92 protein-coding genes, 1 tRNA gene and 1 riboswitch (1 of these 94 running past the window's edge) are annotated in these 115,343 nt (G+C 44.7%); of the genes, 35 read left to right on the top strand and 58 right to left on the bottom strand.

From position 1 onward, the window contains the following. Positions 1–1,140, bottom strand: partial view of an AAA family ATPase gene (locus L1D22_RS12635; RefSeq protein ID WP_239830064.1) — the 5' portion only. The gene continues 531 nt to the left of window position 1, outside the view; only the first 1,140 of its 1,671 coding nucleotides appear in the window; it begins with the start codon at positions 1,138–1,140; its stop codon lies beyond the left edge, outside the window. Between the two features lie 36 nt (positions 1,141–1,176). Between L1D22_RS12635 and L1D22_RS12630 the strand changes: the two genes are divergently transcribed. Continuing rightward, a complete protein-coding gene (locus L1D22_RS12630) occupies positions 1,177–2,493 on the top strand; it encodes a multifunctional CCA addition/repair protein (protein ID WP_239830063.1) in 1,317 nt (438 codons plus the stop codon). Between the two features lie 90 nt (positions 2,494–2,583). Here L1D22_RS12630 and L1D22_RS12625 read toward each other — a convergent pair whose 3' ends face one another. The 3 genes from L1D22_RS12625 to folB are packed head-to-tail and all read right to left on the bottom strand — an operon-like array spanning position 2,584 to position 4,241. Continuing rightward, on the bottom strand, positions 2,584–3,387 hold the full coding sequence (locus L1D22_RS12625) for an undecaprenyl-diphosphate phosphatase (RefSeq protein WP_239830062.1): 804 nt from the start codon (positions 3,385–3,387) through the stop codon (positions 2,584–2,586). Positions 3,388–3,402: 15 nt separating this feature from the next. Further along, positions 3,403–3,885, bottom strand: coding sequence for a 2-amino-4-hydroxy-6-hydroxymethyldihydropteridine diphosphokinase (gene folK / locus L1D22_RS12620; RefSeq protein ID WP_123287345.1), 483 nt, complete (start codon positions 3,883–3,885; stop codon positions 3,403–3,405). Next, positions 3,882–4,241 (bottom strand): dihydroneopterin aldolase, encoded by a 360-nt coding sequence (folB, locus tag L1D22_RS12615; RefSeq protein WP_004735969.1) that lies wholly within the window; start codon positions 4,239–4,241, stop codon positions 3,882–3,884. Before folB ends, folK begins: the two co-directional genes overlap by 4 nt. A gap of 138 nt (positions 4,242–4,379) precedes the next feature. On the opposite strand from folB, the gene plsY reads away from it, so the two are divergent. After that, positions 4,380–4,976: a glycerol-3-phosphate 1-O-acyltransferase PlsY gene (gene plsY, locus L1D22_RS12610; protein WP_239830061.1), complete on the top strand. Its 597-nt coding sequence runs from the start codon at positions 4,380–4,382 to the stop codon at positions 4,974–4,976. Positions 4,977–5,036: 60 nt separating this feature from the next. Here plsY and L1D22_RS12605 read toward each other — a convergent pair whose 3' ends face one another. Further along, entirely contained in the window at positions 5,037–5,852 is an 816-nt protein-coding gene (locus L1D22_RS12605; protein ID WP_239830060.1) for an alpha/beta fold hydrolase, read from the bottom strand. Between the two features lie 106 nt (positions 5,853–5,958). Then, on the bottom strand, positions 5,959–6,975 hold the full coding sequence (tsaD, locus tag L1D22_RS12600; protein WP_017629386.1) for a tRNA (adenosine(37)-N6)-threonylcarbamoyltransferase complex transferase subunit TsaD: 1,017 nt from the start codon (positions 6,973–6,975) through the stop codon (positions 5,959–5,961). A gap of 258 nt (positions 6,976–7,233) precedes the next feature. On the opposite strand from tsaD, the gene rpsU reads away from it, so the two are divergent. From rpsU to L1D22_RS12570, 6 genes are all read left to right on the top strand, one after another. After that, positions 7,234–7,449, top strand: a complete 216-nt coding sequence (gene rpsU / locus L1D22_RS12595) for a 30S ribosomal protein S21 (protein ID WP_004396009.1) — start codon at positions 7,234–7,236, stop codon at positions 7,447–7,449. Positions 7,450–7,474: 25 nt separating this feature from the next. Then, positions 7,475–7,918: a GatB/YqeY domain-containing protein gene (locus tag L1D22_RS12590; RefSeq protein WP_239830059.1), complete on the top strand. Its 444-nt coding sequence runs from the start codon at positions 7,475–7,477 to the stop codon at positions 7,916–7,918. Between the two features lie 119 nt (positions 7,919–8,037). Then, positions 8,038–9,789, top strand: coding sequence for a DNA primase (gene dnaG / locus L1D22_RS12585; protein ID WP_176680876.1), 1,752 nt, complete (start codon positions 8,038–8,040; stop codon positions 9,787–9,789). A 99-nt stretch (positions 9,790–9,888) separates the two neighbouring features. After that, the gene (gene rpoD / locus L1D22_RS12580; protein ID WP_017629389.1) at positions 9,889–11,733 is read left to right on the top strand and encodes an RNA polymerase sigma factor RpoD; all 1,845 of its coding nucleotides are present in this window, start codon (positions 9,889–9,891) and stop codon (positions 11,731–11,733) included. A 163-nt stretch (positions 11,734–11,896) separates the two neighbouring features. Then, positions 11,897–11,972: transfer RNA gene (locus L1D22_RS12575), tRNA-Ile, on the top strand. Positions 11,973–12,175: 203 nt separating this feature from the next. Further along, the gene (locus L1D22_RS12570) at positions 12,176–13,444 is read left to right on the top strand and encodes an O-acetylhomoserine aminocarboxypropyltransferase/cysteine synthase (protein ID WP_239830058.1); all 1,269 of its coding nucleotides are present in this window, start codon (positions 12,176–12,178) and stop codon (positions 13,442–13,444) included. Positions 13,445–13,560: 116 nt separating this feature from the next. Here the strand turns inward: L1D22_RS12570 and glmS are convergent, their stop codons facing one another. Both glmS and L1D22_RS12560 read right to left on the bottom strand, forming a co-directional pair. Further along, positions 13,561–15,393: a glutamine--fructose-6-phosphate transaminase (isomerizing) gene (gene glmS / locus L1D22_RS12565; RefSeq protein WP_239830057.1), complete on the bottom strand. Its 1,833-nt coding sequence runs from the start codon at positions 15,391–15,393 to the stop codon at positions 13,561–13,563. A gap of 106 nt (positions 15,394–15,499) precedes the next feature. After that, positions 15,500–16,270, bottom strand: coding sequence for a DeoR family transcriptional regulator (locus tag L1D22_RS12560; RefSeq protein WP_176680873.1), 771 nt, complete (start codon positions 16,268–16,270; stop codon positions 15,500–15,502). 429 nt (positions 16,271–16,699) lie between these two features. Between L1D22_RS12560 and pykF the strand changes: the two genes are divergently transcribed. Both pykF and L1D22_RS12550 read left to right on the top strand, forming a co-directional pair. Next, positions 16,700–18,112 (top strand): pyruvate kinase PykF, encoded by a 1,413-nt coding sequence (gene pykF, locus L1D22_RS12555; RefSeq protein WP_239830056.1) that lies wholly within the window; start codon positions 16,700–16,702, stop codon positions 18,110–18,112. Between the two features lie 175 nt (positions 18,113–18,287). Next, positions 18,288–18,959 carry an FCD domain-containing protein gene (locus tag L1D22_RS12550; RefSeq protein WP_275665047.1) on the top strand — a complete coding sequence of 224 codons (672 nt, stop codon included), beginning with the start codon at positions 18,288–18,290 and terminating at the stop codon, positions 18,957–18,959. A gap of 582 nt (positions 18,960–19,541) precedes the next feature. Here L1D22_RS12550 and L1D22_RS12545 read toward each other — a convergent pair. From L1D22_RS12545 to L1D22_RS12500, 10 genes are all read right to left on the bottom strand, one after another. Then, complete coding sequence (locus L1D22_RS12545) at positions 19,542–21,425, bottom strand: diguanylate cyclase (protein ID WP_239830055.1); 1,884 nt, start codon at positions 21,423–21,425, stop codon at positions 19,542–19,544. Positions 21,426–21,538: 113 nt separating this feature from the next. Next, positions 21,539–22,033, bottom strand: a complete 495-nt coding sequence (gene ilvN / locus L1D22_RS12540) for an acetolactate synthase small subunit (protein ID WP_060467124.1) — start codon at positions 22,031–22,033, stop codon at positions 21,539–21,541. 1 nt (position 22,034) lies between these two features. Then, on the bottom strand, positions 22,035–23,792 hold the full coding sequence (locus tag L1D22_RS12535; RefSeq protein WP_239830054.1) for an acetolactate synthase 3 large subunit: 1,758 nt from the start codon (positions 23,790–23,792) through the stop codon (positions 22,035–22,037). Between the two features lie 460 nt (positions 23,793–24,252). Continuing rightward, positions 24,253–26,061, bottom strand: coding sequence for a long-chain fatty acid--CoA ligase (locus L1D22_RS12530; RefSeq protein ID WP_239830053.1), 1,809 nt, complete (start codon positions 26,059–26,061; stop codon positions 24,253–24,255). Between the two features lie 201 nt (positions 26,062–26,262). Beyond that, complete coding sequence (leuO, locus tag L1D22_RS12525; protein ID WP_239830052.1) at positions 26,263–27,222, bottom strand: transcriptional regulator LeuO; 960 nt, start codon at positions 27,220–27,222, stop codon at positions 26,263–26,265. 346 nt (positions 27,223–27,568) lie between these two features. Continuing rightward, positions 27,569–28,624, bottom strand: a complete 1,056-nt coding sequence (locus L1D22_RS12520; protein ID WP_239830051.1) for an MJ1255/VC2487 family glycosyltransferase — start codon at positions 28,622–28,624, stop codon at positions 27,569–27,571. Between the two features lie 54 nt (positions 28,625–28,678). Next, on the bottom strand, positions 28,679–29,203 hold the full coding sequence (locus tag L1D22_RS12515; protein ID WP_176680867.1) for a phosphatase PAP2 family protein: 525 nt from the start codon (positions 29,201–29,203) through the stop codon (positions 28,679–28,681). A gap of 209 nt (positions 29,204–29,412) precedes the next feature. After that, the gene (locus tag L1D22_RS12510; RefSeq protein ID WP_239830050.1) at positions 29,413–32,520 is read right to left on the bottom strand and encodes an efflux RND transporter permease subunit; all 3,108 of its coding nucleotides are present in this window, start codon (positions 32,518–32,520) and stop codon (positions 29,413–29,415) included. Further along, the gene (locus L1D22_RS12505) at positions 32,517–33,851 is read right to left on the bottom strand and encodes an HlyD family secretion protein (RefSeq protein WP_239830049.1); all 1,335 of its coding nucleotides are present in this window, start codon (positions 33,849–33,851) and stop codon (positions 32,517–32,519) included. Before L1D22_RS12505 ends, L1D22_RS12510 begins: the two co-directional genes overlap by 4 nt. Beyond that, positions 33,851–34,510, bottom strand: coding sequence for a TetR/AcrR family transcriptional regulator (locus tag L1D22_RS12500; RefSeq protein ID WP_239830048.1), 660 nt, complete (start codon positions 34,508–34,510; stop codon positions 33,851–33,853). The genes L1D22_RS12505 and L1D22_RS12500 overlap by 1 nt, the downstream gene beginning before the upstream one ends. Before the next feature lie 568 nt (positions 34,511–35,078). Here L1D22_RS12500 and leuA point away from each other — a divergent pair. The 5 genes from leuA (at position 35,079) to L1D22_RS12475 (ending at position 40,933) form a co-directional block, all read left to right on the top strand. Further along, complete coding sequence (leuA, locus tag L1D22_RS12495) at positions 35,079–36,626, top strand: 2-isopropylmalate synthase (RefSeq protein WP_239830047.1); 1,548 nt, start codon at positions 35,079–35,081, stop codon at positions 36,624–36,626. Between the two features lie 98 nt (positions 36,627–36,724). Continuing rightward, positions 36,725–37,816, top strand: coding sequence for a 3-isopropylmalate dehydrogenase (gene leuB / locus L1D22_RS12490; protein WP_239830046.1), 1,092 nt, complete (start codon positions 36,725–36,727; stop codon positions 37,814–37,816). Positions 37,817–37,933: 117 nt separating this feature from the next. Continuing rightward, positions 37,934–39,346: a 3-isopropylmalate dehydratase large subunit gene (leuC, locus tag L1D22_RS12485; protein WP_239830045.1), complete on the top strand. Its 1,413-nt coding sequence runs from the start codon at positions 37,934–37,936 to the stop codon at positions 39,344–39,346. Between the two features lie 14 nt (positions 39,347–39,360). Then, a complete protein-coding gene (gene leuD / locus L1D22_RS12480) occupies positions 39,361–39,963 on the top strand; it encodes a 3-isopropylmalate dehydratase small subunit (protein WP_239830044.1) in 603 nt (200 codons plus the stop codon). A gap of 187 nt (positions 39,964–40,150) precedes the next feature. Next, entirely contained in the window at positions 40,151–40,933 is a 783-nt protein-coding gene (locus L1D22_RS12475) for a DUF547 domain-containing protein (RefSeq protein ID WP_239830043.1), read from the top strand. Positions 40,934–41,001: 68 nt separating this feature from the next. On the opposite strand, the gene djlA is transcribed toward L1D22_RS12475, so the two are convergent. Continuing rightward, entirely contained in the window at positions 41,002–41,856 is an 855-nt protein-coding gene (djlA, locus tag L1D22_RS12470; protein ID WP_239830042.1) for a co-chaperone DjlA, read from the bottom strand. A 149-nt stretch (positions 41,857–42,005) separates the two neighbouring features. Between djlA and lptD the strand changes: the two genes are divergently transcribed. The 6 genes from lptD (at position 42,006) to L1D22_RS12440 (ending at position 48,777) form a co-directional block, all read left to right on the top strand. Further along, on the top strand, positions 42,006–44,345 hold the full coding sequence (lptD, locus tag L1D22_RS12465) for an LPS assembly protein LptD (protein ID WP_239830041.1): 2,340 nt from the start codon (positions 42,006–42,008) through the stop codon (positions 44,343–44,345). A gap of 43 nt (positions 44,346–44,388) precedes the next feature. Further along, positions 44,389–45,684, top strand: coding sequence for a peptidylprolyl isomerase SurA (surA, locus tag L1D22_RS12460; protein WP_239830040.1), 1,296 nt, complete (start codon positions 44,389–44,391; stop codon positions 45,682–45,684). Continuing rightward, positions 45,674–46,663 (top strand): 4-hydroxythreonine-4-phosphate dehydrogenase PdxA, encoded by a 990-nt coding sequence (gene pdxA, locus L1D22_RS12455; RefSeq protein ID WP_239830039.1) that lies wholly within the window; start codon positions 45,674–45,676, stop codon positions 46,661–46,663. Before surA ends, pdxA begins: the two co-directional genes overlap by 11 nt. Continuing rightward, the gene (gene rsmA, locus L1D22_RS12450) at positions 46,660–47,475 is read left to right on the top strand and encodes a 16S rRNA (adenine(1518)-N(6)/adenine(1519)-N(6))-dimethyltransferase RsmA (protein ID WP_017632191.1); all 816 of its coding nucleotides are present in this window, start codon (positions 46,660–46,662) and stop codon (positions 47,473–47,475) included. The genes pdxA and rsmA overlap by 4 nt, the downstream gene beginning before the upstream one ends. 88 nt (positions 47,476–47,563) lie before the next feature. Then, positions 47,564–47,944, top strand: coding sequence for a Co2+/Mg2+ efflux protein ApaG (apaG, locus tag L1D22_RS12445; protein WP_004735899.1), 381 nt, complete (start codon positions 47,564–47,566; stop codon positions 47,942–47,944). A 29-nt stretch (positions 47,945–47,973) separates the two neighbouring features. Continuing rightward, on the top strand, positions 47,974–48,777 hold the full coding sequence (locus L1D22_RS12440) for a symmetrical bis(5'-nucleosyl)-tetraphosphatase (protein ID WP_239830038.1): 804 nt from the start codon (positions 47,974–47,976) through the stop codon (positions 48,775–48,777). Between the two features lie 56 nt (positions 48,778–48,833). Here L1D22_RS12440 and folA read toward each other — a convergent pair whose 3' ends face one another. From folA to rplU, 6 genes are all read right to left on the bottom strand, one after another. After that, positions 48,834–49,313, bottom strand: a complete 480-nt coding sequence (gene folA / locus L1D22_RS12435) for a type 3 dihydrofolate reductase (RefSeq protein WP_017632189.1) — start codon at positions 49,311–49,313, stop codon at positions 48,834–48,836. 38 nt (positions 49,314–49,351) lie between these two features. Then, positions 49,352–49,825, bottom strand: coding sequence for a threonine/serine exporter family protein (locus tag L1D22_RS12430; protein WP_239830037.1), 474 nt, complete (start codon positions 49,823–49,825; stop codon positions 49,352–49,354). Then, the gene (locus L1D22_RS12425; RefSeq protein WP_239830036.1) at positions 49,825–50,592 is read right to left on the bottom strand and encodes a threonine/serine exporter ThrE family protein; all 768 of its coding nucleotides are present in this window, start codon (positions 50,590–50,592) and stop codon (positions 49,825–49,827) included. The genes L1D22_RS12430 and L1D22_RS12425 overlap by 1 nt, the downstream gene beginning before the upstream one ends. 165 nt (positions 50,593–50,757) lie before the next feature. Next, the gene (cgtA, locus tag L1D22_RS12420) at positions 50,758–51,930 is read right to left on the bottom strand and encodes an Obg family GTPase CgtA (RefSeq protein WP_017632186.1); all 1,173 of its coding nucleotides are present in this window, start codon (positions 51,928–51,930) and stop codon (positions 50,758–50,760) included. A gap of 266 nt (positions 51,931–52,196) precedes the next feature. Next, positions 52,197–52,454 (bottom strand): 50S ribosomal protein L27, encoded by a 258-nt coding sequence (gene rpmA / locus L1D22_RS12415; RefSeq protein WP_004735905.1) that lies wholly within the window; start codon positions 52,452–52,454, stop codon positions 52,197–52,199. Positions 52,455–52,473: 19 nt separating this feature from the next. Further along, positions 52,474–52,785, bottom strand: a complete 312-nt coding sequence (gene rplU, locus L1D22_RS12410; RefSeq protein WP_004740823.1) for a 50S ribosomal protein L21 — start codon at positions 52,783–52,785, stop codon at positions 52,474–52,476. Positions 52,786–53,053: 268 nt separating this feature from the next. Here rplU and ispB point away from each other — a divergent pair, with 268 nt between their 5' ends. Next, positions 53,054–54,025 carry an octaprenyl diphosphate synthase gene (gene ispB, locus L1D22_RS12405; protein ID WP_239830035.1) on the top strand — a complete coding sequence of 324 codons (972 nt, stop codon included), beginning with the start codon at positions 53,054–53,056 and terminating at the stop codon, positions 54,023–54,025. Between the two features lie 101 nt (positions 54,026–54,126). Here the strand turns inward: ispB and L1D22_RS12400 are convergent, their stop codons facing one another. Both L1D22_RS12400 and mdh read right to left on the bottom strand, forming a co-directional pair. Continuing rightward, positions 54,127–54,321, bottom strand: a complete 195-nt coding sequence (locus L1D22_RS12400) for a hypothetical protein (RefSeq protein ID WP_102432791.1) — start codon at positions 54,319–54,321, stop codon at positions 54,127–54,129. Positions 54,322–54,446: 125 nt separating this feature from the next. Further along, positions 54,447–55,382, bottom strand: coding sequence for a malate dehydrogenase (gene mdh / locus L1D22_RS12395; RefSeq protein ID WP_009847834.1), 936 nt, complete (start codon positions 55,380–55,382; stop codon positions 54,447–54,449). A gap of 351 nt (positions 55,383–55,733) precedes the next feature. Here mdh and argR point away from each other — a divergent pair, with 351 nt between their 5' ends. The 4 genes from argR to L1D22_RS12375 all read left to right on the top strand — a co-directional run bounded on the left by argR (position 55,734) and on the right by L1D22_RS12375 (position 60,895). Beyond that, entirely contained in the window at positions 55,734–56,204 is a 471-nt protein-coding gene (gene argR, locus L1D22_RS12390; protein WP_004740827.1) for a transcriptional regulator ArgR, read from the top strand. 342 nt (positions 56,205–56,546) lie between these two features. Further along, complete coding sequence (locus L1D22_RS12385) at positions 56,547–57,515, top strand: TAXI family TRAP transporter solute-binding subunit (RefSeq protein ID WP_017630725.1); 969 nt, start codon at positions 56,547–56,549, stop codon at positions 57,513–57,515. Between the two features lie 255 nt (positions 57,516–57,770). After that, positions 57,771–60,350: a TRAP transporter permease gene (locus L1D22_RS12380; RefSeq protein WP_239830034.1), complete on the top strand. Its 2,580-nt coding sequence runs from the start codon at positions 57,771–57,773 to the stop codon at positions 60,348–60,350. 107 nt (positions 60,351–60,457) lie between these two features. After that, positions 60,458–60,895, top strand: coding sequence for a universal stress protein (locus tag L1D22_RS12375; protein ID WP_017630727.1), 438 nt, complete (start codon positions 60,458–60,460; stop codon positions 60,893–60,895). 77 nt (positions 60,896–60,972) lie between these two features. On the opposite strand, the gene L1D22_RS12370 is transcribed toward L1D22_RS12375, so the two are convergent. Both L1D22_RS12370 and rluA read right to left on the bottom strand, forming a co-directional pair. Then, complete coding sequence (locus L1D22_RS12370) at positions 60,973–61,941, bottom strand: D-2-hydroxyacid dehydrogenase (protein ID WP_239830033.1); 969 nt, start codon at positions 61,939–61,941, stop codon at positions 60,973–60,975. Positions 61,942–61,978: 37 nt separating this feature from the next. Beyond that, positions 61,979–62,713 (bottom strand): bifunctional tRNA pseudouridine(32) synthase/23S rRNA pseudouridine(746) synthase RluA, encoded by a 735-nt coding sequence (gene rluA, locus L1D22_RS12365; protein ID WP_239830032.1) that lies wholly within the window; start codon positions 62,711–62,713, stop codon positions 61,979–61,981. 158 nt (positions 62,714–62,871) lie between these two features. Here rluA and L1D22_RS12360 point away from each other — a divergent pair, with 158 nt between their 5' ends. Continuing rightward, a complete protein-coding gene (locus tag L1D22_RS12360) occupies positions 62,872–64,149 on the top strand; it encodes a divalent metal cation transporter (protein ID WP_123306216.1) in 1,278 nt (425 codons plus the stop codon). 111 nt (positions 64,150–64,260) lie between these two features. Here L1D22_RS12360 and rapA read toward each other — a convergent pair whose 3' ends face one another. Next, on the bottom strand, positions 64,261–67,170 hold the full coding sequence (gene rapA, locus L1D22_RS12355; protein ID WP_239830031.1) for an RNA polymerase-associated protein RapA: 2,910 nt from the start codon (positions 67,168–67,170) through the stop codon (positions 64,261–64,263). A 467-nt stretch (positions 67,171–67,637) separates the two neighbouring features. Between rapA and L1D22_RS12350 the strand changes: the two genes are divergently transcribed. Continuing rightward, complete coding sequence (locus L1D22_RS12350; RefSeq protein ID WP_061019100.1) at positions 67,638–69,017, top strand: PhoH family protein; 1,380 nt, start codon at positions 67,638–67,640, stop codon at positions 69,015–69,017. Between the two features lie 108 nt (positions 69,018–69,125). On the opposite strand, the gene tldD is transcribed toward L1D22_RS12350, so the two are convergent. The 26 genes from tldD to L1D22_RS12220 form a co-directional block, all read right to left on the bottom strand. Beyond that, positions 69,126–70,571: a metalloprotease TldD gene (tldD, locus tag L1D22_RS12345; protein ID WP_239830030.1), complete on the bottom strand. Its 1,446-nt coding sequence runs from the start codon at positions 70,569–70,571 to the stop codon at positions 69,126–69,128. A 19-nt stretch (positions 70,572–70,590) separates the two neighbouring features. After that, positions 70,591–71,403 carry a carbon-nitrogen hydrolase family protein gene (locus L1D22_RS12340; RefSeq protein WP_239830029.1) on the bottom strand — a complete coding sequence of 271 codons (813 nt, stop codon included), beginning with the start codon at positions 71,401–71,403 and terminating at the stop codon, positions 70,591–70,593. A gap of 73 nt (positions 71,404–71,476) precedes the next feature. Further along, positions 71,477–75,349 (bottom strand): YhdP family protein, encoded by a 3,873-nt coding sequence (locus L1D22_RS12335; protein ID WP_239830028.1) that lies wholly within the window; start codon positions 75,347–75,349, stop codon positions 71,477–71,479. Between the two features lie 10 nt (positions 75,350–75,359). Continuing rightward, a complete protein-coding gene (gene rng / locus L1D22_RS12330; protein ID WP_017061363.1) occupies positions 75,360–76,829 on the bottom strand; it encodes a ribonuclease G in 1,470 nt (489 codons plus the stop codon). Between the two features lie 20 nt (positions 76,830–76,849). After that, positions 76,850–77,494: a Maf family protein gene (locus L1D22_RS12325; RefSeq protein ID WP_239830027.1), complete on the bottom strand. Its 645-nt coding sequence runs from the start codon at positions 77,492–77,494 to the stop codon at positions 76,850–76,852. Between the two features lie 7 nt (positions 77,495–77,501). Next, a complete protein-coding gene (gene mreD, locus L1D22_RS12320) occupies positions 77,502–77,990 on the bottom strand; it encodes a rod shape-determining protein MreD (RefSeq protein WP_010434372.1) in 489 nt (162 codons plus the stop codon). Continuing rightward, on the bottom strand, positions 77,980–78,867 hold the full coding sequence (gene mreC, locus L1D22_RS12315) for a rod shape-determining protein MreC (RefSeq protein WP_239830026.1): 888 nt from the start codon (positions 78,865–78,867) through the stop codon (positions 77,980–77,982). Before mreC ends, mreD begins: the two co-directional genes overlap by 11 nt. A 94-nt stretch (positions 78,868–78,961) precedes the next feature. Further along, complete coding sequence (locus L1D22_RS12310; protein WP_017055947.1) at positions 78,962–80,005, bottom strand: rod shape-determining protein; 1,044 nt, start codon at positions 80,003–80,005, stop codon at positions 78,962–78,964. A 150-nt stretch (positions 80,006–80,155) separates the two neighbouring features. Then, entirely contained in the window at positions 80,156–84,055 is a 3,900-nt protein-coding gene (locus L1D22_RS12305) for a DUF6701 domain-containing protein (RefSeq protein ID WP_239830025.1), read from the bottom strand. Further along, on the bottom strand, positions 84,052–84,486 hold the full coding sequence (locus L1D22_RS12300) for an MSHA biogenesis protein MshP (protein WP_239830024.1): 435 nt from the start codon (positions 84,484–84,486) through the stop codon (positions 84,052–84,054). The genes L1D22_RS12305 and L1D22_RS12300 overlap by 4 nt, the downstream gene beginning before the upstream one ends. Continuing rightward, on the bottom strand, positions 84,476–85,216 hold the full coding sequence (locus L1D22_RS12295) for a type II secretion system protein (protein ID WP_239830023.1): 741 nt from the start codon (positions 85,214–85,216) through the stop codon (positions 84,476–84,478). Before L1D22_RS12295 ends, L1D22_RS12300 begins: the two co-directional genes overlap by 11 nt. After that, complete coding sequence (locus L1D22_RS12290; RefSeq protein WP_239830022.1) at positions 85,216–85,785, bottom strand: type II secretion system protein; 570 nt, start codon at positions 85,783–85,785, stop codon at positions 85,216–85,218. Before L1D22_RS12290 ends, L1D22_RS12295 begins: the two co-directional genes overlap by 1 nt. After that, positions 85,782–86,273 carry a prepilin-type N-terminal cleavage/methylation domain-containing protein gene (locus L1D22_RS12285; protein ID WP_239830021.1) on the bottom strand — a complete coding sequence of 164 codons (492 nt, stop codon included), beginning with the start codon at positions 86,271–86,273 and terminating at the stop codon, positions 85,782–85,784. The genes L1D22_RS12290 and L1D22_RS12285 overlap by 4 nt, the downstream gene beginning before the upstream one ends. 146 nt (positions 86,274–86,419) lie before the next feature. Further along, positions 86,420–86,887, bottom strand: coding sequence for a prepilin-type N-terminal cleavage/methylation domain-containing protein (locus tag L1D22_RS12280; RefSeq protein WP_239830020.1), 468 nt, complete (start codon positions 86,885–86,887; stop codon positions 86,420–86,422). A 35-nt stretch (positions 86,888–86,922) separates the two neighbouring features. Beyond that, positions 86,923–87,498, bottom strand: a complete 576-nt coding sequence (locus tag L1D22_RS12275; RefSeq protein WP_239830019.1) for a prepilin-type N-terminal cleavage/methylation domain-containing protein — start codon at positions 87,496–87,498, stop codon at positions 86,923–86,925. A gap of 79 nt (positions 87,499–87,577) precedes the next feature. Continuing rightward, positions 87,578–88,033, bottom strand: coding sequence for an MSHA biogenesis protein MshF (locus tag L1D22_RS12270; RefSeq protein WP_239830018.1), 456 nt, complete (start codon positions 88,031–88,033; stop codon positions 87,578–87,580). A gap of 3 nt (positions 88,034–88,036) precedes the next feature. Further along, complete coding sequence (locus L1D22_RS12265; protein ID WP_239830017.1) at positions 88,037–89,260, bottom strand: type II secretion system F family protein; 1,224 nt, start codon at positions 89,258–89,260, stop codon at positions 88,037–88,039. A 12-nt stretch (positions 89,261–89,272) separates the two neighbouring features. Continuing rightward, positions 89,273–90,997, bottom strand: a complete 1,725-nt coding sequence (locus L1D22_RS12260; RefSeq protein WP_239830016.1) for a GspE/PulE family protein — start codon at positions 90,995–90,997, stop codon at positions 89,273–89,275. Beyond that, positions 90,987–92,138 carry a tetratricopeptide repeat protein gene (locus L1D22_RS12255; protein WP_239830015.1) on the bottom strand — a complete coding sequence of 384 codons (1,152 nt, stop codon included), beginning with the start codon at positions 92,136–92,138 and terminating at the stop codon, positions 90,987–90,989. The genes L1D22_RS12260 and L1D22_RS12255 overlap by 11 nt, the downstream gene beginning before the upstream one ends. A gap of 2 nt (positions 92,139–92,140) precedes the next feature. After that, entirely contained in the window at positions 92,141–92,980 is an 840-nt protein-coding gene (locus tag L1D22_RS12250; protein ID WP_239830014.1) for an AAA family ATPase, read from the bottom strand. Between the two features lie 53 nt (positions 92,981–93,033). Next, positions 93,034–94,671: a pilus (MSHA type) biogenesis protein MshL gene (mshL, locus tag L1D22_RS12245; RefSeq protein ID WP_239830013.1), complete on the bottom strand. Its 1,638-nt coding sequence runs from the start codon at positions 94,669–94,671 to the stop codon at positions 93,034–93,036. Between the two features lie 15 nt (positions 94,672–94,686). Continuing rightward, positions 94,687–95,019, bottom strand: a complete 333-nt coding sequence (locus L1D22_RS12240; RefSeq protein WP_239830012.1) for an MSHA biogenesis protein MshK — start codon at positions 95,017–95,019, stop codon at positions 94,687–94,689. After that, positions 95,012–95,659 carry a type 4a pilus biogenesis protein PilO gene (gene pilO / locus L1D22_RS12235; protein ID WP_239830011.1) on the bottom strand — a complete coding sequence of 216 codons (648 nt, stop codon included), beginning with the start codon at positions 95,657–95,659 and terminating at the stop codon, positions 95,012–95,014. Before pilO ends, L1D22_RS12240 begins: the two co-directional genes overlap by 8 nt. After that, positions 95,659–97,101 carry an MSHA biogenesis protein MshI gene (locus L1D22_RS12230; RefSeq protein WP_239830010.1) on the bottom strand — a complete coding sequence of 481 codons (1,443 nt, stop codon included), beginning with the start codon at positions 97,099–97,101 and terminating at the stop codon, positions 95,659–95,661. Before L1D22_RS12230 ends, pilO begins: the two co-directional genes overlap by 1 nt. A 2-nt stretch (positions 97,102–97,103) precedes the next feature. Next, positions 97,104–99,119 carry an RNase E specificity factor CsrD gene (csrD, locus tag L1D22_RS12225; protein WP_239830009.1) on the bottom strand — a complete coding sequence of 672 codons (2,016 nt, stop codon included), beginning with the start codon at positions 99,117–99,119 and terminating at the stop codon, positions 97,104–97,106. Positions 99,120–99,280: 161 nt separating this feature from the next. Then, on the bottom strand, positions 99,281–99,838 hold the full coding sequence (locus tag L1D22_RS12220) for a single-stranded DNA-binding protein (protein ID WP_176680828.1): 558 nt from the start codon (positions 99,836–99,838) through the stop codon (positions 99,281–99,283). Positions 99,839–100,116: 278 nt separating this feature from the next. On the opposite strand from L1D22_RS12220, the gene L1D22_RS12215 reads away from it, so the two are divergent. The 4 genes from L1D22_RS12215 to L1D22_RS12200 all read left to right on the top strand — a co-directional run bounded on the left by L1D22_RS12215 (position 100,117) and on the right by L1D22_RS12200 (position 106,635). Beyond that, positions 100,117–100,764: a LuxR C-terminal-related transcriptional regulator gene (locus L1D22_RS12215; protein WP_171349531.1), complete on the top strand. Its 648-nt coding sequence runs from the start codon at positions 100,117–100,119 to the stop codon at positions 100,762–100,764. Between the two features lie 157 nt (positions 100,765–100,921). After that, the gene (gene galU / locus L1D22_RS12210) at positions 100,922–101,794 is read left to right on the top strand and encodes a UTP--glucose-1-phosphate uridylyltransferase GalU (RefSeq protein WP_017630757.1); all 873 of its coding nucleotides are present in this window, start codon (positions 100,922–100,924) and stop codon (positions 101,792–101,794) included. Between the two features lie 149 nt (positions 101,795–101,943). Continuing rightward, on the top strand, positions 101,944–104,775 hold the full coding sequence (gene uvrA, locus L1D22_RS12205; protein WP_239830008.1) for an excinuclease ABC subunit UvrA: 2,832 nt from the start codon (positions 101,944–101,946) through the stop codon (positions 104,773–104,775). Positions 104,776–104,871: 96 nt separating this feature from the next. Continuing rightward, entirely contained in the window at positions 104,872–106,635 is a 1,764-nt protein-coding gene (locus L1D22_RS12200) for a PglL family O-oligosaccharyltransferase (RefSeq protein ID WP_239830007.1), read from the top strand. A 104-nt stretch (positions 106,636–106,739) separates the two neighbouring features. Here L1D22_RS12200 and L1D22_RS12195 read toward each other — a convergent pair whose 3' ends face one another. Further along, the gene (locus L1D22_RS12195; protein WP_239830006.1) at positions 106,740–107,879 is read right to left on the bottom strand and encodes an alanine--glyoxylate aminotransferase family protein; all 1,140 of its coding nucleotides are present in this window, start codon (positions 107,877–107,879) and stop codon (positions 106,740–106,742) included. 176 nt (positions 107,880–108,055) lie between these two features. Next, positions 108,056–108,233, top strand: a riboswitch (Lysine riboswitch). 108 nt (positions 108,234–108,341) lie between these two features. On the opposite strand from L1D22_RS12195, the gene lysC reads away from it, so the two are divergent. Continuing rightward, positions 108,342–109,709, top strand: coding sequence for a lysine-sensitive aspartokinase 3 (gene lysC, locus L1D22_RS12190; RefSeq protein ID WP_239830005.1), 1,368 nt, complete (start codon positions 108,342–108,344; stop codon positions 109,707–109,709). Between the two features lie 116 nt (positions 109,710–109,825). Here lysC and metH read toward each other — a convergent pair whose 3' ends face one another. Further along, positions 109,826–113,503 carry a methionine synthase gene (metH, locus tag L1D22_RS12185; protein ID WP_239830004.1) on the bottom strand — a complete coding sequence of 1,226 codons (3,678 nt, stop codon included), beginning with the start codon at positions 113,501–113,503 and terminating at the stop codon, positions 109,826–109,828. 168 nt (positions 113,504–113,671) lie between these two features. On the opposite strand from metH, the gene L1D22_RS12180 reads away from it, so the two are divergent. Together L1D22_RS12180 and L1D22_RS12175 are read left to right on the top strand one after the other, a co-directional pair. After that, positions 113,672–114,952 carry a sodium:proton antiporter gene (locus L1D22_RS12180; protein WP_239830003.1) on the top strand — a complete coding sequence of 427 codons (1,281 nt, stop codon included), beginning with the start codon at positions 113,672–113,674 and terminating at the stop codon, positions 114,950–114,952. A 197-nt stretch (positions 114,953–115,149) separates the two neighbouring features. Then, positions 115,150–115,343: helix-turn-helix domain-containing protein (locus tag L1D22_RS12175; RefSeq protein ID WP_239830001.1), on the top strand; the 194-nt coding region annotated here is incomplete at its 3' end.

Below are 115,343 nucleotides of genomic sequence, written 5' to 3'. Positions count from 1 at the left end.
TCCCCAAAGGGTGTAGAGATCTTTAATCGCAAGAGAACGGTTGGTTCCCTGCATCAAGTGTTGTTGGATATGTTGGGGCAGCACGAACTTGGTTGGCTTAAGTTCTTCAACCAATTTAGGAGTATCGGCTACTAGTGAGCGCTGAGCGTGTGCCACCACCTCAGTTTTGGCTTCACTTTCCGTCTCAGCAGGTAACCATGAATCGATATAGGATGGCGCGAGATTAAAAGTTGCTACCGCGAGGCCAACACTTAATGTGGCAATGCCTGCGTATTGGAACAGTTTTGGCGCAATACCTACGCCACGAGGCTTCTCAACATGGTACACATCCGCCTGAAAAGCCATAACCTGTTGGCAGGCTCTACTGACAGTTTCATTACTCGGTAACTGCTCTCCGTCATGAAAAGCCAATTGCAGTGCTTTATCACACACCAAGTTAATCAACCTTGGAATACCATGAGTGTATTGGGCGATCAGCTTGATAGAACGATTCGCAAATAACATCTGTTCGCCACCCGCCGTTTCCAAACGAAACGCGATGTACTTGCCGGTTTCTTCCGTATTAAGAGGCAATAGGTGATAGCGACCAGTAATGCGCTGCGCTAGCTGACGTAGCTGCGTGGTCTGTAGGTGCTGTTGTAATTCGGGTTGACCAACCAGCAGCACTTTTAACAGCTTACGACTGTCGGTTTCCAAATTGGTTAGAAGACGTAGCTGCTCCAACACATCGGCAGCGAGGTGTTGCGCTTCATCAATGACCAATAAGGTTTGAATACAGTCTGCATGGCTATCAAGCAGGAAATGATGAATAGCCTGACTCAACTGCTTGAGCGATGCTTGCTCAGGGTAGTCGACCTCAAACTCATCACAGATAGCTTCAAGCAAATCAGTATTGGAAAACGTAGGGTTGAGTATAAGGCCAGCTTGAGTCTGATTATCGAGTGAAGACAACATCGCTTTGGCGACGGTTGTTTTACCTGTACCTACCTCACCAGTAAGCATCGCAAAGCCCCCACCCTCGCCTAAACCGGCTTGTAGGTTCTGCATCGCTTCTTGATGACGCTGACTCAAAAACAAATAACGAGAATTTGGTACAATCGAAAATGGCATCTCAACGAAGCCAAAATATTCCTTATACATGTGCTGCCCTATAATTACGATTAATGGAAAGTACCATTGCTTGCCGTAAAGTCCAGCAGTGATAAAACATTTCGAGGTGATAAGTTGCAAATATACGATAGCCTACCAAAAGAGAATGGGCTACAGCGCTATCTAGTCGGTGGGGCGGTGCGCGATAAGCTACTCAATATTGATAGCTATGATAAAGATTGGGTCGTGGTCGGCAGTACCCCTCAACAGATGGAAAGCCTTGGCTTCACTGCGGTGGGTAAAGACTTCCCGGTCTTCCTGCATCCAAAAACCAAGGAAGAGCACGCACTGGCTCGCACCGAGAGAAAATCAGGATCTGGTTACACAGGCTTCGAATGTTACTTCGCGCCGGATGTTAGCTTGAAAGAAGATCTGATGCGCCGAGATCTAACCATTAACGCGATCGCACAAGATGATGAAGGCAACCTTCACGATCCTTACCATGGCCAGCAAGATCTCTTCGATCGTATTCTTAGACACGTATCCGATGCCTTTGTTGAAGATCCACTTCGTGTACTGCGTGTAGCTCGTTTCGCTGCCAAGCTTCACCACCTAAACTTTACGATTGCACCTGAAACCATGTTGATGATGAGTGAGATTGTTGAATCAGGAGAGCTCGCACACCTTACAGCAGAGCGTGTTTGGCAAGAGTGGCACAAGTCTCTTAGCACGCCACATCCAGAGGTGTTCCTTTCAGTGCTCAAAGAGTGCGGAGCACTCGCGGTTGTTTTGCCTGAGATTGACGCTCTATTTGGTGTCCCTCAGCCTGAGAAATGGCACCCTGAAATCGACGCAGGTATTCACACGTTGATGGTGGCTCAACAAGCAGCGCTATTAAGCCCATCGTTACCAGTACGCTTTGCCGCTCAAGTGCATGACTTAGGTAAAGGCGTGACACCACAAGCCGAATGGCCAAGCCACAAAATGCATTGCCATACTGGCGTGAAGATCATTAAGAAACTTTGTGAGCGAGTAAGAATACCCAATGAATTCAGAGATCTCGCACTATTAGTGTGTGAACAGCACTCGAATATCCATCGCGCGGGTGAGCTCAAGCCAACCACCTTCCTTAAGGTTTTGAACAAGTTCGATGTTTGGCGTAAACCAGACAGGCTCCACGACATTCTACTTTGCTGCCAAGCCGACCACGCTGGTCGCAAAGGTTTAGAAGATCAGCCTTATCCTCAAAAATCTCGTTTTGAAGCGGCTTATCAAGCGGCGCTGCAAGTCGAAGTTAAAGCTATTATTGCCGATGGCTTTAAAGGCAAAGAGATTCGAGAAGAGCAAGAAAAGCGCAGAGCAGCGGCAATTGAAAGCGCTCTATCGGGACTCTCTAGTCACTAATCTTAAGTGCGCTGATAAATACGTATGAAAAAGCCCGCGATTAAGCGGGCTTTTTATTTCAATCTTACGACGAGACTGTTATCGCGTCTGTTATTGCATCATTAAGAAAGCAAACAGACCACAACCTAGAATTAGGCGGTAGATAACAAATGGTGTCATGCCCATACGAGAGATAAGCTTCAAGAAGAAGTGAATACAGATGTAAGCACTGATGAAAGACACCGCAACGCCCGTTAGCAGAGTGCCAACATGGATTGGGTCACCGCTTGTAACCAACTTAAGACCTAAGTAACCACCAGCTAAAGTGATGATTGGAATAGACATCAAGAAAGAGAATCGAGCTGCCGCTTCACGAGTAAAGCCAAGGTAAAGCGCTGCAGTAATCGTAGCGCCAGAACGAGATGTACCCGGGATAATCGCCATTGCTTGAGCAAGACCAATGAACAAGGCTTTTTTCCACTCCGCTTGGTATTCGTCATCACGTAGGCTTGAGTTCTTGTCCACCCACCATAGCAACAGGCCAAAGACGATAGTGGTTGTCGCAATCACCCATGCACTGCGCAGGTAAAGCTCAACAATGTCTTTCATTAGCAGACCAAAGATACACGCAGGAATCGTCGCGAGAATGATCATCCACGCCAGCTTCGCTTCTTTGCTGCGATCGCCTTTAAATACCGAACCAAAGAAAGCACTCAAAAGAGACACCACTTCTTTACGGAAATAGATAACCACGGCAGCCAAAGTACCAACATGGACCGCGACATCAAAAGCCAAGCCTTGATCTTCCCAGCCTAAAACAGCAGAAGGAAGGATTAAGTGTGCAGAACTGGAAATAGGTAGAAACTCAGTAAAGCCTTGCACCAACGCCAATATAAACGCTTCAAAATAACTCATTACTTACCTTAAAAATTATAGTTTTATATCTACAACAGAGAGCGAGTCTAATTGCTGCATCTTCTGCCATATTTCACTGACGGTTCGTCCATCTTGCGGGATCACTCTCGCAGGACAGAGATCATAAAGTGGTTGTGTTACAAAAGGATATTTATAGATATCACTGCGCGGTAATTCTGGTTCTCGCTCAGAAACCACGTCTCCAAACAGCACAATATCAAGATCGAGCTTTCGATCTTGAAGTTTGTGCGCATCTTGAGAGCGACCCCATTTAAACTCAATTTTACGAAGTTGCTGTGAAAATTCAGTCAATGAAAGTGATGTGTCGAGCTCTATCACAAAGTTATAAAACGGGTGGCTATTAAAACCCACAGGCTCACAGTGATAGATTTTAGAGCATTTAAGGTTAATCCCTAATGATTGAAGCTCTGTCCATGCCACCCTTGCATGCTTGTCGCGATCTATGTTCGTGCCAACACCAACATAGGCTACTGTCATGCTTGACCTCGTTCGATGATCACGCCAACAGCTTTTGCTTGTGGTACTGCACCCGGCTTCGCTAGGCGGATCTTAATCCAAGGCACAGAGAATTGAGTCATGATTAACTCAGCGACTTCTTCTGCCACACGCTCAACCAATAGGAAACGACCGTTAGCAATATGGTCAAGCACTGCGGTACTCACGGTTGAGTAATCCAAAGCGTCAACCACATCATCACTTTTGCCTGCTGGACGGTTGTCATGAGCCATTTCAATATCAAGCACCAGTTTTTGTTTGATCTCTTGTTCCCAATCGTAAACACCGATCGTTGTAATTACTTCTAACTGTTCAATAAAAACTTTATCCAGTGCCATGACTTGTCCTTTTAGAGGTCGGATACCCATATTGGGGAAAAAAACGTATTATTTGCGTAATTCGAGATATGATATCAATTACTCTTGGATTGAGCATTATTTTCCCATCGTTAGGTTTATAACCGTTTAAGGACAGACATGACCCCATTGGCACTTATCATGATCATTGCTGCCTACTTACTAGGTTCAATCTCTAGTGCGGTCTTGATATGCCGAGTTTTGAGGCTCCCTGACCCAAGAACGGTGGGTTCGAATAATCCCGGAGCTACTAATGTGTTACGTGTCGGCGGCAAAGGTGCTGCAGCGTCAGTACTGCTTTGCGACATGCTCAAAGGCACCATCCCGGTCTGGCTTGGCTACTACCTCAAGATCGACCCAATCATTTTAGGCGTTGTTGCTATCGCAGCCTGCCTTGGTCATATGTATCCGATCTTCTTCCACTTTAAGGGTGGTAAAGGTGTCGCAACCGCACTTGGCGCCATCGCTCCAATAGGACTCGATCTAACGGGAATGATCATGGCAACTTGGTTAGTGGTCGCGCTTTTGTTTCGATACTCGTCTCTGGCTGCATTAGTGACCGTGCTGCTTGCACCTTTCTACGCTTGGTTAGTCAAACCCCAATACACACTGCCCGTGGCGATGTTGTGCTGTTTGATCGTGTTACGTCACCACCAGAATATCCGCCGCCTACTCGATGGCAGCGAACCAAAGCTCGGACAAAAAAAATCGGCTTAATCTTATATACCCGTTTGAATATAAAGATTTAAGCCGACAAATTTTAGCAATCGAGAGTGCTTATAGCAGGTGCTTATCTAAAAAACCTTTTAGCATCGTATTTACGAACTCTGGTTGCTCTAGCGAACTAATATGACCTGCGCCAGGAATCACCACTAGCTCACTCCCTGTAATGCAATCGTGCATTAGGTATGACTCAAGCACTGGGCGTGGCTTATCTTCTTGCCCTACCGCAATTAACACAGGTAGTGCAAAGTTCTCTACTGCTTCAATCATATCTCGGCGACCAAACACCATTCGACCGATGCGCGCCACTTCTTCCGCCTTATCACCCTGAAGTTCTGATAACTGCTGAGTAAAGCCTGCTACCAAATCAGGTGTGTTGGTTTGAGCATCGTTTGCGAAGAACAGTGGCACTACGGCTTCAACAATCGGTTGAGGAACCATCTTAGTTTGAGTGATGGTGTCTAACATGTTGAAGTATTTAGCGTGTGCGACTTCTGGTTCTAGACCCACAAAGGTGTCCATTAACACCAATGACTGAATTCGCGCAGGTGCTAATTCAGCAAGCTCCGCTCCCCACATACCGCCAACCGATAAACCAACAACTGAAAACTTATCGATGTTTAGGTGATCAAGCAGTGCCAAAACATGTTGAGCGTAATCTTTCAGGTTACGCATTGCACTCGGTGCCGCTTCAGATTCACCATGAGACCAAAGCTCAGGCACAATACAACGGTACTGAGCTTTCAATGCCTCAATCTGAGGCTTCCACATCGCGCTATCCCAAAGGTAGCTGTGACCCAATACAACAACCGGGCCTTCACCTTCGTCTAGGTACGTCATCGATTGATTATCTACAGTGAACTTGTTCATCTTCTTCCCTAATCTCTATCAGCAATTATTTATCGACATATTGTCGGTAAGCTAGGATATAAAAACGGCCGCACTAGGCGACCGTTTATCGAAACATCTTGATGTATTAAGCAATTGGCTCTAATTGGTCAATCGGCCAACGTGGTGTTGCTTGAACTGAAAGGTCAGCAGTCTCGCCATTTTTCAGGCGCTGCATACCTGCATAAGCAATCATTGCACCGTTATCAGTACAGAACTCAGTGCGTGGGTAGTAAACCTCACCACCAATTTTCTTAGCAAGCGCTTCAAGCTCAACACGCAGTTGTTTGTTTGCGCTTACGCCACCAGCAATCACTATACGTTTCATGCCTGTCTGTTCCAAGGCACGCTTACACTTGATTACCAAGGTGCCACAAACCGCTTCTTGGAATGCGTAAGCAATGTCCGCGCGAGTTTGATCATCGTTGTCATTGTCACGAATGGTATTCGCTGCAAATGTTTTTAGGCCAGAGAAACTCATGTCGAGACCCGGGCGATCGGTCATTGGACGAGGAAACTTGAAGCGACCTGGCGTGCCTTTCTCTGCTAATCGAGAAAGCAACGGGCCACCTGGGTAATCTAAGCCCATCAGCTTAGCCGTTTTATCAAAGGCTTCACCCGCCGCATCATCAATCGATTCGCCAAGGATCTTATATTCACCAATCCCTTTCACTTCAACCATCATGGTGTGACCGCCAGAAACCAGCAGAGCCACAAATGGGAACGGCGGTGGATTATCTTCTAGCATTGGTGCTAGTAGGTGACCTTCCATATGGTGAACCGGTACTGCCGGTACGCCCCAAGCGTAAGCAATACTGCGGCCAATGGTTGCGCCAACAAGCAGTGCGCCAACCAAACCTGGGCCCGCTGTGTAAGCCACACCATCAATATCTTTCGATGTTAGGTTAGCTTCCGCTAAAGCGGCTTTAATCAGTGGAATGGTCTTTTTCACGTGGTCACGTGAAGCAAGCTCAGGTACCACACCACCGTAATCGGCGTGCAGTTTTACTTGGCTATATAATTGATGAGAAAGCAGCCCCTGCTCATCATCATAAATTGCGATTCCTGTTTCATCACAAGAGGTTTCAATACCAATAATGCGCATAATTTTCTCGGCACGCTTTCGTCTAAAATGGGAAATTAGCGCAATATTACCCTGCCTAAGCTCTTCAAACAAATATTGTACAGACTATAATCGACAAAGTGCTTTACAAAGCTACTGTGATCGGATTAAAATTCCGCACCATTTTTGATCAAGCTGGTTAATGGCCAAACGCGAATAGAGAGTTAGCTCGATGGGTAACTTCTCTGATTTGGTACTGAGTAGCCAGCGATAATGAATAACCCCTGAGGTGAAAGGCATATGCCAATAGTTAAAGTACGTGAAAACGAACCGTTCGACGTTGCACTACGTCGTTTCAAGCGCTCTTGTGAAAAAGCAGGTATCCTTTCTGAAGTTCGCCGTCGCGAGCATTACGAAAAGCCAACTACAGTTCGCAAACGCGCTAAAGCAGCAGCTCAAAAGCGTCACGCTAAGAAGCTAGCTCGCGAAAACGCACGTCGCGTTCGCCTGTACTAATAACTTAATCCATAAGGACTGAGTTATGGCTCTTATTGAACAACTCAAAGAAGAGCAAAAATTAGCGATGAAAGCCAAGGACAAACCGCGCCTTGGCACTATCCGCTTAGCTCTTTCAGCAATTAAGCAACGTGAAGTTGACGAACGGATCACTCTGAACGACGACGACATTCTTGCTGTATTAGTGAAAATGGTTAAGCAACGTCGCGATTCTGTTGCTCAATATGAATCGGCAAATCGTCAAGATCTTGCTGACGTGGAAAAAGCAGAAATTGCTGTACTTGAAGGCTTTATGCCTCAACCGCTAACTGATGAAGAAGTTATTGCACTACTTGATAGCGCAATTGCAGAAACTCAACCTGCGGGCATGCAAGACATGGGTAAAGTAATGGCTATCTTGAAACCACAAATTCAAGGGCGTGCAGATATGGGTAAAGTTAGTGGTTTAGTTCGTTCTAAACTCGCTTAATCCCAAATCAAATTGCAACAAGCCGTGCAATCCTTCGGAACGCACGGCTTGTTTGTATCTGTAACCTATTCAAACTATTATTATCCACACTCTCAGTTAGTGCATTTTTCTAAGGTTTTATGGCAGGACACATCCCGCGTAGTTTCATCGATGATCTCCTAGCGCGTCTCGACATTGTCGACATTGTGGACGCACGCGTGAAACTTAAGAAAAAAGGCAAAAACTATGGTGCTTGTTGCCCATTCCACAACGAAAAGACCCCTTCTTTCAGCGTAAGCCAAGAAAAACAGTTTTATCACTGCTTTGGTTGTGGCGTACACGGCAATGCTATCGACTTCATTATGGAGTTCGAACGTCTCGACTTTGTTGAAGCCATTGAAGAACTGGCCTCTTACTTAGGACTCGATGTTCCTAGAGAGCAACGCAGCGGCGAGATATCAACAACACCTAGAGCCAACAGCGAACAAAAACGTAACCTCTATGATCTGATGGGCGGCATCAGCCAGTTCTATCGCTCTCAGCTGAAAATATCAGCCAATAAACCGGCGATTGAATACCTAAAGAACCGTGGCCTGTCTGGCGAAATCGTCCAGAAGTTTGGCATTGGTTATGTGGCGGATGAGTGGGACTTGGTTCGTAAGAACTTTGGCCAACAGAAAGAAGCCCAAGACATGCTCGTGACTGGCGGCATGTTAATAGAGAACGATAAAGGCAACCGATACGACCGATTCCGTGGGCGCGTGATGTTCCCGATTCGCGATCGTCGCGGCCGTGTGATTGGTTTTGGTGGTCGTGTCTTAGAAGATGGCACACCAAAATACCTGAACTCACCAGAAACGCCTATCTTCCATAAAGGTAAAGAGCTTTACGGCCTTTATGAAGTGTTGCAAGCCTACCGTGAACCACCGCAAGTACTTGTGGTTGAAGGTTACATGGATGTTGTAGCACTCGCGCAATACGGTGTCGATTACTCGGTGGCATCACTGGGCACCTCAACAACTGGCGACCACATTCAGATGTTGTTCCGCCAAACCAGCACTGTGGTTTGTTGTTACGATGGTGACCGTGCAGGTAAAGAAGCCGCGTGGCGTGCACTGGAAAATGCCCTTGAGTACCTGAAAACAGGTAACACACTCAAGTTTCTATTCTTGCCAGACGGTGAAGACCCAGATAGCTATATAAGAGAACACGGCAAAGCCGCTTTCGAACAGCTCGTTCATAATGCGACGCCGCTTTCGACCTACTTGTTCGATAACCTGATTGAAATACACAAGTTAAACTTGGGAACAACCGAAGGGAAATCAGCACTGCGTGCACACGCCAGCGCCTTGATTAATAAAATCCCTGACAGTTACTTCCAAGAATTGCTCGAAAAACTGCTCGATGAGCGAACTGGATTTGATAACCAATTGAGACGTGCGCGTGTTCATACACAGAACCCGACACCTCAACCACATAAAGAGCTGAAGCGCACTCCAATGCGTGAAGTTATCGCTTTGCTTATCCAAAATCCGAGCTATGCTGATATGGTACCGGATTTATCAAGTGTCAAAGGCTTACAGTTGCCTGGACTAAGTTTATTCGTCGAAGTACTTGATAAATGCCACGAGCATCCCCATATCAACACAGGCCAATTATTAGAGCATTGGCGACACAATAAACATGAGGCTCTTCTGTCTCGTCTCGCGAGCTGGGAAATCCCCCTCGACGAAGACAATCAAGAAGACATATTTTTAGACTCATTGGACAATATACTTGCCCAGTGCGTTGAAAAACAAATTGAAAACCTGCAGGCCAAAGCAAGAAGCGTCGGTTTATCAGCCGAAGAAAAAAGGGAGCTACTAGCTTTAATGCTAGATCTAAAAGCGTAACCCTGTTTGATTAGTCAGCATTTAATAAATTTGTTAACATAATTGGTTTGCATTTGAGAATGCAACGTCCTTCACCAGACCTGAAGTTGGATATCATCTATGGATCAAAATCCGCAGTCACAGCTTAAATTACTTGTTATTAAAGGCAAGGAACAAGGCTATCTGACCTACGCCGAAGTAAACGACCACCTACCTGCAGAAATCGTGGATTCTGAACAGGTAGAAGACATCATTCAAATGATTAACGACATGGGTATCAAGGTAGTTGAAACTGCACCTGATGCTGATGATCTAGCGCTTAATGATGACGATGCCAATATAGATGAAGATGCAGCCGAAGCTGCAGCTGCTGCGCTTTCAAGCGTAGAAAGCGAGATTGGCCGTACTACTGACCCAGTTCGTATGTACATGCGTGAAATGGGTACGGTTGAACTACTGACTCGTGAAGGCGAAATCGACATTGCGAAACGTATTGAAGATGGTATCAATACGGTTCAACTTTCTGTTGCTGAGTACCCAGGCACTATTCCATACATCTTGGAACAGTTTGACCGCGTACAAGCAGAAGAGATTCGCTTAACAGACCTAATCAACGGCTTTGTTGACCCAGATGACGATGGCACTGCTGCGCCAACGGCAACTCACATCGGTTCAGAACTTGCTGAAACTGATCTGGAAGACGAAGACAAAGAAGACGCTGAAGACGACGAGGAAGAGGAAGAAGAAGATACAGGTATTGATCCTGAGCTTGCTCTTGAGAAGTTCACAGCACTTCGTACTAGCTACCAGAATCGTCAACTAGCGATCAACGAGTACGGCCATGAAAGCCCGAAAGCTATGCTTGCAACGACAATGATGCAAGACGTATTCAAAGAGTTCCGTCTAACACCAAAACAGTTTGATTACCTAGTAAACGAACTGCGTAACTCTATGGATCGCGTACGTACTCAAGAACGCCTAATCATGCGTCAAACGGTTGAGTACGGCAAAATGCCGAAGAAATCTTTCATTGCTCTATTTACTGGCAACGAATCTAGCGAAGCATGGTTGGATGAAGTTCTTGCTTCTGACAAGCCATACGCAGAAAAGATCAAACGTAACGAGAACGATATCCGTCGCTCAATCCAAAAACTGGATATGATCGAGAAAGAGACGTCTCTTACTGTTCAAAGCATTAAAGACATCAGCCGTCGTATGTCTATCGGTGAAGCGAAAGCTCGTCGTGCGAAGAAAGAGATGGTTGAAGCGAACTTACGTCTAGTAATCTCGATTGCTAAGAAGTACACAAACCGTGGTCTACAATTCCTGGATCTGATCCAAGAAGGTAACATCGGTCTGATGAAAGCCGTAGATAAGTTTGAATACCGTCGTGGTTACAAGTTCTCTACTTATGCTACATGGTGGATCCGTCAAGCAATCACTCGTTCGATTGCCGACCAAGCTCGTACTATCCGTATTCCGGTTCACATGATCGAAACGATCAACAAACTAAACCGTATCTCTCGTCAAATGCTACAAGAGATGGGTCGTGAACCACTTCCGGAAGAGTTGGCTGAGCGCATGCAAATGCCTGAAGACAAGATCCGTAAAGTACTCAAAATCGCTAAAGAGCCAATCTCAATGGAGACACCAATCGGTGACGACGAAGATTCGCACCTAGGTGATTTCATCGAGGATACAACGCTAGAACTACCTCTAGACTCTGCAACGGCAACAAGCCTACGCGGTGCAACGAAAGATGTTCTAGCTGGCCTAACACCTCGTGAAGCTAAAGTACTGCGTATGCGTTTCGGTATCGACATGAACACTGACCACACTCTTGAAGAGGTTGGTAAGCAGTTCGACGTAACTCGTGAACGTATCCGTCAGATCGAAGCAAAAGCACTGCGTAAACTTCGTCATCCAAGCCGCTCAGAAACTCTGCGTAGCTTCCTAGACGAGTAATCACACACTCAATTGTGGTTAGCTTTTAAGCATAAATAAGAAAAGGTGAGCGTTGGCTCACCTTTTTTTTATCCGTGTGATTTAAGTGGCTAAGATGTAAGCGGAATTGCCCCTTATAGTGTCTAGACACCATTGAATGCTTCCCCTATAATCTATGCCCTACGGCCCCTTAGCTCAGTGGTTAGAGCGCACGACTCATAATCGTTCGGTCCCCAGTTCAAATCTGGGAGGGGCCACCAAATTAGAAAAGCCAGAACAGTTCACGCTGCTCTGGCTTTTTGCTTTTCTGAAACCGCACAAATCACGCCCTGCACTTCCTCACAATTACGAATCATCCCGCACACAATTCCAATTGCTTCTCTGTGACTAAGCTTACTTTTCTTTTATGGAAAAATCGGCAATATGAATGTACACAAATCACTCAATTGTTCAGGGAAGACACATGAAAGACGAAACGCTCTCGATTCACTTCGGCTACGAAACCGATCCAACGACCAAATCGGTAGCAACACCTATCTATCAAACCGTCGCGTATGAATTCGATGATGCACAACACGGCGCCGATCTCTTTAACCTTGCAGTGCCAGGTAATATCTATACTCGCATAATGAACCCGACCAATGATGTGTTAGAAAAACGCATGGCCGCCTTAGAAGGTGGTATTGCAGGTTTAGTGGTTAGTGCGGGCAGTGCTGCGATTAATTACGCAATTCAAACCTTGGCACAAATCGGTGACAACATCGTCTCAACACCTCAACTTTACGGTGGGACTTACACCCTATTTGCTCATATGCTGCCAAACCAAGGGATTGAGGTTCGCTTTGCTAAAGATGACAAACCAGAAAGCTTAGCGGCGCTGATCGATGAAAAAACCAAAGCGGTTTACTGTGAAAGTATCGGTAACCCGGCAGGTAATATTATCGACTTAGAGCGTGTCGCAGAACTTGCTCACGCAAAAGGTGTGCCTGTAATTGTCGATAACACAGTCGCGACACCAGTGCTGTGTAAGCCTATCGATTTTGGTGCTGACATCGTGGTTCATTCACTAACGAAGTACGTTGGTGGCCACGGTACAACATTGGGTGGCGTGATTGTCGACTCAGGTAAATTCCCATGGGCAGAACACAAAGATCGCTTCCCTGTGTTTAATCAGCCTGAGCCTTCTTATCATGGTGTGGTTTATACCGAAGCCTTTGGTGAGGCTGCATTTATCGGTCGTGCTAGAACGGTTCCACTACGCAATACAGGCGCCGCACTTTCACCAATGAATGCTTTCATGTTGATGCAAGGTTTGGAGACGTTGTCGTTACGTATGGAGCGACACACAGAGAACGCATTGAAAGTGGCAGAATACCTCAGCCAACATGAAAAAGTCAGCTGGGTAAGCTACGCTGGCTTGCCGAGTTCAGAATTCTACCCGCTTGCTGAAAAGTACATGCAGGGTAAGCCATCGGCTATTTTGTCTTTTGGCTTGAAGGACGGCTATGAAGCAGGCGTTCGCTTCTATGACGCACTACAAATCTTCAAGCGATTGGTGAACATTGGTGATGCTAAGTCTCTAGCTTGTCATCCTGCTTCTACAACGCACCGTCAATTAAGCGAAGCGGAACAAAAGCAAGCTGGTGTATCACCAGAGATGATTCGCCTTTCAGTCGGTATTGAGCACATCGAAGATATCTTGGCTGACCTAGAGCAAGCTCTTAACGCTTAATCAAGGTAGCGACACCGAGATATTAAAGTCTCATGCGACATGAGAAAAGTAACAGGTACAAAAAAGCCCATCACTGGATGGGCTTCTTATTATCTATTGCTTAGATAAACTGTCGATTACTCAACGGTTACCGCTTTCGCTAGGTTACGAGGTTGGTCAACATCGGTACCTTTGATTAGCGCTACGTGGTAAGACAACAACTGCATCGGTACTGTGTAGTAAATTGGTGCAGTTACTTCACTTACGTGAGGCATCTTGATGATCTTCATGTTCTCATCGCTTTCAAAGCCTGCGTCTTGGTCAGCGAATACGTAAAGTAGACCGCCACGAGCACGTACTTCTTCAACGTTTGATTTCAGCTTCTCTAGTAGGTCATTGCTTGGTGCAATTACCACTACTGGCATGTCAGCATCAATAAGTGCTAGAGGGCCGTGTTTAAGTTCACCAGCTGCGTATGCTTCAGCGTGAATGTAAGAGATCTCTTTCAACTTCAGAGACGCTTCCATTGCGATTGGGTAGAACTCGCCACGACCTAAGAACAATGTGTGGTGCTTATCAGCAAAGTCAGGTGCTAGCGCTTCGATCTCTTTATCGAATGCTAGAGCTTGCTCGATAGCCGTCGGTAGCTCATGCAGTGCTTTAACGATTTCCGCTTCTTTCTCTTCATTGATGCGACCTTGTAGGCGACCAATTGAAGTAACCATCATCAGCATTGCTGCGAGTTGAGTTGTGAAAGCCTTAGTAGAAGCTACACCGATCTCTGTTCCTGCGCGAGTCATGAAAGCAAAGTCAGATTCACGAACTAACGAAGAACCCGCAACGTTACAAATAGTCATTGCTGACATGTAGCCTTTCTCTTTTGCAAGACGAAGTGCAGCAAGCGTATCAGCCGTTTCACCAGACTGAGACAAAGTGACGAGTAGGCTGTTCGGGCGAACAACAAAATCACGGTAACGGAATTCAGAAGCGATCTCTACATCACAGCTTACGCCCGCTAGAGATTCAAACCAGTAACGAGCAGCCATACCTGAGTTGTAAGAAGTACCACATGCGATGATCTGCACGTGTTCAACCTTGCTTAAGATCTCTTCCGCTTTAACACCAATTGCGTTAGTGATAACCGAAGTTTCAGAGATACGACCTTCCATTGTGTTGATCAACGCGGTTGGTTGTTCGAAGATCTCTTTCTGCATGAAGTGACGGTATTTACCTTTATCACCAGCATCGTGTTCTGCGTTTGATTCAACGATTTCACGCTCTACACGCTCACCCGCAACGTCAAATACCGTTACATCACGACGAGTAACCTCAGCAACATCACCCTCTTCTAGGTACATGAAGCGACGAGTTACGCTTAGTAGTGCAAGTTGATCTGATGCTAGGAAGTTCTCACCCACACCAAAACCGATAACGATAGGGCTACCAGAACGAGCAACAACAATGCGGCTAGGATCTTTGCGATCAACCACAACAGTGCCGTACGCACCGTCTAGCTGTTTCGCTGTTTTTTGCAGAGCTTCAACCAATGAATCAGAAGTACGAAGTTCCCACTCAACTAGGTGAGCGATAACTTCTGTATCCGTTTGTGAAGTAAACACGTAGCCACGCTCTTGCAGCAGAGTACGCAGTGCTTCGTGGTTTTCGATAATACCGTTATGTACAACTGCGATATCACCAGACATGTGTGGGTGTGCGTTTGCTTCAGACGGCTCACCGTGTGTTGCCCAACGTGTATGAGCGATACCTGTACCGCCAATCACTTGTTGCTCTTCTACCGCGTCTGCTAGCTCTTGTACTTTACCTAAGCGGCGAACACGAGTTAGGTTAGATTCGCTATCCACCACAGCGACACCTGCAGAGTCGTAACCACGGTATTCTAGGCGGCGAAGGCCTTCTACTAAGATTTCGGCTACATCACGTTGTGCTACTGCACCAACAATTCCACACATAGTTTTACTCCATCAATTTTGTTTATTCCTACTGGCAGCAAGCAAAGGCCATATCTTTAATAAGATCAATTATAGGAAGTTAAATGCATAATATTTAAAATTCGTTTTAAGCTGGATCCGTTAAGATCACTCGAACGTCATGTGATTCGATACTTGCTTGAGATTCTTTGCTCAAGTCTGTATCGGTAATCAAGATATCGATGTGGTTCCAAGCCAGTTCTAAATTGGGGATCTTTCGTCCCACTTTTTCAGACTCAACCATCACGATCACTTCTCGTGATACTTCAGCCATAACTTTACTCAGGCCAACCAACTCATTGAATGTGGTTGTGCCTCTGTCGAGGTCGATACCATCAGCCCCGATAAACAGTTGGTCAAAATCGTAAGCACGCAGTACTGACTCTGCGACTTTGCCTTGGAAAGAATCCGAATGGGTATCCCAAGTACCGCCGGTCATGAGTAGCGTCGGTTCACTTTCAAGCTCATTAAGCGCGTTAGCCACATGCAATGAGTTGGTCATAACCACCAAACCACGCTTACTGTTTAGCTGCTGAATTAAGGCGCCTGTCGTGCTGCCGCTGTCGATCACAATACGGTTATGGTCACGAATTAAATCTGCAGCCGCTTTTGCCAAAGAAAGCTTTCGAGTCGAAACTTGTTGACCCAGTTCTTCGTTCACAACCTCTTTCGGTAACGAAATAGCACCACCATAACGGCGTAAAAGCTGACCGTTTTTCTCTAAAGACGCCAAGTCCTTTCTAATAGTGACCTCTGAGGTTTCGAACTTAGCGGATAATTCATCAACACTAACCTCCCCTTTTTCGTTCACTAGGTTAGAAATTGCATGTCTTCTGAGCTGAGTGTTTCGTTTCGACATTTAAAAAAGACCGTTAAGTTTCGATATGAAACATATTATAGTTACAACGAAACTATTTAGTCCATTTATTTTGATCCAAAAAATTAATAAATAGCGATAAAACCTTGTCCTAAGACAATTGTTAAGCAGTGATATTGAAGTCATTAGGTGGTAGAATCCGCACCCGAAAAGAAAAAAAATTACAAAACTGACTGTTATTTTTTTGCAACTTACCGCCTATATAGTGGGGTAAGTCACAGAAAACCGATATTGAATCAAAACCTTTTGGTCATAAAATGACTAAAATTGATGAAAGACTTACAACTCTGAAGGACATATTGGAAGTCCCGCGCTTTTACACAACAGGCACAAAATGTTGATGTAGCGGACCAATCTTCAGAACTTAAATAAATTTCAAATTGTAACAATACTTACCGGAGAGTACCTTCCATGAAAAAGACCAAAATCGTATGTACGATTGGCCCTAAAACTGAATCTGTAGAGAAGCTAACTGAACTAGTTGATGCTGGCATGAACGTTATGCGTCTTAACTTCTCTCACGGTGATTTCGCAGAGCACGGCACTCGTATCGCGAACTTCCGTAAAGTAATGGAAAACAAAGGTGAGCAACTTGCTATCCTTCTAGACACTAAAGGTCCAGAAATCCGTACTATCAAACTTGAAGATGGTAACGACGTAGATCTAGTAGCTGGTCAAGAGTTCACTTTCACAACTGACGCAACAGTTGTTGGTAACAAAGACGTAGTAGCAGTAACTTACCTAGGTTTCGCTAAAGACCTAACTGTAGGTAACACTATCCTTGTTGATGACGGCCTAATCGAAATGGAAGTTATCGCAACAACAGAAACTGAAGTTAAGTGTAAAGTTCTTAACAACGGTGCTCTAGGCGAAAACAAAGGTGTTAACCTTCCTGGCGTTTCTGTTCAACTTCCTGCTCTTTCTGAGAAAGACAAAGCTGACCTTAAGTTTGGTTGTGAGCAAGGCGTAGATTTCGTTGCTGCTTCTTTCATCCGTAAAGAAGAAGACGTTAAAGAAATCCGTGAGCTTCTAAACGCTAACGGCGGCGAGAACATCCACATCATTTCTAAGATTGAAAACCAAGAAGGTGTAGATAACTTCGATTCAATCCTTGAAGCTTCTGACGGCATCATGGTTGCTCGTGGTGACCTAGGTGTTGAAATCCCAGCTGAAGAAGTAATCTTCGCTCAGAAGATGATGATCGAGAAGTGTAACCGTGCACGTAAGATGGTTATCACAGCAACTCAAATGCTTGACTCTATGATCAGCAACCCACGTCCAACTCGTGCAGAAGCGGGTGACGTTGCGAACGCAATCATGGATGGTACTGATGCAGTAATGCTTTCTGGCGAAACTGCTAAAGGTAAGTACCCAGTTGAAGCTGTTACTATCATGGCTCAAATCGCGAACCGCACTGATTCAGCTCTTAAAGCTGAGCTAGGTTCTCGTCTAGACAGCCCACGTCTACGCATCACTGAAGCAGTATGTAAAGGCGCTGTAGACACAGCAGAGAAGCTAGCTGCTCCTCTAATCGTTGTTGCAACTGAAGGCGGTAAGTCTGCACGTTCAGTACGTAAGTACTTCCCAACTGCAAACATCCTTGCTCTAACAACTAACGAAAAGACAGCTGCACAGCTAGTTCTTACTAAAGGTGTTAAGCCAGTTCTTGTTGACTCTATCGAGAACACAGACGCGTTCTACATCAACGGTAAAGAAATCGCTCTACAATCTGGCCTAGGTAACAAAGGCGACATCGTAGTTATGGTTTCTGGTGCTCTAGTCGCTTCTGGTACTACAAACACGGCATCTGTTCACGTTCTATAAGAATGAACCGATTCACATAAAATATAAAAGAGGGCTTCGGCCCTCTTTTTTTATGAAACAAAATCTTGCCTAACTTTTCAGTACGCTGTATTATCAACCAAGATAGAACTACGTACTGTTAACTTCCAATGGGCTCTTTCTAAGAGACGGATTAGCAGACTAGAAATCAATATACATGAGGTTTGTAATGTCTAGTCCTACGCTCACTGACAAAGTATCAAAGATGATTCGCCAAGATATTCTTAATGGTGAGTTACCCCCAGGCCAAAAGCTCGTTGTTGCTGATCTAAAAGCACGATATAACGTAGGCGCATCTCCTATTCGCGAAGCCTTGGTACAGTTATCTTGGAGCAAATACGTAAAGCTTGAGCCACAAAAAGGCTGCTGGGTATCTCCTGTATCAAAGAAAGAACTGAATGACCTATACGAAAGCCTTCGTGTTGTCTCTTCTGTTCTACTCAAAAAGGCGATTTCAGCGGGTGATGAAAGCTGGGAACTAGATGTACTGACGTCTTACCATAAATTGTCACGAGTACAGCACGTATCAGAAGAATTTGATTGTGTTGAGTGGGAAGAGCGTCACCAACAGTTCCACGTTGCGTTACTTGAAGGCGCTGATTCAGAGAACATGTTTAAGTTCTTTGATGACCTGATCAACCAAGTGAAACGTTACCGCTTCTTAGCGATGTCTGCTGAAAGCGCATCTGAAGATCTGTTCAATATTGATGAGCACGAAATGATCATGAAGCTAGTACTGTCTAAAAATGTAGAGCAAGCGACTGAACTGCTTGATCAACACCTGCTAGGTTCAATGAAACGAATTGAAGAAGTTATCGAAGCGGCATAACGCTAAAGTAGTTTCTAACCAAATAAAAACGGAGCCCAATGGCTCCGTTTTTTGTTTCCAGTATTACGACTGAACTACCACCCAAAAAACTCTTTGTGATGAGTATTGAGCAGCACAACCATAGGTAAAAAATACAAAGCACTCAATTGAAAGCCAAGAATGGCTAATGTGCCTATGGTTAACCTCACTAAAAAATCGACAAACATACCACGCCTCTTTTAACCAGACTGTATGATCCCCAAACTCTTGCTCCAGCTAACCTAATTCTACTGCTGCCTTTCAAATCATTGAAAAAGCTAGCTAATCAGTTGAATTAAGTTAACGGTGTCATCCTTTTACATCTGGTAAACACTCTATTTATTACACCGTTAAGCACGATGTAATCTGAAGCAAGGTAGTTTACTTATTGTTCAGTTTAGCTCAAATTATCGCCAGCATTAGACCTTAGTCTAACTGTATAGATTTTGTGACATAGGTCGCTCAAAAGTGAGATTCCTAATAAAAAGCAGGGAAGGCAAATCAATCGGAAAGCAGCGTAAAGAGATTAGCCAGACAGAAGAAAGAAACTAAATAGGTAGAAAACTAAGCAACATCAGCATGGCTAGAACACATAGAGACGGTATTGCGACCAGAGGATTTCGATTCGTAAAGCCCGACATCGGCACATTTGTATGAACGGGTGCTGTTACTGGTTAAATCCGTAAAGCCAACACTCACCGTCACCTTAGTGCCCTCCGCTAGCTCTATCTCAATTCGTAATCGATCTAACACGCGCTTCGCTTCCGATAGAGATGTGTGTGGCATCAGCAATGCGAATTCTTCTCCCCCAACACGAGCAACAAAGTCGGTACTGCGAAGGCTATCTTGCAGAAGCCCTGCAACGCGCGCAATCACGCGGTCGCCTTCATCATGACCAAGCTCGTCATTAATTCGCTTAAAGTTATCGATATCGACTAAGGCTAAACAAGTGGTGGATTCATTGGGGTAACGCTCAACCAAGCGAGAATAGTAAGCCAGTTGTTCTTCGAACTTGCGTCGGTTCCAGAGGTTACTCAAAGGGTCTCTTTCACTTAGTACACGTAAACGAACTTCAAGCTCTTTCCTTACCGAGATATCAACCAACGAGGTAATGTAATAGCTCACTTTACCCGAATTGTTTTTGACCGCATGAACTCGCATGATTGCGGTAAAAGGAATGCGAAGCTTGTTCTTACACAGCACCTCACCTTCCCATACCTCTTCTTGTTCTAGGTGCTGCCAGATGGACTCACTAGAGAGTGCCTGCTCGGTATTTTCTAGCAGCAGCTGCAAGGCATTGTAGCCAATGACTTGTTTTTTACTGTAACCCGTCATGTTTTCAAATTCATTATTGATCATCATTGCGCGATGTTGCTTGTCAGAGATCATCACTGCCGACATGCCGTTCAATGCCGCACGTGCTAATTTACTTTCTAAACTGCGACGTCGATAGTGCGTCACCAGGTAAGCAAACGGGAAGGCGAAAATCAGCACCGTAATCAAAACAATGATCTCTTCATGGACCAAATCATCTAGATCACGCTCAGCCCGATCCATCAATTGCTTCTGATTAAGTTGAATCAGTAAGTGGACCTTTTGACTGTTCGCGAGCATAACCGTGTTAAAGGCAAACAAATTACCACCTTCAAAAACGTATCCCACCTGATCATTGGAGATCGCATCCCACGTCTTCGGCGCGATATTTTTCAGGTTGTAGTTTTTCCTTTCTGGAATAGAGTCACCGAACAACTTTCCGCTGTTTTTACTCGCTATGAAGTAACCCGCTTCATTGATAACTTCTGCTCTAAGGGCGTTATCAGGTGAAAAACTCAGACGCGACGATAGGCCCCAAACATCCAAATTAATCACAAGATAGCCAACACGCTTCTCTGGTGTTTCAACGGGAGTGAAGACTCGCAGAACTGGTTTATAAGGATAGGTTAACTCACCGTGCTCGGTTTCAAGCTCTATTCCCCAGCCGCCAATCTCTTCGTGTTCCAAGCCTTGCGCGAATTGGTAGTAGCTAGATTCCGATCTGTCTTGTAGATGCTGAGGTAACGTCACCTCACCTGTTGCAGACGAATAGTTCACACGCACCAGTTCTTTACCTGCAATATCAAGTAAATGAATTTGTGTGTACCATTTTTGGTTCACTAGAACAGACTGCCATACTTCTTCAAGCAGGTTTTTGGTTTGGTCTGATGGAGAAGAGGCGAAATTAACCAAGCTTTGGCTATGGCTGAGTAACTCCATAACAGAGACTAATTGAGATTTTAGAAGGTTGTAGTCTCGTTCAGCGTAGACCAATTGATGAAGGGCTTGTTTTGCCGACTCATTGAAGCTCTGAGTTTTAACGTCTTGATAGCGCTGTAAATAATACAGCCCTACAGCAGAAGACAGTGTGATAGAGATAATCAGCAATGTAATTATTGATTTTTTAGTTCTCATTGCTAACTCAGGTGAATGGAAGTCGAGCGCGGGATTATAGCACTCTAAAGAATTAACAAAATAAAAGCCGCTTAAAAAAGCGGCTTTAAAGCTATTTTATAAAGACTTATTGTCTAGGCTTTCAGCGCTCGTTCGCCACGTGCGATACCAACCACGCCACTTCGAGCTACCTCAAGCACTTCCGTAACTTCAGACAAAGCCTGAATGAAAGCATCAAGCTTCTCGCTCGTGCCCGCCATTTGCACCGTGTATTGCGAAGCGGTCACATCAACGATCTGACCACGGAAAATATCCGCTGTGCGCTTCACTTCTGCACGAGCAAAGCCGCTCGCACGTACTTTTACCATCAGAAGTTCACGTTCGATGTGCTCAAGCTCAGAGACTTCTTGTACCTTAAGTACATCGATCAGCTTATGTAGCTGCTTCTGAATCTGCTCAAGCTGCATTTCGTTTGAGTTAGTTGTCACGTTCAAACGAGACAGTGTTGGATCATCAGTTGGCGATACGTTCAACGACTCGATGTTGTAGCCACGTTGAGAAAACAAGCCAACCACACGAGAAAGCGCACCCGGTTGGTTTTCCATTAGTAGTGAAATAATGTGTCTCATATTATGTTCTCTCCGTTTTGCTTAGCCACATGTTATCCATACCCTCGCCTTTGATCTGCATTGGGTATACGTGCTCGGTGTCATCCACACTGATATCGACAAATACCAAACGGTCTTTCATCGCCAGTGCTTTTTCCAAACCTGATTCCAATTCATCCGGAGATGAAATACGCATACCTACGTGGCCATAAGCCTCCGCGATTGCAGCAAAATCAGGAACAGAGTCCATATATGAGTTAGAGTGACGACCTTGATAAACAATGTCTTGCCACTGTTTAACCATTCCTAAGAAACGGTTGTTCAGGTTAATAATCTTAACTGGGATATTGTATTGCAGTGCCGTCGACAGCTCTTGGATATTCATTTGAATACTGCCGTCACCCGTTACAACAACCACTTCTTCATCTGGCTTAGCAAACTTAACGCCCATACCTGCAGGTAAGCCAAAGCCCATCGTACCAAGGCCACCCGAGTTAATCCAACGGCGTGGTTTGTTGAATGGGTAGTACAAAGCAGCAAACATCTGGTGCTGGCCAACATCCGAAGCAACGTACGCGTCGCCATTGGTTACTTTGTGAAGTGTTTCAATAACTTGTTGTGGCTTAATGCACTCAGACGATTTCTCATAAGCTAAGCAATCACGCTCTTGCCACTGTTTGATTTCACTCCACCAGCTGTCCATCGCTTCAGCATCATTAGTGCCACCCTGCTCAATCAGCAGGTTCACCATACTCTCGAGTACTTTTTCTGCAGAACCTACAATAGGTAGATCCACTTTTACGTTTTTAGAGATCGACGATGGGTCAATATCAATGTGCATGATCTTCGCGTTCGGACAGTACTTGTCTAAGTTGTTAGTAGTACGGTCATCGAAACGTACCCCAACACCAAAGATAAGGTCGGCATTGTGCATTGCCATATTGGCTTCATACAAACCGTGCATGCCCAACATGCCCAAAGAGTTTGTATGAGTGCCAGGGAAAGCACCAAGCCCCATCAGGGTACTTACAACCGGTAAATTCAGTGCTTCAGCCAATTTAATGAGCTGTTGGTCCGCCTCAGAAATAACCGCACCACCGCCGACATAAAGTACCGGCTTCTTCGCTTCAAGAAGTGCTTTTAGTGCCTTCTTGATTTGACCTTTATGACCCGTAACCGTTGGGTTGTACGAACGCATTTTGAGCGTCTCAGGGTATTCATAAGGAAGCTTGATTTGTGGATTTAGGATATCTTTCGGCAGATCGATAACCACAGGACCGGGACGTCCTGTCGTTGAAATATAGAAGGCTTTTTTAACGACTTCAGGGATATCTTCCGCTTTCTTAACTAGGAAGCTGTGTTTAACGATCGGGCGAGATACACCGACGATGTCACACTCTTGGAAGGCATCGTTACCAATCAGGTTATTTGGTACGTTACCAGAAATAACAATCATTGGGATTGAGTCCATGTACGCTGTCGCAATACCTGTAACGGTATTGGTTGCGCCGGGACCAGAACACACAAGTACTACGCCCGGTTTACCGGTAGAACGAGTATAGCCATCTGCCATGTGGGTAGCGGCTTGTTCATGTCGTACTAATACGTGTTTAATTTCAGCAGTTTTAGCATGCAGCGCATCGTAGATATCAAGTACAGAACCACCTGGATAACCAAAGATTTGTTCTACACCCTCTTCAATTAGAGACTGCACCACCATCTCAGCGCCGGATAACATTTCAGCGCCGGATGACATGGCTGTTTCAGGTTTTGTTGTCATATTGCTCTCCTCACCAGTTTCCAATCATATTTGGTGAACATGTTGGGCTGGTTTTTCATAGTCTAGGGCTTATTCGTAGCCTAATTCGAAATACTTCCACTTTTTCGGCTATGGCTGTCTGTCGTGATAACAACAAACAGTAATACGAAACAACTTTAACGCTTTATTATCATCTGGTCTAACACCTGTTATCCGACAATCATTCCAAAAAACCAACGATTAGCTTAAAGCATCAAATAAAATCCAAACCAAGATTAATAACTAGATATTAAAACTAGAAAGAGAACAAAAAAAAGCACTTAATATTTAAATGAATCGCTAATTATCGATAAATAACGAGCTTATCTGTGTGCGCTTTCGCACATTGTGCTTAGTCATTAGATATAAAAAATCCCCCTAAAAATGCAATCACATTCGTAGGGGGATTTTTAAACAACTGAAAATTTATCTCAGTAGAAAACTACTTATCTTTCGACTTTTCAGTGTACATTTCTTCGATTTCGTCTTGATACTTATCGTTGATAACCTTACGACGCAGTTTCTGGGTCGGCGTCAGTTCACCATCATCCATAGAAAATGCTTTTGGTAGCAGTTTGAATTTCTTCACTTGCTCAAACTTAGCCAGTTCTTGCTGTAGGTCATTCACTCGCTTTTCTAGCATCTCAACGATTTGGTGGTGCTTGATAAGCTCAACACGGTCGTGGTACTTGATGTTCAGTTCTTTCGCATACTCTTCTAGCGAGTCGTAACAAGGAACAATCAGTGCAGAAACAAATTTACGTGTGTCTGCGATAACAGCAATCTGTTCGATAAAGTGGTCTTTACCAATCGCGCCTTCCACCACTTGCGGTGCAATGTATTTACCGCCAGAGGTTTTCATCAGCTCTTTGATACGATCAGTAATGAATAGGTTGCCATTTTCATCAAAATGACCCGCATCACCAGTTTTCAAGAAACCGTGTTCATCGAATGTTTTCGCGGTTTCTTCAGGCATCTTGTAGTAGCCGCGCATTACCATTGGACCACGAACAAGAATCTCGTTCTGAGCACCAATTTTCACTTCTGCGCCCGGCATCGACATGCCAATAGAATCAGGGTTAAAGCAGCGGTCATCCCAGCAAGACACGGTTGCTGTGGTTTCTGTCATGCCGTAGCCAAGTTTTACGTTGATACCGATAGCATGGAAGAAGCGACCAATGGTTTCATCCAGCTTCGCGCCACCACATGGCATAAAGTTAATGTTGCCGCCTAACAGTGCTCTTAGTTTAGATAACACAAGCTTGTCTGCTAGCGCATGGCTCTTCTTCAGCATTAGCGATGGAGTGCGACCTTCTTGGTGACAAACAGAGAGTTTCGCTCCCATGTTCACCGCCCAAGTAAATAGCACCTTACGGATAAATGGCGCTTTCGAAACCTTCTCGTGAATCGCAGAGAAGATCTTCTCATAGAAACGCGGAACCGCACACATTACGGTTGGTTTCACGTCGCTCAGCGCGTCACGCACTTGCATCGTATCTTGCAGGTAACAGTTGGTTGCGCCTTTATAGAGAACGTAGAAAGTCCACGCTCGCTCAAATACGTGAGATAGAGGTAAGAAACACAATGAGACATCGTCTTTGCTTAAGCTTAGACGCTCATCGTGGCCTTCTAATTGATAGCCAATATTGGTGTAATCAAGCATTACGCCTTTCGGCTGGCCAGTAGTACCAGAGGTATAGATAAGAGTCAGCAAGTCGTCCATGCTTGCATCTGCAAGACGAGTCTCAAGTTCAGCTTGCTGAGCCTCAACACCGCGCGCCATGAAATCAGCCCAAGATACTGCGAAGCTGTGGCCTTGAAGATCGATATCATCAGACATCGCGACAACCACTTCTAGCTGTTCGCACTCTTCAAATAGGCTCACCGCCGCGTCAAATTGAACTTGCTCACCAACGAATAAGATCTTCACATCCGCATTTTGGATGATGTAAGACGACTGCGCTGCTGTGTTGGTTGGATAAATCGGCACAGTCACAAGGCGAGCTTGTAAAGATGCAAAATCTGCCACGGTCCATTGAGGCATATTGTTTGAATAGATACCGATCTTATCTTGAACTCTCAACCCCTGAGCCAATAGTGCTAATGAAAGCGTATCGATTTGTTGTCCAAACTGCTCCCAGCTAATACCTTGCCATACATTGTCTACTTTGTGCTTCAAAGCTGTACGGTTGCCGCCTTGGGCAATTTGGTCACGAAGTCTTTTTACAATATGAAAATCTAAATTGGCCATCTCTTTACCTTTGGCTTACACCTGTAAGCTTTTTTGAGCGCACAAGTGTACCTCTGATCATGGAAAAGGCAACTGATGAAGCTCAAAGTTATAAGTAATAGTACGTCTCACGCTAAGTTTTCTATCAACAAAAATAGCAGGTACAAAAAAGCCCCAAGCCAGACTCCTAGCTTAGGGCTTATAAAACATAGGGATTAGTGTCTAGTTAAGTGCCACTACTTCGCCACAGATCATCATTAACTGATCTCGTAACCAAATGTGTCCTTTGTCCTTTTCACTTGATTCGTGCCAGCTTAGGAAGCCTGAAATTGCCGCATTATCAAATGGGAAGTCTAGAATCTGAAGCTGCTCTTTGTTTGCTGCATGTTCTACCATCCAGCGAGGAGCAATCGTTACTAGCTCAGACTGACCTACAACGTAAAGAACGTTGCTTAGGCTCGTGCCTTCGTAGAAAGGCATGCAATCTAGGTCACGGTAAGCTTGCTCAGAGAAGCTACGCTGACCGTGAATGCGAGACAATTTCGCGTGTTTTTCGTTAAGCAGCTCTGCCGCTGTTACTTCACCGTTAATGCGTGGGTGAGAAGCAGAAGCTACAACAACCAACTCATCTTGGAAGATTTCAGTGCTTGAGAAACCTTGCTCATCAAAGCGAGCGTAATCGATCACGAAGTCGATTTCTTGGTAGCGCATACGCTCAGAAAGCTGACGATCGAACTCAGCATCCATGTGCAGTTTAACGCTTGGTGCTTGTCCGTTAATTGTCGACATGATCTTAGGTGCAAAACGCATGTCACAAGGGCTGCAAATCGCAAGTTTGAAGAGGCGAGAAGACGACTCTGGAGAGAACACAGAACTTGGTAGTTCGTTACGTACTAACTGTAGCGCTTGGCGGATAGGACCAAACAACTGACGAGCACGTTGAGTCGGTTGAATACCACGACCTTGACGCATGAATAGTTCGTCGTTGAACATCACTTTTAGACGAGCAACAGCGTTACTTACAGCAGGCTGAGACATACCCAGATTGTGAGCTGCACGTGTAATGTTTTGCTCTTGCATAACTGCATCAAATACAGTCAATAAGTTTAAGTCGACTCCACGAAGTGTGCTTTCCATTCTGTAGCTTGCAATTGCACTCATTGCGTCTTTTTTCTCTAACATTCAAGTTGCCTCTTGTCGGTTCGACAGCGTTAAATTGGTAATGGCGTGGGAATAGATAACCACTAATTCTTATATTTATCAGACCGATGCTTTTCGGATTACCATTACTATTAACCAATACATCTCGAGCGACCAACAAGATTGATAAAGAATAATTTTATTTTACCTCAATGATTAATTAACACCTAAAAATCAGTAATTTATAGAGTTATAAAAAAACATAAAATGCGTCACTTATGAGTTTCATTTCGACTTATTTAGCTGTTCTATCGTTTGGTTACATTTGTTACAATTTATTGAACGCGTGAATTGTTCAGCTAGTCGATTAAGAAATAACACTTATGAGTTAGGTGAGTGATGCATAACTAGGAAAGTCTACCTTGTCCCAAAGTTGCTTTCTTAAGTCATCTTGGTTGGACCAATTTCCTGCTAATACCCACTCAACAAGTGCGCTCGCGACGTCTGGATAGGTGACCACTTCCGCTTGTTTTTCGTTGAGCCAACCACGCAAGATAGCAGGGTCTAAAAAACTCATTGTTTGAGCCAATCCAAGCGCCTCTAGCGTCGCCACATTGCTCTGCTGTTCAAACTGCCCATCAAGCGGTTTAAGAAGCAACTTCTTACCCAACGTTAGCGCTTCAGAGGGTAATTCAAATCCGCCATTTGCCACCACACCTGAGCACTGGCTGAGGTCGAATTGGAAGCCTGCATGACTCAGCGGTTTAAACTCAATATTTTCAACTCGCCTTTGCTCAATCACATTCGGGTGATAGCAGACAAAGTTATGAGAAATGAACTTCATCAACAGCTCTGAAATCGCCTCTAGATCCTCAAACGGCAGATAGACCAGAGTGAAATCTTGCGGCGTTTTGGTTTGTTGTTCGCCAGTGAGCGTGTGAACGATCGGTGGCAATATTGGCTGTTCAAAGTGATACCAGTGCAGTCCAATTGAGTGTTCGGTTGGGGCGAAATGTTGAATCACAGAGTGCTCAATCCAGTTACCGCCTTCTTTAGGCACATCATAACGAAACGCATTTTGGTGGCTTATACCTATGCAAGGTACGCCCTGTCTTTTAGCTGCCCAAGCGGTGACGGGTTCAAAGTCGTTAAGCACTAAATCATACGGTGTCAGATCGATCTGGTTAATCTCACTCAAAAATCGCCAGATGTTGTTCTTGATGAATGTCTTGCCGTATTTCACCTGCCCCTGCTCACTATAAAACGTTAAGCCACTACGGGTTTGGTAGTTTCCAAATTCTTCCATCGAGAAGTATTTGCTCTCTTCTCGTCCAGAGAATAGAAAGTCGACATCGATATTTTGCTGACGAAAGGCGACGGCCATTGCTCTCGCACGCGCGATATGACCATTTCCAGTGCCCTGTACGCCATATAAGATTTTCATGCTTTTTCCTTTAGAGTTGCCACTTAAACGCGGCAGAGATTGCCAACAAAATGATTACAGAATGAAGCTGATAGCTAGGCTCGTACAAGCAATGCCCAAGGCTGCCCCTATCAGTACGTCTGTTAAAAAGTGCACACCAAGTAAGATTCGAGAGCCTGCGATCGCGATCGCCCAAAACAAACTAAAGAGATATAAGCTCGGATAGAAATGCCCGATGAGAGTCGCCATGACAAAAGCCGCCGCGGAGTGCCCAGATGGCAGGCTGTATTTATCGGATGGCACTATGTGGGAATAAAGCAGTGAAGAGAACTCTGCTGGCCTGCGGCGTTTGAGGGTATTTTTCGCAAACCAGTAAATAGGTAGCTCGATAGCAAAGGCGGTTAAACCGACCAATAGAAAATCTCGGCCAGTACTGCTATCAGCCAACAAAGCAATCAACGCAATTAACACGTAAAGGTGTCCATCTCCAGTATGAGACACCGCTTTACTGAGTGTTGCATGTTGCCCGCTATAACGGTTTTTTAAACAGAAAACAGAAAATGCCACATCCCAGCGGACAATAGGTTCGATAGTACGCATACGATCTCCTTAACAATCCTTATTCAGTTAAGGGTCAAGTTATGCCCAACAAATGACAGTTAAGTGACGTTTTGAATGAACTAAAATGAAATTTCCTTCGGATGTGCAATGAAGCCCCTCAGGCTAAGGTGATGACAAAAACACCCTATAAAAATAAAGCGGCACTAGGCCGCTTTATTGTTTATTGCATCTTTTCTTATTTCAAAACTCTATAACGAAAGAGGCTCGTGCTTTTTCACTAGACCAAAATCAGCCAAGATCGCGTAGGCCGCTGGGATCATAAACAACACCAACAAGGTTGAGGCAAATATCCCGAACACAATTGAAATCACCAGAGGTTGAATAACCTGAGCCTGTAAGCTGGTTTCAGTTAATAGCGGTAGTAAGCCTGCGGCTGTGGTCATAGACGTTAAAAATACCGCGCGGAAACGCTCGCGGCTGGCTTTAACAACCGAGTCATGCACGCTATCTCCCTCATCGACATGGTGACGAATGTATTGCACCAGCAAGATAGAGTCGTTAACCACAATCCCTGCGAGCGACACAAAGCCCATCATGCTCGGCATACTTAACGCGTGCCCTAACAGCCAGTGACCAACAACGACACCAATGAAGGCCAGTGGAATCGCTAACATTACGACGACCGGTTCCAAGTAGCTTCGGAACTGATAACTCAAAATCGCAAACACACCGAATAAGCCTAACAAGAAACCTTTACCCATCGAAGCTCCGGTCTTAGCCGCATCTTTGGCCTCCCCTTCGAAATCAAAGCGTAAGCCCGGGTATTTTTGAATCAGCTTAGCTGCTTCTTCTTTTTGGAACTGAGCCACAATCGCGGAAGAGCTCGCCTTCTTATTATCTATGTCACCAAAGATACTGATGGTTCTCAGCCCATCGATACGTTGGATTCGCACATAGTTACGTTGAAAATCTAACGTTGCCAATGTAGCTAGCGGGATCTGACTGCCATCTGCGGTGATGATCGGGAAGTTGGCCAGCTGCTGTATGTCGCCCGCTTGCTCTTTATCAAGACGCACTTCAATCGAGATATTCTCAACACCGATTTGAATCTCATCCGCTGTCTGACCAAAGAAAGCCGCACGCAATTGGGAAGCAATCATCTGCCCATTCACATTGTAGGTTTCAGCGCCCGGACGCAGCTTCACTAAGATCTCTTCCTTACCCATACGCATGTCGTCAAGCACGCCGTGCACGCCATCGAACTGATTAAGGTACTCCTGAATATCCAAAGAAGCGGCTTTCAATGCACTTAGGTCATCATGCTTAGCTCTAATCTCAATCGCACGACCGCCCGGCCCCATGGTCGGTTGCTTGAAAACTAACGAGATAGGATCCGCCAAGTCACCGATATCCTCTCGCCATGCATCAATGAAATCATCGATAACCGTGTTACGGCTCTCTGCTCCACGCAGATCTAAACGCACTGTGGCTAAGTGCGGGCCTGATTCATTGGCATCGGCGTTGGCATTGAATTGGCTGGTGATATGCTCGACCAGTGTATTGCCTTCTTCAACCTCTTCGCTCCATTGTTTGTTCAAGCGCTCAGCCGACGCGACAATTTTGTCGACCACTCGCTCGGTTTGAGACAGTGACGCCCCCGGAGGAAGAATGATACGCGCCTCAGCAATATCGCCATCCAACTCAGGAAACGGCTGGAATTTGACAACACCACCAGCAATCAAGGAGATAGATAGAAGCAACAAGGTAATCACCCCGCCCATAAAGGCGTAGCGGAAGGTCACTACCTTCTCGACCATGCTCATCAAGGTTGTATTACGGAAGTTCTCAAATTTTTCTAACAACACAACTTTGAAGCGCAGCGCTGGCTTGTCATTTTTTTCTTTGTGTAATGAATGAGATAAGTGATTTGGCAGAATCAAAAAGGCTTCAATCAAGCTCAAAGAGAGCACCAATATTAATACTTGGGGTACCGCTTTAAGCACCGCACCCATTTCACCATCAAGGAACAGCAAGCTACCAAAGATACACACCGTGGTTAGGAAAGAAGACAAGACTCCGGGGAGCACTTTCTTCACACCGTTGTACACCGCATCGTCAACGTTTTGCCCCCGATCAAGATGGGAGGCGATCGATTCAGCGATCACGATGGCATCATCCATCATGATACCAATCGCCATCAACAAGCCGACTAGAGACATGATGTTGATCGAGAGACCAAGGTTCGCCATTAAGAACAAGCCACCAAGGAAGGCGACGGGTAAACCTGCTGCAACCCAGAATGAATATCGCAAACTGAAGAACAACCACATGGTGGCAAACACCAGCACAATACCTTGCCAGCCGTTGCGCACCATCATGGTTAAACGATCCCAAAGCACCGATGAGAGATCATTGGTCATTTGCAATGTCACGCCATCAGGAGCAATCGCACTTTGATCTTCCACGAATCGCGTTACGTTTTCTTTAATTCGTAGCGCATCATCTTCTTTGTTCTTGCTGATCTTTAACAGAGCCGATGGCTTGCCATCAAACAGAACCTTCTGTTCATCCAGTTCAAAGCGATCGGTGATCTTGGCAATATCCCTCAAACGGATCACTGAACCATTCGGCGCAGAACCCACCACGATACTCTCTAATTCAACCGGAGTGATGCGTCTTTCATCAAAACGAATTAGGAAGTTTTTGTCTGGCGTTTCAACATTACCGCTCGGTAGCTTTACATTCTGACGACCGATTTGATCGGCAATATCACCGACACTCAAACCTAACTGACGAATCGCTTGGGTATCCAACTCGACGCGATATTGATGATCCGAAAAACCGCTGACCTCAACCAATGAAACGTCGTAATCAAGCTTCATCGTGCGCTTTAGATCTTCTGCGTATGCCTTAAGCTCTGGCCATGATGTCTCTGCGGTAATCGCAATATCAACAACCGGTTCGTTCCAATCTAGCTCTTGGACTACTGGTGACTCAATCTCAGTTGGGAAATCATTGATCGAGTTGATCTGAGTTTGCACGTCCACCAGCATTCGACCGATATCTGCTTTCTCATTCAACTTAAGGATAAGTCGAGCACTGCCTTCTATCGCCTCACATTGAGTTTCTTCAATGTTAGCTAAACCATCGACTGCGTCTTCCATTCGCACACACAAGCTCTCTTCGACCTCTTGTGGTGAAGCGCCCGGGTACACGATCGCCGCCATAATGTAAGGTGGATCATAGGCTGGAAAGGTTTCACGCTTGATAGTGGATAAAGAGGCCAAGCCCATGATCAACAACCCAAGCATCAGCAGGTTGGCTGCGGTTGGGTGCCTAGAGAAGAACTTGATCATGAGGCGCTCTCCTCAGTATCAGCGGAAAGCTCATCATTTGAAGAGGATTCTTTCAATAACATACCTTCAATCGCGGGCAGAACATCATTGAGAATTAGCTTGTCTCCAGCTTGCAGTTCACCGTTAACCACCACTTGGTTATCTCGGCGATAAAGCACTTCAACGTTCACGACTTGCAAGCGTTGCCTGTCATCCATCAGATAAATCTTATCGCCATGCAGCGCACGCTCAGGCACAACCCAACTCAGGTTCGCCAAACCTTCAATCTCCGCTTTGACGAACATACCATTCACCAAGGGAGTGGCACTGCTTGGCTGTAAGGCTGAATAATCTTGATTGATTTCGAGAATGATCCCCGCTGTGGCTTGGTTCTCATCAACAGTTTCACTGATTCTTGCGACCTTAGCAGGCCAGCTTAGATTTAAGCTACCACTGTTCATCTGGATCGTCGCTTTAATCGGCGCTTGGTAAGGGTTAGGTATGCCTGCAGCATCACGAGGGAATTGAGTAAAGCTTGAGGCTAAAGTTTGCATATCGTGAATAGAGAGTTGCGCCTCAACTTCCATAACGTTAATCCCGTGAGCAACAAACATCTCTTGCTGAAGATTAACCACTTGATTTTGTTCTATATCTACCTGAGCGATTCGCATCGCTCGAGGCAAAGTGATGGTCGTTTTGTCCAAAGAACGCTGCGCCTCTTTGACCTTAGATACATTGACCTTAATCACCGCTTCCGCGACGCGTTTTTCATCTGGCATTAACGCGATTTGATTCTGTATATCTAACACCAACTTCTGTTGAGAAAGTGCGCTTTGTTGTTGCAGATCGACATCCGATTGAGAGGTAAGCCCTTTCTTGCGTAGATCCTGTTTACGTTGCAGCTCTTTATTACTGATCACCAAACGATTTTTTTCGATCTTTAATGTTTGTTGTAGGTTATCTTCTTCTTGATTCAGCTTCGCGAGAGAGGTCTGGCTTGATTTAAGATCCGCTTCCGCTTGCACCAACTTCAGTTCGTAATCCAAAGGATCGATCTTTAGTACCTCAGTACCCGCTGCAATAATTTGACCCTTTTCTAGATCAGGATGACGATACACGATCTGCCCTGTCACCTCAGCAATCGCTTTCCATTCAACCTTTGGCACCACTTTGCCAAAACCAACCGCTAATGGAGCGATCATCTGCTTTTCTAGACTCACGGTTTCAACTAAACGCGCTCTGTCACCCGCTGGTTTAGTCGGTAAGTCCGGCTTCAGATTAATCGCCGTCACTAAGCCAATAACACCAACGGCCAGAGCCGGAAAGAAGAGGAGCTTTTTACTTATTTTCATTATTTTGGTTCCTGCAAAGGTGAAGGGCTCGGGGCGTTTACAAAGCCTTCCGTCATCAGTTGGATGTTGTGTTCGATAAGTCGGTTAAGAAATTCTTCATTGAGTTCAATACCATGAATAGCAAGCAAAGGCGGCGGCGCAATGAACGGGAACACCATCAAGCTTATATACGACACGCGGCAGAGTCTGGGATCCATATCTTTTCTTAAAACGCCTTGTTCAACTAGCTTTTCAAAAATGACATCTTGGGCAGGTTTGGCAACATCAAGAAAGACCTTCTCGAGCAACTCTCTCTGAACTTCTGAAGGCGGCATGTTCATCACTTGGGCTATCAAGCGAGGAAACTTAGGCACCTTAACCATCTCTTTGTAATAGGTTCTCATGAGATCAAGAAAGTTCTCATGGCTGCTTTCATCGACAAGTCTCTGCATTTTTAATTGCATTGGGCGTAATGTTTCACGCAGCATCGCCTCAAATAATCCTGCTTTACTGCCAAAGTAATAGCGAATCATTGCAATATTCACACCCGCTCGCTCAGCAACTAAACGAGTCGATACCTTGTCATACGGTTGAACCACGAACAGATCTCGAGCGTGCTCAATGAGTAACTGCCGCACATCTAGATTCTGTTGAGGTCGCCCTGCTTTGCGCGCTGCCATCACTGAGACCTATCCCTATAATTAATCACACGATTAATTATAGGGATAAATCAACATGGTTGTAGAAGATTAATTACTCACTATTTAATCAAATGATTAATTAATTTAGCCGCCCTTTTAATTTTATTGGTGAATCGTTCCATCAAAAAGATTTACTACAAAGTTTTAACCTACACATCAGCCAAACGATAAACTAACCGCCCAGTACAAAACACTCAATCAGCTGATAATACCAACAAACAACACACAAGCAGCACAAACCAAACCAAAACACCGCCAAAGCACGCTGATATTGGATTTTCTTGTTTGACGCTCAGAATAAATTGCGGTAAATATGGTGTTAACAGTTTATTTACGGATATTTGTGTAATGATTTTTTCTTCTTCTCGACTGCTGAAACTTCTCCTTATCGTGAACCAATCGCGCGGGTAAGTTGTGGGTCAAGAACTACACAAATATTAAAACCCGCGCTGAGCGGGTTTTTTTGTAACTGGCACTTTTAAAAGAACATCATTCTTAATAATAATTTGGATAGCAATCGATTCATTATCGATATAAGGAAGCACCCATGAACGATCAAGTGATAATTTTTGACACGACCTTACGTGATGGCGAGCAAGCGTTGGCTGCAAGCTTAACGGTAAAAGAGAAATTACAGATCGCTTATGCACTTGAACGACTGGGTGTAGATGTTATTGAAGCGGGTTTCCCTGTGTCATCACCAGGCGATTTCGAGTCAGTACAAACCATTGCAAAGAATATTAAAGACAGCCGAATCTGTGCACTTTCTCGTGCAGTAGCGAAGGATATCGACGCCGCTGCAGAAGCGTTAAAGGTCGCTGAGCAGTTCCGTATTCACACCTTCATTTCTACGTCAACGGTTCACGTTCAAGATAAATTACGCCGTAGCTACGACGATGTTGTCGAGATGGCAGTAAAAGCCGTTAAACACGCTCGTAACTACACAGACGATGTTGAGTTCTCTTGTGAAGATGCAGGCCGTACGCCTATCGACAACCTTTGTCGTATGGTTGAAGCAGCAATCAACGCGGGCGCCAAAACCATCAACATTCCAGACACAGTGGGCTACACAGTACCTAACGAGTTTGGTGGCATTATCAAAACGCTATTTGATCGCGTTCCAAACATCGATCAAGCAATCATCTCTGTTCACTGTCACGATGACTTGGGTATGTCGGTTGCTAACTCTATCGCTGCAGTACAAGCCGGTGCTCGTCAAGTTGAAGGTACTATTAACGGTATCGGTGAGCGCGCAGGTAACTGTTCTTTAGAAGAAATCGCGATGATCATCAAAACTCGCCAAGAGTTATTAGGTGTTCATACCGGCCTAGATCACCAAGAGATTCACCGTACCAGTAAGTTGGTTAGCCAGCTTTGCCACATGCCAATCCAAGACAACAAAGCTATCGTCGGTGCGAACGCATTCAGCCACTCTTCAGGTATTCACCAAGATGGCATGCTAAAGAACAAGAACACTTACGAGATCATGACTCCTGAGTCTATTGGCTTGAAAAACAAAGCATTGAACCTAACAAGCCGTAGTGGCCGTGCTGCTGTTAAGAGCCACATGGACGCAATGGGTTATAAAGACAATGAGTACAATCTAGATTCATTGTACGAAGACTTCTTGAAGCTTGCTGACCGTAAAGGCCAAGTGTTCGATTACGACTTAGAAGCATTAATGCACTTCGCGAATCTACGTGATGAAGATGACTTCTATAAACTTAACTACCTAAGCGTACAATCTGGTAGTGTTATGTCTACGACCAGCATCAAACTGCAATGTGGTGATGAAGAGAAGTGCGAAGCCGCTGTCGGTAACGGCCCTGTTGATGCGTTATACCAATGTATCTACCGCTTAACAGGTTACGAAATCGTACTAGACAAGTTCGACCTAACCGCAAAAGGTGAAGGTGAAGATGGCTTAGGCCAAGCGGACATCATTGCCAACTACAAAGGTCGCAAGTACCACGGTACAGGTGTTTCAACCGATATCGTTGAAGCTTCTGGTCAAGCGCTACTGCACGTTATCAATAGCATTCAACGCGCAGACACCATTGCTGAAATGAAACAGCAAAAAATCGCGACAGTTTAAGCACCCAATAACAGAGCCCTAGAGCCGATGTTATTGGCTTTAGGGACAAAATTTAAAACGAGCCAAATAGCTCAGTAACAAAGAATTAAAGGATTAACATGACTGATAAATCATACAAAATTGCCGTACTACCTGGTGATGGCATTGGCCCAGAAGTAATGCAACAAGCACATAAAGTGCTAGACGCGATCGAAAAGAAGCACGCGATTAGCTTTTCTCGCGAAGAGTATGATGTTGGTGGTATTGCGATTGATAACCACGGCTGTCCACTTCCAGAAGCAACAGTAGCTGGCTGTGAAGAATCTGACGCAGTACTGTTTGGTTCTGTTGGTGGCCCTAAATGGGAACACCTTCCGCCAAACGACCAACCAGAGCGTGGTGCCCTACTTCCTCTACGTAAACACTTCCAACTGTTCTGTAACCTACGTCCTGCACAAATCCATAAAGGTTTAGAGTCGTTCTCTCCTTTACGTGCTGACATCTCAGGTAACGGTTTCGACATCGTTGTAGTCCGTGAACTAACAGGTGGCATCTACTTCGGCCAACCTAAAGGTCGTGAAGGCGAAGGCGCAACTGAAAAAGCGTTTGATACTGAGGTTTATCACCGTTACGAAATCGAACGCATTGCAAAAATTGCTTTCGAATCTGCACGTCTACGTAACAAAAATGTTTACTCAATCGATAAAGCGAACGTTCTACAGAGCTCTATCTTATGGCGTGAAGTCGTTGAAGAGATTGCAAAAGATTACCCAGATGTCACGCTAAACCACATGTACATCGACAACGCGACCATGCAGCTAATCAAAGATCCTTCTCAGTTTGACGTGATGTTATGTTCAAACATCTTCGGCGACATCATCTCTGATGAGTGTGCAATGATCACTGGCTCTATGGGTATGCTTCCTTCTGCAAGCTTGAACGAAAGCAACTTCGGCCTATACGAACCAGCGGGCGGCAGCGCACCAGATATCGCAGGCAAGAACATCGCAAACCCAGTCGCGCAAATTCTTTCTGCAGCGCTAATGCTTCGTTACAGCCTAGGCGAAGAAGCGGCAGCACAAGATATTGAAGCAGCGGTATCTAAAGCGCTTTCAGCAGGCGAACTAACAGCAGACCTTGCAGGTGACAACCAAGCGCTGACGACATCTGAAATGGGTGACAAGATCGCAGAGTACATCTTAGCTTCATAAGCTGATCGCTCGGAAATAGAAGCAAGTACATAAGAATAATATCAAGCCAAGTCTGCAAAATTGCATGGCTTGGCTCGAAACAAACACTGGGACTGATGCTCCCAAGGAAGAAAAGCTATGTCGACAAACCAGCAAGCCAAAACCTTATACGAAAAAGTTTACGACGCGCACGTTGCAGTAGCAGCGGAAGGCGAAAACCCGATTCTTTACATCGACCGTCACCTAGTTCACGAAGTAACGTCACCTCAAGCATTTGATGGCTTGCGTGAGAAAGGCCGTAAAGTTCGCCAAGTTGGCAAGACTTTCGCGACTATGGATCACAACGTATCGACCCAAACCAAAGACATTAACGCTTCTGGTGAGATGGCTCGTATCCAAATGGAAACGCTATCAAAAAACTGTGAAGAGTTTGGTGTAACGCTTTACGACCTAAACCACAAATACCAAGGTATTGTGCACGTAATGGGCCCTGAGCTAGGCATTACCCTACCAGGCATGACCATCGTATGTGGTGACTCACACACTGCGACGCACGGTGCATTTGGTTCTCTTGCATTCGGTATCGGTACTTCAGAAGTTGAGCACGTTCTAGCAACTCAAACGCTGAAACAAGCTCGCGCTAAAACGATGAAGATCGAAGTAAAAGGCAAGGTTGCTCCGGGCATTACTGCCAAAGATATCGTGCTAGCGATTATCGGTAAGACGACAGCAGCAGGCGGTACTGGCTACGTTGTGGAATTCTGTGGTGAGGCAATTACTGACCTTACGATGGAAGGCCGTATGACGGTATGTAACATGGCTATCGAACTTGGCGCTAAAGCCGGCCTAATTGCTCCAGATGCGACAACCTACGAGTACATCAAAGGTCGTAAGTTCTCTCCACAAGGCGAAGACTTAGAAGCAGCAATCCAATACTGGGATACGTTAAAAACCGATACTGACGCAGAGTTCGATGCGGTTGTGACGCTAGAAGCAGCAGACATCAAACCACAAGTAACATGGGGCACGAACCCTGGTCAGGTTATCTCGGTCGACACACCAATCCCAGCACCAGAAAGCTTCGCAGACCCTGTTGAAAAAGCATCTGCTGAGAAAGCACTGGCTTACATGGGCCTTGAAGCAGGCAAATCTCTATCTGAATACAACGTCGATAAAGTGTTTGTGGGTTCTTGTACTAACTCTCGTATCGAAGACATGCGTGCAGCAGCAGCGGTAGCCAAAGGTCGCCAAGTTGCAAAACATGTACAAGCGCTTATTGTTCCAGGTTCTGAGCAAGTAAAAGCTCAAGCCGAAGCGGAAGGCTTGGATGTTATCTTCAAAGAAGCAGGCTTCGAGTGGCGCCTACCGGGATGTTCTATGTGTCTTGCAATGAACAACGACCGTCTTGGTCCACAAGAACGCTGTGCTTCTACATCAAACCGTAACTTTGAAGGTCGCCAAGGCCGTGATGGTCGTACGCACCTAGTTAGCCCTGCAATGGCTGCTGCAGCAGCCATTGCAGGTCACTTTGTCGATATTCGTGAACTTTAATTAGAGGATTTAACATGTCAGGTTTTCAACAACACACCGGATTAGTCGTTCCTCTAGATACGGCCAACATCGATACTGATGCAATCATTCCAAAGCAGTTTCTACAGAAAGTGAACCGCATCGGTTTTGGTAAACACTTATTCCATGACTGGCGCTTCCTAGACGACGCAGGCGAACAACCAAACCCAGAATTCGTGATGAACGCACCACGTTACCAAGGCGCTTCAATTCTACTGGCTCGTGAGAACTTTGGTTGTGGTTCATCTCGTGAACACGCACCTTGGGCACTTGCTGATTACGGCATCCAAGTGATGATTGCGCCAAGCTTTGCAGACATCTTCTACGGTAACTCGATCAACAACCAAATGGTGCCAGTTCGATTGACTGAACAAGAAGTGGATGAAATCTTCCAATTCGTAGAAGCGAATGAAGGCGCTGAAGTTACTGTCGATCTAGAAGCAATGAAAGTAAGCGCAAATGGCAAACAGTACTCATTTGACATTGATGAGTTCCGTCGTCATTGCCTACTGAATGGTTTAGATAATATCGGCCTTACACTTCAACATGCTGATAAGATCTCAGAGTTTGAAGCTAAGATTCCTAGCTTCCTGAAATAAAGAAGTCTTGAAATAGAATCACACAGTTTCTGTAGACATAAAAGGTTGGCCTAGTGCCAACCTTTTTTATTTAGCTGAGTTTTTAGCTTAACGTGTTTATTAAGCTCTGCTTTGTTAATTTACTGAAGAGCCATGAAAGAAAATCGCAAAGCATAAGGTCTTAGTAGTCAGTCATCAGGAGAATGCCATGAAACAACTACTCGTTATTATTAGCCTACTTTTCTCAACCTTAGCTTGGTCGGCGCCGAAGTCTGAACTATGGCCGTACTGGAATCAAAGTAATGAGACCAACTCAGAACAAGTTTCTCATCAAAGCTGGCAGCAATTTCTCGATAGCTACTTGGTTAAACAAGGGCAAAATACGTTAGTTCGTTATCAAGCAGTAACCACGACAGATAAGTCAAAGCTGAATCAATACATCAAACAGTTAGAGCAAGTAAACCCACTCGAATACTCAAAAGCAGAGCAATACGCTTACTGGGTCAATCTATACAATGCAGTGACTGTTGATTTGATTCTCGATGCCTACCCAGTTAAATCTATCACTAAGCTCGGCGGCCTATTCAGTTTTGGCCCATGGGAAGATGATGTTGTCGTTATCAACGGTAAATCACTGACACTCAACGATATTGAACACCGCATTTTAAGACCTATTTGGCAAGACCCACGCACACATTACGCGGTAAATTGTGCGAGTTTAGGTTGCCCTAACCTACAACTTCAAGCCTTTACGGCTGACAACACCGAGACTCTACTGGAACAGGCAGCCTATGAGTTTGTTAATAGTAATAAAGGGGTTCTGATTAAAGGCAATAAGCTCCAACTATCATCGATTTATGAGTGGTTTGCAGTGGATTTTGGTAACCAACAGCAGTTGATTCAACACTTAGACCAATATAGAACTAAGCCAGTACCGAGTACTAACAAGACCAGCTATGAGTACGACTGGTCACTCAACCAAGCAAACTAGTTTTAACGTTAAAGATCATGAATGAAGCTAAACAAAAAAGTCGCTCCAATAAAGCGACTCTAATGATATTATTTAAAACCTTTGACCTTCTTAATTAGGTCGTAAGCATTTTGAATTTCTTGCGATTTTTCTTTCGCAACGTTCATCATTTCTGGCGGTAAACCTTTTGCCATTAGCTTATCTGGGTGATGTTCGTTCATCAACTTACGGTAGGCTTTCTTCACTTCTTTACCGTCGGCACTTTCGCTCACATCAAGAACCTTAAAAGCATCCGCTAATTGGTTTTGTTGCGAAGCTTGTTGCCAACCAGATGACTGACCCTGGTGATGACCACCACCGAAGCTTCCGCCCTGTTGCTGGAAACGGAATGCCGCTTCTTGCATTTGCAAACGACGCTCGAGTTGCTCTGCAGAAAAGCCAAGGCCTTGAGCAATCTTATGCAAAACCTGACGCTCACTAGGGTGTAAGCTTCCATCTGCAAATGCTGCTGAAACTTGAAGCTCTAGGAAAAACTGCAGAAGATCAAAACGCCCACCTGACGAGATCTTTACGCGTTCAAGTACATTACTTAACGGGAAGTCGCTCTCTTTACCATCACGGAATGCATCTTGCGCCGCTTTACGTTGCTCGCCATGCAGGTTCATGCGCTCCATCATTGTAGAAGCGAGCTGAATTTCTTCTGGCGTAACCTGCCCTTTGGCTTTAGCAACATGTCCCATAACCGCAAAAGCTGATTTAAAAAACTCATTTTGCCTTTCGGCTTGGCTCGGCCCTCGCCCAAAACCAGATGCATTAAAACCCGATTGGGTCAATCGACGAGCTTTATCGAATTGGTGTCCTAAAAATAGGCCAAAAATTAGACCAAGCGGACCTCCAAATAAAAAGCCAAAAAAAGCGCCCAAAATTTTGCCAAATATTTGCATTATGTGTTCTCTATCTATGAATTTTATCTGAGTACTGCTGTCTTATGGTGCTGAATGCTAATATTTCCTTTATCATAAGGAAAATGCTTTATTAATTGGATTGATACTAGATCAACCCTTCATCTAGTGACACAGGATAGTTCAACTTCATGCAATGTTTTTCCCGCACCTTGTTAGCCGCGTCTATAAGCACCGCCTTATACGTGTCGACAACTCAAGCTGAAACAATAACCGATAGTAGTGTGCAGGAAATGCCCTCTATAGATCAATGCTTGATCGAACCCGCTGCCGAAAACGAGACACAACTGCCCGCTCATGTGGAATCAGATCGCTTAGAGGCTATCAATGGTGACAAGGCAATATATTCAGGTGATGTAAGAGTTACGCAAGGCAACAAGACTATCCTTGCAGATAATGTCACGCTTCACCAACAAGAAAACATCGTTGTAGCTGAAGGCAACGTAAACTTTAGTGACGGTCAAATCAAATCGGTGTCGGATAGAGCGACTAACAATCTGACCACAGATGAAATGACGCTAGAAAACACCGATTACGAATTTCTTTGTGAACCAGGCCGTGGTGATGCGGTATACATATCTAAGACAGGCAAAGCTGTTTACGAAATTGAAGATGGTTCAATTACCTCTTGCCCTATCGGTGACAACGCCTGGCGCCTAAGAGCTTCAAGCATCAGCGTCGACCAGGATGAAGAGCAAGCCACTTTCTATAATCCGCGTTTTGAGATCCAAAGTGTCCCTGTCTTTTACTTACCTTACTTAACCGTACCAGTTGGTGATACGCGTAAGACGGGCTTCTTGTATCCAACGGTTTCGTACGGCTCAAGCGATGGCTTTGAAGCTGAAATTCCTGTGTATTGGAACTTAGCACCAGACTACGATTTGGAAACGACTTTTAAGTACATGCAAGAGCGTGGCACTCAACTCAACAGTAAATTCAGATATTTAAGCGATTTCGGTTCCGGTAGTATCGAGTCTGAATATTTACCAGACGATCAAAAGTACACAGATGAAGGCGATCGTTGGGGTTTCCAACTAGAACATTCAGGAATATTCCAACAATCTTGGTTGTTCGAAGTTGATTACTCTAAAGTCAGTGATATTGACTACTTTTCGGACATGAGCTCAAATATCGGTAACCGTGAAGATGGACAACTGCTTCAAGAAGGTAAAGCGACTTACCGTTCTCAAAACTGGGATGCGTCTGTACTTGTTCGAGATTTCCAAGTTCTTACCACCAGCAATAACTTGCCTTATCGTCTAATGCCACAACTCGAGTATAACTACTATGCTCCAGAGGTAATGGATTACCTAGATTTTGACATGATCAGTCATGTATCAATGTTCGATACCGACGCTACAGGAAAACCATCAGCCACTCGTGTTCACGTTGAACCTGGTATTACAATCCCAGTAGGTAACACTTGGGGCACTTGGACAACCGAAGCTCGACTACTTGGTACATACTACCAACAGGATCTTAATGGCGTTGATACCGGGGCAGGATCTGATTATGAAGGCCTAGAAGAGTCCACCAGTCGTGTTATTCCTGAATTTAGAAGTCACGCTGGCATCGTTTTGGAGCGAGATACCACGATTGTAGGTAACTATACTCAAACCTTAGAGCCTCAAGTCCAGTACCTGTATGTTCCTGAAGAGGATCAAAGCGAAATTGGTCTTTACGATACAACACTACTACAGACTGATTACTATGGCTTATTCAGAAGCCGCAAATACAGTGGTGTTGACCGCATTGCGTCAGCAAATCAAATTAGCTACGGTGCATCTTCTCGCTTCTTTGATGATGAATATAAGGAGCGCTTAAACATATCTTTTGGTCAAATTTTCTATTTTGATAAAGATACCAAGCAAACTTCAGGCAACGAAGACTCCGCTGACAAAACTAATTATTCATCTTGGGCTATTGAAATGGACTTCAACTACGATGATTACCTTTTCTACCATGGCGGTGTGCAGTACGACATTGATTCATCTTCGATGCAACTTGCTAACAGCACATTAGAGTACCGTTTTGCAGGCGGCTATATACAAACCAACTACCGCTACGTTACAGAAGAATATATTGAGGATAATGTAGGCGAAAGTATAAATGTTGGTTCAATAACTAGAGATGGTATCTCACAAGCAGGCTTACTTGGTGCTTACCAGATTTCGCGGAAGTGGAATGCCAGTGCTCAATATTTCTATGATTTAACCACACAAGAAAATCTAGAATGGTTGGCTCGCTTGAACTATAAATCGGATTGTTGGTATATCGGATTTACGTATAGTAACCAGCTGACAAATAATATTAGTGATCCAAATGTCACGCCTGAATATGAAAATAACTTTGGTGTGAATTTCGGTATTATCGGCTTTGGTACTAACCTAGGCTCTGATTCAGGCGCTGTTGGGGATAGCAGCTCTGATAACTCATTGAGCTACGGTCGCCCATTCTTCTTAAATAACTAATTTTCTTTATTGATAAAACATCAGTAAATTTAAAGGATTACACATGACATTGTGGAAACGCACATTAATAGCTGTCGCAGCGACTTGTACTTTATCGACAAGCTACGCAGCGCCTGTTGAACTCGACAGCGTAAAAGTGATCGTGAACGAAGGCGTGATTTTACAAAGCGACATCGATGCTTCGATGAAGACGCTACGCGCAAATGCTAAGAAAAGTGGTCAAACATTACCGTCGCAAGATGTGTTGAATGAACAAGTGCTAGAAAAACTGATCATCGATACGATTCAAACTCAAGAAGCGGAACGTATCGGTGTTCGTATTGATGATGCTCGGCTTGATCAAGCAATCGAAGGCATCGCAAAAGACAACAACCAAACTGTAGAACAACTTACCGCATCGGTTGCTGAAGAAGGTCTTAGCTACAACGCTTTTCGTGAGCAAGTAAGAAAAGAAATCGCAGCAAGCGAAGCTCGTAACGCTCTCGTTCGTCGTCGTATCAATATTCTTCCTGCAGAAATAGATAACCTTGCGGACATCTTGGCTCAAGAAACCAATGCTACCGTTCAATATAAGATCGGTCACATTCAACTCCGCTTTAATGATGACCAAACAAAGGAAGAGCTAGAAGCTCAAGCTAAAGATTTAGTTGAAGAGCTAAACTCAGGCAAAGACTTCAGCACCATGGCTTATACTTACTCTAAAGGCCCTAAAGCACTGCAAGGTGGTGATTGGGGTTGGATGCGTAAAGAAGAGATGCCAACGATTTTTGCAGACCAAATCAAAATGCAGAATAAAGGCAGCATTATCGGCCCATTCCGCAGCGGTGTAGGCTTCCACATTCTAAAAATTGAAGATGTGAAAGGCCTAGAAACGGTCGCGGTAACTGAGGTGAATGCCCGCCATATCTTGATTAAGCCAACTGTCATCTTAAGTGATGAGGGTGCTAAAGAGCAACTTGAAGAGATCACGCGTCGCGTTAATGCTGGTGAAGCGAGCTTCGGCGACCTTGCTCAGCAATACAGCCAAGATCCGGGTTCAGCGGTTCAAGACGGCGAGCTAGGCTACCAAACACCTGACTTATACGTACCAGAATTCAAGCACCAAGTAGAAACGCTACCTGAAGGTAAAATCAGCGCGCCATTTAAGACTGTCCATGGCTGGCACATCGTTGAAGTACTTGACCGTCGTGAGGTTGACCGTACAGATTCAGCGTTAAAGAACAAAGCTTACCAAATTCTATTTAACCGTAAGTTCAACGAAGAAGCCGGAGCTTGGCTGCAAGAGGTAAGAGCAAGTGCCTTTGTTGAAATGGTTGAGGACGACCAAGATGACAACTAAACGTATTGTCATTACCGCGGGTGAGCCAGCAGGGATCGGACCAGACTTAACTCTGGCGCTATCTCAAGAGAGCTGGCCTCATCAACTCGTGGTTTGTGCCGATAAAACACTGCTAGCCGAGCGAGCGAAAATCCTAGGTATAGACGTAGAACTACTGGACTACGACGCAGATGCAGCTAAGCAACCACAACGCTCAGGCACACTGGTTGTGAAACATGTTCCACTCGCTGAAACGGCTGTTGCTGGCCAACTCAACGAGGCTAACGGTCATTACGTATTAAATACTTTAGAAACCGCAGCAATTGGCTGTATGAATGATGAATTTGATGCTATTGTCACCGGCCCCGTTCACAAGGGTGTAATTAACCGAGCTGGCGTTGCTTTTAGCGGCCATACCGAGTTCTTTGCAGAGAAGTCCAATACACCGCTCGTGGTGATGATGTTGGCAACAGAAGGGCTACGTGTTGCACTAGTAACAACACATATCCCACTAGCTTATGTATCTCAAGCCGTAACCGAAGACAGATTAGAGCAAATTATTGCGATTCTGAATAAAGACTTGGTTGAAAAGTTTGCTATTGAGAAACCAACTATCTACGTATGTGGCTTGAACCCACATGCAGGTGAAGATGGTTGTTTGGGTCGTGAAGAAATAGAAACCATCACCCCTACGCTAGAAAAAATTCGCCAAAAAGATGGCATCAATTTAGTTGGCCCATTGCCAGCAGACACCATCTTTAATGAAAAATATTTGCAAGATGCAGATGCTGTTTTAGGTATGTATCACGATCAAGTACTCCCGGTATTGAAATACAAAGGGTTTGGTCGCTCAGTGAACATCACGCTTGGCTTGCCGTTTATTCGCACATCAGTCGATCACGGTACCGCCTTAGACTTGGCAGGGAAAGGCCAAGCCGATACAGGGAGCTTTAGAACAGCGCTCACGCACGCCATTGAATTAGTAGAGAAAAAGCAATGAGAAATGATGTCCACTTAGGACACAAAGCGCGTAAACGTTTTGGTCAAAACTTCCTTAACGATCCATACATTATTGATGGCATCGTATCGAGCATTAACCCACTACCAGGTCAAAACCTAGTAGAGATCGGCCCTGGTCTAGGCGCTATTACTGAGCCTGTGGGTAAGCTTGTCGATAAATTTACTGTTATCGAATTGGATAGAGACCTTGCAGAACGTCTTCGTAACCATCCGGATTTGGCTGATAAGCTAACAATCCGTGAAGGCGATGCGATGAAGTTCGACTTCCAAGAGCTTGTTAAGCCAAACAATAAGCTACGCATCTTTGGTAACTTGCCATATAACATCTCTACGCCGTTGATGTTCCACCTTTTTGAATTTCATAAAGACGTGCAAGACATGCACTTTATGCTTCAAAAAGAAGTGGTTAACCGTTTGGCGGCAGGTCCAGGCAGCAAAGCTTACGGTCGTCTTACTGTAATGGCTCAATACTACTGCAAAGTAACACCAGTGCTAGAAGTGCCACCAACGGCTTTCGTTCCGCCACCGAAAGTAGACTCAGCAGTTGTACGCTTGCAGCCATACGAAGTGTTACCTTACCCAGCAAAAGATCTAAAATGGTTAGATCGTGTTTGTCGTGAAGGCTTTAACCAACGTCGTAAAACCGTTCGTAACTGCTATAAGAGCTTAATCGATAAGGAAGTGCTTGAAGAACTTGGTATCAACCCAAGTATGCGTCCTGAGAACTTAACGCTCGAGCAGTTTGTCGACATGGCAAACTGGCTGCACGACAGTCACAACGCTGATAAATAAATAAAAAAGGCTCCTACACTTCGGTTAGGAGCCTTTTTTATGTAATACTTTAATTACATTAAGTATACCAACAACAAAAGGTGCGAATATGGATATATCTACGCCTTGTATCAAATGCCAGGTTCACTCTAAATACATAGAAGAGCAATCAGAACCAACGAAGAACCGTTACGTCTTCGCCTATATCATAACCATCAAAAACCTAAGCAAAACAACGGTGCAGCTAATGTCTCGCCGCTGGTTGATTACCGACTCTAACGGCAAGCAACTCACCATTGAAGGTGATGGCGTGGTTGGACAACAACCCGTAATCGAAGCCAACGACGAATACACTTACACAAGCGGCACTGTCATCGAAACCCCTGTGGGGGTTATGCAGGGCCACTATGTGATGACCGATAACAAAGGCATTGATTTCATCACTGAGGTCGATCCATTCAGACTCGCGATCCCGAACATTCTTAATTAGTCATACTTCAGCATCTACAGGAAAATACTGTGTCGAATTATATTGTCGGAGACATCCAAGGATGCTTCGACGAACTTCAACTCTTACTTGAAACCGTTAAATTTGATAAGCAAAAAGACACTTTGTGGGTCGCTGGTGACTTGGTCGCAAGGGGCCCTAAGTCACTTGATACACTCAGGTTTATCAAGTCTTTAGGAGAATCTGCGAAGGTGGTATTGGGCAATCATGACCTACACCTGCTCGCGGTCTCGCTTGGTCTTTTTCCAGCAAAGAAGAAAGATCAAACTCAGCAGATCCTAGATGCTGATGACAAAGACGAGTTGCTTGAATGGCTTAGAGAACAGCCATTGATGCAAGAGCATGATCAATTTGTCATGACCCATGCGGGTATATCTCCGCAATGGACAGTAAAGCGAGCTCGTAAAGAGAACAAAAAGATTACAAGTCTATTGCGCTCAAAGAGATGGAAGTGGCTGATTGAGAACATGTACAGCAACGCTCCTGACTTATGGTCGAAAGAGCTAAGCGATATAGAGCGTTATCGATACGCGATCAATAGCTTTACGCGTATGCGCTTCTGCTTTCCTGATGGGCGATTAGACATGGGATGCAAGCTTCCTCCTAAAGAGGTCACAGACAACGAATACATTCCTTGGTTCGATCTTCCTCAAAGAGTTCAGTTAGATAAAACCGTACTATTTGGGCACTGGGCGGCACTTGAAGGCTATAACGGAAAAGATGTGATTGGGCTTGATACTGGGTGTGTTTGGGGCGGAGAGCTAACGGCACTTCGCTGGGAAGACAAACAGTTTTTTACTCAAAAAGCGTTATAGATATACGAAACACTTACGCTACTCGTGCAGCAGCGCAAGTGTTTTTAAATGAGGACTTAACGCTCGAGAATCACAAACTCCATGTTGTGTTTGTTTTTCTCATCCGCTTGATACGTATCATTAAAGCTCTGCTTCCAACCTTCTCCCCAGTCTGGGAATTGAGTGTCGCCATCGACATCAAAATCGATATAGGTCAGATACAACTTATCCGCTTTAGGTAGGCAGCTTTCATAGATTGAACCACCACCGATGATCATCACCTCTTCAACATCACTAACAAGCTCCAGAGCATTTTCAATAGAAGTAACCGTCGTCACCCCTTCGATCTCTAAGCTCTCATCGCGGCTGATCACAACGTTCAATCGACCTGGTAGAGGACGCCCAATCGAATCATAGGTTTTACGCCCCATCACGACAGGTTTTCCCATCGTTGAGCGCTTGAACCATGCGAAGTCCGCAGGCAAATGCCAAGGCATCTGATTGTCTTTACCTATTACACGGTTGTTTGCCATTGCTGCAATCATGCTGATGATCATAAATCGAAAGTCCTGTCCTTAACTGAAGAAAATGGATGCTAGACGATAGGTCTACGACGGTAGAATAACAGCCCAGGCACAGCTAAGCCAACAGCCAGTCCGGCGATAATGAACATCGATTTCAAAAAGTTCTCCATCAACATTGCCAGCAATTCAGGGCTATATCCTGCTCTGTTAATCTCAACCATGGCAATCATCGCTTTAAAGGCAAATACACCCGGCACCATTGGAATCAAAGCTGCGACCGTAAACACCTTAGGGTGCGCTAACAATTTATGCGACCAATGGACGCCGATCATGCCTACTATTGTCGCGGCAAAGAAGGTGGCCCACTCAATAGGAATACCAAAGTGCATCATAAGATAACGACTACCGTGGCCGATAGAGCCGCCCAGAGCACAATAAATTAAGGCGCGTTGTGGAACATTAAATACCAATGCGAATCCTACAGCAGGAATCGCGGCAAAAAACATATCGTTGAGCAAACCCAGAAACAATTCAAAAAGACTCATTAGCTCGCCCACCCCCAAACATCAGACAAGCTCATCGCCGCGACAATACCTAAGCTTGTCGCAAGTGTTAGCAAACTAGCCATAGTAAAACGCGCCAAGCCCATGTTTATGTGACCTTTAAGCATATCTGCAACGGAGTTTATTAGAGGGAAACCGGGGACGAGCATTAATACTGATGAAGCCATTACGATTGTTGGCTGACCACCGATATTGTAAAGCACAGCCTGAGCCGAGATGGTGGTGGTAACGAATGCTGTGATAGCAAAGTTTAGTAGCGGATTGAAATGGCGATGACCAATCTCTTGTCTGACGATCATGCCACAAGCCGAGGCAATGAAGGTCATCATGAAGACCTGCCAATCACCTCCTGCAAGACGACTAAAAGAGGCACACGACAGCCCGATCATCACGACCACTATCCAGCGGTTATAACGTTCAGGGCTGATGCTTTGGATCTTTTTATACGCCAATCCATAATCGAGAATTCCTTTCTCCATCATGATACAAACTCGTTGAATGTCGGTGATCACTTGCATGTTAATACCACGATCAGCACAACTTCGAGTGGTGGTGATACAGTGATCATTCATCACAGTTGTGACCACAAGCGCATTGGCTGACAGTGCGACTTCAACTTCGTCGACTCCACAAGCGATGCCAATGCGGCGCATGATGTCGCCAACTAAAGTGCTTTCTGCGCCGTGCGCCAATAACATTTGTCCAGACTGAGCGACCAATCTTGAGATCGCCCTTTGCTTTGATGCCATGATTTCCTTCCCATAGGCGTTAAATAGTTAGAATAAATTCTGCATTAAAATCTGACAGTACATAATGATTTAGATACAAAAAAACCGCAATTTTCATTGCGGTTTAATAAAACTATCGGCGTTCTTTAGAAGAAGCGACCGAAGTGTTCACAAGAAATTCGAGGATTAGTCACGAACGTAGATAACATGACCGTCATCTTCTTCGTCGTCCCAATCATCCCAGTCGTCATCATCTTCAGTAACGACATTCTTACCACTCATCGCATCTTTATGGTAGTCATCCCACATAAAGTCTACTTTTTCTTCTTCTTCAACTTCTTCAATTTCACGAGGTAGGTTCTCCATGAACTCACCTAGTTTGAAACAAAGATCTTTGGTGCCCATTTTGTTCACAGCAGAGATCTTGAAGTATTCGCCTTCCCAACCTAGAGCATCGATGATTTCTTGAATCTTTTCGTCTGCTTCTTCTTCAGGCATTAGGTCAACTTTGTTGAATACTAACCAACGAGGTTTTTGTGCCACTTTTTCGCTGTATTGCTCAAGCTCATCGATGATCGTCAGTGCGTTCTGAATAGGATCAGATTCATCGATCGGCATAATATCGATCATATGAAGCAGAACGCGACAACGCTCAAGGTGCTTCAAGAAACGAATACCAAGGCCAGCGCCATCAGCCGCACCTTCGATTAGGCCTGGGATATCGGCTACTACGAAGCTCTTCTCAGGAACCACACTCACCACACCCAAGCTTGGGATCAAAGTGGTGAACGGGTAATCCGCTACTTTTGGTTTCGCTGCAGATACAGAACGAATAAAAGTAGATTTACCTGCGTTTGGTAGGCCAAGCATACCAACGTCAGCTAGTAGAAGAAGCTCTAAACGTAGTTCACGAACTTCACCTTTAGTACCCATTGTCTTTTGACGAGGAGCACGGTTAACAGACGATTTAAAACGCGTATTACCAAGACCGTGCCAACCACCTTTACCAACCATTACTTTCTTGCCGTGTTCAGCAACTTCAGCAACGATTTCATTGGTGTGGATATCAACTGCACGAGTACCTACTGGTACTTTCAGCGTAATGTCTTTACCACGTTTACCAGTACAGTTACCGCCGCGACCATTCTCGCCACGCTCTGCATTGTAAAAACGTTGGAAACGGTAATCGATCAATGTGTTTAAGTTCTCATCCGCTTGGATGTAAACATCACCACCGTCACCGCCGTCGCCGCCATCAGGACCACCTTTAGCGACGAATTTTTCGCGCCAAAAGCTTACTGTACCATTACCGCCATCACCGGCTTCTATTTTTACTACCGCTTCATCAACGAATTTCATTTTTTAACTCCGCACTTACGTTGCGTTACCACTCATCATGGAGTGATATAAATTCTAGCAGATCCGTGTTTAGATCGATCACCTAAGATCTAGGCCGACCTGCAACCAAGGAACAAAGAAGGAGAGGTTCTTTGCTTTAAGCTTATTAAAGCTAAGACAAGAGCGTCTGCTTTTTTATTCTCGCTATAAATAAAAAACCCTGCCGAATCGGCAGGGCTTTTGAATTCAGCTTGAAAGCTATTAAAATAATCTAGTTAAAGATTAAATTACTCAGCTTCGATGCTTACAAACTTACGGTTTTTAGGACCTTTAACAGCAAATTTCACTTTACCTTCAGTAAGAGCGAAAAGAGTGTGGTCTTTACCGATGCCAACGTTTGTGCCAGCGTGGAACTTAGTACCACGTTGACGAACGATGATGTTACCTGCAAGAACAGATTCACCACCAAAACGCTTAACACCAAGACGTTTGCTTTCTGAATCGCGGCCGTTATTAGTAGAACCGCCAGCTTTTTTATGTGCCATTGTTAAACTCTCCTAATACTTAAGCGTTAATGCCAGTGATTTTCACTTCAGTGAACCACTGACGGTGACCAGCTTGCTTACGCGAGTGCTTACGACGACGGAACTTAACGATTTTTACTTTATCGCCACGACCGTGTTGTACTACTTCTGCAGTAACCTTGCCACCTTCAACAAGAGGTGCACCAACAGCGATTTCTTCGCCGTTAGCAACAAGAAGAACTTTATCAAATTCAACAGTTGCACCAGTTTCAACGTCTAATTTCTCTAAACGAAGTGTTTGACCTTCGCTTACTCGGTGTTGTTTGCCACCAGATTGGAAAACAGCGTACATATTTTACTCCGCTTTTTCCGCACAGCCTATGGTTGTTATTTGTACAACTCGGGTGTGCGCTAAACTAATCAATAGGGCGCAGATTCTACGGGAATCATGGCGCTATGACAAGCCATATTTTTAAAAAATTGGCGAAAACCTGTTCGCCAAAGAAAAGTGCGGCAATCATGCCCTTTAGCGATGTATTAATCAACGTTTTTTAGTGTATTATTCAACAATTAAATACAACGTATAAGCCTTACAGGGTCTAACTTCAGCCGGATGAACAATGGATTTTAAAGCTATCCAAACGCTTACTGCCAATGATATGGCAAAAGTGAATGAAACAATTCAAGCCCAACTTAATTCTGACGTAAGTTTAATCAACCAGCTTGGTTTTTATATCGTTAGCGGCGGTGGTAAACGCCTACGCCCTTTGCTTGCTCTTTTATCTGCTCGCGCTCTTGGTTACCAAGGTGAAGCTCATATCACCTCTGCAGCCTTTATCGAGTTTATTCACACAGCAACCCTACTTCATGATGATGTCGTCGACGAATCGGACATGAGACGCGGTAAAGCGACAGCCAACGCAGCCTTTGGTAATGCTGCTAGCGTTTTGGTGGGTGACTTTATTTATACTCGCTCGTTCCAAATGATGACAACGCTAGGATCTTTAAAGATCCTTGAGTTAATGAGTGAGGCGGTAAACGTGATTGCCGAGGGTGAAGTTCAACAATTAATGAACTGCAATAACCCAGACACCACAGAAGAAAGCTACATGCAGGTGATCTACTCTAAGACTGCTCGCTTGTTTGAAGCTGCGACCCAAATTGGCGCGATTCTTACTGAGTCGTCACCTGAAATCGAAACGGCTATGCAGAACTACGGTAAGTACCTAGGCACCGCATTCCAACTGATTGACGATGTGATGGACTACACTGCTGATGGTAAAGAGATGGGTAAGAACGTTGGTGATGATCTTGCTGAAGGCAAACCAACGCTGCCTTTACTATATGCAATGCACAATGGTTCTGCTGAACAGGCAAGCATGATTCGTGAAGCGATTAAACAAGCCAACGGAATGGAGCGTCTCGACGACATTATGTCTGTAATGAAAGAGACAGGCTCATTAGAGTACACGACTAATAAGGCCTATGAAGAAGCCGACAAGGCGATTGCTGAGCTTTCTGTACTGCCTGACTCTGAATATAAGCAAGCACTGACCACACTTGCGCACTTGGCTGTTAAACGCAGCAAGTAACTTTGTAGACCGTCTTCTAGATAGACAACATTACATAGATAATAAAAAAGAGCCGTGAAGGCTCTTTTTTGATCCTCACGAAAATCTTTCCAAATCGACTTTCAGTAACGGCTCGACTCTAACGACAACGGAAGTTGAGCTTCGACTTCTTCTATCTCTTCCAGCGGCACTGCATACTGCTCGTGGCTGTTGTATGACTCAACCAGCGCAAATTGCTCTTGTTCATCGATAACGAGGATCTTTCCTAATCGACCTAAATGGAAATGGACGTTCATTCCTTTCTGAATACGGCTCATAATTGCTGCTCCACTCGAATCTATAAAACACTATTTACGAATGAGGCAAATCCAAGGATCAAAAAAGCCGATCATAATGACCGGCTCTTATTAGCAATTTTAACCTGAGTTAAATGCTGTATCGCTTATTTAGCGAATTCAACACCAATCTCGATATCACCATTTAGCGTTTCTAGCATGCTGTCTAGAGCGTTACGTTCGAAGTCGCTCAGTTCGCCGTAGCTAAGAATCGCTTCTGCGCCCTCTTTACCTAGCTTAACTGGTTGAGCGAAGAATGGTGCGTGCTCGCCTTCGCCTTCAACGTATGCACACTCAATCACGTTCTCTTCGCCTTGAAGAGCTTTCACTAGTGCAAGACCGAAACGACAAGCCGCTTGACCCATAGACAGTGTCGCACTGCCGCCGCCAGCTTTAGCTTCTACTACTTCAGTACCCGCGTTTTGGATACGAGTCGTTAGTGCTGCGATTTCTTCGTCAGTGAACTCTACGCCTTCAACTTGAGAAAGTAGAGGAAGGATAGTTACACCTGAGTGACCACCGATTACAGGAACACGGATGTCGCCTGGATCTTTATCTTTCAGCTCAGCGACAAACGTTTCTGAACGAATTACATCAAGAGTCGTAATACCGAATAGACGACGCTTGTCGTAAACGCCTGCTTTCTTAAGTACTTCAGCAGCGATTGGCACTGTTGTGTTTACTGGGTTAGTGATGATACCAACACAAGCAGTAGGACAAGTAACTGCGATTTTCTCTGCAAGAGACTTAACAATGCCAGCGTTCACATTGAAAAGATCCGCACGATCCATACCAGGCTTACGAGCAACACCTGCAGAAATAAGCACAACATCCGCACCTTCTAGTGCTGGAGTTGGATCTTCACCCGCGTAACCTTTGATCGAAACAGGCGTTGGGATATGGCTAAGATCGGCAGCGACACCCGGAGTTACCGGTGCAATGTCGTAAAGTGCAAGATCTGAACCAGCAGGCAGGCGGTTCTTAAGTAGTAGGGCTAGGGCTTGACCGATGCCACCAGCGGCACCAATAACAGCTACTTTCATTGTTATTCTCCTTGAGAGCTTTCTCTTATAAATTCTTTGTAGGGTAATTCTTGAGCTAAATCTAAGTTAAAAAACTAAATTATCGCTAAAAAACTATATTAATCACAAAGTGATTACAATCAATTAACGCTAGCTTTGCGACTTCGCGCAAGTCAATAAAACCGTGCTACACAGCAAGTTCGCATTATGGCGATAATCGACTGAAATAACAAAATAAGTCGTCGCAAATAACACATTATTCTATTAAATATTTACAGTGATATGACTAACAAATTACAGGGATGTTTTGGCTAAAATTGAATATGTATGCGAGAATATGCAAACATCTTTGTTAATGAATAAGAATGACATATGCGCAATACAGAAAAGCAAGACAACTTAGTTCGTGCATTTAAAGCCTTACTAAAAGAAGAACGTTTTGGCTCACAAGGCGAAATTGTAGATGCCCTAAAACACGAAGGTTTTGAAAGCATCAACCAATCTAAAGTCTCGCGTATGTTAACCAAGTTTGGTGCTGTTCGAACTCGTAACGCGAAAATGGAGATGGTTTACTGTCTTCCTGCTGAACTAGGTGTCCCAACCGTTTCTAGCTCGCTAAGAGAATTAGTCTTAGATATTGACCACAACAATGCATTGGTGGTGATACACACAGGTCCTGGTGCTGCTCAACTAATCGCTCGTTTGTTAGACTCACTAGGTAAGTCGGAAGGCATACTGGGCGTAGTCGCAGGTGATGACACTATCTTCATTACTCCAACGTTATCAGTTACCACTAAGCAACTGTTTGATTCAGTGTGCGAACTGTTTGAATACGCAGGATAATTGATCGCTGTTTCATAACGATCAGCCTTATTAATGGATCACGAACATCTATTTGCTTCGTGATCCAAATCACATCCTAGAATATCTACCTCCCCTGCCTCCGAATAACACTAAGCCATTGATTTAAAAAACTCAGTAGCAAATTAAACACGAGATCTACGCATCATTTGTTAGATTTTTTAGCTATATCTTTTAACATTCGAGTAATTTTCTGCCAATTTTTGATATTATTCAGCCACTTTTTCATCACATGGATTGAAAAAGGTGCCGTTTCCAAATAGGAAACTCCAGAAACAACTACACTTGTTTCAGGGTTAATAATGAATAAAGGAAGGGAAATTCATGGCATTTACCAAACTTATTAAAGTTGGTGCTATTGCAGCTGCTGTAATGGGCGCTGGCGCTGTTAACGCTCAAGAGTTCATCACGATTGGTACTGGTTCAGTTACGGGTGTTTACTACCCAACTGGTGGTGCAATTTGTAAGCTAGTGAACAAGGGCCGCAAAGACCACAACATTCGTTGTTCTGTAGAGTCTACTGGTGGTTCAATCTACAACGTTAACACCATCCGTGCTGGTGAACTCGATTTCGGTGTTGTTCAATCGGACTGGCAATATCATGGCTACAACGGTACAAGTAAGTTCAAAGATCAGGGCGAATACAAGAAACTTCGCGCGATGTTCTCTCTACATACAGAACCGTTCAACATCATCGCTCGTACCGATGCTGGCATCAACAATGTGTCTGACCTAGCAGGTAAGCGTGTAAACATTGGGAACCCAGGTTCTGGTGACCGTGCAACTATGGGCGTTGTAATGGACGCTATGGGTTGGACTAACGACAGCTTCAAACTGGCTTCTGAACTTAAAGGTTCTGAGCGTTCACAAGCACTTTGTGATAACAAGATTGATGCATTCATCTACATGGTTGGTCACCCGAACGGATCAATCAAAGAAGCAACAACGTCTTGTGATGCAAAACTGGTTTCAGCAACGGGTCCACAGATCGACAAGATCGTAGCTGAAAACCCATACTACGCTTACAGCACAGTTCCTGCTGGCATGTACCGTGGTACTGACGCTGACGTAAACAGCTTCGGTGTTGCTGCAACTATGGTAACAACTTCAGACGTTTCTGAAGAAGTTGCATACAACGTCGCTAAGGCAGTATTTGAAAACTTTGACACTTTCAAACGCCTACACCCAGCATTTGCTAACCTGAAGAAAGAAGACATGGTTAAAGCGGGCATCTCTATCCCTCTTCACCCAGGTGCAGAGAAATACTACAAAGAAGTGGGCCTTCTAAAGTAACTCGACTTTAAGCCTACTACACCAATAAGGAGGCCAGCCCTCCTTATTGGCTTTTCGCGTTTTATAAAAATAACCTAATTGAAAAAAGCAAACTTTTAAGTTTCTCCAATTTGGCGAACTTACCTTCGTATCAAGCCTAAGACAAAGACGAACAAACAAACGCATTTCCCTATCCATTCACTACACTAGATAGGAAATAAATAACGTCTCGTTGTTCGTAAGAAAGGCAGACCATCAATAATAAGGATAAAGTACATGACGCAGACAACATCACCGTCTCCAGATGTGCAAGAAATGGTGGCACAATCAGACACTGGTGCGCGTAGCCCTCGCGGTGTCCAAGGTCGTATTTTATGGTTTGTGCCTCTATGTTGGTCACTGTTCCAACTTTGGTATGCATCTCCGCTGCCGTTCATTTTTAACTTCGGAATTTTAAACGACACTGAAGCTCGAGCAATTCACCTTACCTTTGCTATTTTCCTAGCATTTACCGCTTATCCAGCGATGAAGAACTCGCCGCGGGACTATATCCCGGCAGTCGACTGGGTATTAGCGCTTGTTGGTAGCTTTTCAGCTTCTTATATCTACATTTTCTACACCGAACTTGCTGGCCGTTCTGGTGCTCCAACAACGTTTGATATTGTTGCAGCGGTATTTGGTATGGTTCTACTGCTTGAAGCAACACGACGCGCTTTAGGTCCACCTCTTATGGTTGTGGCGGCAGTATTCCTACTTTACACCTTTGGCGGTCCACACATGCCAGAAGTTATCGCCCACAAAGGTGCGAGCCTGAACAAGGCAATGTCGCACCTGTGGCTAACAACGGAAGGTGTATTCGGTGTAGCTCTTGGCGTATCAACGTCATTTGTATTCTTGTTTGTACTGTTTGGTGCAATGCTAGAACGTGCGGGTGCTGGTGCTTACTTCATCAAGGTTGCATTCTCTCTGCTTGGTCACATGAAAGGCGGCCCAGCAAAAGCAGCCGTTGTAGCCTCTGGTTTATCAGGCCTCGTATCAGGTTCATCTATTGCAAACGTGGTAACCACGGGTACCTTTACTATCCCACTAATGAAGCGTGTTGGTTTCCCGGGTACAAAAGCTGGTGCTGTAGAAGTAGCGGCTTCAACCAACGGTCAGCTAACACCACCTATCATGGGTGCTGCGGCATTCTTGATGGTTGAGTATGTGGGCATCTCGTATGTGGAAGTTATCAAAGCAGCGTTACTGCCAGCTCTGATTTCCTACATCGCTCTAATTTACATTGTTCACCTAGAAGCATGTAAAGCAGGAATGACTGGCTTACCTCGTCGTCACACACCAACTATCGTACAAAGCTTACTGTCTTTCACTGGCACCATTTTAGGTCTCTGTGTTATCAGTGCCGCAGTTTACTACGGTGTGGGTTGGACGAAAGATGTGTTTGGCGATGCGGCAACACCAATCGTAACGGTGGCGCTATTAATCGCTTATGTTGCTCTGGTTCGCGTATCTGCAAAATACGCAGCTGAAGGCGGTATGGAAATCGATGCAGACTTGAAAGAAGTTCCAGATCCAGGTCCAACGATTAAATCTGGCCTTCACTTCCTACTGCCTATCGTAGTACTAGTTTGGTGTTTAACGGTTGAACGTTTCTCTCCAGGTCTATCTGCATTCTGGGCAACAGTATTCATGATTTTCATTTTGATCACTCAGCGTCCTTTAATGACTCTGATGAACAAATCTGATGATCTTGCAGAGCAAACTAAAGCCGGTTTCGTTGACCTAGCAGAAAGCTTGGTTTCAGGTGCACGTAACATGATCGGTATCGGTGTCGCGACAGCTGCTGCAGGTACGGTTGTAGGCGTGGTGACTCTGACGGGTATCGGTCTTGTAATGACGGATTTCGTTGAGTTTATCTCAGGCGGTAGCATCATTCTTATGCTGCTATTTACTGCGGTAATCAGCTTGATCCTAGGTATGGGCTTACCAACCACAGCAAACTACATCGTTGTATCAACGCTAATGGCTCCGGTAATTGTTACTCTGGGCGCTGCGCACGGTCTAATCATCCCACTGATTGCGGTGCACTTATTCGTGTTCTACTTCGGTATTCTTGCCGATGACACACCTCCAGTTGGTCTGGCAGCGTTTGCTGCAGCCGCGATTGCGAAATCCGATCCGATTCGTACAGGTATTCAAGGCTTTACCTACGATATTCGTACCGCGATTCTGCCATTTATGTTCATCTTCAACACCCAACTCCTGTTGATGGGTATTGATTCTTGGTGGCACTTAGCGCTGACGATTTTCTCTTCTGTGACTGCGGTTCTTATCTTTGCTGCAGCAACACAAGGTTGGTGGTTCACGAAGAACAAGTGGTGGGAAACGATTCTACTTATCGTTCTGACCTTCTCTTTCTTCCGCCCAGGTTTCTGGTGGGACATGATCTATCCAGAGAAAGTTCTTTCACCTGGAGTTGAGATCGCTCAAATCACAGAAAATCTATCTGTGGGACAATCACTTGAATTGAGAGTAGGTGGCGAAAACTTAGAAGGTAACTATTCTGAGAAGACGGTTCGCCTTCCATTTGAAGATTCTGCGAAAACAAGTGAAGACCGTATTGCTTCCATGGGCCTAATGCTGACACAAGCCGACGACAAGATGATTGTTGATATGGTTGAGTTTGGCAGCCCAGCAGAAGCAGCCGGCATTGACTTTGATTGGGAAATTAAATCCGTTATCCAAGACGCAGATCGACCGATGAAAGAGTGGGTATTCTTGCCTGCCCTACTGATTTTGATTGGTTTAGCGATGAACCAAAGAAGGCGTGCTCGTAAGGATGAGATTAGCGCGTAATGGATAGGGCCAAGTAGTGTTCAACTCTATTTGGCTTTTTTACTACATGGAAAAGATAATTACAGCGTTTGGTATGTACTAAGCGCTGCTCAAAAAGAGACGAATACATGTATAGACAAATCCTTGTTCCCGTTGATCTTAACGACAAAGGCTTTTCAGACAAAGCTGTGGAGCTAGCGGTATGGCACGCAAAACACAGCAATGCTGAGATTCACATTCTGAACGTACTACCTGGCATTCACATGTCGATGGTGGCGTCTTACTTCCCGAAAGATGCAGCGAACCAAATGAAGCTTGATGTTAAAAATCAGCTGAAAGAGTTTGCCGACAAACACATCGACGATGAAGTGGTTTACAAAGTTCATGTTGCTGAGGGTAAAACCTACGCAACCATTCTCGATTACGCAGAAAAGCTTGGCGCCGACCTTATTGTGATGCCTAGCCATAAGCGTTCGAAAATCGACAAAGTGGTACTGGGTTCTGTTGCGAGCAAAGTGGTACAGAACTCACCAATCAATGTATTGGTGGTTAAGCCGCAAGGCTAAATCACTTAATCAACACACCATCTAAAAAGGTTGGCCAACAAGCCAACCTTTTTTGTTTTAACTCATGCTACATAGCTTTAGAGTGAATTCACTATGTTTTGTGGGCGACCCGCGATAAAGCCATCAATATTGTCCATTAAGATATCAGACAGCTTTTGAATCGAGCTGTCACTGCCCCACGCCACATGTGGAGTGAGTAATAAGTTCGGTAAGTGGCTATTAGCTAACAGTGGATTTGAGTTGTCGGCTGGCTCTTGTGTGAATACATCCATACCCGCTCCGGCAATCTCATTGTGTTTAAGAGCCTCGATTAGGGCTTGCTCGTCGACCAATCCACCACGCCCCGCATTGATCAATACCGCGCTTGGTTTCATCATGGCTAGCTCGTGATCCGAAATCAGATTTCGCGTCGCTTCAGTCAAAGGACAATGTAGGCTGATCGCATCCGCTTGCTGTAATACCGTTTCAAAAGGCAGATAGCCTTCTCGACAAGCCTCTGCCCCTTTTCGCTCAGCAAAGATGACATTCATACCAATCGCTTTAGCTAATATCGCGGTTGCTTGTCCTAAGCTGCCACTGCCCATTAAACCCAATGTGCTGCCCGCCACGTCTTGAATCGGATGAGTAAAGAAGCAGAATTGCTTGTCCTTTTGCCACTCACCCGCCTCAATGTCTTTATGATAACCAACAAGGTTTCGTTTAAGAGCGAATAGCATTGCGATGACATGCTCAGGAACAGATTGAGTCGCGTAGCCTTGTACGTTTGTCACTGCGATATTATTAGACTTGCAATATGCCACATCGACATTGTTAACACCTGTCGCAGAAACAGCGAGCAGCTTAAGTTGATGTGCTTGGCCCAAATTCGATCCATTGAGCACCACTTTATTGGTGATCACGACATCAGCACCTTCAACTCGCTCTGAGACTTGCTCGGGAGTTGTGAAATCATATTCAATCCATTCATGTTCAAAGCTAAGAGGTTTTAAATTGATTTGAGATGGGATGGTGGCTCGGTCGAGAAAGACCACTTTCAGCTTCGGCATTGTACTTCCTTGGATAAGTCGATTGGTTACTCGTATTCTAAGCTTTTAGCTTACTGTAGTCTGGAAGCTCTGGCGCAATTTCAAAGTGCTGTTCAATTTGTGGTGACGCTTGAGGGTAAAAATCACAAGGGACAAAGGCTTTGAACAGTTGGTTGTTCGCTGGATGATAGAAGCTCAGTTCACTAGCATGTAAAGCCAGTCGATCGCTATGCTCAAAAGCTTCAGGCGTTGCATAAAACTCATCGCCCACAATTGGGCTCCCTATTTCCATACAATGCACACGCAACTGATGAGAACGGCCAGTAATCGGCAGTAACTTCAACAAGGTGGTTTGAGCCTCTTCTTGCTCTACCACATAGCGAGTCTGCGATGGTTTACCGTCATCAAAACATACTTTCTGCCTAGGGCGATTTGGCCAATCACAGATGAGTGGCAGATCAATAAGCCCTTCTTTTTCTTCTACTGCACCCCACACTCGTGCGTAATAGAGCTTATGTGTCAGTCGATATTGGAACTGCTTCTTCAAATGACGCTCAGCTTGTTTGTGTTTAGCGAGCAGCATCAAGCCTGAGGTCGACATATCCAAACGGTGCACCACTTGAGTATCAGCAAACTCCTCCACCAAGCGACTCCACATGCTGTCGTAATGCTCTGGCAACCTTCCCGGCACTGAAAGTAGGCCTGCTGGCTTGTTCACCACAAGAATATCGTCATCTTGATAGACAATGTCGATCCACGGTTCACGTGGTGGTGTGTACTGTTCTAACGCCATTAAAGCCTCTTATTTACTAGTGAACAAATAATTCACAGTTAATTCGTTTATTAATAAATACAATTTTTAATGTTTTCGTACATAAAAGTTGACGACCTTACAAAACATGGTATTGATAGGGTAACGGAAAATAAGAAGTCAGCATCAAAGGAAAAATGATGGAAAGTACGGTTAAAACAACCACAGAAAAAACACAAACCTCTGCTCCCCTATCAAGTTTAATCAAGTCTCTTGGCCCTGGCATCATGATGGCTGCTGCGGCAGTAGGTGGCTCACATTTAGTTGCCTCGACCAAAGCTGGTGCGATTTATGGCTGGCAGCTCGCCGCTCTTATTATCCTGGTTAACGTATTTAAATACCCATTCTTTAGAGCCGGTATCCAATATACATTGGGAACAGGTCAAAGCTTGGTTGAGGGCTACTCTAACCTAGGTCGCCCGTACCTTGTGATCTTTTCAATATTGAGCGCCATTTCCGCCGTCGTGAACACGGCTGCTTTGTTGCTATTCAGTGCAAGTCTACTTAGCTACTTTGTTCCTTTCGAATTAGCCACCAGCACATTGTGCATGATCGTTTTAGCAACCTGCTTGATCATTCTATTTGCAGGCCACTATCGTGCTCTTGATACCCTTTCAAAAGCGATCATGGCGATCCTAACGATCACCACTCTAGCCGCTGTCGCAATAGCTATCGGCTCTCCTGTTGAACCTGATGCGGCTTTTGTTCCGCCATCACCTTGGTCGTTGGCCGCTATCGGCTTTATCGTGGTAACTATGGGTTGGATGCCTGCGCCTATAGAAATTTCTAGCATCACATCAATGTGGCTTAAAAGCCAAAAAGAGAAACAAGAAGTCACAGCTCAATCAGCGCTGTTCGATTTCAACGTCGGCTACATTGGTACGGCGCTGCTTGCTTTAGTGTTTGTCGCTTTGGGTGCGCTGGTACTTCACGGTTCAGGTGTGGAACTGTCTCGCTCTGGTGTGGGCTTTACTCACCAGCTAGTTGGTATTTACGCGTCAACGATTGGTGAATGGTCACGTCCACTCATCGCCATTATCGCTTTCTTCTGTATCTTTGGTAGTACGATTACGGTTATCGACGGCTACTCACGTGTACTTGCTGAATCACAACGTCTGTTATTCAAGAAAGAGTCGAGCCCACGCATGCTGCAAGGTTGGATCATCATTGTCTCTATCGCGGCACTGGCGATTGTGATGTTCTTTAGCGCAGCATTGATGCCAATGTTGGATTTTGCAATGGTGCTAGCTTTCGCAACGACGCCATTCTTCGCGCTGCTTAACTTCATCTTAGTGAACAAAGCTAAACTCCCAGAAGCACTAGCGATTGGCACCAAACTAAAATGGTTGTCTGTAGCGGGTCTTGTGTACCTATTTGGTTTCCTAGCGGTATTTGTTTGGTGGAAGTGGTTGATGTAATTCCTCTGCCATTACACCTTTCAACAATCAAAATATCTTTCAAACGCTAGATAAAAATAAGGCCTTCATCATGAAGGCCTTATTTCGTTGAAGCATTTCGCTCATTCAAAACTAGTTGTGAGAAACCACAATCAAGCGTAATGAATCCAGCTGAACCTGAGCTTTGGCGATATAGCCAGTCAGTTCGTTAATTTGAGCTTCGATTACCTCTAGCTCTTCATCACGAATGTTCGGGTTGACTGCTTTAAGCGCTTGTAGACGCTCTAGCTCACCATTCAAGTTAGTTTGCATATCTTTCTGAGCTTGCTGACGAACTTCCTCAACCTTCGGCAGTACATGCGTCTCACCCGCTTCAATTAGCTTGTGAATCTCGCCTTGTACCGAGTTCACTAGCTTGCTCGCTAAGTGACGGTTTACAGGGCTTAGCTGACGGTTAAAACTATCAAACTCAACCTGAGCAGATAGATCGTTACCACGGCCATCCATCATCAAACGAATCGGAGTTTTAGGTAGGAACTGACTGATACCGCTGCGTTTCGGTGCTTGCGCATCCACAAGGTAAACCAGTTCAAGCAGGATAGTACCCACAGGCAGCGCTTTGTTTTTCAGCAGTGATACCGCTGACGCACCCACACCTTCACTCAATAGCAGATCAATACCGCCTTGAATCATTGGGTGTTCCCAGCTAATGAAGTTCATGTCTTCACGAGAAAGGGCTGTATCACGGTCGAACGTGATGGTTGCGCCTTCGTAAGGTAAACCAGGGTAGCTTGGTACCATCATGTGCTCAGATGGTGTCACAACTAGCGCATTTTCACCTTTGTCGTCTTGGTTCAAACCGATCGTGTCGAACAGGCTGAGAGCGAAAGTCACTAGGTTAGTATCACCATCAGTCGATGCAATCTTCTCTGCAATTTCGTGCGCTTTGTCGCCGCCGTTTGAGTGCATTTCTAGCAGGCGATCTCGGCCTTTTTCTAGATCCGCTTTTAGGCTTTGATTTAGCTTGGCAGACTCTTCAATCACTTCATCAAGCTGTTCTGTATTACCAGAAGCCAGCATTTCAATCAGAACATCTGAGTACTTGTCGTAAACCGTGCGACCCGTTGGGCAAGTCTCTGAAAATGCGTTCAGACCTTCATCGAACCAACGCGCTAGAATCGCCTGTGATGTGCCTTTTAGGTAAGGAACATGGATGTCGATATCACGCAGCTGACCGATACGGTCCAAACGGCCAATACGTTGCTCAAGCAAGTCTGGGTTGAACGGAAGATCGAACATTACTAGCTGGTTCGCGAACTGGAAGTTACGACCTTCAGAGCCGATTTCACTACAGATCAGAACCTGAGCACCGCCCTCTTCTTGAGCAAAGTAAGCCGCGGCTTTATCACGTTCAATAATCGACATGCCTTCGTGGAATACGGTTGCACGCACACCTTCACGCTCACGCAGTGCTTGCTCTAATTGAAGAGCCGTACTTGCACGCGATGCGATCACTAAGATCTTTTCGCTGCGCTTGTCTTGGATCTTCTCAATCAGCCAGTTAACACGTGAATCGAACTGCCACCAGCTTGAGTCTTCACCTTCAAACTCTTGGAAGATCTCTTCTGGGTACAGCATCTTCATCGCGCGTGCTTCTGGTGCCATCTTGCCACCGATCATGCCCGATACACGCATCGAGGTTGTGTACTGCGTTGGAATGTCCATCGGCAGTAGGTTTACGTTACGCTTAGGGAAGCCTTTGATTGCAGCACGTGTGTTTCTGAATAGAACACGGCCGGTACCATGGCGATCCATAAGGTTATCAATCAGTTCTTGACGAGCTAGTGCTTGCTCTTCTTCGCTGCTATCACCTTCGATAACGCGGAATAGAGGCTCTACATCTTGCTCAGAAAGCAGTTCAGTAATCTGATTCTTCGCACTGTTTTCAAGCTTCACGCCAGAGAATAGCGCTGTTACTGCATCAGCAACCGGTGCGTATTGATCTTCTTCTTCAACGAAGGCTTCGTAATCGTAAAAGCGATCAGGATCCAGCAAGCGTAGACGTGCAAAGTGGCTCTCACGACCCAGTTGCTCAGGCGTTGCTGTCAGTAGCAGTACGCCAGAGGTATTTTCAGCCAAACCTTCAACCACTTGGTATTCGCGACTTGGTTTGTCTTGGCTCCACTCAAGGTGGTGCGCTTCATCGACAACCAACAGATCCCACTCCCCCTCAAGTGCTTGTTCGTAGCGCTTGCGGCTCTTACGTAGGAAATCCAAAGAACACAGAACATATTGTTGTGTATCGAATGGGTTATCTGATTCTGCAAAGGCTTCAATACAACGCTCTTCGTCAAAGATAGAGAAGTGCAGATTGAAACGGCGCATCATCTCTACTAACCATTGGTGTTGCAGAGTTTCAGGTACCACAATAAGAATACGTTCAGCACGGCCAGACAACACTTGTTGGTGGATGATCATGCCCGCTTCGATGGTTTTACCTAGGCCAACTTCATCAGCAAGTAAAACACGTGGAGCATGACGACGACCCACCTCATGAGCAATATACAGCTGATGAGGAATTAAGCCTGCTCGCATACCACACAGGCCACGCATTGGGCTCTTATGTTGTTGGTATTGATTGCTTAGCGCTCGGTAACGCAACACAAAGTTATCCATACGGTCGATTTGACCTGCGTACAGCTTGTCTTGTGGCTTGTTAAAGCGGATCTGATTGCTTAAGAAGATTTCACGCAGAGCGACTTCTGTTTCTTGGGTATCTTCGCGAGTACCTAAGTAGGTTAGCAGTCCTTTGTCTTCGATAACTTCTTCGACAGACAGAGACCAACCTTCTTGGCATTCGATGACATCGCCTACATTAAACGTTACTCGGGTTACGGGAGCATCAGTACGTGCATACACACGGTTTTCTTCTGACGCTGCAAACATTAGTGTCACTGTACGAGCATCCATTGCTACAACGGTACCTAAACCTAAATCGCTCTCCGTATCGCTTATCCAGCGTTGCCCCAAAGCAAATGTCATGAATCGACTACCTCAATCTTATAGTTGGAATTTGGTCTTTTTTAACTGCAATTTTAAACAAGAGCATTATCGCTCCCGAACTAAAAATATAGCCAAAAATGCCTAGTTTGCAGCCACTTTATAAGTGCGCTCTAGATAATAAATATCTCGAGAAAATGGTGCAGAAAAAGGTCGCTAATCTTACTCGATGCTGTGATTTAGGTCACGCCTAAAGGAGATGATTTCGTGCTTTTTTTCTGTTTTCGCCAGTGCAATCAAACTGTCAAAAAATCATGGTTAATCTATAGGTAGCAGATTGCTGCTCTCAAACGAATACGCCATATTCATCGACAACGATATGGTGGTATTCCTCTAGATGAAGTTTAGGTGAGTAGTTGACTATCACCAGAATCAGATACTAATCTTTATATGAGCTTTATCTACGTTCAATGAATGCAAGGCAAGCCGCACGTCGGCAAGGAGATGCTATGGGCGAGACCAACCGGAAGCTATTTGTTTTAGACACCAATATCCTACTTCACGAACCCTTCGCTATATTTTCTTTCCAAGAGCACGATGTCGTTATCCCCATGACAGTGCTAGAAGAACTCGACAGAATCAAAGACAGCAAAAGAGACGTTGCTCGAGATGCAAGAATTGCAATTCGAACGCTCGAAGACCTGTTCAGAGAAGCCACACCAGACCAAATATCGGAAGGCATTCCATTTTCTAAAGACATTAACGCCTCTGGCAGTATTTCAATACTCGCTGATTACGAACTTCAAGAAAGCATCAAGGCCTTCGCCGACGACAAAGCTGGCGATAACCGAATCCTCAACGCAGTCCTCTATCTTCAAAACAAACGCGCGCCACGCGAAGTGGTTCTCATCACCAAAGACATCAACATGCGCTTACGAGCAAAAGGCGCAGGCGTTCGTTTCGTTGAAGATTACCAAACAGACCAACTGATCGATGACATACAATACCTCACCAAAGGCTTTCAACAGCTCGAAGGTTCATTTTGGGATGGTATCGACAATGTCGAGAGCAGAAGTTTAGGCGGCAAGACGCTGCACACTTTAGCGAGAGAACCTTTCGAGCCTACGTTCCTCAACCAATATGTGATTGACGAAGAGAGTGACTTTGCCGCTCGAGTCGAAGAAATTGAGCCAGAAAGCATCACACTGAGAGACCTCAGTCGCGAAAGACTGATGAATCGCAGAGCGTGGGACATCACACCCAAAAACGTCTATCAAGGTATGGCGATCGATGCCCTGCTCGACCCCGATATTGACCTTGTAATCCTCACTGGTGCGGCAGGTAGTGGTAAGACACTGTTAGCCATGGCCGCTGCGCTTGAACAAACTATTGAACGTAAACAGTTCGATAAGATCATCGTAACCCGAAACACGCCCGACATTGGTGAGTCGATTGGTTTCCTTCCAGGTACAGAAGAAGAAAAGATGTTGCCTTGGTTGGCCGCAGTAACCGATACGCTCGAAGCGCTGCACAAGAATGACCACTGCACCGAAGGTTCAATGAAATACATCTGTGACAAAGCCAACATCCAATTCAAATCGATTAACTTTATGCGTGGCCGTTCGATCCAGAATGCGTTTGTGCTTCTCGATGAGTGTCAAAACCTCACCGCATCACAAATCAAAACCATCATCACCCGTTGTGGTGAAGGGACCAAGATTGTTTGCTCAGGTAACCTAGCGCAAATAGACTCTTCTTACTTAACCCCTGTCACTTCAGGCTTAACCTACATGGTTGAGCGTTTTAAAAACTTCGAAGGCAGTGCCAATATTCACCTCAATGGTGTGGTACGTAGCCGACTGGCAGAGTTTGCTGAAGAGAACATGTAGCGACTCTATACGCTCACTGAACCAGTAATCTAAAAACAAAAAGCGCCTCACATTGGAGGCGCTTTTCAATTTAATCTTTTGAAGTAAGTTGGCAGAGATTCGTCTGAATTATTCAGTACCACCAACAGTTAGCGAGTCGAGTTTCAATGTTGGCTGCCCAACACCTACTGGCACGCTTTGACCAGCCTTACCACACACACCCACACCACGGTCGATACTTAGATCGTTACCGACCATAGACACTTGCTGCATCGCTTCAATACCAGAACCGATCAACGTTGCACCCTTCACTGGGTGAGTGATCTTACCGTTTTCAATCATGTAAGCTTCAGAAGCCGAGAATACAAACTTACCAGAAGTAATATCAACCTGACCGCCGCCGAAGTTTGGTGCGTAGATGCCTTTCTCAACCGTCGCGATGATCTCTTCAGGCGTGTGCTCCCCCGGTAGCATGTATGTGTTCGTCATACGTGGCATTGGAAGATGCGCGTAAGACTCACGACGACCGTTACCTGTCGGTGCGACACCCATTAGACGAGCATTCAATTTGTCTTGCATGTAACCTTTTAGAATGCCGTTTTCGATTAACGTGTTGTACTGACCGTTAACACCTTCATCATCCACGTTCAATGAACCACGAAGATCAGTCAATGTACCATCATCAACAATCGTACATAGGCTTGAAGTAACTTGCTTGCCAACTTTACCCGAGAATACTGAAGACTCTTTACGGTTGAAGTCGCCTTCTAAACCGTGACCTACGGCTTCGTGTAGAAGAACGCCCGGCCAACCAGAACCAAGAACCACAGGCATTGCACCCGCAGGCGCAGCCACCGCTTCAAGGTTAACAAGTGCTTGGCGAATCGCTTCATCAGCAAATTGGTAAGCAACCTGGGTGCCTTTGTCATCACTTAAGAAGAAATCGTAACCAAAACGGCCACCGCCACCAGCGCTGCCGCGCTCACGGCGATCGCCTTTCTGCGCAAGTACACTGATTGATAGACGAACAAGCGGACGAATATCGCCAGCGTAAGTGCCATCCGTCGCAGCAACCAGCATCTGCTCATGCACACCGCTTAGGCTTATCGATACTTCAGTCACCATAGGCTCTTTAGTACGAATGTAAGCATCTAATGATTTTAGTAATTCTGTTTTCTGCTGTTTTTCCCAGCTTGCTAGCGGGTTAACTGCATCATAGTAAGTTTGGTTAGAGTTGCGTTTAAAGGCTTGAACCTTGCCGTTTTGACCTTGCTTCGCGATACCACGAGCGGCAATTGCACTCTGTTTAAGACCATCCAATTGGATTTGGTCAGAGTAAGCAAAACCGGTCTTTTCGCCAGATACCGCGCGAACACCCACACCGCAATCGATATTGAAAGAGCCGTCTTTAATAATGCTGTCTTCTAACACCAAAGATTCGTGCCAGCTTGACTGAAAGTAGATATCAGCATAATCAATTTGGCGGGTAGCAATGCTCGCCAATGTATCTGCGATATTTTGCTCCGTAAGCCCTGTTGGGTTCAGTAGCGCTTCTTCAATTTGATTAATGCTCATAGATGGCTCTTGTTTGTAATTAAAATTGATTGGTGAATCGAGAGTGTTGCGCGATGGGCATATTTTGCCTGATTGATTCGCAACTGGACGTGTCTATCTCAACCACCATACTTTTGGGATCTTGGCCTAACTGTGCAACCACTCTTCCCCAGGGATCAACCACCATAGAGTGTCCCCATGTTTCTCTTTGGCAAGGGTGCTTACCACCTTGCCCTACCGCGACGATCCACGATTGTGTTTCGATAGCACGGCATCTTAATAATGCTTCCCAATGCGCCTGTCCGGTGACTGCAGTAAACGCAGCCGGAACCAGTATGATTTGCGCACCTTGCTTACGTAACTCGGAATACAAGTGTGGAAAGCGCACATCATAACAAATACTCAAACCTAAGCGACCAAAAGGCGTTTCCGCTGTCACAACTCGGTCACCCGGCGTGAAAATATCGGACTCTCGATAGCACTTATGAGCATCAGCGACATCCACATCGAACATGTGTAGCTTGTCGTAATGAGCAACCAAGCAGCCAAAGTCATCAACCACCAAGGTGGTAGTAGTCACGCCTTTGACTGACCTTATCGGCATACTGCCAACAACAATCCAAATACGATGAAGCTTGGCTAGATCAGACAGTCGCTTTTGCAGTGGGCCGTCATTTAAAGGCTCTGCATATTGGTGATAATCTGCTTTACTGCCAAAAACCAATGCATTTTCAGGGCAAACGACCCACTTAGCCCCTAACTCTTTGCACTTCACTATCTCTTGACCGAGATATTCGAGGTTGCTTTCAGGGTTAGAACCTGAAGTCATTTGAATCAATCCAACACAATCCATGTGCACCGCATCTCCATTCATTATGATTCAGAAATCTGTATTTAGCCGCATATTAACTCGCTAACAGCTAAGTCTATTCCGCTGATTTTCTCAGTTTTTCGGGCAACTGGAACTCACCAGAACTACGAGACAACTCACTCACCGTTGGTGAATCCAATGGTCCTTTCACCGAATAATTAACTTGGGTAAAGACTTCAACAACCGGCGAAATAACCGTGGTCACCGCCAATACGTACAATGCGGTTTGCGGGGTTACCGCAAACGCCGTTAATACCGGAATTCCAGAAGTGATATCTGGAGTAAAGTTCACTTCTGCATCAACCTGACGCGTATTTAGGTTGGCGATGCCTTTGATCTTCATTTCACCGGCCACCGCATCCATATTCAGGTCGTTGGTAAGGAAGATACCGTTTTGGATCTCACCCGTACCAGTGATGCTGTTGAACGCCATGCCTTTATCAAACACATCAGAGAAGTCGAGCTGCATCTTACGGATGATCGAATCCAAACTGAACAGACCTAGCAATCGAGCTGCACCACTCACATCAGAGATGATGCCTTTACCAAACTTAGTTTTAACGTTGCCATCAAGGGTATCCATTTTGATTCCCCAAGGCGAACCATCCCAGTTCAGTTTGCCTTCCAATGCAAATGGCGCTTTTTGAATACCGGAAGTAATACCGAAGCGCTCCATTAGTTCACTGTTATTTTCACCTTCAACATCAACCGTTAGCGCGGAATGACTCTTGTCACCGTCTAGTTCCCACCAGCCACTGACATCCGCTTTATTGCCGCCGCTTCGAACCTGAATCTTCTTCCAATCAATGCGATTATCTTGTCTAGCCATCTCAACATCGACTTTACCGACCTTGTAGCCTTGCAGCCAAAAATCGTTAAGAGTCAGCGTCAAATTCGGCATCGCATCATGGATCTTTCTATCTAACTCAGAGATCAATGGCGCTTCTTGCGGTTTGCGTTGCAGTAATTGCTCTTGCTTGTCTTTGTCGCTCCATTCAGGAACAAACAAGTGCAGACGATCCAGCGAAACCGTTAAGTCATAAGGAGGTAGATAATTAATGTCGCCTTCTATCTCTTGGCTGGACACTTCCATCTGCCACGCTTGCTTGTTCTTACGAGCACTAAAATCAACATCATTCCAAGAAATACCACCTAAGATCAGCTCCTTACTCTCAAAGGTGATGCGGCTTGGCGCAGGAATGGTTGGCGTATTCATTTGGCTCAGCACAGCAGTTGACGGCTGTACGGGCTCCATCACAACCGATAACCAATCATCGGCATTAAATTTGTCAGTACGAATCAGTGCATGATGGCCAACAACAGGGCTAATTTTATAGCCACCACGGCCGAGAACTAAGTTAGTCGCCGTTAATTCAGGTACATCGCCTGTAATATCGATTTCAGCTTGGTACTTGGTATTCGGCAGTTGCAAACGCGCGGTAATCGCCTCTTGGTTGCCCGATGCTTGTAGCCTTGCAGACCCACTTTCCAATGACTTTTTCGCCAGTGGATATGGATAATCACTCGCCAAATATTTTAGGTCGGACTGCAAATCCAATTGGTATGTAAAACCGATATCATTGAGCTGAATATCAATCTGACTCTGCCATTGTGCATGACCAGACAGACGGCTTAGCCATTGTTCACCTATGTAAGGTTCGAGAGGTTTAACATCCCAATCGCCTAACACATCGATATCAACCGCATAACCGGGGCCATCATTCAGGCCTTTAAAATCAATCGAGATACCTTGCTTCAACAAGTCCGCAGCAAGGCCGTTTGCCGTCACGACATCATTATCAAATTCAATTCGACCCGTGGTGTTTTCTAACACCATTGGTGGCGCTTCAATCTCTACATGGTTTTCGTTTAGGTCAGCGTAACCCCATGCTCTTGCTTCTCTATCCGAATCAAACGGGATATTAAGCTGAAACTCCGAAGATACATCACCGCTGACTTGAAGTGCAGTTAACGCGGCTCCGACCGAACCTACCAATGGCGAAGACGTCATGTAATCGCGTACCGCATTGCCAGACGCCGTAGCCTTGGCTTCAATCTCAATATGACCGCCTTCCCCTAAGTAAGGAATGCGTCCTGTGATTCGGTCTGCCGTTACATCCATCAACTGTGCTGAGCGAGAGTCTAGATGCATCGCATCATTCTCAAACAACAGATCAAGCTGAAGGTCAGTAATTAGTGGCCACGCGGTATCAAAGCTAAATTTAGCGTCTTCTAATCCTACCCAAACTTGGAAAATACCATCATGATTAGTGTATGGATACTGCGCTAATTCACCATGCCACAACAGTTTTACGGTATCCGCTTTACCCGCTTGAATCGCAGTAGAAAGGTAATCTGTGAGGTCTTGACCAAGTGCTAACGTTGGTAGGTAGCGCCACGTTTCGCCGACATTGTAAGCGTCCGCTTCACCGTAGAACGATAAGAATGGGCTAGCATCTTTTGGGAAGTCTAAGCGAAATGCGCCGAGTACTTGTAGATCTGGCGTGGCTGCTGTGACTTTGTCAGACCAAAGCTTCCAGCCGTTTTCATCTTGCTGCCAAACGATATCAACCTGACCTTGTTTGATATTCAACGGCGCTTGGAAGACATCACCATAAGGGAATACATCGTCAATAACATGTAGGCTGGCTTTCGCTTCTGATGCAGAGCCAAACACGCTACCTGACACCTGGCTAAAGCCTGGGACCAGTTCCCATTGCTCGATAGCAAGATCAGAGAAACTCGCCGAATAACGCAGACTCTCGATGCCTGAACCCATTGATACGCGAATATCAGAAACAGAACCGCCAGGAGCCAAGACGCTAATCATTTTGGTGGATTGTTTTGAATCCGGAAGAAGCTTAATCAGCGGAGTAATTGTCTCAATATTGAGTTCAGAGACATTCAGCTCCCAAGGACCTTTGTTCCACTTAAACGCTACATCCAGTTCTGGCCAAGGCGTATCATCTGTTCTCAAATTAAGTGAGTGACCATTTACTTGCCAACCATCATCAATCGGAGACAACTTAAAGACGCCAGATTCAAGCATCAAGTCATGCTTGCCATCTTCGTTCCAAGTCAATTCTGAAGGCAGAACTTCAACATAAGCGCTCACAGGTTTGCTGTTACGCAGTGTTAACCAGCTATTCAAGCTCACGGTACCCGTTTCAATGCCGGATTCAGCCTGCATATAACGCGTTAACCAAGGTTTTATTGAGATACTGTCTGCGCTGACATAAAACTCGCCCGTCACATCCGTCAGCGATCCGCCATCAATAAAGTTAGCGCTCACTGACAAAGAGTTTAGGTTGGCGTCTTTGATGCTCACCACACCTTCCGCAAGGTGGTGTTTGCCCGAGTTCTGCCATTTCAGGGTATCGATATCCAACTGACGTTCTTCATCAGAAACAGCTCGATATAAAATAGTGGAATCTTTAGCGGTGACATCCACTAAAGTCTTGAGCAATAGATTATCCAGCTCTTGCATCACGCGCTTGGAGGAACCCGAATCTTTGGGCTTCTCTGTGCCGTTTTGCGCAGCAAACAGATCAATAGTGCGGATATCGAGGTACATTTGATTCATGACCAGATCGGCCACGACAGGGCGCATCTGAACAACCGATTGAATCAAGTCAAACTCAACTTCAACACGCTCAACAGAGAAGGTCACATCTTCTGTATTAGGAAGGCTGGCTTTTACGCCTTGCAGAGCAATAGAGGGGTGAGTGTTACGCCAAAAACCGCCCACGTCTTGAATTGAAAAATCAAAACCGGAATGTTGGTTTACCCAAAGCTCAATTTCAGATTGATACTTGTTTAAATTGGGTAAGGCTACACGAAGTGTAGTAACGGCAATGGCTAGCGTTACTAAGAGAGTAACCACTAACCATAAACATGCACGTAGAATCAGAGTAACGCTTGAGCTCACAAAATTTCCATTACATCATAACAACGTCAAACTGCTCTTGTATGTACAGAGGCTCAGCCTGGATTTTAACTTGTTTACCAATAAACACTTCAAGCTCAGCAAGCGCATGCGATTCATCGCCCTCTAACGCTTCGGCAACAGCCGCTGCGGCATAGACAACAAACTTATCGGCGTCGTAGGCACGGTTCACACGCGTGATCTCTCGAAGTATTTCATAACAAACGGTTTCGACTGTCTTCACACTGCCACGACCTTCACAAGCAGGGCAACTAGAACACAGAATATGCTCAATACTTTCACGAGTACGCTTACGCGTCATCTCCACCAAACCAAGCTGTGTAAAGCCATTAATATTGGTTTTCACACGATCTTTGTCTAACGCGGCCTCTAAAGAAGTGAGCACTCGCTTACGATGCTCCTCAGACAACATATCGATGAAGTCGATAATGATGATGCCACCTAAGTTACGTAAACGCAGCTGACGAGCAATGGCTTGAGTCGCTTCAACGTTAGTATTGAAAATCGTCTCCTCTAGATTACGACGACCAACAAACGCGCCAGTGTTGATATCAACTGTGGTCATCGCTTCAGTTTGGTCGATAATCAGATACCCACCAGACTTTAATTCGACTTTACGATCCAATGAACGTTGAATTTCGTTCTCGGTATCGTACATATCAAAGATCGGCTTATCACCTTCATACAGCTCAAGCTTGTCAGTCAGCTCAGGCACGTACTCAGAAGTAAACTCTTTAAGGTTTTCATATTCTAGACGAGAGTCGACCTGAATCTTGCTCAGCTCAGTACCCACGAAGTCTCGCAAGATACGTTGGCTTAAGCAAAGCTCACCGTATAGACGAGTGCGCGCTTTGTGCTTACCACGACGCTCAAGAACCTTTAGCCAAAGTCGCTTCAAAAAAGCCGCATCTTGTGCAAGCTCATTAGAATCTGCACCTTCGGCTGCAGTACGGATAATAAAGCCACCGTGTTCGTCACAGTAACGCGACACGACTTTCTTAAGGCGATTACGTTCAGATTCGCTATCAATACGCTGAGAAACACCAACATGGCTGGCGCCCGGCATAAAGACTAGGTAACGAGATGGTAGAGTGATATCTGTAGTTAAGCGGGCACCTTTAGTACCAAGTGGGTCTTTGACCACTTGAACCACAATGTCTTGTCCTTGGCGAACAAGCTCTGAAATATCGCGAACCTGAAACTGCTTCTTTTCATTTTCAGCAACACATTCAGTATGCGGAACAATATCAGAGGCGTGTAAAAAAGCTGCTTTCTCAAGGCCTATATCCACAAAAGCTGCCTGCATTCCCGGAAGAACACGGCTTACACGTCCTTTATAGATATTTCCTACGATACCGCGTCGAGCATCTCGTTCGACATGAATCTCTTGAAGAGCTCCCCCTTCAATCATGGCCACGCGAGTTTCACTCGGGGTCACGTTCAGCAACAATTCAGCACTCATGGTGCACCTCAGATTAGTAATTATAAGAATTCTTGCAGTAGCTGGTCCGTTTCAAATAAAGGTAAGCCGACAACGGCGTAATAACTACCTTCGATTCGGGTAACAAAGCGTCCACCCAAACCTTGGATCCCATAGCTACCGGCTTTATCGCATGGCTCCCCTGTTTGCCAGTATTGTTCTATTTCTTTTTCACTGAGGGGTTTAAACCATACGTCGGTAATAACGATTTCTGTTTTTTGTTTTTCTTCCGAAACCACAGAGACTGCCGTCATCACTTGATGACGTCCGTCCGCTAACTGAGTAAGCATACGCTTAGAGTCAGAAAAATCGGTTGGTTTCTCTAGTACTTGCCCTTGGCTTACCACGACGGTGTCAGAGCCCAAAACCACTGTTTCAGAATCAAGAGAAATAACATCAGAACTGACAACTACAGTATCAGAACCAGACTCGACATGCTGCTTTTCAGAAGGATTCGTCGCTAAGAAAGACAGCGCCGCTAAAGCTTTATCTAAAGATAGTCGCTTAACGTACTGTTCGGCGGTTTCTTGGGCGTGTTTACACTCTTCAACGTCGGTTACGAGAACAGAAAACTCATAACCAAGTTGGGATAGCAACTCTTTGCGGCGTGGTGAACCGGATGCCAAAACTAAATGTTTCTTTTCCATCGTCACATTACCTCACATGCCAATGGCGACGCACGCGTCTCATTAATAAAAACATCCAAGGCCAAAGTATACAGTTTATCAATGCGCTCCATAGCGATAATGGATTGAAAACGACATCTTGGATCAAATATTCACCAAAGAATATCAACACCTCAAACAACACCGTCAACGCTGCAATGATCATGGCTTGTTGCCACAACGCCATGTTACGGATCACGAGGAAATTCAGCGCAATAATGTACATCACTATTGCCATCATCATGCCTCGAATACCTAACGTCGAGCCGATCAACAGGTCCCACAATAAGCCCAGAATCAGAGCGCTACCTACGTTAACACGATGAGGCAATGCTAGAACCCAATAACAGGTAACCAGCAGTAACCAAGAAGGTCTGAATAGATCTAAACTACCAGGCCAAGGGATCGTCTGCAGAATAAGCGCGATCAAAAATGAGCAGCCAATTACGACCTTGCTTCTTAAAACGCTATTGGCCATTTTCGCCCTCTAACATTGCTTGTTCTATGCTGGATTGATCCGCTTGTTTTTGCTTATTTTCGTCTGGCCATACAAGCAACAGGTATCTGAGCTTATCAAACTCAACCACAGGCTCTGCCTTAATAACCGCAAACTCACGTTTAGGATCCGATTCAACCGCAGACACATAAGCAACAGGATAGCCCTCTGGATATACCCCGCCCAACCCAGATGTCACCAACAGATCTTCTTCTTGAATGTCTGTACTGGTTGGAATGTGCTCCAGTTGAATTTCATCAATCATGCCATTACCAGATGCAATCACACGGATGTCATTACGAATAACTTGAACAGGAATCGCATTGTTTGCATCAGTCAACAGCAAGACGCGGCTATTATGAGCAGCAACAAAAGTGACTTGACCTACAATACCTTTCTCATTAATCACCGGTTGACCTTCATACACCCCATCAATTTGACCTTTATCGATCACGACTTGATGACGGTATGGCGAAGTATCAACGGCCATAACCTCAGTAACGACTTTCTTTTCGTCACGGATAAACGGAGAGCCCAATAGCTTACGTAGGCGTTTGTTTTCTTCTTGATATTGATCAAGCAGAATCAACTCGCTCTTGAGTCGCAAGACTTCACGTTTAATATTATGGTTGGACTCGATCAGCCCTTTACGAGTGCTAAAGCGGTCGTAAACACCGTCGAACATAGTGCGAGGCAAGTTGGCTGCATACTGAATAGGTGCAACCACGCTGTTTAATAGATAGCGAACATTTGAGAAAGCATCTAAACGACTATCAGCCAGCATAAGGCTGGCTGATAAAATTACAGCAAAAAACAGGCGCAATTGTAGAGAGGGACCTCTACCAAAAATTGGCTTCATTCTATATTTGGTCCTAGAGCGACATTTGATCCTATAGACAAGGTCCTAGGCTCTTTACATAAAATTAGATAAGAAAGGAGCCTAACACTAGATATTATTCTTCGCTGAACAGGTCACCACCGTGCATGTCGATCATCTCTAGGGCTTTACCGCCACCTAGAGCAACACACGTAAGTGGCTCCTCTGCAACAACAACAGGGATACCTGTTTCTTCTGTTAGCAGGCGATCAAGGTCTTTAAGCAGTGCACCACCACCCGTCAGTACCATACCATTTTCTGAAATATCAGAAGCCAGCTCCGGTGGACACTGTTCAAGTGCAACCATTACGGCAGAAACAATGCCAGATAAAGGCTCTTGAAGTGCTTCAAGAATTTCGTTTGAGTTTAGGCTAAAGCTACGAGGCACACCTTCAGCAAGGTTACGACCACGAACTTCGATCTCTTCCACTTCATCGCCAGGGTAAGCTGAACCGATCTCGTGTTTGATTTTCTCTGCTGTCGCTTCACCGATCAAGCTGCCGTAGTTACGACGAACGTAGTTGATGATCGCTTCATCAAAACGGTCACCACCGATACGAACAGAAGATGAGTAAACCACGCCATTCAGTGAGATAACGGCAACTTCAGTCGTACCACCACCGATATCAACCACCATAGAACCTGTTGGCTCAGATACACGTAGGCCAGCACCAATCGCAGCAGCCATAGGCTCATCGATTAGGTAAACCTCGCGAGCACCAGCACCTAGCGCTGATTCACGGATAGCACGACGCTCAACCTGAGTTGAACCACAAGGTACACAAACCAAAACACGAGGACTTGGTTTAAGCACACTGTTGTCATGCACTTGCTTAATAAAGTGCTGAAGCATTTTTTCGGTTACGTAAAAATCAGCAATGACACCATCTTTCATTGGGCGGATCGCTGAGATGTTACCAGGCGTTCGACCAAGCATTTGCTTAGCTGCGTGACCAACAGCAGCAACACTTTTTGCCGATCCTGTACGATCTTGACGAATAGCGACAACTGAAGGCTCATCAAGAACAATGCCTTGGCCTTTTACATATATAAGGGTATTGGCGGTACCTAAATCAATCGATAGGTCGTTTGAAAACATGCCACGAAGTTTTTTAAACATATTCTTCGCTCATCCTGCAAGAATTAGAAGACAAAAATTGCACTAAATGTACCAATGCCTTGCTGTCACGGCAAGGCATTGAAGTATAAACATGGACTGAAACCCGCAATTTCTTACAGATTCCTAACTTAAGGGGCAAAAATTATATTATTACTGACCTGTTAAGCCACTTTCCCCTCGGTAGATCACACGATCGTTACCGCGGTAGATGCCAAATGTGACGACGGTGGAGGGATCTTCATCGCCTAGTTGGCGCCAATTGTATTGCAACCAAGGTTGATCTTCGTAATCTGTCGAACATGATATGTCATTTTCGCCCGTCTTCTTGCTTGGTTTCGAATCACCCATTCTTAACCATAGACGGACTTGCTCACGCGGCGTATCTGTACCTGCAGGCGTATTTTGATTCGCGGTGACCTCTTCCTCACCATCATCTACGCTGCCACTGCCGTTAAGCGAAGCTAACGTGGTTATCGCCCCGTCACTGTGCCAAATCACTTGTTTACAAGCTTTTGAACCATCAAAAGTACTGCGATTATCATCTTCATTAACAACAAATTCACTGCCATCCCAGAACTCAGCTCGAAGTGGGATAGTTAAGGTAGTACCGGAATTGCCACCAATGTCGTCAAGCGCCATTCGGCCATAACGAGCTGGAGGCTGAACCGGAAACTCGACAGAATCAGTCAAAGTATCAGAGTCAGTAAATGAAACAGGATCACCTCCTGCAACAGCCAAGCCAAAGTGGGTAATAGTGGAGTTAGCATCTGACGTATTAAACGGTGCATCTCTGCGGCTAACATCATCCGAATCCGTAACTCGCTGAAGAACAGCGGCACTATCGTTCAACAACCAATGCTTACGATCATTAGACCAAGTGCCTGCCTCAGTATCCAGTAAGAACTCGTTATCGATAGCTGTGTCATCTAGAACACCAAATTTCGCCTGTAAGTCTGAATGAAAGAAACGATAATTGCTGAGCGCGTTGCCGACACTGCTTTCACCAGATGCCATTGGATACACTTGATGAATGCTTGAATCATAAGGCTGACCTAAATAAGCAATATCGTTTTGATTCGCGACATTCCATTCAGGATTCTCTTGCAGGAAGTACTTTGGATAGAAGCGGCCAATTGATTTACTTCCAGAGAAGCCGCCAAGAATCTTGCCGTAAAAGCTGCTCGAGTCTTCGGTCACTTCAAAATTTATACTACCAACTTCTGAATACTTTAAACTTTTGAATTTATAACCATTATCATTAGGGCTAATATCGGAACTAGACTGAGTCAGTTGGCTACCAGGCTCTAAGCTACCAAGCACTGCACCATTATTGCTAGGTGTATCCAGAGTATGAGTTGCAACGACAGCACCAGAGGACAGCAAATAGTTTTGTGTTACCAAGCTATTGTTACACGAAGGGTTAGTGTTACTCGAGAATCGAATAGGTTTAGCAAACACGTCAAACTCTTCCCCTGCAGCAGCAAACGCACTTCCACTACTACTGTTTCCATCAGAATTGTTGCTCGTGCAGATGGCAAATTTCCACGGACGAGAGTACACAGAGAAGCTCCCTTCAACATCATAACTCCCGTCTTCTGGGCAGCCAGCGAAACCAGTACAATCAAAGCTACTATCTTTTAAAGTGACGTTGAAAAGCCCTGACTCAGAGATAGTTAGGTCAGTTGAGGCGCTACCTTCTTCGAACTCAGGTAAATAAATCAAAGAGCCATCGGATCCACTCCAAGAGCTATCAAGCTCGTGAGCAATGGTAACTTCATCCCCAGCTTCACCTGTATAGTTTTCAGCAACAACAATCGAGTCACCAGAGTCACATGCTAAAACTTTTGTGACTGTCGGTGTTGCCTGCCCCGCAATGGCCTCCAAACGATTTGTCAGGTTATCACCATCCACTAAAGAGAATTTAAATGGTACAAACTTGAACTGACTTTCAACCTCTTTGCCAGAATCATCGACTAATGTCGCAGTTAGCTTATAACCTGTATCAAAATCAATATTAGCAGTATCTTTAGCGACAACTTTTAAAGTTAATTCACCATCGTCATTTGATACATAATTAGGGTAAGAACCTGAACCTTGAAGTACAGAAACGTCGAATTCATCAGCGTCTGGCGTAATACCTACGGTAACGTCTAGACTTTGTGCCACACCATTGTTAGAGGTATTAATAGTAAATTGAGGAGAGTCGTCGCCACACATCAAGGCGAGATCGGTTGCGGGAGAAATTTCTATCTCGTAATCATCCGAAGGTTGAAAACAATGATTGTCAGTCGCAATAATCTTAGAAGTATTCCTCAGGCTGATAGCCTTAGCAGTAACTGCACCATAGACCGTTGACTGGTTACTCATAATGACATCAACTTCGCTATATAAAAGACCTCTAAACTCACTCTGGTTGGCAAAGTTAACATTAGAATTCTGCAATGCGTGAATAAAAACGACTAATTGCCCATCACCTTCTTCACCGAAAAATGAATCATTATTACTTAAATTCACTCTTCCTATATGGATAATAACTTTTTCTCCATCAGGGATTATGACTCTCCCTGCGTTATTAATATCCAAACTACCGACCCAATATGTGCCGCTATAAAATGTTACAGAACCTTTTCCAACACTTAAACTTCCTATTGATTCACTGTTAGAAAACTCTGCATCATCCTGCCATACATTTACAGTCTCCAGTCCATTATCAGGAGATTGGAAGCTTTCTAGTTCTTGCTGATTAACCAACAATCCTTCTTCACCATAACACTCTGTACCATCACAAGCGCTCTCCTTCTTATTTCCTGTTATCGTATTTTGAGGAAACCCTATATACCTCTTTCCATTTGATACTAACGCTCCTTCTATACCCTCCGATGTATCCAACAAAATATAAGTATTCTCGTTATTTTTCCATGTTTGAGCTGGCGAAGGAAATAACTGACAAATTTCACTCGTTGGCGGCTTATCAAATAGAAAGTACGAATAAGGCTCGACAACGTGAGCACGTTCATCATCTCGAGCCATGTCTTCTTCGTTGATTAAAGCAACACCCGTTTTCGATACTGAACAACGTCTCAGCCAGCCGCCATTGTTACCATTACGTGTACGCTTTGACGCGAGCAATGTCGGGATACCCGAAAAGCCAGAAGCTGAAAAATCTTGTACAAGCTGACAACCTTCTGTGATTGGTTTGATAACCCTATCATCGATATTCAGCGTATTTGATGTTGATCCTTGGCCAAGCCAAAATTTCTGTCCATTTATAAACCCTTCACCTAGCCCTGCGACAAAAGCAACTTGTTCATTACGAGCAAGCTGAGCATTAGATGAAACTTCTGAGCGATCGAGGACTAGATTAAATGAACTTGTTGTCGGGTTTAGAGCAATTGGGGTTAACCAAACAGGAGCGCTACCTTGCATATTGCTCAAGCTTTGAATCTGTACTAAAACGCCCGGAGAAGAGCTAAAGTTGGATGACAAGCCAAAATCACTGAATTGCACCGATTTACTATTATTAGCTCCACCACCAGCATTTGAATAAGTACGGTTATAATCAATGGTTCCTGCAACTAATTTCGCCCCACTATCAAATTCCAGAACGCCTGGTTCAATGACCAAATAGTCAATATTTTCCATCGGAGCATCAACGTACTCCACTAAAGGATCGCTGGTATTGGTGCTGCATCGCCACTGCCCATTGTTATTCTGTTTCAAGCGAACACATGCCGCATCATGGGGTGGAAGTAGTTGTTTTATTGTTGCTTGGCTCGATGAAACAGACCAAACACGGAGATCAGAAGGGTATTCTGTCGTCTTACTATCAAAGTTTGAACGACTCGCATTCACCGTTGACATGACAAACACCAAAGGTGCTGAATCATAGCTTTTTTCAAACTCAATAACACACTCTACTGTGGGTCCGGATATCTCACATTTATCGGCTGGAATCGTTCCAAACTCAAACTGAGGGTTAGTATTAACATTAGCTTGAACTAATGGAGATAATAAAAGCGCAACGAATAATATTAAACAATGCTTTATCATAATGACTCCCTCACCCAAACTTCTTGAATACGCTGTACTTGGTTGATACCTGAACCACAAATGGCTGTTGATTCAATTTTGAAAAAGCCAACGCTATCTAAAGTTCCAATCTGGCTACAAGTTAATTCTTCAACGGTACAAATCGTTGACATACCACTGCTCACTTGATTTGAATTTAAATTACCACACACTGCACTAACACTTGTTGAAACCGCGGGAGATACAGTTAATGGATAAACTTGAGTGAGTGCCCACTCATTTGCAGAATGCGCTAATAGCCAAGCCTGTGTACCAAGTTGTTTGCGGGTCAAGGTATCGTGGTTTGACCATTGAACTTGGACTAACGAAGTCGCAAGGAAGCCCATCACCACAATAACAAATACTGCGACGATCAAAACACTGCCTTGTTGAGATGATTTTCTATGGCGCATTGAGTACCTGCACATCTTGTTGGTAAACGCTTACTTCACTGTTTTGCTCAAGCACAAGGTCGATGTGAATCACACCACCTCTTTGTAAGCTTGGCTCTTCGTAACGAAAATTACTTTCCGCATAATTGATACTATCCGCCACAGTAACTCCATTGCGCTGGATTAGACCTTGATTTTGAATGGTGTCATTAACAAGACAATAGCTCACATGACTATTCTGATCATAAACGTAGTGTCGTTTAGCGGGAGATTCGCTAGCTAGGCTAACTACAGGCACACTAAAAGCATTGTTATTTTGTGTCGCACCTGACACATCGATACGTTTACTTGATATTGCAGCAAGATCATTGAAGTTAGTTGGATTGATAATAATGTAATCATCATTATCTAGAGTCGGAGAATCTTGTCCAACGATGAAATCAAGCTTATTGTTAGCTTCATCAAAGTAATAAAAGCCGGAGTATTTGATTGGATAAAACGTTAAACACTTTTGAGTAAAAGCAGAAACTGGCGTAATGCTAGTATCAAAACTATTGGGGACCGCATGGCTGATTTCTCGCGACATTTTCTCAACAACAAATTGGCCTTTTACTTGTACTTTTTGACGATCAATAGTCTCAACATAGCCTTTCATGCCGTATTCAACAAAACCAGCGATTGCGAGGCCAATGACGGCAACCACAAGAATGGTGACGATCATTTCGATAAGAGTAAAACCACGTTGTTTCATTAGTAGTTCCCCTTGTAAGCAACCAAGCTATAACGGTTGTTACCACCAAAGATCTGTATCTCAACACGCTTCATCGTGCCAATCGCATTATCATTAATTCCGTCCATGTTTTGATCATAAAACACCGACACTTCGACTCTGAAATTGGCATAACTGCCTTCAATATTTTCATCTAAGATATTGGATAATGGGTACTTGGGCGATGAAGTACAGGCTGACTCGGTGGTATCTGTGTACCAACAACCGATATAGTCATCTACATCGTTAAAAGCTGCGGGCGTTGCCTCTGAGCCATCAACGCCAAGTTCATTCGGAGTAGAACAAGACGTAGCACCTGCATCACCACAACGTATAAGACCGCCATCAAAATCACTATGCTCGTCAAAACCACGTGCCAATATTTGATTCATCAAACTCTGGCCTAAAGCGACTGAACGGTTTTGATACTGTGGGTCAGCTGAGCTTGCCACTTGTGGTGTTAAAAAGCTGGTAATTGTGACCATCGCAATGCCTAGGACGATAATCACAACAATACTTTCAATCAGAGTAAATCCACGTGAGCGAATCATAAGCAAGTTCCCTCTCGTACATAGCCCTGAGAATTAATACAGACTTGGGCGCTATTACTCGAAGTGGTTGAGTTAATCGTAATATTTACCCCAGAGCTCACCGAAGGGTTACCCAATAAGTCAAAGTCGATAATAGTATTCGCAGGAGAAAATGTAATATCTGACTCACGCACATAATCACTGCGCGCGTCAGCTTGTGATTTTTGAGCACTATTCGAGAAATTTAAACTACATGCCGAAACCGAACCTAAGCAATCACTATTAATAGCAAGGCGAAAGCTGTCATTAGCAGCGGAAACATTCGATTGCATTCGATTGACTTGGATTTGGCGAATGACTGAGATGGCTTGCTCTTGTGCAGAAAAAGTAGAGAAGCTAGAAGTACCAACGAAGCGACTTGCGGCAAAAGTAGAAACAATACCGAGAATAATAATAACTATGATCAGCTCTACCAGAGTAAAGCCTTTAGGTACGGTACTGCTATCCATAATGAGCCTCTAACTGCCTAGCGAATACTGATTATATAAGATAACGAAGCTTTCGATCTTATGTATATGAATAGTTTTGATATTTATGTGCTTCGGATACACAAAAGGCCAGCGGGAGCTGGCCTTTTCCACTTAAAATCTAAAGGTTACTCACACGCGCCATTTACCGCATCATCACCAGTAGGGCTTACAACTCGGGCTGTAGCTTGTGCTGCTGATGTTGCAGCTGTATAGCGTACACATTGAGCTGTGTAACCTTCAAAACCATAGTCAACTGTAGCGCCTGCACTAACAGAACCATCAGCAAGATACACGAAACCATCCATATCGATTGCTGCAGCGATACCTGCTGAAGTAGCCGTTGGGTAACCCCAAATAGTCTGAACACCTTCAACAGTAACAGGTGTACTTGAAGTTTCGTCGCCTTCAATTGCAGCTTTACCAAATACAATGCCTGAAGCGCCATTCATAGCACCAGCTAAACCTTGAAGCGCAGACTCTTTCGCATCATCTTGCAGGTTTAGGAAACGTGGTGCCGCAGTTACAGCAAGAATACCTAGAATAACAATTACAACCACTAGTTCGATTAGGGTGAAACCGCCTTGTCTTTTCATAGTTAAGCTCTCTCTATGTTTAATTTTACGCAGACTTACTGCAAAGTTACGGTCACACGACCAGTTTTAATTTCGTAAACAAATTGGTGCTCAGTATTACCTTCTAATTGAATGTAAGTACATGTTGCATCACCAGAATTCGCTTGCGCTGAATATTTGTAATTGGAGTCACTAGCAACATCTGAAACCGCACCTACTTTAGGTGGATTTTGCAGTAAGTTTTCCATTAGTTCAGAACATGTTTCATCTGAAATTTCTTGTGGCGCGGTACTAGAATCATTATTCAGAGTCCATGGGTAGCCATCTCGAAAGTCGGTATCGACATTGCTACTGTTCTTTGATCTTGTTAACCAAAAATCAACACCATCATAATTTACAGTATTGTATGTTTCAACACCTATCTTCTCTGATGGTCTAGCTTCTGCTTCCCATTGCGCTCTAGCCGACAAAACTGCGGTCGCAAAGCCACCAGCAACGCCTTCAATGCTTGATTTCTTAGCTTCATCTGTCACATCGAGAAAGCGAGGTAAAGCCGCTACCGCCAATAAACCAACGACCACAATCACTATGACTAATTCGACAAGGGAGAAACCCTTTTGATTTTTAAGCATTTTCTACCTACCCATCTAATTATTAACGCGCATTATACATTCGCGTTCGTATAAAACCATAAAAAACCTGTCAATATTTTCACAAAGCCAAAATATTGGCTTTCACACTAAACCTTTCTCTTTCGAGTAAAATATCTATCTGATATTTATCAGTATAATGATAAGTACAGTGAAAGTGTATGTTATCGCTTTTATCTTCAACTCTTGGAGAGCTTAGCCCTAAAATGCGCCCTTGGGGATATAATTGATCCAGCCAATAACTGCAGTCTCGTTCAGAGCCCTGAATTGGCATTATCCACCCTGTTCGGCTGTAAACTTTTGGTCGTTCCGAATCGTCCTCTCGCTTAGCCCCCATTAACAAATACTGTTGTTTGAACAGGTTTGCTTGCTCAAGAATTCGTTTGCTCGCTACGATAAATGCCGTATTAGTCGCTTCTTCTTCTACCGTTTCCCATGCAGAAAGTAATCCAATGACAAGAAAAAGGATAACCACACTCCAAATAACAAAACGTGATCGCTGTAGGTTATTTAGCATTCCTCAGCCTTTGATTGCATCGAGCATTCCCCACATTGGTAGGAAGATACCCAGAGCTAAAACCAACACCATACCAGCAACGATAACCAACAAAATTGGTTCGATTCGAGCGGTTAGGGTTTTCAGATCATAATCGACTTCTCGATCATAATAGTCAGCCACTTCAAGCAATAGCTCATCGATACGACCCGTCTCTTCACCGACTGAAATCATTTGTATCACCAGCGGCGTAAAAATGTCGCTGTTAATCGCGGTAGATGATACGGTACTGCCCGCTTCTATGGCCGACTTCATAGCTTGAACTCGAAGTTCTAGAAAACGGTTATCCAAAGCCTCAGCCGATAAAGCTAATGATTGGTTAAGTGGCACGCCCGCCTTTAACATCAAAGCAAAGGTACGTGAAAAGCGCGACAATAGTGCTCGATTCACAACGCCACCGATCACTGGCATCTTCAAACGTAATCTGTCCCACTTCTCTAACCCGTTGTCTGTCTTTACCCAGGCTTTAAAAGCAAAAATAAGGCCAAAGATCACTCCGAGCATTAAGCCCCAGTAATTCACAAAGAACTCCGACATACCAATCAAGATACGAGTAGGCAGCGGCAGGTCAACTCCGAAACGTGCGAACATGCTCGAGAACTGTGGAATAACCTTGATGTTAAGAATGAACATCGCAATCAAAATAAAGCTGATCACGAAGGTTGGGTAACGCATCGCGGTCTTGATTCGCTTACGAGTCTCAACTTCCTGTTCGTAGTATCCAGCCAACTGAAGCAGAGCCTGATCTAAACGACCCGTATTTTCACCAACACCGATCATCGAAACAAACAACGGGCTGAATACCTTTGGGTGCATCTGCATTGATGCCGCTAGTCCACGACCATTAGTGAGCTCAGCAACCACTTCTTCAAGAGCCGCTTTAAGCTGTTTATTTTCGCAATTTTGAGTGAGGCCTTTCATCGACCTTAGTAGTGGTACGCCCGCTTTAGTTAGACTGTATAACTGTCGACAAAATAGAACCAACACCTCAAGAGGGACATTCGGCGTAAACAGGCTAGATACATCCATATCTAAGACTGAACCACCACTTTTACCCAGCTTGATTGAGGTTGGAATGATCCCCTTACTCATCAAGCTTTCAGCAGCGAGATCTTCGTTATTCGCATCCAACTGACCAGTAACTTGACTGCCATCCGAACTGCGACCTACATAACGATAAGTTGGCATATCACTCTACCTCTACAGATAAATTGGGTCAGTTGCACCGGACGCATCGCCTTCACCGAGGTGCATTATCTCGTCGAGACTCACGACACCTTGTAAAGCCAATTCCATCGCAGAAGCTAAGAGCGGTTTGTAGTTTTCAGACTGTCTCGCCGTTTGAGCAAAACCAACGGCATCATTGGCTCTAAGTGCATCCATCATGTTTTGCTCTAGCTCCAACATCTCGAAGACACCAATACGGCCACGATAACCCGTTAGGTTACAGTTCTGACAGCCACGCCCTTTCATAAATGGCACACCAACCTGATTTGGGAAGCGAACGCTCAACCATTGCTTGCGAGGTTCATCTAGCTCATCTTCAACCTTACAGTCGTTACACACTTTACGAACCAATCGCTGCGCTACTACCGCTCGCACAGCGCTCGCTACCAAGTAACCTGGAGCACCCATATCCATCATACGCAGTGCGCTGTCTACCGCATCATTGGTATGCAACGTACTTAGAACTAAGTGACCCGTTAATGCCGCTCTGAGGCCTATTTCTACGGTTTCATGGTCACGCATCTCACCAATAAGAATAATATCGGGATCCTGACGAAGGAAGGTTCTTAAGATCGTAGAGAAATCGAGATGAATTTTAGGGTTCACCTGAACTTGATTCACACGGGGAAGACGATATTCCACCGGGTCTTCTGCGGTAATGATCTTTTTACCCGGTTCGTTCAATTCACTTAACGCACCGTACAAAGTGGTTGTTTTACCTGAACCTGTAGGGCCGGTAACCAAGATCATGCCATGCGGACGACGTAACTGTTGGCGAAGGCGAACCAGAAGATCACTCGGGATACCCGACGACTCCAGTTTACGCAAACCAGCAGATTGGTTAAGAAGACGCATCACCACAGATTCACCGTGCTGTACCGGCATAGTCGACATACGGATATCGACAGATTGGCCTTTCGCTCGAATATTAAAGCGACCATCTTGAGGAAGACGTTTCTCTGAGATATCGAGGTTTGCCATCAGCTTTAAGCGCAGTACCAGAGCAGACGCGATATTGACTTCGTTTAACAAGGTTTCATGCAACACACCATCTATACGCTGGCGAAGGCGCAGTACATTTGAGTCTGGCTCGATATGAATATCGGAAGCGCCAACTTGAATCGCATCTTCAAACAGTGAGTTAATCAGCTTAACAACCGTAACTTCGTCGCTGTCTTCTTCGGCAATATCAAAATCGAAAGCTTCATTAACTTGGTGTTCGGCGTGAAGCTGCTCTGCAAATGAGGCAATCTCTTTGGTTCTTCGGTAGTAACGATCAAACCCCTCAACTAGTTGCCTTTCTGGGGCCACGACGAACTCAAGTGCGTAATCACCTAATTGACCAAGCAAAGACTCTTGTGCAAATAAGTCCGCAGGATCACTCATTGCAACACGCAAAGTGTCGCCTTGACGTCCGATAACTAAAGCACGAAGACGACGAGCGTGTACTTCAGGTAAAAGCTGAACCGCTTCGATATCAACAACAGCGCGACTTAAATCGATAAGTGGAATAGCTAACTGCTGCGACAAAAAGCTCAGCATTTGCTGTTCTGACAAGAAGCCAAGCTCGATCAATGCATCACCTAGCTTACGGCCAGTACTTTTTTGAGAGGCAAGCGCTTGTTCCACTTGAGCCTCGGTAATAATGCCCTCTTCAACGAGCAAATCACCAAGCCTTTTTCTTAATCTAATTTGCATCGCTACTCTCCTCTAAAGCATTGATTATTTTTAATCGATCTCGCACAAAGCTTTGCGATTGAGATGAGATGCCGACTCTGACTAACGCACCTTGGTAAGATTGTTTTGCCGCGGTAAAATCGAGCTGTCGCTCTTGTTGGATAGCCAAACCTAACCACCAGCGAGCATTATCCGAGTCAACCTCAACCAGTTTTTGATAACTCTCTAATGCAATCTCTTCTTGTTGAGATTTTTGGCTCAGCGCGGCACGCATCGCTAAATAGTCCTGAGTTGGATTAGGCGGTAAATGTATCAATGGACTCAAAGCCGCTTCTGATTGATCCGCTTTAACCAGCAGTTTTGATAAACCCAAACGCAGCTTTTCGCTGTTGTTATTGAGCTTGATGCCAGATTGATAAAGTTCGTAGGCTTTACGCGTATCACCTTTACCAAAATAGAGAATCGCGAGCTTCTGACGGACATCTTCATTCCTCGGGGCATAGCGAAGCGCTTCGTTATAGCCTTTCAACGCACCAGTAAGGTCGTTCGCATCAAGCGCTTTCTGAGCTCGACCTTGGGCATTAATAGAAAGTTGCTCAGACGTTAACTCCACCTGCTCAATCATTATTCCGCTATTTTCTGAATCACCAGACGCTTTGGAATCATTAGGGCGTGGCTTGGCATCTTTTTTAGCCACACTAGCAACATAGATTGGTTTTGCGACTTCCTCTTTAGACACGTTTTGAGATTTAGAGGTTGCTTGAGGCTTTGTCACGATCTGAGTCGGTGCAACAACTGAATCAGGCTTAGCAGACTTAGTTTGAGTGCTTTTAACAATCGTCGTGTTGTCAGCTGAAAGGTTCGCAGAATCTAGCGTCACTAACTTCTTTGTTGGTGACGATACAAGTGGAGTCACTACCGTTTTCGGCTCATCTTCAGAGCTATCAACAACAGAAACTTGAACGTCCCGAGTTGATATTGAGCTATCGACAACAGGGCCTTGTGAAATCGCCCAGCCGCCCATAGCTAAACTGAGTGTAAAACCCGTAGCCACCCAAACGAAAGGAGAGCGTGTTTTTACTTTCGGCACGACTGCAGCTTCAATTGCAGTCGCTGATTTTTTCTTTGCCAATTCAGACAAGGCGTTATTAATGACGCTCATAATTAATTCCAACCCCACAGTATTGGCGTTTTAAATTTAGGCTTACACACATCGTAAGTTTCGTGCATGGCGGAGAACAGGTGCTGATTGTCGATACTTTTCTTATCTTCACTGAACGAGAGCAAAAGAGCCTTATGGCACAACTGATTTATCAACCTTGGAATACCCAATGAAGAACGACAAATCGCCTTTTTTTGATTCAAACTGAACAGTTCAGGGCTACCACCAGACTTGGTTATCCGATTATCAATGTAAGCTACCGTCTCATCGAGAGTCAGCGGCCTCAGTGTCGAACTGAATGTGATTCTTTGACGAAATTGTCTTAGGTGGTACGCCTCTAATCTTGAGTCCAATTCAGGTTGCCCAAGTAACACTATCTGAAGTAATTTCTTATCTTCTGTTTCAAGGTTGCCGAACAGCCTTAAGGTTTCAAGAGCCTCATCGGATAGAGCTTGCGCCTCATCCAGTATAGCGACTACTCTCAAACCCGAGTTGTGTAAATCAATCAACTTATGCTGAATGTTGTCGACTAAAGTGGCTTCATTATCGATGGTCAAATCAAGCTCTTTAGCGACAGCATGACGTAAATCAGCTCCAGACAACACAGGATTTGGCAAATAGATTAACGCCGTACAATCCTTTAAATGATTAACCAGCATCCGACAAACCATGGTTTTTCCCGTGCCGACTTCACCAGTAACTTTGATTACGCCCTCTCCCATCTCTAACGCGGAGATGACCGTTTGAATCGCCTCAAAATGAGGTGCCAAACCATAAAAGAAATCAGTATTCGGTGTTAACGTAAATGGCAGTTGTTCAAAACCAAAGTGAGCTTGATACATACGACGACCTAGCTTAGTGAGACACTGCCACTCTATATTGAGAAAATAAGCATTTACTCTTCATCAGGGAACCACTCTTGAAGAAGATCACGAGAGCGTTCCAACTCATTTTGCCAAGTATTCACACCCACGATCGTTGGTTTAAGCAAGATCACAAGCTCAGTTTTTTGAGTCAACTGATTGGTATTACGGAATAAATGACCTAATGCAGGGATGTCACCTAGGAATGGGACTTTAGACGTCACATCACTGGTGTTGGACTTCATCAAACCGCCAATAACGACCACATCACCGTCTCGAGCTCGAATCACGGAGTCCGATTCACGAATAGAGCTTTTCGCCAAAGGAAGTTGCACCACACCCGTTGTTGAACCTAGGTTTAGCTCTTTCACTTCTTCTTCTACTTCAATAACAGCAGGGTGAACATGTAGGAACACGCTACCTTTATCGTCTATCTGAGGAGTCACATCTAAAGAGATACCAGAGAAGAACGGCGTTAACTCAACCTCCGGCGCAACATTAGCATTGTCACCACTACCCACCGCGCTTGATAAGTCCGTCACATAGTATTCGTCTGTACCAACCTTGATCACCGCTTTCTGGTTGTTTGCAGCCGTTACGCGTGGGCTAGAGAGAACATTGAGATCACCTTGAGTATCCATAAAGCTTAATACAGCTTCAAAGCTACCGTCTGAAATCGTTACGTTGGTTTGTCCGCCTAACAAAGAGCTGATGGCATCCAATGGAGGCAATGTTCCACCTGGTCGGTCAATAACAACACCACCACTACCAATCGACTTAGATAAATTCGACCAGCTAATACCTTGTTGGTAACCATCACTCAGGGTAACTTCCATGATTTTGGCTTCCAAGATAACTTGGCGTTGCAGACGTTTCTGAGAAATACCTAGGAACTCACGAACCTCACGGATCTCATCCGGGTAAGCGCGTACGGTAATCACACTCGCTTGCGGTGTAACCACGACACTTTGCCCATCACCAGAACCAATCAAGTGAGCAACCGCCGCTTCAAGCTGTGGCCAAAAATCACTTTCAGATGTGGTTTCAATCTCTGTACCACCATTCGATGTCGAGTTTGATGTGTTAGAAGAGTTTGATGAATTCGACGAGTTAGAGTCTGAGCTTGAAGAGCTCGACGAGCTGTTGTCCGAATTGGAGATCGTGCCTGTTGTGATCGTCGTCAATGAACGACCAGAACGCTTAACTTGTAGGTAATCAACAGGGATCGTCACCGTGCGAAGGCCTGCAGGGTAAACCTGAATCACCTTGCCACGCTTTTCGATATCGTAGCCATACATGTCTTGAGCAACAGCCAGCACTTCATCTAACGTTACATCGGTTAGATTAAGCGTAAGGTTTCCAGATACGCTTGGGTGAATAGCGGCGCTGTATTCTGTGCCTTTCACTAAGCTAGCAAAGAAGGTTCTCGCTTCAACACCTTTAGCCTGAATGCGAAAACGCTTAACCGTTTCCATTCCTGGCGATACAGAGTCCGAATCGAGTTGAGGCATAAGATCATCTTGTACGGATGAAGGAAGCTCATGAAGCGCTTTACTGTTAGCTTCATTGATTGATTCGTTCAAAGACTCTTTTATCTCAACGGGATCGCGATGTCCCATCGAACAGCCGACTAAAGATGACACTAGGATTGCTACTACAAGTTTACGCATGTCTTCACTCTAACCTTAATTATTCTTAACATCTAAAGAGAACATCTCTAATTTCCACTGCTTAGAGCTTCTCTGCAGAGTGACGTATTCTGGATCTATGTTTTTAACTCGGTACCCTCTGATCGTTTCCCCTTGACCGAGAATCTGACCATTCATAATCGCATAACAAGGTGTATCACCCTTGCACACGATGCTTTCTAAAGAAGGTAAGCGATATTGAACTGGCGCCTTTTTTGCTGGCGCCGTTTTTTGTTGAGGTGAAAGCCAACCTAATGGCGCCGTTGGATCTTGCTCAGCCCACACAAGGGAACTACTAAACAGCAAGGACAACAATAGAGTTCTAACCACCGATAAACTCCTGTCTGGTACCAAGTGTGTAAACCTCGAACACAAGTCGAGCTTTAGGATACTCTTCTACTGAATACTCAAATGTACGCCAGTAATAACTCACAGGAAGAGACTCAAGGGCTTGAAGATAAGCTGAAATATCAAAGTAGCTGCCTGTTAGTTCCATTCTCACAGGGTGAAGAAAGTAGCCTGAGTACTCGCTCGTCTCTTTATTATTTGAAATCGCTTCTGGCTTTAGTGATTCCAAAGATTCCAACTTAAGTCCATGGCCAGCATTGAGAACACTTTCCAATAACTGTGACATTTGAGAAGGCGTGATCAGTCCATCGACAATCTCTGACAGCTGAAGCGAAAGGTCTTGGCTTTCTACTAGTAGCTTCTTGTACTCAATATTAATCTCTTTGTCTGGGTCTTTGTTCAACTTTGCTTGAAGAACGAGTAGCTCACCTTGTTGCCTTTGATTTGACTGCGTCAGGCTCATCGATTTAGCGTTTTTCGCTTGTAAGTCCAGGTATGCCGGCTCAACCAATAAGGTGAATACAAGCATTGATAAACCGACAAAGCCACACACGAAAAGTAGCCATTTTTCTCTTTGGCTTAATGCAAGAAACTTATCGCTCAGCTGGTCCCAATGCTGCATTATTTGCTCTCCCTGCGAGTACTTAACTCGAACGTCACCACATCTTGATCATTACGACCTATTTTGAGTTTTTCAAAAGTGCGGCCAACCAAATTAAGTTCATTTTTAAACTGACCAATCCAGTTTGGAACGACATTAGCATTACGAGCTAAACCACTAAGATCTAAAGTATCGTGAGTCATATAGATGTGCGAAAGAGAGATGTCATTTCGGCCTAATGTAGCGAGGGAATTCATGACGCCAGAATACCCGACTTGCTGGGATTCGTCGTATTGCCCAACCGCCTTCAACGCCTCTTTTTTTGCTTGAGTCTCACGTTTGAGACGGGCAACAGCGGCGACTTTCTCCGGAGACGGTTTATGCTCAGTTAGCTTACTCTTCAACTGGTTAACTTGCTTATTAACTTGATTGGCGTCATGTTGTAAAGCTGTTAGTTCTTCGTCCAAATTCGATATTTGGTATTGCATCACAAAGTAACCGCCAAGAAGCAAGGCACAGACAAGCCCCCAACTCGCGACCACATTCGTTAATGTGAAATATTCTTTTTTCGGCTTGAGGTGTTCAGGGTAAAGATTGACGTTAAACGCATCTTTTTCAGCAGCGAGCTTAACTAACAAGCTTTCAGAGATTTCGCGCTCACCTTCAACGAGCAAAGAAACCGTTGAGCTCAGTGTATTGTTTAACGCACTTTGTAATTCTGCTTCATCCTCTTCATCACAACAGATCTTCAACTGATGAAGTTGTGTGCCTTTGATTTGAGAAGAAAGGTAATCAATCGAACGCTGGAGTTCTAAAGCAAGACCATCTAGCTGCAGTGCGCTGGATGCAACGCCCGTTAAAGGTGGTACCACACTGCGAATGGTTCTTTGGAAGCAGACGGTATTCTCAACAAACGCACCCAACTTAAAGTGAGAGTTGGAGCTGCGTTGTAAAAGTATGAAATTAGAGAGTTCGCCAGCACTATAGCCCCAGATCTCATCTTCAGGAGCAACACCTTTAAGCTCTACTTGCGCTGAATTAGTAATGTTTAAAAGCTTATCTAACAGCTTTTTAGGTAAAACATACACTTGCAGTTTGTTTGATGTCGGCAGTGCTACCGCGCTTGCCGTAATCTCAGTCACTCTTTCAGCGACAAGATCTTTCAATAAAAAAGGCAGGGCAACTGGCCATTCGCTCTCTGGAATGTCCGGTTTATCAATTTGGTAGGTTTGGTAATAGTTAGCGCAGACTATCAATTGAAGGCTACTGCTGGTAAAAGCTTCACTGTTAAGCGATTTTTTTAGTGCACTTTCCCAGTCCCCGTTTACTACAGGGATGTGAGTGACTTGAGATTCTTGCTCTGTCGATGAAATATAAACAGCATCATTGCCCAACATAACAACTTGCGAGCAGCCTTTATTATTCGTTGGCTTTATCTGGTCTAAAATCGCTTTAAAATTCATGCTTAACTACTACTCTTGCGCCATCGATTTCTTCGACCAACTTTTACAACAGATTCAGCTTTCACTGTCTTTTCACCTTGGTGAGGCAAAGGAATAATTTGTTGCTCTTCGTCGAAATATCTCCCTTGATAGCCATTAATGCCTAACTCTATCAAGGTATTCTTTTCTTGTTTTGTCTCGACCCCAACCGCGATAACTTGGGTTGGAGAGTCACCGCATGCCCCTATTAAACTTCGGACAAACAGCTGGTTCTCATGCCTTTGATCGATTTTCTTAATTAAGCTCCGATGAAGCTTAATATAATTAACCTTCAAATCCTTTATATAGTGCGTGCTAACTATGGTTCGCCCCGCTTGGCCAACAATGACTTTACACCCTAATCCTCGCAGCATCTTTGCCACCGGTCTCATATAATCAAGATGAGCAATAAGGTGACCTTCTGGAAATTCAAAAGCGAGCTGAGAGCGATGCTGAGCTGAGAGTTGTAATAACTCGCTCCTAAACCACTTAAAATGCTGTTTACTCGCAAACGGAGTGACATTCAGGTTCACCGAGTAGTTAATCGATTGAGTTGACTCTTTCAAAGATTTCAACAAAACCTTCAACACGGATTGGTCCATTTGAGCTTGATAACCCACTTGCTCCACCGCAGGCATAAATCGAGACGATTTCAATAAACCTTTGTCTGGATCCTGAATTCTAGTGAATATTTCTCTATGCAATTCATTAGCTTGACCTAATTCCGACATAAGGTAACACCGCTGAGCAAAGATTACCAAATTTTCAGGAAGTAGAGCTTTGTCGAGTAATGTTCTCCAACGGACGCTGCCTCTATCAAGCTCATTTTTATTCTGTTTAGGGTAACGGCTCCAGTTGTTAATGCGTTCCAACTGAGCACTCTTTAGTGCGGTTTCCGTTTCATCCATAATCTGGCTATGACGCTCACCCTCGGTATACATGGTCACGCCGATATGACACCAGTTATCAGACTCTAATGGCTCCGGTGGAGTTAGCTTATCTAACTGCCTTAAACATTGAGCTGCCAAGGTCGCAATATCTTTGGCTCCCTGATGCGGGATAAATACCGCAAAGTCGGCTTCGTAATAACGGGAGAAAATAACGTCAGGATAGCGCTGAACAATATTCGATAAGACTTCACCGACTTCAATAATAAAGCCGTCGGTCACTTGCTTGTCATTAGCATCACGAACTTGTTCCCACTCATCGATACGTATTAACAGCACACCACCACGAGTACCACTTTCGTGCAGTGCAGATTCAAGCTTGTTATCAAATAGAACTCGGTTGGCTGTGCCAGTAAGTTTATCTAAGAAAGTATGAGTACGAATGAAGGTATCGAAACGGCTACGCTCTTGGCGTGCATCTTTCAGCTCTTCAATCAACACATCGAGCGCTTCACTTGCCGTAAAGGGCCATTCCCGCTCATCGCCTTTGGCATGTGCTTCAACTTGCCCTGCAAGGATCATCCTTCCGCGCTCTTCCAGCATTTCAGAACCCATTAACTGATCTTTCAACCATCGAACACCACGAGCCAAGCAGAAGATGATCAAAGCAACCGCTAAAGTAATCGACCACATCGCTTCTATTGAGTAGTTGTAACCAATATAAGGCGGCAATGCTTTGAATTCGATTTGGTAACCTTCATTACGCTCTAACGTAAAGCTTTTCTCATAGAGGCGATTCGGATCAATTTGTGGAGAAGTATCTTTGAAGCGGTAAACAATACCCGTCTTATTTGAGAGTTTCATCTCAACAATATTACTGGCCTGCAACATCTTAGGCATCCAACGCTGCATTGAATACGCAGCATCTGGATCTTCCATTTCTTTATCTACAACGTCGACTATTCCCACCAAATAATGGTCTAAATATTCCTGCCCGATGCGCTTGAACGAAAGGGTGCCACCTATAAAAAGAATGAACATCGCACTGATAACTATCACCGTGACAAATGCTACCAATCGGGTGCTCAATTTTAGTGTGGGGGTATATCTCATGAATAACGAAATCCTTTTCAACTCACATTATACCGTATTGCTACTTATACTATAAATTGACGTTGTAAATAAAGCGTTAAGAATTATAGGTAACAAAAAGCCGCGATGAACGCGGCTTTTTCCAATTTAATACTGTCTTTATAATATATTAAAAACAGGGCTCAGAATGGGATGTCATCATCAAAATCCATCGGTGGCTCATTATATTGAGGTTGAGCCTGCTGAGGAGCTTGTTGTTGAGGTGCTTTCTGCTGTTGAGCAGGAGCACTGTATTGTTGTTGCTGCTGTTGTGGCTGTTGTGGTTGACCCCAACCACCTTGCTGTTGGTTGTTACCCATACCACCTTGAGCAGGAGCACCGCCTTGAGCACGGCCACCAAGCATTTGCATTACACCGTTGAAGCCTTGAACAACCACTTCAGTTGTGTAGCGATCTTGACCGCTTTGGTCTTGCCATTTACGAGTTTGAAGTTGACCTTCAATGTAAACTTGAGAACCTTTACGTAGGTACTCACCAGCAACTTCAGCTAGCTTGCCAAACAGAGCAACACGGTGCCATTCTGTTTTTTCACGTTGTTCGCCAGTTGCTTTATCACGCCATGACTCTGACGTCGCAATGGTAATGTTCGCTACCGCGCCACCATTAGGCATGTAACGAATTTCTGGGTCATTACCTAGGTTACCCACTAATATAACTTTGTTAACTCCACGGCTAGCCATGATTTGCTCCGTCTAAATTCATAGTCTCAGAAAATTTTAGCGCACAAGAATAGCATGCTTTTCTACAGTGATAAATCGCATTCCTATTCTCTCCTCACTACAAAGAATAAAAACGTAACAAATCATGATATTCAGAGCGATGTTGCTTTTTTCTCCACTTACAAACCACTCATTTACTTTGGGAATTGATATTCAACGCAAGTCACTACTATTGCACTAGAGAAGCTAAAGCCTGCATGACAACGTGGAATCTAATTCCAATTAAACAGGACGTTTCAATGAGAAAATCTCGATACGCTCGCACTTTGCATTTTCTGTGCATCGACCCAAACGACAACTATTTACATGTAAAAGAGATAGAAAAACACCTGTCTATCACCTTGTATAAGATGACGCCAGACGACCTAATGTTAGTCGATAGAAAGCAGAGTAATCGCATTCTTCTTGTCGACTATAAAGAAGTACCAAAGCTATTGGCTATCTGCCCTAATTTGACCGTAATGTGGAAAAACCATGAGATCATTTTGTTTAATGTTCCCCAGCAACTGCCGACCTCAGAGCTTTTAACTTACGGTGTATTAAAAGGACTGTTTTATAACACTGATAAAAAAGACAAAATTGCTCATGGTTTACAAGAGGTAATCGATGGCGATAACTGGCTGCCAAGAAAGGTCACCAGCCAACTGCTGTTTTACTACCGTAACATGGTCAATACCAACACAACGCCAACCAATGTCGACTTAACCATTCGAGAGATTCAGGTTATTCGCTGCCTTCAATCCGGTTCATCCAACACACAAATCGCCGATGACTTATTCATTAGTGAATTCACGGTCAAATCCCATCTCTACCAAATATTTCGTAAGTTAGCGGTTAAAAATAGAGTCCAAGCCATCGCCTGGGCTAACCAGAACCTGCTTGCATAATTGATCCGCCTCTTAAACTGACGATAATTTTGAGGGAAGCTCTAATAAACCATAGGTATTGTTGCTGAATTTTAGACATAACTTATGCTAGAGTTGCCCTCAGAAATATCAACCACTCAGGTTGAATCAATAATTATTATAGATAAAGGGTCTTATCATGATCAAAAAGTGCCTTTTCCCGGCAGCTGGCTACGGTACACGTTTTTTACCTGCAACTAAGTCAATGCCGAAAGAAATGATGCCAGTTGTGAACAAGCCGCTGATTGAATACGGCGTAGAAGAAGCAATCGAAGCTGGTATGGACGGAATGTGCATTGTTACTGGCCGCGGTAAGCACTCAATCATGGATCACTTCGATAAGAACTACGAGCTTGAGCACCAGATCAGCGGCACCAATAAAGAAGACCTTCTAGTCAATATCCGTGAAACGATTGAGGCAGCAAACTTCACTTACATCCGCCAACGCGAGATGAAAGGTCTAGGTCACGCTATCCTAACGGGTCGTGAGCTTGTGGGTGATGAACCGTTCGCAGTTGTGCTTGCCGATGACCTTTGTGTGAACGAACAACAAGGCGTGCTGGCTCAAATGGTTGCACTATACAAGCAGTTCCGCTGTTCTATCGTTGCAGTACAAGAAGTACCAGAAGAAGAGACACATAAATACGGTGTTATTTCTGGCGAGATGATAAAAGACGATCTTTTCCGTGTCGATGACATGGTAGAGAAACCAGAACAAGGTACAGCACCAAGCAACCTAGCGATCATTGGCCGCTATATTCTGACTCCAGATATTTTTGAGCTGATCGAACAGACTGAACCAGGTAAAGGCGGCGAGATCCAAATTACCGATGCATTGCTTAAACAAGCAAAAGCGGGCTGTGTATTGGCTTACAAATTTAAAGGCCAACGTTTTGACTGTGGTAGTGTTGAAGGTTACATCGAGGCAACAAACTACTGCTTTGAAAACCTATACAAAAAAGACCAAAAACAAGTTGAGCTAGGCAAACACTCAACACAAAAAGAAGCATAACGACTACCTAAGAAGTAACGTTTCAAATTTTAAAAGGGTGACTCTTTGAGTCGCCCTTTTTTGTTTACTGTTTTTTTATCCAGTAAAACTTTGCACAAATCTCACTCTATGTAATACTTTAGCCACTTAAAATTACATGGTCTGTTGAGATGGATAAAATAGAAATTAGAGGCGCTCGTACGCATAACCTCAAAGACGTTAACCTAACGATTCCCCGCGATAAACTCACGGTTATCACAGGGTTATCCGGTTCAGGGAAGTCGTCACTTGCGTTTGATACTCTATACGCAGAAGGGCAACGTCGCTATGTTGAGTCTTTATCTGCCTACGCTCGCCAATTTCTATCTCTTATGGAAAAACCCGATGTAGACCACATCGAAGGTTTATCTCCGGCTATCTCGATAGAGCAAAAATCGACATCTCATAACCCTCGCTCAACCGTAGGTACCATTACCGAAGTCTATGATTACCTGAGGCTACTTTACGCTCGAGTGGGCGAACCTCGCTGTCCGGATCACAACATCCCCCTAACTGCGCAAACTATCAGTCAAATGGTGGATAAGGTACTAGAGTTACCTGCGGGCTCAAAAATGATGCTGCTTGCGCCGATCGTTAAAGAACGTAAGGGTGAGCATGTAAAAACACTTGAGAACTTAGCGGCTCAAGGCTTTATTCGAGCACGTATTGATGGTGAAACCTGTGATCTGTCCGATCCACCAGCACTTGAACTGCACAAGAAACACACCATTGAAGTAGTAGTTGACCGATTTAAGGTGCGCCCTGATCTACAGCAACGACTCGCTGAATCGTTTGAAACAACACTGGAGCTCTCTGGCGGTATTGCGGTTGTTGGCTGGATGGACGAAACAGATCAAGAAGAGATCGTGTTCTCTGCTAACTTCGCTTGTCCCAAGTGTGGTTACAGCATGCAAGAGCTTGAGCCTCGCCTATTCTCATTCAACAACCCAGCAGGTGCATGTGGTACGTGTGATGGGCTTGGTGTTCAACAGTATTTTGATCCAAGTCGAGTGATTTTAGATGAGAACCTAAGCATCGCTGAAGGTGCGATTAAAGGCTGGGATCAAAAGAACTACTACTACTTCCAGATGCTAACATCACTGTCAGAGCATTATGGTTTCGATCTGTTTGCGCCGTTTAACTCTCTACCGAAGAAGACTCAAGAGATCATTCTCAAAGGTTCTGGCCGTACTGAAGTTGAATTCAAATACATCAATGATCGTGGTGATATCCGCGTTAAACGTCATCCCTTTGAAGGTATTTTGAATACGCTAGAGCGCCGTTACCGTGATACGGAATCAAGCTCGGTGCGTGAAGATCTTGCTAAATACATCTCAACGAAGTCATGCTCTAGCTGTAATGGTACTCGTCTGAGACTAGAAGCTCGAAATGTCTTTATCGGCGATACAACACTGCCTGAGATCGTTGAGCTCAGCATTGCTGATGCACTACAATTTTTCCAAGAGTTGAAGTTAGACGGTCAGCGTGGGCAGATCGCCGATAAAGTGATGAAAGAGATCAATGATCGCCTACATTTCTTGGTTAACGTTGGTTTGAACTACCTTAACCTATCACGCAGTGCTGAAACTCTGTCTGGTGGTGAAGCACAACGAATTCGTCTAGCAAGTCAAATCGGTGCCGGTTTAGTGGGTGTTATGTATGTGTTGGATGAGCCGTCAATTGGCCTCCACCAGCGTGATAATGAACGTCTACTTCAAACCTTGGTTCACTTGAGAGACTTAGGCAATACGGTACTTGTTGTAGAACATGATGAAGATGCCATTCGCTGTGCAGATCATGTCATCGATATAGGCCCAGGCGCTGGTGTTCACGGTGGTCATGTAGTCGCAGAAGGCACCATGCAAGACATCATCGACAATCCGAACTCTTTGACAGGCCAATATCTGAGTGGCGTGAAAGAAATTGAAGTACCAAAACAACGAACACCAATCGACAAGAAGAAAGTCGTAGAGATCGTTGGTGCGACAGGCAACAACCTAAAGAATGTTACGGCAACTATTCCAGTGGGATTATTTAGCTGTATTACGGGTGTATCAGGCTCGGGTAAATCGACACTAATCAACGACACCTTCTTCAAAGTCGCTCACACTCAACTTAATGGTGCAACCACAGCAGTACCGGCAAAACATAAAAAGATTAAAGGGTTAGAGCATTTCGATAAGGTAATCGATATTGATCAAAGCCCAATAGGTCGCACACCAAGATCAAACCCTGCGACCTATACTGGTATCTTCACTCCTATTCGTGAACTTTTTGCTGGCACACAAGAGTCACGTTCACGCGGTTACAAAGCGGGGAGGTTTAGCTTTAACGTGCGTGGCGGGCGCTGTGAAGCGTGTCAGGGCGATGGCGTTATCAAGGTAGAAATGCACTTCTTACCGGATGTGTATGTACCGTGTGATGTATGTAAAGGTAAGCGCTACAACCGTGAAACACTAGAAGTTCGCTACAAGGGTAAAACCATTGACGAAGTTCTTGAGATGACTGTTGAAGATGCTCGTGAGTTCTTTAATCCAGTCCCAGTGATTGCACGTAAACTGCAAACGCTTATGGATGTGGGTCTTTCTTACATTCGCTTGGGCCAAGCGGCAACCACCTTATCTGGCGGTGAAGCGCAACGTGTTAAATTGGCTCGCGAGCTATCTAAACGAGATACAGGTAAAACCTTATACATTCTCGATGAACCAACAACCGGCCTTCACTTCCACGATATTCAACAGCTATTAACCGTGCTGCATCGACTGCGTGATCACGGTAATACGGTTGTCGTGATTGAACACAACTTAGATGTCGTTAAAACAGCAGACTGGATCTTAGATCTTGGCCCTGAAGGTGGTCAAGGTGGTGGAGAGATTGTTGCAGAGGGTACACCTGAAGATGTAGCGTTGGTCGAAGGTTCACACACCGCTCGCTTCCTTAAGCCTATGTTAAATTTGAACTAGGTGTAAAATAGCGCCCTGCGAGCAGACAGAAAAATGTTAAAGTAACGGAGCTTGTTTCAGAAGGAACAAGCTCTGTTTTTATAAGGTTAGGGATTTATGGCAACAATACATACTAGCGGTACCCAGCTAGAAAATCAGATCACTCAGTTACCACTCAACAAAGCATTCCTCGGTTCATTAGCTGTTGTGTTCTTACTCGCCATGCATTTTTTCATGCCTAATCCCGGTGGCTCTGGCCTTGCTCTCTCTTTTAATCCAACCACTTGGTTAGCACTGAGCTTCACCTTAGCAATTGGCTTTTACCAACTCGCGACCAATCGAGTACTCAAGTATTCCAAGTTAACCATAGGTTTACTGATCAGTTGCGTGATACTTACATTGCCGATTCTATACAGCAATGCTTCACCGGAAGGAGCTTCAGGCCGATTACTTGGGTTATGGGCAGGTTTTGCTTTATTCGTAGTCCTTCAGCAGTTCAAATTCAGCAACAAACACAAACAACGTATGCTGTGGTTCATCGTACTCGCTGTCGTCATACAAGCGCTGTTTGGTTATGTGCAATATTTTGTATTAGAACCAGGTAACCTATTTGGTTACAACACAGCAGCGAATCGCCCTTACGGAATATTCCAGCAGCCCAATGTGATGGCTAGTTTTTTAGCGACTGGTTTTGTACTTTCTGCTTACCTTTTAGCAAGACAGCCCGCTAAGTATAATCACAAGATCAGCGAATCTTTCTTATTGTATCTGACCCCAACGTTAACCGTGCCGCTCCTGATCATCATCGCATCACGCACAGGGTGGTTGGCAGCACTCATCGGGTTTGTGTGTATTCTGCCTTACCTTTACAAATTCTCGACCAAGAAACGCTTCTATGGCTGGTGTGCATCCGTTGCTGTCGGTATCGTGGTTGCGTTTACCGTGATCAATCTCAGCGCTACAGATAGCATCGCTAGCAAGAAAGCGAACTTAGAAAGCCCTCGCGCTTACACTTTCCCGCAAACGTTAGATATGTTGGTAGAGAAGCCATTTACTGGGTACGGCTATGGCAAGTTTGAATCAGAGTACACTCTATATACGGCTCGCCAGCATCAACTGAACTCAAATTATCATCCGGGGCTTCCTTCTATGGATCACCCGCACAATGAGTTTCTATTTTGGGGTGTCGAAGGTGGCATAGTGCCAATCGTAGGGATCTTGATTGCCGCGGTGTTAGTGATGTCTCGTATAGCAAGTTCAGCAAAGGGCACGCGCCTGGCATTACTTGCGCTGTTTATACCTATACTCTTGCATTCTCAACTGGAGTATCCGTTTTATCATTCGGCGATTCACTGGATAACCTTCATCATTTTGATTTACTGGGTGGATCAGCGTGCTTCACGTCACTATCAGCAGCCGTTCAGCATAATCAGTAAAACCTTGTTTAGAGTGAGCAGCTTAGTATTACCGATCCTAGTGAGCTTTTATATGCTGAGCGCACTGCACACTAACTATGTACTGACTAAATTCGAGCTATCTAAACCTAAAAACCCAGATATTCTCAAACAAGTAACTAACCCAGTAGTTTGGAAAGATCGCTACGACTGGGACATATACAGCACTTACCTTAATATTGGTCTCTACAAAGCCGACCCGAGCCTTATACAGCCTTACATCGATTGGTCACTGGAGATCATAAAGAGCAAGCCAAGACCTGCTTTCTACAGCAATCTGATTCTAGCGTATCAAGGCCTAGGTGAAGAAAGTAAGGCAAAGCAAATTCGTAGCGAAGCGAACTTTTTATTCCCTAACAGAGACTTTTCAAAGGTTCAGTATAAGAAAATATCTCAAGCTGAGAACAACGTCTCGTCGGCAGAGTAGTTAGCAACTAACGAGATATGACTTCCGCGTCTTATCTTTAGAACAAACACAAAAAAGCGCACGAACTCTCGTGCGCTTTTCTTTTTAATTTCAGCTTATTGCAGCTATTTCAAAACATCTTTTAGCGCTTTTAGACACAACGCGACATTCTCTTTTCGCGCACCATAGCCCATTAGACCGATACGCCACGCTTTGCCCGCTAGAGAACCAAGTCCGGCACCAATCTCAAGGTTATACTCTTCTAAAAGCTGGGTTCTGATTTTTGCTTCATCAATCCCTTCAGGGAAATAAAGCGCATTAAGTTGCGGTAAGCGGCTCTCCTCATCAACCACAAACTTCAGCCCTAAAGCTTCGACGCCCTCTTTCAACTCTTGATGCATTGCGTGATGGCGAGACCAGGCATTATCTAGGCCTTCATTTTTTAGTAGCACAAGAGACTCATGCAATGCATAAAGACTGTTTACAGGTGCAGTATGATGATAGCTACGCTTACCTTCACCACTCCAATAACCTAATACCAAGCTCTGGTCTAGGAACCAGCTTTGTACTGGTGATTGACGCGCCTTCATTTTCTCAACCGCACGCTGAGAGAAAGTCACCGGAGATAGTCCAGGAACACAAGATAGACACTTTTGACTGCCAGAATAAACCGCATCAAGCTGCCATTCATCAACCAACAACGGAACACCACCTAACGAGGTTACTGCATCAACAATCGTCAGAGCATTAAACTGACGAGCAATAGCTGAGATAGCTTGAGCATCCGATAACGCTCCAGTTGATGTCTCTGCATGCACAAATGCGACAGCAACAGCATCGGGGTTTTCTGCCAATGCTTTTTCTACTTTGTCGACAGAAACAGGCTTGCCCCACTCGTCATCAACAAGGATGGCTTCACCACCGCAGCGAACAACATTCTCGCGCATACGCTCACCGAAAACACCGTTACGGCAAACAATGACCTTTTCACCTGGCTCAATCAAGTTAACAAAGCAAGTTTCCATACCCGCACTACCCGGTGCAGAAACGGCAATCGTAAATTCATTTTCCGTTTGGAAAGCATATTTAAGAAGCTGTTTAAGCTCATCCATCATCGCAATAAACAACGGATCTAGGTGACCTATCGTCGGACGGCTTAGAGCCTGCAGTACTTGAGGTGAGATATCAGAAGGACCTGGTCCCATTAACGTTCGGTGTGGTGGATAAAAGCTATCGATAGCAGTAGTGAGTGTTAAATTAGACATGTACATCCCTTACGTTAATGTTGTGAACAATCCACCCTAAAGCAAATTGATTACCTCAGCAATTAGCCATAAGTATTGAGGTCAAACCACTGTCACATAATTGTTAAAATTATTTTTCAATTATCTCAAGTTACGGATTGACATTGTTACCGCAAACACGTTCAATGAAACGGCTATCTAGCAGAAGAGGAGCACTGCCCAGGCAGATGTTTTGTGGAACCGCATTTCCAATACAAAACATTTATGGGGAGCAGTGCCGAGATAATAAAAGGATGCAGGACCTTTATTATCGGTTGAGCGGGCTGAATCCCTTCAACTGTCGCCATTTCTATATGGTGAAGAGCTTCTGAGGTTACTATTCTAATAATTCCTCTCTTTTTGCTCTAAAACTCTCTTCGAAAAACATCGGACGTTGGATTACCCAACCGTAATTTTATTTTAGGAAGTCGTGGGAGATATATCGTGAGTGCATCTAATGTAGCTGGTTCTTTTAATGTCGCTAAGTTTGGTGGAACAAGTGTTGCCAACTTTGAAGCAATGAGCCGTTGTGCTGCCATTATTGAAAACAACTCAAATACGAAACTTGTCGTAAGTAGCGCGTGTTCTGGTGTGACCAACTTGCTAGTGGAACTCGCAAACGGAGTTCAAGACAAAGCTCGCCGCCAAGAATTGATGACGCAATTAGCCGACATCCACAATGCTATTCTTGACCAACTTGCTGATCCAATCAGCATCAAAAAAGAAGTTCACAGTATTCTTGATGATATTGCTAGCGCTGCTGAAGCCGCATCATTTCAAGCAAGTACTAAGCTGACTGATCACCTAGTGGCCTGTGGTGAGCTGATGTCGACACACATCCTAGCTCAAATCATTCGCGAGCGCGGAACACCTGCGGTTCGTTTCGATATCAGAGAAGTGATGCGCACCAATGATGATTTCGGAAAAGCAGAACCACAGCTAGAAGAAATTGCCGCTTTGGCAAAAGAGAAATTGATTCCACTGTGCCAGCAACAAGTTGTCGTGACCCAAGGCTTTATCGGTGCTGATAGCGAAGGTAACACCACGACCCTAGGCCGCGGTGGCAGCGATTACTCAGCAGCGCTTATTGCAGAATCTGTACTAGCAATTGGCTTAGAGATCTGGACTGATGTTCCGGGTATCTATAGTACCGATCCACGTATTGCACCTAAAGCTTCTCCTATCCCAGAAATCAGCTTCAGTGAAGCATCGGAAATGGCAAACTTCGGCGCGAAGATCTTACACCCTTCGACTCTCGTTCCTGCACTGCGCCACCAAATTCCTGTCTTTGTAGGTTCTTCAAAAGCGCCAGAATTAGGTGGTACATGGATTCGCCAGCAAGTAGAAAGCTCTCCTCTGTTTAGAGCACTTGCCCTGCGCTGCAACCAAACCATGGTTACGCTGCGCAGTGCTAACATGTTCCATGCTTACGGTTTCCTTGCAAAAGTGTTCGAGATCCTTGCTAAACATAAGATCTCTGTCGATCTTATCACCACATCAGAGATCAGTGTTTCACTGACTTTAGATCAAACTGACACATCAGGTGGTGCTCCTGAATTACCAGAAGCAGCGCGTATTGAGCTTGAAGAACTGTGTTCTGTCGATATTGAGCATGACCTGTGCCTTGTTGCTCTTATTGGTAACAACATGAGTGAAAGCAAAGGCTATGCAAAGCAAGTATTCAGTACTCTAGAAGATTTCAACCTACGTATGATTTGCTACGGTGCAAGCCCTCATAACCTGTGCTTCCTGCTGAATGAGTCTGTTTCTAAATTAGCGATTCAGAAACTTCACCAAGAATTATTTGAGTAGAAAGCCCGTTTATCATCGACAGATAAATAACTAAATCACGAATACAAAAAGGGTTGCAACCAAGCAACCCTTTCTCTTTTTTACTTTACGAATCCAAGCTCGTCATAGCTTAAAAGCTAGTTAATGTTTGGACCTAACCACTTCTCAGCTTCTAACATATCCCAACCTTTACGATCGGCATAACTATCCACTTGATCCTGTTGAATCTGTGCAATAGCAAAGTATCGAGCATCAGGATGTGAAAAGTACATACCAGACACAGAAGCACCAGGCCACATCGCATAGCTCGACGTTAAGGACATATCAATCGCTTTCTCAACATCCATTAACTCCCACAACGTACCTTTCTCAGTATGCTCAGGGCAAGCAGGGTAACCTGGAGCAGGACGAATACCTTGGTATTTCTCACGAATCAAATCATCATTCGATAAGTTTTCATCTGGCGAGTAACCCCAAATATCCTTTCTCACTTCTTTATGCAGGTACTCCGCGAACGCTTCAGCCAATCGATCAGCAACCGCTTGAATCATGATGGCATTGTAATCATCGCCATTCGCTTTGTATTCATCAGCCAGCTCTCGCTCACCAATCCCCCCCGTCACCGCAAAGCCGCCAATCCAGTCCGCTTTACCGCTTTCTTTTGGAGCAATGTAATCAGACAAGCAGTAGTTAAAGCCTTTTGGTTTCTCCGTCTGTTGGCGAAGATTATGCAGAACCTTCAATACCTCAGTACGAGATTCATCGGTATACACTTCAATGTCATCACCGACACTGTTGGCAGGGAACATCGCACACATACCGCGAGCTTCAAGTAGTTTCTCTTTCTCCACACGGTCTAACAGATCGTTAGCGTCTTTGAATAAACGTTTTGCCTCTTCACCTACTTCTTCATGGTCAAGAATAGCTGGGTACTTACCAACTAATGACCACGTCATAAAGAATGGCGTCCAGTCAATGTAGTTACGGAGCGTAGCCACATCGAAGTCATTGAATATGTGTACTCCCGGTTTGAGTGGTGCCGGTGGTGTGTAAGCATCCCAATCAATGGCCACTTTATTAGCACGAGCTTTTTCAAGTGTCACAGGCTTAGTGCGAGGCTTCTTACGATTATGTTGATCACGAACGCGATCATAATCGATATCCAACTTCTCGACGAAAGCAGGTTTCAATTCATCAGAAAGTAGTGAGGTACACACACCCACAGCACGAGAGGCGTTGTTTACATAAACCACTGGCTCAGAATAGTTCTGTTCAATCTTAACCGCAGTGTGCGCTTTAGAGGTGGTTGCGCCACCAATCAATAGAGGAAGCTTAAAGCCTTGTCTCTCCATCTCTTTGGCAACGTGTACCATTTCATCAAGAGATGGCGTGATCAAACCAGATAAGCCGATAATGTCGACGTTCTCTTCTTTAGCGACCTTTAGAATCTTTTCACAAGAAACCATCACACCTAAGTCGATAATTTCGTAGTTGTTACACTGCAAAACCACGCCAACGATATTCTTACCGATATCGTGTACGTCGCCTTTAACGGTCGCTAACAGAATCTTACCGTTAGTCGCGCCCACTTCTTTGGATGCATTGATGAACGGTTCTAAATGGGCAACAGCCTGCTTCATTACACGCGCAGACTTAACTACCTGTGGTAAGAACATCTTACCTTCACCAAATAGGTCACCTACAACGTTCATGCCGTCCATTAGAGGGCCTTCTATCACTTCAATAGGACGAGAAGCATTTACGCGAGCTTCTTCAGTATCCTCGACAATAAAGTCTGTAATACCTTTCACCAGAGAATGCTCCAAGCGCTTTTCTACCGGCCATGTTCTCCACTCTAGCGCCGATTTATCTTCGACTTTACCCACCGCTCGCTCTAGGTACTCAGTTGCCATATCAAGCAAACGTTCCGTCGAATCATCACGACGGTTCAATACAACATCTTCAACAGCATTACGCAGATCTTCTGGAACGTTATCGTAAATTTCTAACTGACCAGCGTTTACGATACCCATATCCATACCATTCTTAAAACAGTGATATAGGAATACTGCGTGGATTGCCTCACGAACGTAATTGTTGCCACGGAATGAGAATGACACGTTCGACACGCCACCAGAGATCATCGCATGAGGGAGGTCACGTTTTATATCTCCCACAGCTTCAATAAAGTCGACCGCATAATTGTTATGCTCATCAATACCCGTCGCAACCGCGAAGATGTTCGGGTCAAAAATAATGTCTTCTGGTGGGAAGCCAACTTCATCAACAAGAATATTGTAGGCATTGGTACAGATCTCGACTTTTCGCTCTCGAGTATCAGCTTGACCAACTTCATCAAACGCCATCACGATGACAGCTGCACCATAGCGACGAACCAACTTAGCTTGCTCGACAAATTTCTCTTTGCCTTCTTTCAGAGAGATAGAGTTAACGATACCTTTACCCTGAATACATTTCAGGCCAGCCTCGATAACTTCCCATTTTGAAGAGTCGACCATTACTGGTACTTTTGAAATCTCTGGTTCAGAGGCACATAAATTAAGGAATTTAACCATGCACGCTTCAGCGTCTAGCATCCCTTCATCCATGTTGATATCGATAATCTGGGCACCATTTTCGACTTGCTCGCGAGCGACACTCAAGGCTTCGTCGTAAAGCTCTTCTTTGATCAAGCGTTTGAAACGCGCAGAACCGGTAACGTTAGTACGTTCACCCACGTTAACAAACAGAGATTCTTTCGCGATTGTCAGAGGTTCTAAACCGGATAGACGACACGACACAGGTAGGTCTGGCAATTGACGAGGGGTAACACCTTCAACCGCTTCAGCCATTTGGCGAATATGCTCTGGCGTGGTACCACAACAACCACCAATCAAGTTCAAGAAGCCACTTTCAGCCCACTCCTTAACGTGCTCTGCCATATCTTCAGGTGAAAGGTCATACTCACCAAATGCGTTAGGCAAACCTGCATTAGGGTGAGCAGAAACATAGCTCTCAGAGATACGAGACATCTCACCGACATACTCACGCAGCTCGTCAGGGCCTAATGCACAGTTCAACCCAAATGAGATCGGTTTAACATGACGAAGGGCGTTGTAGAAAGCTTCTGTCGTTTGACCTGAAAGTGTACGACCAGATGCATCAGTAATGGTACCGGAGATCATTACAGGTAAAGTTATGCCCACTTCTTCAAAAACAGATTCCACCGCAAAAGCACACGCTTTAGCATTTAGTGTGTCGAAGATAGTTTCAATAAGAATTAGGTCTGATCCGCCTTTAATAAGTGCACGAGTCGATTCAGAGTAAGCTTCGACCAACTCATCAAAGCTCACATTACGATAACCCGGATCATTTACATCTGGAGAGATAGAACAAGTACGGTTAGTCGGACCTAGTACACCCGCAACAAAGCGAGGCTTTTCTGGGGTCTTTGCCGTCCACTCATCAGCCGCTTCACGGGCAAGCTTAGCGGCAGCAAAGTTAATTTCTTCACTAAGGCTTTCCATATCATAGTCGGCCATAGCGATGGTTGTAGCGTTAAAGGTGTTGGTTTCGAGGATGTCTGCCCCAGCTTCCAAGTATTGTGAATGGATATCTTTGATAAGCTTAGGCTGCGTAAGAACTAGAAGGTCATTGTTGCCCTTCAAGTCACTGTGCCAATCAGCAAAGCGTTCACCACGATAGTCTTGCTCTTCCAATTTATAATCCTGAATCATGGTGCCCATGCCACCATCAATCAGTAAAATTCGTTGCTTCAACAGAGCGTCAATCTTTTGCCTTACATTACTTCCCACGATACAACCTCATTCCTTTAATTATCCCTCCATCCTATCACACATTAAAAAGGAGTCTAGACGTCTAAAAAGGAAATTGATTACCGACTCATGACAAAAAAATGTTTGCTATTTGAGCATGAGACAACGAAAATTCATACTCATACTTTGTTACATGTTGGAATCCCAATGTCGGTCTATTACACCTTATGCTTCTTATCCGCAGCGGCAATGCTCATTGCTTTCGTGAATACCAAAATTGGTAAAATGCAGACAACCATCGCCATCACTGCTGGCTCAATGATGTTGTCTCTATTGATTATCATTGCAGGACAAAACAATTGGTTCCAACTGGCTGACATCGCCTCAGAAACCGTTGCAAGTATCAACTTTGAAGACTTCCTACTCAAAGGAATACTAGGCTTCTTACTTTTTGCTGGCGGTTTGGGGATTAAATTACCGAATCTAAAAGACCAGAAGTGGGAAATAACAGTACTTGCACTTGGTGCTACGCTGTTTTCAACATTCTTTATCGGCTTTGTGCTCTATGGATTCTGTCAATTCATCGGTATTCAATTTGATCTGATTTATTGTTTACTCTTTGGGTCTTTAATCTCTCCAACCGATCCAATAGCAGTGTTAGCAATAGTAAAGAAACTTGACGCCCCTAGACGAATTTCAACTCAAATCGAGGGAGAATCTCTATTTAATGATGGTTTTGGTTTAGTCATCTTCGTTACCCTATTTACCATCGCATTCGGCACAGAAACACCGACGGTAGGCAGCGTAACCATGTTATTCGCCCAAGAAGCGATTGGCGGTATCGTCTACGGATTTGCTTTAGGTTTGATATTCCATTATCTAATCAGCAACACCGATGACCACTCGATGGAATTACTACTAACCATCGGTATCCCGACGGCTGGTTACGCCTTCGCTGAAGTTCTACATGTGTCAGGTCCATTAGCGATGGTGGTATCAGGCATTATGATTGGCAACTGGACGCGCTTTATAGGATTCTCTAAAGAGAGTGAAGATCACCTAGACCACTTCTGGGAATTAATTGATGAGTTTTTAAATGGCGTACTATTTTTATTAATCGGTATGTCGATGCTGCTGTTCAAATTCCATCAAGAAGACTGGATATTAATGGCGTTCGCCGTGCCTCTCGTATTAAGTGCACGCTACCTAAGTGTTTTCTTATCCTATATCGGATTCAAACGGTTTAGAACGTACAACCCATGGTCAATCAAGATTCTAACTTGGGGTGGCTTACGCGGTGGCTTAGCACTGGCAATGGCACTTTCAATCCCATCTGGTATCTGGGTGATTGAAGATAAACTCATTGATGTAAAAGAGATCATCCTAGTAATGACCTATGCCGTTGTTGTGTTCTCGATTCTGATTCAAGGCTCAACGATTACTCCGATGATAGAGAAAGCGAAACAAGCAGAGAAAGAATTGGATTAACATCTAAATTAAAAAACGAAGGCTACTTAATGAAAGTAGCCTTTTTTACATCCATTCATTGGCCTTATCTTAAATCACCATACCCGTCTTATCTTGCTTCAAAATTCTCACGCTCCTCTATTTTCTTTTAGCCAAAAAGAGGTAATACCAATTCCGTTAATTTTGTGATCTAATATGGACTCTTAAAAGGAGTCCTTATGAAGCATGATTTTCCGAGTCTGATTAATTCCACATCCAATGCTCGGCTTAGAATGCGTTATTTATCCGTTTCTCATTTTGTTGACGGTAAAAGTCGCACTCAAATAGCTAAGTACCTTAAAGTTAGCAGAGTAAGCGTCAATAAATGGGTCAAAGCATATCTCGACAATGGTCTTGAAGGACTTCAAGAGAA

Origin of the sequence: Vibrio sp. Isolate34, assembly GCF_022397915.1 — a bacterium.
In the GTDB taxonomy this organism is placed as follows: domain Bacteria; phylum Pseudomonadota; class Gammaproteobacteria; order Enterobacterales; family Vibrionaceae; genus Vibrio.
The sequence above is the reverse complement of the archived record's forward strand: the minus strand, read 5'-3'. Positions and strand labels throughout refer to the sequence as shown.

Excerpts from the sequence above, each read along its gene's own strand:
- pilO (WP_239830011.1), bottom strand. The coding sequence starts at position 95,659 with ATGCAGCATTGGGACCAGCTGAGCGATAAGTTTCTTGCATTAAGCCAA.
- djlA (WP_239830042.1), bottom strand. The coding sequence starts at position 41,856 with ATGCAAATATTTGGCAAAATTTTGGGCGCTTTTTTTGGCTTTTTATTT.
- leuD (WP_239830044.1), top strand. The coding sequence starts at position 39,361 with ATGTCAGGTTTTCAACAACACACCGGATTAGTCGTTCCTCTAGATACG.
- mshL (WP_239830013.1), bottom strand. The coding sequence starts at position 94,671 with ATGCGTAAACTTGTAGTAGCAATCCTAGTGTCATCTTTAGTCGGCTGT.
- folK (WP_123287345.1), bottom strand. The coding sequence starts at position 3,885 with ATGACAGTAGCCTATGTTGGTGTTGGCACGAACATAGATCGCGACAAG.
- L1D22_RS12505 (WP_239830049.1), bottom strand. The coding sequence starts at position 33,851 with ATGAAAATAAGTAAAAAGCTCCTCTTCTTTCCGGCTCTGGCCGTTGGT.
- L1D22_RS12215 (WP_171349531.1), top strand. The coding sequence starts at position 100,117 with ATGAGAAAATCTCGATACGCTCGCACTTTGCATTTTCTGTGCATCGAC.
- L1D22_RS12520 (WP_239830051.1), bottom strand. The coding sequence starts at position 28,624 with ATGAAAATCTTATATGGCGTACAGGGCACTGGAAATGGTCATATCGCG.
- rapA (WP_239830031.1), bottom strand. The coding sequence starts at position 67,170 with ATGACATTTGCTTTGGGGCAACGCTGGATAAGCGATACGGAGAGCGAT.
- L1D22_RS12430 (WP_239830037.1), bottom strand. The coding sequence starts at position 49,825 with ATGAGTCTTTTTGAATTGTTTCTGGGTTTGCTCAACGATATGTTTTTT.
- pdxA (WP_239830039.1), top strand. The coding sequence starts at position 45,674 with ATGACAACTAAACGTATTGTCATTACCGCGGGTGAGCCAGCAGGGATC.
- plsY (WP_239830061.1), top strand. The coding sequence starts at position 4,380 with ATGACCCCATTGGCACTTATCATGATCATTGCTGCCTACTTACTAGGT.
- rluA (WP_239830032.1), bottom strand. The coding sequence starts at position 62,713 with ATGGCGTTAGAACAGTACACACCACCACGTGAACCGTGGATCGACATT.
- glmS (WP_239830057.1), bottom strand. The coding sequence starts at position 15,393 with ATGTGTGGAATTGTTGGTGCAGTAGCACAACGTGATGTAGCCGAAATC.
- mdh (WP_009847834.1), bottom strand. The coding sequence starts at position 55,382 with ATGAAAGTAGCTGTTATTGGTGCCGCTGGTGGCATCGGTCAAGCCCTA.
- L1D22_RS12300 (WP_239830024.1), bottom strand. The coding sequence starts at position 84,486 with ATGCGCCATAGAAAATCATCTCAACAAGGCAGTGTTTTGATCGTCGCA.
- L1D22_RS12560 (WP_176680873.1), bottom strand. The coding sequence starts at position 16,270 with ATGTCGAAACGAAACACTCAGCTCAGAAGACATGCAATTTCTAACCTA.
- leuC (WP_239830045.1), top strand. The coding sequence starts at position 37,934 with ATGTCGACAAACCAGCAAGCCAAAACCTTATACGAAAAAGTTTACGAC.
- L1D22_RS12530 (WP_239830053.1), bottom strand. The coding sequence starts at position 26,061 with ATGGCCAATTTAGATTTTCATATTGTAAAAAGACTTCGTGACCAAATT.
- surA (WP_239830040.1), top strand. The coding sequence starts at position 44,389 with ATGACATTGTGGAAACGCACATTAATAGCTGTCGCAGCGACTTGTACT.
- rng (WP_017061363.1), bottom strand. The coding sequence starts at position 76,829 with ATGAGTGCTGAATTGTTGCTGAACGTGACCCCGAGTGAAACTCGCGTG.
- apaG (WP_004735899.1), top strand. The coding sequence starts at position 47,564 with ATGGATATATCTACGCCTTGTATCAAATGCCAGGTTCACTCTAAATAC.
- L1D22_RS12425 (WP_239830036.1), bottom strand. The coding sequence starts at position 50,592 with ATGGCATCAAAGCAAAGGGCGATCTCAAGATTGGTCGCTCAGTCTGGA.
- L1D22_RS12295 (WP_239830023.1), bottom strand. The coding sequence starts at position 85,216 with ATGAAACAACGTGGTTTTACTCTTATCGAAATGATCGTCACCATTCTT.
- L1D22_RS12280 (WP_239830020.1), bottom strand. The coding sequence starts at position 86,887 with ATGAAAAGACAAGGCGGTTTCACCCTAATCGAACTAGTGGTTGTAATT.
- L1D22_RS12255 (WP_239830015.1), bottom strand. The coding sequence starts at position 92,138 with ATGAGCGTCATTAATAACGCCTTGTCTGAATTGGCAAAGAAAAAATCA.
- L1D22_RS12360 (WP_123306216.1), top strand. The coding sequence starts at position 62,872 with ATGGAAAGTACGGTTAAAACAACCACAGAAAAAACACAAACCTCTGCT.
- galU (WP_017630757.1), top strand. The coding sequence starts at position 100,922 with ATGATCAAAAAGTGCCTTTTCCCGGCAGCTGGCTACGGTACACGTTTT.
- L1D22_RS12370 (WP_239830033.1), bottom strand. The coding sequence starts at position 61,941 with ATGCCGAAGCTGAAAGTGGTCTTTCTCGACCGAGCCACCATCCCATCT.
- uvrA (WP_239830008.1), top strand. The coding sequence starts at position 101,944 with ATGGATAAAATAGAAATTAGAGGCGCTCGTACGCATAACCTCAAAGAC.
- L1D22_RS12290 (WP_239830022.1), bottom strand. The coding sequence starts at position 85,785 with ATGATTCGCTCACGTGGATTTACTCTGATTGAAAGTATTGTTGTGATT.
- L1D22_RS12350 (WP_061019100.1), top strand. The coding sequence starts at position 67,638 with ATGGGCGAGACCAACCGGAAGCTATTTGTTTTAGACACCAATATCCTA.
- cgtA (WP_017632186.1), bottom strand. The coding sequence starts at position 51,930 with ATGAAATTCGTTGATGAAGCGGTAGTAAAAATAGAAGCCGGTGATGGC.
- L1D22_RS12250 (WP_239830014.1), bottom strand. The coding sequence starts at position 92,980 with ATGTATCAAGCTCACTTTGGTTTTGAACAACTGCCATTTACGTTAACA.
- L1D22_RS12590 (WP_239830059.1), top strand. The coding sequence starts at position 7,475 with ATGGCTCTTATTGAACAACTCAAAGAAGAGCAAAAATTAGCGATGAAA.
- L1D22_RS12605 (WP_239830060.1), bottom strand. The coding sequence starts at position 5,852 with ATGAACAAGTTCACTGTAGATAATCAATCGATGACGTACCTAGACGAA.
- folB (WP_004735969.1), bottom strand. The coding sequence starts at position 4,241 with ATGGCACTGGATAAAGTTTTTATTGAACAGTTAGAAGTAATTACAACG.
- L1D22_RS12385 (WP_017630725.1), top strand. The coding sequence starts at position 56,547 with ATGGCATTTACCAAACTTATTAAAGTTGGTGCTATTGCAGCTGCTGTA.
- L1D22_RS12545 (WP_239830055.1), bottom strand. The coding sequence starts at position 21,425 with ATGAGAACTAAAAAATCAATAATTACATTGCTGATTATCTCTATCACA.
- lptD (WP_239830041.1), top strand. The coding sequence starts at position 42,006 with ATGCAATGTTTTTCCCGCACCTTGTTAGCCGCGTCTATAAGCACCGCC.
- rpsU (WP_004396009.1), top strand. The coding sequence starts at position 7,234 with ATGCCAATAGTTAAAGTACGTGAAAACGAACCGTTCGACGTTGCACTA.
- L1D22_RS12180 (WP_239830003.1), top strand. The coding sequence starts at position 113,672 with ATGTCGGTCTATTACACCTTATGCTTCTTATCCGCAGCGGCAATGCTC.
- L1D22_RS12625 (WP_239830062.1), bottom strand. The coding sequence starts at position 3,387 with ATGAGTTATTTTGAAGCGTTTATATTGGCGTTGGTGCAAGGCTTTACT.
- L1D22_RS12550 (WP_275665047.1), top strand. The coding sequence starts at position 18,288 with ATGAGGTTTGTAATGTCTAGTCCTACGCTCACTGACAAAGTATCAAAG.
- folA (WP_017632189.1), bottom strand. The coding sequence starts at position 49,313 with ATGATCATCAGCATGATTGCAGCAATGGCAAACAACCGTGTAATAGGT.
- rpoD (WP_017629389.1), top strand. The coding sequence starts at position 9,889 with ATGGATCAAAATCCGCAGTCACAGCTTAAATTACTTGTTATTAAAGGC.
- L1D22_RS12475 (WP_239830043.1), top strand. The coding sequence starts at position 40,151 with ATGAAACAACTACTCGTTATTATTAGCCTACTTTTCTCAACCTTAGCT.
- argR (WP_004740827.1), top strand. The coding sequence starts at position 55,734 with ATGCGCAATACAGAAAAGCAAGACAACTTAGTTCGTGCATTTAAAGCC.
- L1D22_RS12195 (WP_239830006.1), bottom strand. The coding sequence starts at position 107,879 with ATGTCTAATTTAACACTCACTACTGCTATCGATAGCTTTTATCCACCA.
- mreD (WP_010434372.1), bottom strand. The coding sequence starts at position 77,990 with ATGGCCAATAGCGTTTTAAGAAGCAAGGTCGTAATTGGCTGCTCATTT.
- L1D22_RS12230 (WP_239830010.1), bottom strand. The coding sequence starts at position 97,101 with ATGAATTTTAAAGCGATTTTAGACCAGATAAAGCCAACGAATAATAAA.
- L1D22_RS12260 (WP_239830016.1), bottom strand. The coding sequence starts at position 90,997 with ATGCAAATTAGATTAAGAAAAAGGCTTGGTGATTTGCTCGTTGAAGAG.
- L1D22_RS12380 (WP_239830034.1), top strand. The coding sequence starts at position 57,771 with ATGACGCAGACAACATCACCGTCTCCAGATGTGCAAGAAATGGTGGCA.
- mreC (WP_239830026.1), bottom strand. The coding sequence starts at position 78,867 with ATGAAGCCAATTTTTGGTAGAGGTCCCTCTCTACAATTGCGCCTGTTT.
- leuO (WP_239830052.1), bottom strand. The coding sequence starts at position 27,222 with ATGTTAGAGAAAAAAGACGCAATGAGTGCAATTGCAAGCTACAGAATG.
- dnaG (WP_176680876.1), top strand. The coding sequence starts at position 8,038 with ATGGCAGGACACATCCCGCGTAGTTTCATCGATGATCTCCTAGCGCGT.
- tsaD (WP_017629386.1), bottom strand. The coding sequence starts at position 6,975 with ATGCGCATTATTGGTATTGAAACCTCTTGTGATGAAACAGGAATCGCA.
- pykF (WP_239830056.1), top strand. The coding sequence starts at position 16,700 with ATGAAAAAGACCAAAATCGTATGTACGATTGGCCCTAAAACTGAATCT.
- L1D22_RS12200 (WP_239830007.1), top strand. The coding sequence starts at position 104,872 with ATGGCAACAATACATACTAGCGGTACCCAGCTAGAAAATCAGATCACT.
- L1D22_RS12325 (WP_239830027.1), bottom strand. The coding sequence starts at position 77,494 with ATGGAAAAGAAACATTTAGTTTTGGCATCCGGTTCACCACGCCGCAAA.
- ispB (WP_239830035.1), top strand. The coding sequence starts at position 53,054 with ATGGATTTTAAAGCTATCCAAACGCTTACTGCCAATGATATGGCAAAA.
- L1D22_RS12340 (WP_239830029.1), bottom strand. The coding sequence starts at position 71,403 with ATGGATTGTGTTGGATTGATTCAAATGACTTCAGGTTCTAACCCTGAA.
- L1D22_RS12570 (WP_239830058.1), top strand. The coding sequence starts at position 12,176 with ATGAAAGACGAAACGCTCTCGATTCACTTCGGCTACGAAACCGATCCA.
- L1D22_RS12265 (WP_239830017.1), bottom strand. The coding sequence starts at position 89,260 with ATGCCAACTTATCGTTATGTAGGTCGCAGTTCGGATGGCAGTCAAGTT.
- rplU (WP_004740823.1), bottom strand. The coding sequence starts at position 52,785 with ATGTACGCTGTTTTCCAATCTGGTGGCAAACAACACCGAGTAAGCGAA.
- L1D22_RS12510 (WP_239830050.1), bottom strand. The coding sequence starts at position 32,520 with ATGATCAAGTTCTTCTCTAGGCACCCAACCGCAGCCAACCTGCTGATG.
- L1D22_RS12310 (WP_017055947.1), bottom strand. The coding sequence starts at position 80,005 with ATGTTTAAAAAACTTCGTGGCATGTTTTCAAACGACCTATCGATTGAT.
- ilvN (WP_060467124.1), bottom strand. The coding sequence starts at position 22,033 with ATGAGACACATTATTTCACTACTAATGGAAAACCAACCGGGTGCGCTT.
- L1D22_RS12270 (WP_239830018.1), bottom strand. The coding sequence starts at position 88,033 with ATGCTAAATAACCTACAGCGATCACGTTTTGTTATTTGGAGTGTGGTT.
- tldD (WP_239830030.1), bottom strand. The coding sequence starts at position 70,571 with ATGAGCATTAATCAAATTGAAGAAGCGCTACTGAACCCAACAGGGCTT.
- L1D22_RS12275 (WP_239830019.1), bottom strand. The coding sequence starts at position 87,498 with ATGCTTAAAAATCAAAAGGGTTTCTCCCTTGTCGAATTAGTCATAGTG.
- L1D22_RS12285 (WP_239830021.1), bottom strand. The coding sequence starts at position 86,273 with ATGGATAGCAGTACCGTACCTAAAGGCTTTACTCTGGTAGAGCTGATC.
- L1D22_RS12375 (WP_017630727.1), top strand. The coding sequence starts at position 60,458 with ATGTATAGACAAATCCTTGTTCCCGTTGATCTTAACGACAAAGGCTTT.
- L1D22_RS12535 (WP_239830054.1), bottom strand. The coding sequence starts at position 23,792 with ATGACAACAAAACCTGAAACAGCCATGTCATCCGGCGCTGAAATGTTA.
- L1D22_RS12515 (WP_176680867.1), bottom strand. The coding sequence starts at position 29,203 with ATGCGTACTATCGAACCTATTGTCCGCTGGGATGTGGCATTTTCTGTT.
- csrD (WP_239830009.1), bottom strand. The coding sequence starts at position 99,119 with ATGAGATATACCCCCACACTAAAATTGAGCACCCGATTGGTAGCATTT.
- L1D22_RS12220 (WP_176680828.1), bottom strand. The coding sequence starts at position 99,838 with ATGGCTAGCCGTGGAGTTAACAAAGTTATATTAGTGGGTAACCTAGGT.
- L1D22_RS12500 (WP_239830048.1), bottom strand. The coding sequence starts at position 34,510 with ATGGCAGCGCGCAAAGCAGGGCGACCTCAACAGAATCTAGATGTGCGG.
- L1D22_RS12400 (WP_102432791.1), bottom strand. The coding sequence starts at position 54,321 with ATGAGCCGTATTCAGAAAGGAATGAACGTCCATTTCCATTTAGGTCGA.
- rpmA (WP_004735905.1), bottom strand. The coding sequence starts at position 52,454 with ATGGCACATAAAAAAGCTGGCGGTTCTACTAATAACGGCCGCGATTCA.
- rsmA (WP_017632191.1), top strand. The coding sequence starts at position 46,660 with ATGAGAAATGATGTCCACTTAGGACACAAAGCGCGTAAACGTTTTGGT.
- leuB (WP_239830046.1), top strand. The coding sequence starts at position 36,725 with ATGACTGATAAATCATACAAAATTGCCGTACTACCTGGTGATGGCATT.
- leuA (WP_239830047.1), top strand. The coding sequence starts at position 35,079 with ATGAACGATCAAGTGATAATTTTTGACACGACCTTACGTGATGGCGAG.
- L1D22_RS12305 (WP_239830025.1), bottom strand. The coding sequence starts at position 84,055 with ATGATAAAGCATTGTTTAATATTATTCGTTGCGCTTTTATTATCTCCA.